General features: G+C 49.4%; 88 protein-coding genes. 45 read left to right on the plus strand and 43 right to left on the minus strand.

Features of this window, described 5'->3' with window-relative positions; translation table 11 throughout:
* Positions 1-176: 176 nt before the first annotated feature.
* Positions 177-533: a transposase gene (locus tag MAQ5080_RS14520; protein ID WP_067211680.1), complete on the plus strand. Its 357-nt coding sequence runs from the start codon at positions 177-179 to the stop codon at positions 531-533.
* Between the two features lie 137 nt (positions 534-670).
* Here MAQ5080_RS14520 and MAQ5080_RS14525 read toward each other — a convergent pair whose 3' ends face one another.
* Both MAQ5080_RS14525 and MAQ5080_RS14530 read right to left on the minus strand, forming a co-directional pair.
* Positions 671-1,645, minus strand: coding sequence for a transposase (locus tag MAQ5080_RS14525; RefSeq protein WP_067211676.1), 975 nt, complete (start codon positions 1,643-1,645; stop codon positions 671-673).
* 270 nt (positions 1,646-1,915) lie between these two features.
* Positions 1,916-2,728, minus strand: a complete 813-nt coding sequence (locus MAQ5080_RS14530) for an arylamine N-acetyltransferase family protein (RefSeq protein WP_067211673.1) — start codon at positions 2,726-2,728, stop codon at positions 1,916-1,918.
* Positions 2,729-2,987: 259 nt separating this feature from the next.
* Between MAQ5080_RS14530 and MAQ5080_RS14535 the strand changes: the two genes are divergently transcribed.
* A complete protein-coding gene (locus tag MAQ5080_RS14535; protein ID WP_067211669.1) occupies positions 2,988-3,410 on the plus strand; it encodes a DUF4174 domain-containing protein in 423 nt (140 codons plus the stop codon).
* Positions 3,411-3,564: 154 nt separating this feature from the next.
* Here the strand turns inward: MAQ5080_RS14535 and MAQ5080_RS14540 are convergent, their stop codons facing one another.
* Together MAQ5080_RS14540 and MAQ5080_RS14545 are read right to left on the minus strand one after the other, a co-directional pair.
* Entirely contained in the window at positions 3,565-3,876 is a 312-nt protein-coding gene (locus MAQ5080_RS14540) for a 4a-hydroxytetrahydrobiopterin dehydratase (RefSeq protein WP_067211666.1), read from the minus strand.
* Between the two features lie 106 nt (positions 3,877-3,982).
* Positions 3,983-5,254: an O-acetylhomoserine aminocarboxypropyltransferase/cysteine synthase family protein gene (locus tag MAQ5080_RS14545; RefSeq protein ID WP_067211662.1), complete on the minus strand. Its 1,272-nt coding sequence runs from the start codon at positions 5,252-5,254 to the stop codon at positions 3,983-3,985.
* A 386-nt stretch (positions 5,255-5,640) separates the two neighbouring features.
* On the opposite strand from MAQ5080_RS14545, the gene MAQ5080_RS14550 reads away from it, so the two are divergent.
* Positions 5,641-6,030 carry a universal stress protein gene (locus MAQ5080_RS14550; protein WP_067211659.1) on the plus strand — a complete coding sequence of 130 codons (390 nt, stop codon included), beginning with the start codon at positions 5,641-5,643 and terminating at the stop codon, positions 6,028-6,030.
* A gap of 52 nt (positions 6,031-6,082) precedes the next feature.
* On the opposite strand, the gene MAQ5080_RS14555 is transcribed toward MAQ5080_RS14550, so the two are convergent.
* Complete coding sequence (locus MAQ5080_RS14555) at positions 6,083-6,745, minus strand: metal-dependent hydrolase (RefSeq protein ID WP_067211656.1); 663 nt, start codon at positions 6,743-6,745, stop codon at positions 6,083-6,085.
* A 290-nt stretch (positions 6,746-7,035) separates the two neighbouring features.
* Here MAQ5080_RS14555 and MAQ5080_RS14560 point away from each other — a divergent pair, with 290 nt between their 5' ends.
* Positions 7,036-7,518 carry a YehS family protein gene (locus MAQ5080_RS14560; RefSeq protein ID WP_067211653.1) on the plus strand — a complete coding sequence of 161 codons (483 nt, stop codon included), beginning with the start codon at positions 7,036-7,038 and terminating at the stop codon, positions 7,516-7,518.
* A gap of 309 nt (positions 7,519-7,827) precedes the next feature.
* Positions 7,828-8,937, plus strand: a complete 1,110-nt coding sequence (locus MAQ5080_RS14565) for an alpha/beta hydrolase (protein ID WP_067211649.1) — start codon at positions 7,828-7,830, stop codon at positions 8,935-8,937.
* A 52-nt stretch (positions 8,938-8,989) separates the two neighbouring features.
* Here MAQ5080_RS14565 and MAQ5080_RS14570 read toward each other — a convergent pair whose 3' ends face one another.
* From MAQ5080_RS14570 to MAQ5080_RS14590, 5 genes are all read right to left on the minus strand, one after another.
* Entirely contained in the window at positions 8,990-9,847 is an 858-nt protein-coding gene (locus MAQ5080_RS14570; RefSeq protein ID WP_156496589.1) for a hypothetical protein, read from the minus strand.
* Between the two features lie 597 nt (positions 9,848-10,444).
* The gene (locus tag MAQ5080_RS14575; RefSeq protein WP_067211643.1) at positions 10,445-12,841 is read right to left on the minus strand and encodes a PAS domain-containing sensor histidine kinase; all 2,397 of its coding nucleotides are present in this window, start codon (positions 12,839-12,841) and stop codon (positions 10,445-10,447) included.
* A gap of 118 nt (positions 12,842-12,959) precedes the next feature.
* Complete coding sequence (locus tag MAQ5080_RS14580; RefSeq protein ID WP_067211640.1) at positions 12,960-13,376, minus strand: MarR family winged helix-turn-helix transcriptional regulator; 417 nt, start codon at positions 13,374-13,376, stop codon at positions 12,960-12,962.
* 10 nt (positions 13,377-13,386) lie between these two features.
* Positions 13,387-14,328, minus strand: coding sequence for a CDF family Co(II)/Ni(II) efflux transporter DmeF (dmeF, locus tag MAQ5080_RS14585; RefSeq protein WP_067211638.1), 942 nt, complete (start codon positions 14,326-14,328; stop codon positions 13,387-13,389).
* Between the two features lie 67 nt (positions 14,329-14,395).
* Positions 14,396-15,295 (minus strand): LysR family transcriptional regulator ArgP, encoded by a 900-nt coding sequence (locus tag MAQ5080_RS14590; protein ID WP_067211635.1) that lies wholly within the window; start codon positions 15,293-15,295, stop codon positions 14,396-14,398.
* A gap of 108 nt (positions 15,296-15,403) precedes the next feature.
* Between MAQ5080_RS14590 and MAQ5080_RS14595 the strand changes: the two genes are divergently transcribed.
* Together MAQ5080_RS14595 and MAQ5080_RS14600 are read left to right on the plus strand one after the other, a co-directional pair.
* Complete coding sequence (locus MAQ5080_RS14595; RefSeq protein ID WP_197464632.1) at positions 15,404-16,012, plus strand: LysE/ArgO family amino acid transporter; 609 nt, start codon at positions 15,404-15,406, stop codon at positions 16,010-16,012.
* A gap of 19 nt (positions 16,013-16,031) precedes the next feature.
* Complete coding sequence (locus tag MAQ5080_RS14600; protein WP_067211629.1) at positions 16,032-16,862, plus strand: AraC family transcriptional regulator; 831 nt, start codon at positions 16,032-16,034, stop codon at positions 16,860-16,862.
* Here the strand turns inward: MAQ5080_RS14600 and MAQ5080_RS14605 are convergent.
* From MAQ5080_RS14605 to MAQ5080_RS14615, 3 genes are all read right to left on the minus strand, one after another.
* Positions 16,859-17,449, minus strand: a complete 591-nt coding sequence (locus MAQ5080_RS14605; protein ID WP_067211625.1) for a LysE family translocator — start codon at positions 17,447-17,449, stop codon at positions 16,859-16,861. The two genes, MAQ5080_RS14600 and MAQ5080_RS14605, sit on opposite strands and share 4 nt — an antisense overlap.
* A 90-nt stretch (positions 17,450-17,539) precedes the next feature.
* Complete coding sequence (locus tag MAQ5080_RS14610) at positions 17,540-18,940, minus strand: SLC13 family permease (RefSeq protein WP_067211622.1); 1,401 nt, start codon at positions 18,938-18,940, stop codon at positions 17,540-17,542.
* A gap of 119 nt (positions 18,941-19,059) precedes the next feature.
* Positions 19,060-19,743: an NAD(P)H-binding protein gene (locus MAQ5080_RS14615; RefSeq protein ID WP_067211619.1), complete on the minus strand. Its 684-nt coding sequence runs from the start codon at positions 19,741-19,743 to the stop codon at positions 19,060-19,062.
* A 95-nt stretch (positions 19,744-19,838) separates the two neighbouring features.
* Between MAQ5080_RS14615 and MAQ5080_RS14620 the strand changes: the two genes are divergently transcribed.
* The 11 genes from MAQ5080_RS14620 to MAQ5080_RS14670 all read left to right on the plus strand — a co-directional run bounded on the left by MAQ5080_RS14620 (position 19,839) and on the right by MAQ5080_RS14670 (position 31,663).
* Complete coding sequence (locus MAQ5080_RS14620) at positions 19,839-20,744, plus strand: LysR family transcriptional regulator (protein WP_067211616.1); 906 nt, start codon at positions 19,839-19,841, stop codon at positions 20,742-20,744.
* A gap of 84 nt (positions 20,745-20,828) precedes the next feature.
* Complete coding sequence (gene mtgA, locus MAQ5080_RS14625; protein WP_067211612.1) at positions 20,829-21,506, plus strand: monofunctional biosynthetic peptidoglycan transglycosylase; 678 nt, start codon at positions 20,829-20,831, stop codon at positions 21,504-21,506.
* A gap of 22 nt (positions 21,507-21,528) precedes the next feature.
* Complete coding sequence (locus MAQ5080_RS14630) at positions 21,529-22,605, plus strand: acyltransferase family protein (RefSeq protein ID WP_067211609.1); 1,077 nt, start codon at positions 21,529-21,531, stop codon at positions 22,603-22,605.
* A 71-nt stretch (positions 22,606-22,676) separates the two neighbouring features.
* The gene (locus MAQ5080_RS14635) at positions 22,677-24,578 is read left to right on the plus strand and encodes a B12-binding domain-containing radical SAM protein (protein ID WP_231870847.1); all 1,902 of its coding nucleotides are present in this window, start codon (positions 22,677-22,679) and stop codon (positions 24,576-24,578) included.
* Positions 24,579-24,684: 106 nt separating this feature from the next.
* Positions 24,685-26,016 carry a DUF4910 domain-containing protein gene (locus MAQ5080_RS14640; protein ID WP_067211602.1) on the plus strand — a complete coding sequence of 444 codons (1,332 nt, stop codon included), beginning with the start codon at positions 24,685-24,687 and terminating at the stop codon, positions 26,014-26,016.
* Positions 26,013-26,801, plus strand: a complete 789-nt coding sequence (locus tag MAQ5080_RS14645) for a formyl transferase (protein ID WP_067211599.1) — start codon at positions 26,013-26,015, stop codon at positions 26,799-26,801. Before MAQ5080_RS14640 ends, MAQ5080_RS14645 begins: the two co-directional genes overlap by 4 nt.
* Positions 26,802-27,147: 346 nt before the next feature.
* On the plus strand, positions 27,148-28,053 hold the full coding sequence (locus MAQ5080_RS14650) for an MBL fold metallo-hydrolase (protein WP_231870846.1): 906 nt from the start codon (positions 27,148-27,150) through the stop codon (positions 28,051-28,053).
* Positions 28,054-28,069: 16 nt separating this feature from the next.
* A complete protein-coding gene (locus MAQ5080_RS14655; RefSeq protein ID WP_067211596.1) occupies positions 28,070-28,849 on the plus strand; it encodes an IclR family transcriptional regulator in 780 nt (259 codons plus the stop codon).
* Between the two features lie 94 nt (positions 28,850-28,943).
* Positions 28,944-30,197 carry an MgtC/SapB family protein gene (locus tag MAQ5080_RS14660; protein WP_067211593.1) on the plus strand — a complete coding sequence of 418 codons (1,254 nt, stop codon included), beginning with the start codon at positions 28,944-28,946 and terminating at the stop codon, positions 30,195-30,197.
* A 64-nt stretch (positions 30,198-30,261) separates the two neighbouring features.
* Positions 30,262-30,669: a DUF1294 domain-containing protein gene (locus MAQ5080_RS14665; RefSeq protein ID WP_082861124.1), complete on the plus strand. Its 408-nt coding sequence runs from the start codon at positions 30,262-30,264 to the stop codon at positions 30,667-30,669.
* Positions 30,670-30,709: 40 nt separating this feature from the next.
* Positions 30,710-31,663 carry an AraC family transcriptional regulator gene (locus MAQ5080_RS14670; RefSeq protein ID WP_067211589.1) on the plus strand — a complete coding sequence of 318 codons (954 nt, stop codon included), beginning with the start codon at positions 30,710-30,712 and terminating at the stop codon, positions 31,661-31,663.
* 3 nt (positions 31,664-31,666) lie between these two features.
* Here MAQ5080_RS14670 and MAQ5080_RS14675 read toward each other — a convergent pair whose 3' ends face one another.
* Entirely contained in the window at positions 31,667-32,488 is an 822-nt protein-coding gene (locus MAQ5080_RS14675) for an NAD(P)H-binding protein (RefSeq protein WP_067211586.1), read from the minus strand.
* A gap of 340 nt (positions 32,489-32,828) precedes the next feature.
* Between MAQ5080_RS14675 and MAQ5080_RS14680 the strand changes: the two genes are divergently transcribed.
* Positions 32,829-33,038, plus strand: a complete 210-nt coding sequence (locus MAQ5080_RS14680; protein WP_067211582.1) for a cold-shock protein — start codon at positions 32,829-32,831, stop codon at positions 33,036-33,038.
* A 215-nt stretch (positions 33,039-33,253) separates the two neighbouring features.
* On the plus strand, positions 33,254-34,174 hold the full coding sequence (locus MAQ5080_RS14685; protein WP_067211579.1) for an N-acetylmuramoyl-L-alanine amidase-like domain-containing protein: 921 nt from the start codon (positions 33,254-33,256) through the stop codon (positions 34,172-34,174).
* 54 nt (positions 34,175-34,228) lie between these two features.
* On the opposite strand, the gene MAQ5080_RS14690 is transcribed toward MAQ5080_RS14685, so the two are convergent.
* The 3 genes from MAQ5080_RS14690 to MAQ5080_RS14700 all read right to left on the minus strand — a co-directional run bounded on the left by MAQ5080_RS14690 (position 34,229) and on the right by MAQ5080_RS14700 (position 36,337).
* Positions 34,229-34,681, minus strand: coding sequence for a PA2169 family four-helix-bundle protein (locus tag MAQ5080_RS14690; RefSeq protein WP_067211575.1), 453 nt, complete (start codon positions 34,679-34,681; stop codon positions 34,229-34,231).
* 133 nt (positions 34,682-34,814) lie between these two features.
* Complete coding sequence (locus MAQ5080_RS14695; RefSeq protein WP_067211572.1) at positions 34,815-35,453, minus strand: LysE family translocator; 639 nt, start codon at positions 35,451-35,453, stop codon at positions 34,815-34,817.
* A gap of 56 nt (positions 35,454-35,509) precedes the next feature.
* Positions 35,510-36,337, minus strand: a complete 828-nt coding sequence (locus MAQ5080_RS14700; protein WP_067211569.1) for an AraC family transcriptional regulator — start codon at positions 36,335-36,337, stop codon at positions 35,510-35,512.
* A gap of 165 nt (positions 36,338-36,502) precedes the next feature.
* On the opposite strand from MAQ5080_RS14700, the gene MAQ5080_RS14705 reads away from it, so the two are divergent.
* Positions 36,503-37,219, plus strand: a complete 717-nt coding sequence (locus tag MAQ5080_RS14705; RefSeq protein ID WP_067211693.1) for a hypothetical protein — start codon at positions 36,503-36,505, stop codon at positions 37,217-37,219.
* A gap of 288 nt (positions 37,220-37,507) precedes the next feature.
* Positions 37,508-40,393 carry an HD domain-containing phosphohydrolase gene (locus tag MAQ5080_RS14710; RefSeq protein ID WP_067211567.1) on the plus strand — a complete coding sequence of 962 codons (2,886 nt, stop codon included), beginning with the start codon at positions 37,508-37,510 and terminating at the stop codon, positions 40,391-40,393.
* Between the two features lies 1 nt (position 40,394).
* On the opposite strand, the gene MAQ5080_RS14715 is transcribed toward MAQ5080_RS14710, so the two are convergent.
* The gene (locus MAQ5080_RS14715; RefSeq protein WP_067211565.1) at positions 40,395-41,717 is read right to left on the minus strand and encodes a DUF2252 family protein; all 1,323 of its coding nucleotides are present in this window, start codon (positions 41,715-41,717) and stop codon (positions 40,395-40,397) included.
* Positions 41,718-41,865: 148 nt separating this feature from the next.
* On the opposite strand from MAQ5080_RS14715, the gene zigA reads away from it, so the two are divergent.
* Entirely contained in the window at positions 41,866-43,089 is a 1,224-nt protein-coding gene (gene zigA, locus MAQ5080_RS14720) for a zinc metallochaperone GTPase ZigA (protein ID WP_067211562.1), read from the plus strand.
* A complete protein-coding gene (locus MAQ5080_RS14725; RefSeq protein WP_231870845.1) occupies positions 43,086-43,748 on the plus strand; it encodes a DUF1826 domain-containing protein in 663 nt (220 codons plus the stop codon). The genes zigA and MAQ5080_RS14725 overlap by 4 nt, the downstream gene beginning before the upstream one ends.
* Positions 43,749-44,036: 288 nt before the next feature.
* Here the strand turns inward: MAQ5080_RS14725 and MAQ5080_RS14730 are convergent, their stop codons facing one another.
* Both MAQ5080_RS14730 and MAQ5080_RS14735 read right to left on the minus strand, forming a co-directional pair.
* Positions 44,037-45,446, minus strand: a complete 1,410-nt coding sequence (locus MAQ5080_RS14730) for an NAD(P)(+) transhydrogenase (Re/Si-specific) subunit beta (protein WP_067211557.1) — start codon at positions 45,444-45,446, stop codon at positions 44,037-44,039.
* A gap of 9 nt (positions 45,447-45,455) precedes the next feature.
* Positions 45,456-47,021, minus strand: coding sequence for a Re/Si-specific NAD(P)(+) transhydrogenase subunit alpha (locus MAQ5080_RS14735; protein WP_067211555.1), 1,566 nt, complete (start codon positions 47,019-47,021; stop codon positions 45,456-45,458).
* Between the two features lie 569 nt (positions 47,022-47,590).
* On the opposite strand from MAQ5080_RS14735, the gene MAQ5080_RS14740 reads away from it, so the two are divergent.
* Genes MAQ5080_RS14740 through MAQ5080_RS14755 form a run of 4 tightly spaced genes read left to right on the plus strand, consistent with a single transcriptional unit; the run spans position 47,591 to position 52,793 of the window.
* Positions 47,591-48,088 carry a formate dehydrogenase subunit gamma gene (locus tag MAQ5080_RS14740; protein WP_067211551.1) on the plus strand — a complete coding sequence of 166 codons (498 nt, stop codon included), beginning with the start codon at positions 47,591-47,593 and terminating at the stop codon, positions 48,086-48,088.
* Positions 48,088-49,662 carry a formate dehydrogenase beta subunit gene (locus MAQ5080_RS14745; protein ID WP_067211547.1) on the plus strand — a complete coding sequence of 525 codons (1,575 nt, stop codon included), beginning with the start codon at positions 48,088-48,090 and terminating at the stop codon, positions 49,660-49,662. The genes MAQ5080_RS14740 and MAQ5080_RS14745 overlap by 1 nt, the downstream gene beginning before the upstream one ends.
* 2 nt (positions 49,663-49,664) lie before the next feature.
* A complete protein-coding gene (fdhF, locus tag MAQ5080_RS14750) occupies positions 49,665-52,538 on the plus strand; it encodes a formate dehydrogenase subunit alpha (RefSeq protein WP_067211544.1) in 2,874 nt (957 codons plus the stop codon).
* 21 nt (positions 52,539-52,559) lie between these two features.
* Positions 52,560-52,793, plus strand: coding sequence for a formate dehydrogenase subunit delta (locus MAQ5080_RS14755; protein ID WP_067211541.1), 234 nt, complete (start codon positions 52,560-52,562; stop codon positions 52,791-52,793).
* Positions 52,794-52,867: 74 nt separating this feature from the next.
* Here the strand turns inward: MAQ5080_RS14755 and MAQ5080_RS14760 are convergent, their stop codons facing one another.
* Positions 52,868-53,713: a LysR family transcriptional regulator gene (locus MAQ5080_RS14760; RefSeq protein WP_067211538.1), complete on the minus strand. Its 846-nt coding sequence runs from the start codon at positions 53,711-53,713 to the stop codon at positions 52,868-52,870.
* Positions 53,714-53,841: 128 nt separating this feature from the next.
* Between MAQ5080_RS14760 and MAQ5080_RS14765 the strand changes: the two genes are divergently transcribed.
* The 5 genes from MAQ5080_RS14765 to yghU all read left to right on the plus strand — a co-directional run bounded on the left by MAQ5080_RS14765 (position 53,842) and on the right by yghU (position 60,837).
* A complete protein-coding gene (locus tag MAQ5080_RS14765; RefSeq protein WP_067211535.1) occupies positions 53,842-54,537 on the plus strand; it encodes an HPP family protein in 696 nt (231 codons plus the stop codon).
* Between the two features lie 373 nt (positions 54,538-54,910).
* Entirely contained in the window at positions 54,911-56,563 is a 1,653-nt protein-coding gene (locus tag MAQ5080_RS14770; RefSeq protein ID WP_156496588.1) for a BCCT family transporter, read from the plus strand.
* 415 nt (positions 56,564-56,978) lie between these two features.
* Positions 56,979-58,631, plus strand: a complete 1,653-nt coding sequence (locus MAQ5080_RS14775; RefSeq protein ID WP_067211528.1) for a BCCT family transporter — start codon at positions 56,979-56,981, stop codon at positions 58,629-58,631.
* A 223-nt stretch (positions 58,632-58,854) separates the two neighbouring features.
* The gene (locus MAQ5080_RS14780; RefSeq protein ID WP_067211525.1) at positions 58,855-59,853 is read left to right on the plus strand and encodes a branched-chain amino acid aminotransferase; all 999 of its coding nucleotides are present in this window, start codon (positions 58,855-58,857) and stop codon (positions 59,851-59,853) included.
* Positions 59,854-60,000: 147 nt separating this feature from the next.
* On the plus strand, positions 60,001-60,837 hold the full coding sequence (gene yghU / locus MAQ5080_RS14785) for a glutathione-dependent disulfide-bond oxidoreductase (RefSeq protein WP_067211522.1): 837 nt from the start codon (positions 60,001-60,003) through the stop codon (positions 60,835-60,837).
* A 40-nt stretch (positions 60,838-60,877) separates the two neighbouring features.
* Here the strand turns inward: yghU and MAQ5080_RS14790 are convergent, their stop codons facing one another.
* Positions 60,878-61,387 carry a M48 metallopeptidase family protein gene (locus tag MAQ5080_RS14790; RefSeq protein ID WP_067211519.1) on the minus strand — a complete coding sequence of 170 codons (510 nt, stop codon included), beginning with the start codon at positions 61,385-61,387 and terminating at the stop codon, positions 60,878-60,880.
* A 210-nt stretch (positions 61,388-61,597) separates the two neighbouring features.
* Between MAQ5080_RS14790 and MAQ5080_RS14795 the strand changes: the two genes are divergently transcribed.
* Positions 61,598-62,347: a DUF481 domain-containing protein gene (locus MAQ5080_RS14795; RefSeq protein WP_067211516.1), complete on the plus strand. Its 750-nt coding sequence runs from the start codon at positions 61,598-61,600 to the stop codon at positions 62,345-62,347.
* Between the two features lie 48 nt (positions 62,348-62,395).
* Here the strand turns inward: MAQ5080_RS14795 and MAQ5080_RS14800 are convergent, their stop codons facing one another.
* Complete coding sequence (locus MAQ5080_RS14800) at positions 62,396-63,262, minus strand: NAD(P)-dependent oxidoreductase (RefSeq protein WP_067211513.1); 867 nt, start codon at positions 63,260-63,262, stop codon at positions 62,396-62,398.
* A 349-nt stretch (positions 63,263-63,611) separates the two neighbouring features.
* Between MAQ5080_RS14800 and MAQ5080_RS14805 the strand changes: the two genes are divergently transcribed.
* Together MAQ5080_RS14805 and MAQ5080_RS14810 are read left to right on the plus strand one after the other, a co-directional pair.
* The gene (locus tag MAQ5080_RS14805; RefSeq protein WP_067211510.1) at positions 63,612-64,775 is read left to right on the plus strand and encodes an aldose 1-epimerase family protein; all 1,164 of its coding nucleotides are present in this window, start codon (positions 63,612-63,614) and stop codon (positions 64,773-64,775) included.
* A gap of 184 nt (positions 64,776-64,959) precedes the next feature.
* The gene (locus MAQ5080_RS14810) at positions 64,960-65,886 is read left to right on the plus strand and encodes a sensor domain-containing diguanylate cyclase (protein ID WP_067211506.1); all 927 of its coding nucleotides are present in this window, start codon (positions 64,960-64,962) and stop codon (positions 65,884-65,886) included.
* A 7-nt stretch (positions 65,887-65,893) separates the two neighbouring features.
* Here the strand turns inward: MAQ5080_RS14810 and MAQ5080_RS14815 are convergent, their stop codons facing one another.
* A complete protein-coding gene (locus MAQ5080_RS14815; protein ID WP_067211503.1) occupies positions 65,894-66,964 on the minus strand; it encodes an SPM autocatalytic domain-containing protein in 1,071 nt (356 codons plus the stop codon).
* Between the two features lie 93 nt (positions 66,965-67,057).
* The gene (locus tag MAQ5080_RS14820) at positions 67,058-67,513 is read right to left on the minus strand and encodes a hypothetical protein (RefSeq protein WP_067211501.1); all 456 of its coding nucleotides are present in this window, start codon (positions 67,511-67,513) and stop codon (positions 67,058-67,060) included.
* Positions 67,514-67,840: 327 nt separating this feature from the next.
* Here MAQ5080_RS14820 and ypfH point away from each other — a divergent pair, with 327 nt between their 5' ends.
* The gene (ypfH, locus tag MAQ5080_RS14825) at positions 67,841-68,461 is read left to right on the plus strand and encodes an esterase (protein ID WP_067211498.1); all 621 of its coding nucleotides are present in this window, start codon (positions 67,841-67,843) and stop codon (positions 68,459-68,461) included.
* Here ypfH and MAQ5080_RS14830 read toward each other — a convergent pair.
* Both MAQ5080_RS14830 and MAQ5080_RS14835 read right to left on the minus strand, forming a co-directional pair.
* On the minus strand, positions 68,458-69,111 hold the full coding sequence (locus tag MAQ5080_RS14830; RefSeq protein WP_067211495.1) for a glutathione S-transferase family protein: 654 nt from the start codon (positions 69,109-69,111) through the stop codon (positions 68,458-68,460). The genes ypfH and MAQ5080_RS14830 overlap by 4 nt on opposite strands.
* A 99-nt stretch (positions 69,112-69,210) precedes the next feature.
* On the minus strand, positions 69,211-70,113 hold the full coding sequence (locus MAQ5080_RS14835; protein WP_067211492.1) for a LysR family transcriptional regulator: 903 nt from the start codon (positions 70,111-70,113) through the stop codon (positions 69,211-69,213).
* Positions 70,114-70,223: 110 nt separating this feature from the next.
* On the opposite strand from MAQ5080_RS14835, the gene MAQ5080_RS14840 reads away from it, so the two are divergent.
* The 4 genes from MAQ5080_RS14840 (at position 70,224) to MAQ5080_RS14855 (ending at position 75,672) form a co-directional block, all read left to right on the plus strand.
* A complete protein-coding gene (locus MAQ5080_RS14840; protein WP_082861120.1) occupies positions 70,224-70,952 on the plus strand; it encodes a sulfite exporter TauE/SafE family protein in 729 nt (242 codons plus the stop codon).
* A 385-nt stretch (positions 70,953-71,337) separates the two neighbouring features.
* A complete protein-coding gene (locus MAQ5080_RS14845; protein WP_067211489.1) occupies positions 71,338-73,344 on the plus strand; it encodes a pre-peptidase C-terminal domain-containing protein in 2,007 nt (668 codons plus the stop codon).
* A gap of 188 nt (positions 73,345-73,532) precedes the next feature.
* Positions 73,533-74,474, plus strand: a complete 942-nt coding sequence (locus MAQ5080_RS14850) for a hypothetical protein (RefSeq protein ID WP_067211486.1) — start codon at positions 73,533-73,535, stop codon at positions 74,472-74,474.
* 262 nt (positions 74,475-74,736) lie between these two features.
* Positions 74,737-75,672 carry a hypothetical protein gene (locus MAQ5080_RS14855; protein WP_067211483.1) on the plus strand — a complete coding sequence of 312 codons (936 nt, stop codon included), beginning with the start codon at positions 74,737-74,739 and terminating at the stop codon, positions 75,670-75,672.
* Positions 75,673-75,805: 133 nt separating this feature from the next.
* On the opposite strand, the gene MAQ5080_RS14860 is transcribed toward MAQ5080_RS14855, so the two are convergent.
* Positions 75,806-77,140, minus strand: coding sequence for a Na+/H+ antiporter NhaC family protein (locus tag MAQ5080_RS14860; protein WP_331709422.1), 1,335 nt, complete (start codon positions 77,138-77,140; stop codon positions 75,806-75,808).
* A gap of 278 nt (positions 77,141-77,418) precedes the next feature.
* Here MAQ5080_RS14860 and MAQ5080_RS14865 point away from each other — a divergent pair, with 278 nt between their 5' ends.
* Entirely contained in the window at positions 77,419-79,572 is a 2,154-nt protein-coding gene (locus MAQ5080_RS14865) for a dihydrolipoyl dehydrogenase family protein (RefSeq protein ID WP_067211476.1), read from the plus strand.
* Positions 79,573-79,577: 5 nt separating this feature from the next.
* On the opposite strand, the gene MAQ5080_RS14870 is transcribed toward MAQ5080_RS14865, so the two are convergent.
* The 8 genes from MAQ5080_RS14870 to MAQ5080_RS14905 form a co-directional block, all read right to left on the minus strand.
* A complete protein-coding gene (locus tag MAQ5080_RS14870) occupies positions 79,578-80,900 on the minus strand; it encodes a hypothetical protein (protein ID WP_067211473.1) in 1,323 nt (440 codons plus the stop codon).
* 54 nt (positions 80,901-80,954) lie between these two features.
* Positions 80,955-82,022 carry a GGDEF domain-containing protein gene (locus MAQ5080_RS14875; RefSeq protein ID WP_368730404.1) on the minus strand — a complete coding sequence of 356 codons (1,068 nt, stop codon included), beginning with the start codon at positions 82,020-82,022 and terminating at the stop codon, positions 80,955-80,957.
* Between the two features lie 13 nt (positions 82,023-82,035).
* The gene (locus MAQ5080_RS14880; RefSeq protein WP_067211466.1) at positions 82,036-83,085 is read right to left on the minus strand and encodes a GGDEF domain-containing protein; all 1,050 of its coding nucleotides are present in this window, start codon (positions 83,083-83,085) and stop codon (positions 82,036-82,038) included.
* Between the two features lie 114 nt (positions 83,086-83,199).
* Positions 83,200-84,258: a methyltransferase gene (locus MAQ5080_RS14885; protein ID WP_067211464.1), complete on the minus strand. Its 1,059-nt coding sequence runs from the start codon at positions 84,256-84,258 to the stop codon at positions 83,200-83,202.
* Entirely contained in the window at positions 84,248-84,847 is a 600-nt protein-coding gene (locus MAQ5080_RS14890; protein ID WP_067211459.1) for a gamma-glutamylcyclotransferase family protein, read from the minus strand. The genes MAQ5080_RS14885 and MAQ5080_RS14890 overlap by 11 nt, the downstream gene beginning before the upstream one ends.
* 106 nt (positions 84,848-84,953) lie before the next feature.
* On the minus strand, positions 84,954-85,535 hold the full coding sequence (locus MAQ5080_RS14895; protein WP_067211456.1) for a copper chaperone PCu(A)C: 582 nt from the start codon (positions 85,533-85,535) through the stop codon (positions 84,954-84,956).
* A gap of 53 nt (positions 85,536-85,588) precedes the next feature.
* Positions 85,589-85,987: a hypothetical protein gene (locus tag MAQ5080_RS14900; protein WP_067211452.1), complete on the minus strand. Its 399-nt coding sequence runs from the start codon at positions 85,985-85,987 to the stop codon at positions 85,589-85,591.
* Between the two features lie 117 nt (positions 85,988-86,104).
* A complete protein-coding gene (locus MAQ5080_RS14905; RefSeq protein WP_067211449.1) occupies positions 86,105-86,521 on the minus strand; it encodes a GNAT family acetyltransferase in 417 nt (138 codons plus the stop codon).
* A 195-nt stretch (positions 86,522-86,716) separates the two neighbouring features.
* On the opposite strand from MAQ5080_RS14905, the gene MAQ5080_RS14910 reads away from it, so the two are divergent.
* Positions 86,717-87,205: a hypothetical protein gene (locus MAQ5080_RS14910; protein ID WP_067211445.1), complete on the plus strand. Its 489-nt coding sequence runs from the start codon at positions 86,717-86,719 to the stop codon at positions 87,203-87,205.
* Positions 87,206-87,261: 56 nt separating this feature from the next.
* Here the strand turns inward: MAQ5080_RS14910 and MAQ5080_RS14915 are convergent, their stop codons facing one another.
* The 5 genes from MAQ5080_RS14915 to MAQ5080_RS14935 form a co-directional block, all read right to left on the minus strand.
* Positions 87,262-87,774 carry an outer membrane beta-barrel protein gene (locus MAQ5080_RS14915; RefSeq protein WP_067211442.1) on the minus strand — a complete coding sequence of 171 codons (513 nt, stop codon included), beginning with the start codon at positions 87,772-87,774 and terminating at the stop codon, positions 87,262-87,264.
* Between the two features lie 156 nt (positions 87,775-87,930).
* Positions 87,931-88,659, minus strand: a complete 729-nt coding sequence (locus MAQ5080_RS14920; RefSeq protein WP_067211439.1) for an amino acid ABC transporter ATP-binding protein — start codon at positions 88,657-88,659, stop codon at positions 87,931-87,933.
* Complete coding sequence (locus MAQ5080_RS14925; protein ID WP_067211435.1) at positions 88,646-89,296, minus strand: amino acid ABC transporter permease; 651 nt, start codon at positions 89,294-89,296, stop codon at positions 88,646-88,648. Before MAQ5080_RS14925 ends, MAQ5080_RS14920 begins: the two co-directional genes overlap by 14 nt.
* Positions 89,293-89,955 carry an amino acid ABC transporter permease gene (locus MAQ5080_RS14930; RefSeq protein WP_067211432.1) on the minus strand — a complete coding sequence of 221 codons (663 nt, stop codon included), beginning with the start codon at positions 89,953-89,955 and terminating at the stop codon, positions 89,293-89,295. Before MAQ5080_RS14930 ends, MAQ5080_RS14925 begins: the two co-directional genes overlap by 4 nt.
* A 9-nt stretch (positions 89,956-89,964) precedes the next feature.
* Entirely contained in the window at positions 89,965-90,759 is a 795-nt protein-coding gene (locus tag MAQ5080_RS14935; protein ID WP_067211429.1) for a transporter substrate-binding domain-containing protein, read from the minus strand.
* A gap of 343 nt (positions 90,760-91,102) precedes the next feature.
* Between MAQ5080_RS14935 and MAQ5080_RS14940 the strand changes: the two genes are divergently transcribed.
* Both MAQ5080_RS14940 and MAQ5080_RS14945 read left to right on the plus strand, forming a co-directional pair.
* The gene (locus MAQ5080_RS14940; RefSeq protein WP_067211426.1) at positions 91,103-91,987 is read left to right on the plus strand and encodes a LysR family transcriptional regulator; all 885 of its coding nucleotides are present in this window, start codon (positions 91,103-91,105) and stop codon (positions 91,985-91,987) included.
* Positions 91,988-92,179: 192 nt separating this feature from the next.
* The gene (locus tag MAQ5080_RS14945) at positions 92,180-92,992 is read left to right on the plus strand and encodes a MurR/RpiR family transcriptional regulator (RefSeq protein ID WP_067211423.1); all 813 of its coding nucleotides are present in this window, start codon (positions 92,180-92,182) and stop codon (positions 92,990-92,992) included.
* A 62-nt stretch (positions 92,993-93,054) separates the two neighbouring features.
* On the opposite strand, the gene MAQ5080_RS14950 is transcribed toward MAQ5080_RS14945, so the two are convergent.
* Together MAQ5080_RS14950 and MAQ5080_RS14955 are read right to left on the minus strand one after the other, a co-directional pair.
* On the minus strand, positions 93,055-94,095 hold the full coding sequence (locus MAQ5080_RS14950) for a glycosyltransferase family 9 protein (RefSeq protein WP_197464631.1): 1,041 nt from the start codon (positions 94,093-94,095) through the stop codon (positions 93,055-93,057).
* Between the two features lie 100 nt (positions 94,096-94,195).
* Entirely contained in the window at positions 94,196-94,375 is a 180-nt protein-coding gene (locus MAQ5080_RS14955; protein ID WP_082861118.1) for a Flp family type IVb pilin, read from the minus strand.
* Between the last annotated feature and the right edge of the window lie 357 nt (positions 94,376-94,732).

Consider the following 94,732-nt stretch of genomic DNA (forward strand, 5'->3'; position numbering starts at 1 on the left):
TGGAAAACGAGCCGTTATGACTCGTTTCGAGATATCAAAAAATGAATGGCGGGACGGCATCAGGCAGTTGCTCCAACAGCTGGAGAAAAGAGTCTGATCATGAGTAAATTTGTGGGGATACCTCAGGATCTGACCCCTTTTCTAAATTACTTTGGTTTCTATTCATGGAGGAAAAGATGCCAAGAAGACCTCGTACATTATTGCCAAATGTACCCGTCCATATCGTTCAGCGTGGCGCTTCACGTGATGCTGTTTTCTTCGAGGACGAGGATTACAAAGCCTATGCTGGCTGGATGAAGGAAGCCGCTCAGGCTTATGACATTGCCATCCATGCGTTTGTCTTGATGAGCAATCACATCCATATCCTGCTTACTGCTCAGAACTCTGAAAATGTAGGCAAGTTTATGCAGCATACCGGGCGTCGCTACGTTCCTTTCATTAACCATAAATATGGACGCAGCGGTTCTATCTGGGGCCAAATTAACAGGCCACCCACCTTAAAAAATGATCTAGCACTCAGTTCTAGCAACTAAACCAGTTTCATCTAAAGCTGGCTTTTCTTGCTTCGTTACCATCCATATCGTAGATTTTATCGAGATTTTACGATTTTTAGACGGACTGCACTCTTACCAAATCAGGCAATACAGAATGAAAGGAGAGTAAGAACTTACTAGGCGAGTAACTGTTTAGTTCTGCCTATTTTCGGTCGGCGTTTGTAACCAGCATTCTGGTAGTAGTTAGATAGGATCAGCTCTGTACCAACTGCTGCATGGGTATGTTTCTCAAATTCAATCGCGATGGTAAGCCAGTTTTCGGAAGGGATGTTGAGTCGTTGCAGAATGGGCGCCAAAGACAAGTCGATACTGCCGCGTTTATCTTGGCGCACAATGCGGCCTGTTAGATCGACCAGCTCAAGATAGTCTTCAAGTTTGAAAGGAAGTCCTTTTGACTGGTTTTCTCTTGGATTTCCGACAAAGGGGTAAAGCGTTTTGGGTTGCTGATTGCGTTTGGCAGCATTGATGCGTTTTTTGATACTGGTATAGGCTGAGGTTTCTGGTGTGTGATCAATCTTGGCTCTCACTGGATTGAGGTCAACATAAGCCATGCAAGCGATCAGCGCCGCTTCGTCGAGCAGAGCTTGGGACTTAAAGCGCCCTTCCCAAAATCTGCCAGTGCACTTGTCTTCCAGATTTGCTTGGCGTGCAATGTTTTCATTTAGCTCTTTCATGAACCAACTAATATCCATTAAACGCTGCCGATAGGTTTCAACCGTTTCGTTTAACAAAGGCTGTAGATACTCAGGAACATTACCGTTCATCATATATTGCTGAGTGATCATGGTCCCCTTATGAAGCTGATGCCAACGGCTTAATACCTCCTCTATCGACCAGCTCGCGGCAGCGTCCGCATCAACATATAGCACGACATGGGTATGGTTACTCATAACAGCATAAGCACATACTTTGATGGCAAATATCCGACTTAAGTGAAGTAGCCGCATCTCAACCCAACTACGGCGATGCTCGTAACATTGACCAGTCGAGCTATCTTCGCCACATAAAAACGCTCGGCGGACGCAGCGAGAAACACAGTGATAATAAGGGGTATCTGATAAGCTGATTTGTTGGCTTCTTGCCTTGGACATACGTTGCTCCTCAATCCGTAAGTGACAACGCAAAAACTATAGACAGACACTGATTATTTGTACAGTTTTCGAACAGGTGTGTTTCGCTTCGTAACTATTTTCTGAGAGAAATAGCCGTTTGTAATAAAAATCTTAGCCTTGTAAAAGCTCTCTGAAGCTAATAGGAAAATAAAACTATTATTTTGAGCAATATATTTCTCAAAAGTTACCTTAAACCCGAGGAATGAGAAATATGTTGCTCAATTAGGTGTTATCGCAAGCTTATTCGTTTTAAGAATTGGCTTTTTCAACAATCCTTTCCAGCAGTGGCATCCATTCACTTTCGACCTTTAGCTCGAAGCATTCCTGTAACGCCTCGGCTAACTGCTCGGAGTTTAATTCTCGTTGCTCTGGTATACCGTTGCGTGGGCGAACTGTTAGGCGATTGTTCAGTAGTGCATAACGTGTGTCCGGTGTGGCTCGTGCCATCATTAAGTTATGGCGGAATTTGGAATTGGGGCTCGTCGAGGTAAACCAGTTAGCCACTTCCATCTCGATCGGTTCCTGAGGTTGACTGGCAATATCGTATAGGTCTTCCCATTGTTCCTGTACGTTTACCTGCAACATCCAACCGTGATCGTGTGTCAAAATACGAAATGCTTCGTGTTGTCCCTGTTGCGCTTCATCGGTTTCCAAACTCAATGGATCGGTCAGAACGAGACCACCAAAGCCCACATCCGCGAGCCACCATTCGCCTTCGACACGCACTCTTAGCACCTGATGGGTTCGTGGACCAAAAGGCATACCATCAGGTTGTCGCCAAACATTGCGCGCCATTACCGATTCGACCTCAAACCCCAGCTGCTTCAGCACCTGCATAAACAGAGCATTGTGTTCAAAGCAGTAACCACCGCGACGATCGCCGATGAGTTTTTGTTGGATGCTGTCTAGATCCAAACTGATGCCGCGATCAAGTAGGACATCAATATTCTCAAACGGAATATGTGCCGGATGTAGCGCATGAATGGCTTTTAGCGTGGAAAGCTCTGCTGTCGCTGGCCCTTGGTAGTTAATACGGGCGAAGTAGTCTTGCAGGTGAATCATTCTCTATACAACCTAAGTAAGTCCTGTTAATAACCGAAATGCTGGTGTTGCTTATTCATAGCCATGTTATTTGGAATCGACGTGGTGAACAATTCGCAGCAGATGAAAAAATACATCTATAGGACAGTTGAGGCAGATGATGGTATCTGTCCTTTCCAGCGCTAGGCTCGCAAACTCTCTCGTATAAAGAGTCACGGTTAGCTGATCTGCATACAAGTCCCCCCCGTACCACCTTTAAGTGTTCATCTTGGAGGTTTCTATGAAGCGTGCCCTAATTCCCTGCGCGTTGGCCGTTATAGCGCTTACTCAAACTGCTATAGCTAACAATGACGAGCTCACGGATTTACAAGAATTGATCTGGGAAAATCGCATCATAGTGGTTAATAGTGAGCAAAACAGCGACAAGCTCACGGATCTCTTTAGCCAAGCGAATCACGGCATCATCGATCGGGATGTGATCTGGTTTGTGTTGTCAGACAATGACATTCAAACCAACTATCAAGGTGCCATCAGCCCAAACTTTTTAAGCCGTGTGAAAAGCCAATATCAGCTTAGCAACAACGAAGTCATCCTCATTGGTAAGGATGGCGGTTTGAAAGAACGTATTTCTGGCTTGGATCTAGAGCGCTTGTTTAACGATATAGATCGGATGCCGATGCGTATTAGGGAAATGAGAGACTAGCCTAAAAATTGGGGGCAGATGAGAATTAATCCATCTGACTCGGTTTCCTGCCACGCTTTCTTGCCGTCACTTACTCTCAGGGGCCAGATCCCTTATACACCGAATTTGGTTGAGACTATCACCAAGCCTTGATTCGAAAGGGATCTGCCCCCTTTTACGCAATACTGCCCGCAAATTCATCCATTTTCTTCGCCAGATCGAAGTCTTTCACTGACAATCCCGACACGTCGTGGCTCACCAACTGGACATCGACTCGGTTGTAGACATTGGACCATTCTGGATGATGGTTTTTCCTTTCTGCATACAAGGCACACGTGGTCATAAAGCCAAAGGCTTGCTGGAAGTTTTTAAATTTAAATGTTTTGCTGAGTTTGCCATCTTCAATAACCCAGTCTTGGGAGGCGTCCGAATTCAGTTCAACGAGGGCGGTGTGAATTTCTTCTGCGGTTAACTTTTGATTGGCCATGGTGGTGGCTCCTTATTCCTGAGCAGTAAATTGGCAGCAGATGCAAAAGCGATAGAAGCTTTACATCTGCCACTCGAGGGATCCCTTCAACCTTGATCCAATGCGCTTAGGCCGCGTTAAGAGCCTGTTCAATGTCCGCCAAGATATCATCGATGTGCTCGATGCCAATCGATAAGCGGATCATGTCTTCACTGGCCCCCGCTTTTTTCAGCTCTTCAGCGTTTAACTGGCGATGTGTGGTCGACGCTGGATGACAAGCCAACGACTTGGCGTCACCAATGTTCACCAGACGCAGGATCATCTGCAGTGCATCAATAAAGCGACCGCCCGCCTCGCGTCCACCTTTAATACCAAAGCTGATAATACCGGAGGCTTTACCCTGGGTAATTTTCTGGCACGTGGCATGGTATGGGCTGTCTGGTAAAGCGGCGTAGTTAACCCAGTTTACCTTGTCATGCTGCTGTAAAAACGCCGCCACTTTCTCAGCATTCTCACAAGTACGATCCATACGCAAACCGAGTGTTTCGATACCTTGTAAGATCAAGAAAGTATTTTGAGGTGACAACGCCGCGCCCGTATTACGTAGCGGCACCACGCGACAACGACCAATGTAAGCCGCTTCGCCAAGCGCTTCGGTGTAGACCACACCATGATAAGACGGATCTGGCTCATTCAAGGCTGGGAAGCGTTTACTGTTCGCCTGCCAGTCAAACTTACCCGAATCCACGATCACGCCGCCGACACTGTTGCCATGCCCACCCATATATTTCGTCAAGGAGTGCACGACAATATCAGCTCCCAGTTCAAACGGACGACATAGGTAAGGCGTAGCAACCGTATTGTCCACAATCACAGGAATGCCGTGTTTGTGCGCAATCTCAGACAAGCGCTGGATGTCGACAATATTGCCCGCTGGGTTGCCAATGGACTCACAGAAGATGGCTTTGGTGTTGTCATCAATGGCCGCTTCAAAGCCTGCGTAGTCATCATGGGAAATCATACGCACTTCGATGCCCTGCTTAGGGAAGGTGTGCGCGAATAGGTTGTATGTACCGCCGTAGAGCTGACTGGTACTGAGGATATTGTCGCCCGCTTCGGCTATACACTGAATCGAGTAGGTAATCGCCGCCATACCAGATGCCACCGCCAAGGCTCCGATGCCTCCCTCTAAGGCAGCCACACGCTCTTCAAGCACAGCATTGGTCGGGTTCATAATGCGTGTATAGATGTTGCCGGCCACTTTTAAGTCAAACAAGTCAGCGCCATGCTGGGTGTTATCAAAGGTATAGGAAGTGGTTTGGTAAATCGGCACCGCAGCAGCTTTAGTGGAGGCTTCAGAGGTGTAGCCGTGGTGCAGAGCGAGAGATTCAAATTTCATGCTGGTTCCTTTCTTGTTGTTAGGCTTTCGCACAAGCGTGAATGGATATTAGTGCAATATGATGCCGATGAACATTAGCATTTCGTTAACCAGAATCACACTGATGCCAACCCCTTGGATACACAAGCTCTGGACACAATAGAAGGGCTTGCTAGAGCATTGGGGGAGAATAGCGGGTGATCCGCAGACACCGTTTTATCGCCACGTGAGCACCCTCTACCATTTGATAGGTACCTCAGTAGTCGAAGCGGCTTTGGTTTTCCAGCCACCCATAACCTCTGCTCTGACGCAGATCAATAAAACAAAACTAATCATTATAATTTCCACAAAATGCTAGATCACCTGTTAGACTCGAAATTAGACACCCAACAAGCAGGAGAGTAATTATGTCTTATGGCCATATTCTAGTTGCAGTGGATTTAAGCGAAGACAGCATGCAGCTCATCAATAAAGCGATTGCCCAAGCAACACCTGATCTAAGTAAACTCTCGATTGTCTATGTGGACAAAGACCATGTTCTCGAGACAGCGGCGGAAACGCAGAGCATTAAAGATCGCTTACAGACCCTTGCAGATGACAGCGGCTACCCAATTACTGATATCACCGCTCGAATTGGGGATCTGCATATCCAAGTCGCCAACATTGTCGCAGAAGAAGACGTTGACCTGGTTGTTTGTGGCCATCATCACGACTTCCTAAGCCGTATTACCAGCTCGGTAGCATCCTTGGTGAACAGTGTGAAAACCGACTTATTGGTCGTGTATTTAGACGACTGAAAGCATCGGTAGAGCCAGATAAAGCGCTTTATCTGGCTCAACTATTTCTCCTTCAAGAGACCATCGCAGCGAAGATTTCAAGCCATGTCGTTGGGCTTGGGCTCAACCAATACCCTACTCCACAGCCGATCACAAAGACGACCGTCGCCAATGGTTCGCCCCAGTCAGTCACTTTAAGTGCCGTACCGAAAGAGCGTTTCACTCGCAAACCTGACAATTCAATGCTGTAGATCTCATCTAACATCAGATGGATCGTCGCGCCAAGAAAGATAAAGCCGCCGATGCCCCATGCGGTTTGCGCATCCAGCGCCAGCACGTGATACGCAATCGGCACCGCCACAGCGCTAAACAGCAAATTGGCCAACAGGCTGTGCAACGCACCACGGTGTACAGTAAGTTTTTCAAACAACCACTGCACTGGGAAACGGATCAAAAAGTAGCTGGCGATCGCCAATGCGAGTAAATGCCAGTAGATCATCTTGTCGAGCCAAACCACTAAACTGAGTCCTGCGAATAAGGCGGCAAACAGTCGAAATACGATGCGAATGGCAATGGATTCATCGGCATCAATATCGGGCAACATGCCGCCCAAGGTGCCCGCCAAAATATACAGCACGGTTGCGCGGATATCGGCAATGCCAAAGATAAAAGCGCTGACGGCCAACGGGGCGCTGATGGCGGCCGCAACAGTCACATGGGTTTTAAAGTCTGCCATGGGGCAAAATCCTATCTCACAATAAAGAAAACGATTCTCTGCGTCACAGCCTGTTTTGCTTCAGCTAGCGCGTTAGTGTGCGCATACTACAATAGTCGGAGACAAGATTCTGTGGAGCAAAAGGTGACGCCTCTTGAGCGTTTACGAGAGCCCAGCGCTGTTCTCTGTTACCATGCCCCCATAACGAGCAATCATCCATCGTAATAGGGTCGGTTTCTGCAACCCCATGCGATCGCGAAGATTGATACTATCCTTAGGGATGCGCCCCTTTTAGCTAACTGGAGCCGACTTTGACCAATAATGATATTTTGCGCCGTGTGCGCTACACCTTCGATTTTAAAGACAGCACCATGGTGGAGATTTTTGCTCTAGCACAGGTGACGGTAACAACGGAGCAAGTGACTGCTTGGTTAAAGAAGGATGATGTGGATGGCTTTGTCGCGCTAGAAGACGTGGAACTGGCGTCCTTCTTGAACGGTTTAATCATCCTAAGACGCGGTGCCCGTGACGGCGAACAGCCGATGCCAGAACAGCGCCTAAACAACAATATCATCTTACAGAAACTGCGCATTGCCATGGCCTTTAAAGCCGACGACATGCTCGAAGTCATGCGTTTGGCTGACTTCAATTTAAGTCCGCACGAATTGAGTGCTTTTTTCCGTAAGCCAGACAACCGACAATACCGTAAGTGTAAGGATCAGATCCTGCGCTACTTCTTACTAGGCTTACAGTTGCACATGCGTTCGGCGAAGAACAAAACCGCTCAATCTTAACCTTTCTTCTGGCCTATAAGTTTACGAACCTTGTAGACTTATAGGCATCACTCACCATTTTATAAATTAGACTTTCCCCATCAAATTAATGTAATGCTGAAACTTTTCACCAACATTATCCTCTAAGTGGCCGCTCAAGCCGATCCTAAGCAAAAGACAAATCCTGTAGTATTAGGCAATAACTTTGGACTATTTCACTACATAAAAAGCCATCCTCCTGCAAAACTTTCCCTATTCGGTGGCTCTGACTGCCACATTACCTTTAGAGCAAATTGCCACGTCGCCGCAAGGCACATCAGGGAGGTCCATATGAACCAAGACAAGCCAAACCAACTTGCAACAGAGCAGGCCCTAGAAAACTCAGGTCGTCGTGATCTATTAAAAATGACTGGTGCAGGCATTGCCGCCGTGGGCGTTGCGGCCATGACATCTGGTCAAGCGTTCGCGCACAGCACAGAGCTGACACTGGAAAGCAGCTGGGATAAAACCTTCCCGAAAAGCGAGAAGGTTAACCACCAGAAAGTCACTTTCCAAAACCGTTACGGTATCCCGCTAGTGGGTGATTTGTACGTACCTAAAAATGCCAGCGGTAAACTGGCTGCCATCGTGGTCAGTGGTCCATTTGGTGCCGTAAAAGAACAGTCCTCTGGCCTGTACGCACAAACCATGGCCGAGCGTGGCTTTGTGACGCTAGCGTTTGACCCATCGTTCACCGGTGAAAGTGGTGGTGCACCACGTAACGTAGCGTCTCCAGATATCAACGTGGAAGATTTCAGCGCGGCGGTAGACTGCATCGGCATGCAAGATCACGTAGATCGTGAGCGTATCGGTGTGATCGGCATCTGTGGTTTTGGTGGTATGGCATTGAGCGCTGTGGCAGTAGACAAGCGTGTCAAAGCCGTGGTTGCCAGCACTATGTACGATATGACTCGCGTGATGTCAAAAGGCTACAACGACAGCATGACGCAAGAGCAGCGCACACAGACACTGACTCAACTAAGCCAACAGCGTTGGGCTGACGTAGAAAGCGGCAAACCAGCTTACGGCCCTGTGTCACTTGAACTGCAAGGCGGCGAGCCACAGTTCGTGGTCGAATACGCAGACTACTACAAGAAGAAAGAACGTGGTTTCCACCCACGTGCGATTAACTCCAATGCGTCTTGGTCATTGACGACACCACTGTCGTTTATGAATCTACCGATTCTGACCTACATCGCTGAAATCGCACCGCGCCCAATCCTGTTGATTCACGGTGAAGTGGCGCACTCACGCTACTTTAGTGAAACAGCCTACGAAGCGGCAGCAGAGCCAAAAGAGCTGATGATCATTCCTGGTGCCACTCATACCGATCTATACGATCAGACCGATGTGATTCCATTCGATAAGATGACCAACTTCTTCGAATCTCACTTGGCGTAACCAGATTTTCACCCGCAATCAAAAAGCCCCTACCAGACGGTAGGGGCTTTTTTTACGTCATCGTGATCGGTATTCTTTTTTCCAAGGTTATCTTTGGCAGCTGAAACAGGACTTGCTGCTCACCAACCGTTGCTCTTAGCTCAACAGCGAATGATTGCTCATCGGCCGGAATCGGCAGTTGGGCAACAAAACCACACTCTGAAGAAACGTTATGGCCAAAGTGCTCCGCCACATCAACTCTCGTTTCTTTAATCGATAGCGCCTTATAGAAACGCCCATCATTAATGCGCACCTCAAGATTGCCTAACTCTGACTTGCGATCAAACAACCAACCTTCACAGACTAAAAGATTGCCATTGGTGATCGCGAGTTTATCGATCCAGCCCTGCAAAGATTTTTGCTTCAGGTTTCTGCTGTTAAGGTTGTCGCTCAAGTCATACTTAATCTTCTGCAGTGCCGCTGCATTGATGACTCGGGCTTTGTTGGAGCGGATCGGAAACTCATGAAGGTTATGCACTAAAAAGCGCTTCGAGCCATTATCGGTATTGGTCAGTACAAAATGCAGCTCATCAATATCATAAAGATCAGCAAGTTCCTGAGCCTTAAGTAATTCCTCATCCGTGTCATTATGGTTAAAGACAATGTATTTCCAAATGACTTTCGTGTGCTCGGATTTGTGCTGTTTGGAATCCGCCATAAACTTAAACACATTTTCGATCACACCATGACGCCGATAGCGCTCATAAGGCTCTTGTGTCACGCCATCACAGGAAATGGTGATTAAGTCGATGGGAATATTGCCCAATGTCGACTGAAAATCTTGCTGAGCTACCGTGGTCACTTCTTGAAACATATCGGGGTAATAGTGTTTTCCAGACAGCACCAGCTGGCCAAACTCAGGATGATTCAAAGGTTCCCCCCACCCCAGATAGGAAAGGAAGGTAACGTCAATATGGTTCTTCTGACAACTATGTAATAGCTGGTTAAAGCGCTTTAAAGACAGATGCCAGTCACCCTCTCGTACACGAGCTTCTCGCTTACGCTTGCAGTAAGCGCAGGCCAGGTCACAGTCCAATGTCGGTTCGATCCGTATTTTTATCGATTTGGACAGTGTATCTTCAGGTGTACCACCAACATTGTATAAATCACAGCTGCGACAAGTATCTCCCCAAGGCGGAGTATTATTAAAAAAAGACGACCGGATATGCTGATAAATGGGGCCTTCGAGCACCTGTTTCACATTCCAATTAGCAGATTCCCCCACTTGTCCTAGGTGAATCGTGTAGCCATTACTATCATCGCAATGTATATGCCCGTCAGACTTTAAACTGATTTCTCTGAGTATCCTGCAGTCCATTTGCCACCTCGATATTAGTTACTTTTAATAGAAGTATTTTTGATCTCGGGGGGTTATATGATAGATAGACTGAACAGAGCAATTTTCTAATATGGTACTAATGTGAACATCATCTTTTACGCATATGATCGGCGCCCAAAACGAATCAACTCACACCCGCTGCTTCACATTAAAGCCAATAATAAACTCAACGCCCTCGCCTTCCTTGCTGTGACATTCGATAGAGCCGCCTAGCGCATTGGTGATAATGTTATAGGTGACATTCAGGCCGAGCCCCGTGCCCCCCTCTGCGCGGTTGGTGGTAAAGAAAGGGTCAAATATTTTCGGCAAGTTTGCTGGACTGATGCCTTTGCCGTCGTCTTGATAATTAAGGGAAAACGCTGTTTCGCCCTGTTCACGAATCACCATGGCGATGCGACCTGCAGGCCTGTCGCTAAAGCCATGATTCACCGAATTGACGATTAAGTTAGTCAGCACCTGTGACAGCAACCCAGGATTGGTGACGACATTCAAGTCCTTAGGACAATCAAGCTGGACCATGACATTGGCTTTGCGGGTTATGGAGCCTAGGCTGAAGAGAACCTCATTAAGGTAATCCTTGAGGTTAATCTCGCGCTCATCCTCGCTCATTTGATCCACTGCGATTTGCTTAAAGCCACGCACCAAGTGTGCGGTTCTATCGAGATTTTTCTTCACAATTTCAGACAGCTCGTTGGTACTGTTCAAGTAGTCTTCAAACTCGCCTTCGGTCAGGGCGCCAGCATCGTAGTGTTGACGAATGACTTTACTCTCATCCATTAGCTGACTCATGCCCATCACACCGACGCCAATCGGGGTATTGATTTCGTGGGCCACACCCGCCACCAAAGACCCTAAGCTGGCCATTTTTTCCGACTCAACCAGCTTGTCTTGGGTTTGTTGCAAGTGTGCAATCGTGTCAGCCAAGATTTCATTGGATTGATTCAGCTCTCCATTCTGCTTGACGATTTGCAGCTCTAGGGCTTTTTTGTCATTGATATCACGGGTAATGGAATAGACTACTTTTCTACCATTGAGTGACAATAGGCCAATGATCACTTCGGTCCAGAACTCGGTACCATCGACTTTTTTATGCAGCCACTCGCAACGGGCGCTGCCTTTACTATAAAGATCTGCTCGACATTGCGCATACAGCGCTTCGGTAGTGCAACCGTTAGGCTGATACTGCGGCGACAAGAGTAGTGGATTCAGGCCTATCACTTGCTCCTTGCTGGTAAAGCCCATCAGCTTCATAAAAGCCTTGTTACAGTCTATATACTGTTCGCCGTCATAGAATGTTAAGCCGTCTTCCGACTCATTAAACAAGGTTTCAAAGGTGAGCTTTTGCTCCGCGATTTTAAACTCTAAGGCTTTTTTCTCGGTAATATCACGGGTGGTGGAGAAGAACACCTTCTCGCCATTTAGGACAATGGTGGTGACAATGATTTCCGTCCAGACTGGCGTACCATCCACCTTCTGATGCAGCCACTCGAAACGAGCTTTACCGTTTTCGACGATTTCGCGATTGAGTTCGGCGGAATTGATCACCGACGTACGGCCATCAGCTTGAAACTCGGGTGAGATATCCAATGGACCTAAGCCAATAATTTGCTCTTTGGAAGCAACCCCCATCATCTTGGCAAAGGCTTTATTACAATCTAGATATCGTGTGCCATCATAGATGGTCAGGCCATCTTTGGATTCGTTGAACAAAGCCTCAAAAGTTTGCTTTTGCTGTGCCAGTTTGAACTCTAGGTTCTTTTTCTCAGAAATATCGCGAATCACCGCATAGATAGCATCGACACCGTTGAGGGTCACCTTGCTTAAAATCACTTCTGTCCAAAACTCAGTGCCGTCTATTTTCTTATGCACCCATTCAAAGCGCTGTTTGCGGTCTTGCTGCAATACCGCATGGATAACGTCTTGCGCTGCTTCTTTGGAGGTACGGCCATCGGGTTGGTATTCAGGGGACACTAACTCCGGATGAATACCAATGACATCTTCTTTTGCGGCAAAACCAAACATCTCCACAAAGGCTTTGTTACAGTCGATGTATTGCGTGCCGTCGAATACGCTAAGACTATCCAAGGACTCGTTGAACAGGGTTTCAAACGTCTCTTTTTGTTGCGCGAGCTCTATTTCTAGCTGCTTCTTTTCGGATATATCACGCCAGTTAGCGTGAATAACTATCTCGCCGTTAAGGGTCATTTTGGTAATGATCACCTCACACCAGAATCGCTCTTGATTGAACTTGGTATGCATCCATTCAAAGCGCATGCTGCCTTCGTTGTAGCATCGCTCAATCAGCTGCATCCCTTTGTCGATAGAGCGTTGACCATCAGGCTGGAACTCTGGCGAGAAATCAAACGGTGTTAAACCTAGGAAGTCCGCTTTGGAGCGGCCGCCTACCAGCTCAACCATCGACTGGTTACAATCGACAAAATAGCCATCTTTGAAAATAGCCAAGCCATCTTTCGAATCCCTGAAAACCGTTTCAAATCCATTGTGCTGCGTCGCGACATCATTCATTGAGATTCAAACCCATAGATGATTAGAAAGAGGTTTCCCTCTGAAGCTAGCAAATTACGCTAGAAAGTCCACTTCATTATGTAGCCACGCAACTGCCCCAGTAGCGTCAGTGCCGGCGTTAGAACTCTTGGTTTACTTTACCCAGTAGACGCCCCAAGGTGTGGCGCTCCTCTTCACTGAGGTCTTTGGTCAGCTCTTCCGTTAACGACAGGTGTAAGGCATTGTGATGTTGGTGGATGGCTTGTCCTGCATCAGTCAGCGCCACCGTAATCGAACGACGATCGTCTTCACTGTAGAAACGCTGTAACAAGCCAAGTTTGACCAGTTTCTCCACCTGTACGGTTAAGGTTCCGGTGGTGATACCCAGCTGATTGGCCAAGGACTTCATATTCATTGGGCCATAATTCCCCAGCGCTTCGAGAGTATGGATTTGCGCCAATGAATAATCCGACTCACGCACCACTGAGGCTTCCCACGACGCCATCTTGTCGTAGAACTCAATCAATACTTTGTTTAATGATGCGTAAGAAGACATAAGGACCCACCTATACAGGATTCACTTCAATAACGAGGTGATCGATTTTATCAAACTCCATCAAGAGTTGCTTGAAGAAAGCCGGCTCGCGCATCTGCTCGTCTTGGAGTGTTACCGTGGCACAGAAGTGATCCGCACTGACTTTCCAAACGTGGATGTCTTGCAACGTGGTATCAGCACTTTCGAGGGTCACGGCAATTTGCTGTTTGTAGTCGTGGTCGATCGCTTTATCCAGCAAGATCGGCGATGTTTGCTGCATTAATCCCCAAGCCCATTTAGCAATGATTAGACTCCCCACGACGCCCATCAATGGATCGAGCCAAGTCCAACCGACCCATTTCCCCACCAGCAAGGCGACAATCGCTAATACTGAGGTCAGGGCATCGGTCAGCACATGCAAGTAAGCCGCGCTTAAATTGTGGTCATGATGATCATGGTGGTGGGCGTGGCCATGAGAATGATCATGCGAATGCCCGTGGTGATGGTCATGGCTGTGGCCGTGATCATGCTGATGCCCCAGCAATAGCATGCTCAGCAGGTTCACCACTAAGCCAATAACGGCCACGGTAATCGCCGCATTAAACTCGATCGCCACTGGGCTGACCAGACGATGAAACGATTCAAAGAGCATGCCAAGCGCCACCAAGCCAAGCAAGATGGCACTGGTATAGCCCCCCAACACCGCCACTTTACCGGTACCGTAAGAAAACTTACCACTGTGTTTGTGTTTACGCGCATAGCGATACACAAACAGAGTGATACAAAACGCGGCCGCATGGGTACCCATATGCCAACCATCCGCTAGCAAGGCCATGGAGCCAAACAGGGTTCCGGCAGCGATTTCCAGCACCATGGTGGCAAATGTCAGCAGCAGCACATACAGGGTACGCTTTTCGTTTTCAGCGTCGAAATAGGAGAACTGATCGACTTTAGTACAGTTTGGTATGGTCATATAAACTACTTTGATTATCAAATATAAATAGAGACTAGATTGTTTGAATATCAAAGTAAAGTTCGCCTCAGCTCAAGGCCAAGGTTTGTTGCGCTTGCTTGCTAAACACACGGGTTAAATTGGCCAAAGTGGTTGAGCGGATCGAGGCATGCTGCCAATACAGGGCAATATCAACGGTAATGTCAGGCGCTAGCAAGACAATGCGCTGCTCGGCGAGTGCATCTTGAATCATGCATTCCGGCACCATGCACCAACCTAGGTTGAGGGCCGCGGCCTCAACAAAGCCTTTTGAGGTGGGGATGTAGTGGGTCGGTGGTTGCAAAGCCTGCCCCACCGCCGCCTGGATAAAGCGATTTTGCAGCTCGTCCTTGCGGTTAAACACCAGCATCGGCGCAGCCTTCAAGGACTCGGCTGTCAGTCCCTGAGCGAAATAGCGTGCTTTAAATTGGGCGGAGGCAATGGCGTGATAACGCATGATTCCTAACGGATGGATATCGCAGCCTTGGACGGCTTTGCCCTCAGACGTCACGGCACCAATCACACTGCCATCACGCAGTAGGCTCAAGGAGTGATCTTGGTCATCCACCACCACATCAAATAGATAACCAAATTGCTGACTAAGATCCGCCAACGCTGGCAAGAGCCAGGTTTCTAAGGAGTCATCATTGACCGCAATTTTCAGGCGCCGCTGGGCCATCTGCGCCGGCTGGTCGAGTTGAAAATCGGCAAAGGCTTCTGCTTCCAAAGCCAACATGGGCAGTACTTTGCGTAATAAGGTTTGCCCTGCTTCAGTCGGCCGACAGGGAGGCTGGCGCACAATCAGCACTTGGCCAAGACGATCCTCTAAGGCTTTGACCCGTTGCGAAATCGCCGAGGGCGTGACGCATAAACGTTGCGCCGCGCCATCAAAGCTAGCCTCTTCAATCACCGCAGCAAAGGCGGCTAACTGCGGATGCACTAAACTCATGCTTATCTCCAGATTAAATTTTCTTAACCATGCCCATATTTATTAATTTTACTAAATATAGTTCACGCCGCACTATTACGACGTTCTCTCATCTATAGGAAAAGCATTATGTTGACGGCACTCTTATCCGGCTTTACCACAGGCGCAGGCCTGATCATTGCGATCGGCTCACAAAATGCGTTTGTGCTACGACAAGGTCTGCTACGTCAGCATATTGGCATCATTGTCGCCATCACTGCACTCAGCGATATTCTGCTGATTTCTTTAGGCATGGCGGGTATTGGCTTTCTGATTGAACAATGGCCTGCTTTGCTGGTGTACCTGCAATGGGGCGGCGCGGCCTTCCTGGGCTACTATGGACTGTTAGCGGCACACCGCGCTTGGACGGGCGCTGGCGCGTTACACGCAGCGCAAAATGTCGGCCAAGCGTCCCTAACCAAGGTGGTACTGACCTGCTTGGCATTTACCTTTTTAAACCCCCATGTCTATTTAGACACCATGGTGTTGCTGGGCAGCTTATCGACTCACTACCCAGGCATGGGACAAATTACTTTTGCTATCGGCGCTTGCAGTGCCAGTGTGGTGTGGTTTTGCTCTCTAGGCTTTGGCGCACGCCTACTGCGTCCAGTGTTTAATCGCCCACTGGCTTGGCGTATATTGGACGCCATCATTGCTGTGTTTATGCTGATCTTAAGCATGACGCTAGCACTCAGTTAATCGAGGAAGACCTAGCGATATGTCAGACCCTGCTCAACCAATCTTTTGGCGTAGCGCAGAACTACCATTTGTGGAACTACGCTATATCGAAGACGGCCATCGCGTGCGCTACACTCCGCACTCTCATGAGCAATGGTCGATCGGGGCCATTCTAGCGGGGCAAAGTTCGTTTTTATGTGGTGATCGCTTACATCAGGTTGCGCAAGGAGACCTAGTCATCATGAACGCCCATGAAGTCCATGCCTGCAACCCTGCACCAAGTTCTCCTTGGTCATACTATATGCTACATGTGGACTGTGACTGGCTAGGACAGTTGCTCCAGCAAGCCGGTTTGCAAAGCACCGCTACATGGCGACCGACCACTCAAGATACGCTTAGCAAACTAGAGGCCTTTCAAGCTCTGCGTGGGTTAGGTGATATACTGCTATCGGATACAGCGAACCAGCATAAGGCGGAGGCCCTGAATACCTCACTTATTCAAATCTTTAAGCATTTGCAAAGTGACGAACAAGCCAACTCAGTGCCAGTTCCAACGTTACTTTCTCGGATCGCTTATTACCTGATTGAAAATGCTCATCAAGACGAAGCCATCGCTGATATCGCAGCCAAATTTGGCGTCAGCAGCGGCTATCTTACACGCCAATTTAAGCGCCACTATCGGATGACACCTCATGCATTTCGTTTAAATCGACGTATTCAGTTAGGACAGATTGCTCTGAAAAATGGCGTTTCGATCATTGAGGTTGCCGGGCAATTTGGCTTTAGTGACCAAGCCCATTTTCATCGCGTGTTTAAGGAACGCGCGGCGGCAACGCCGAAGCAATATACCGCCAGCCATATCGAATTCTAGTAAGCGATCACAGCGCAACTGCCGATCAAGCCCATCGCTAGGGTGCGATTTAATAGCCGAATCCGCTTAGGTGTGTTGAGCCATTCGCCCATCCATGCCCCTAACAGCACCCAGACCATCAGCGACAGCCAGCAGATCACCAAATAAAGTCCTGCAAACAGCCAAATCCCCTGAGCATCATTCGGCGCTGTATAGGCAGCAATGCCAGAAATCGAGGCTAACCAAGCTTTCGGGTTAAGCCATTGCATCAAGGCTCCGAGCCAAGGCGTAGGTTGATTTTGCTGTTGCTCGGCGGGCAGTTCGCCACTGTCTCGCCAAAGTTGGTAACTGATGTACAACAAAAAGGCGACGCCAGCCCATTTGAGATACCACATCAGCTCTGGCAAAGCTTTGATAAGCTGCTGTAAACCCAAACCAATCAGTAGAAACAGGGCGATAAAGCCAAGCGTGGCACCCGTGACAAACTTTAGCCCAACACGAATACCATAACGGGCGCCACTGCTGACGCCCACTAAATTCACCGGACCTGGCGACAGCGACGCTGCCAGTGCAAACAAACTCATTGATACAAGGGTCGAAACTACCATTACATGCACCTCACATTGAACAATGTGCAAAGCATGAAGCAGCTTAGGTTTAGAGTATTGAAGAATACTGACCCGTTATCGAAATCCTGATCACAGCATTCCCATGAAATGCCACCAAACAAAGTTCAGCGGTAATAACAGCACAATGGTGATGGCAAACGTCACCAGGCAGACTTTACTGACCAAGGCTAACGGCAACTTGCCCAACGCCATAGCGGTGATCAGTGGCGGCGCTTGATACGGCAGCAACACGGTGGAAAAGGCCATCACTTGTGACATCACAATGGCATAACTCGACAGTCCGGTAATGTCCGCTAAATCCCCAGCGAGGGGGGTAATAATGGCCGGAATACCGGCCAAATTGGCGATCATCCCAACCAGCATAGAAATGCCCGTCATCAAGGCTAAGTTCAAGCTGTTGGCCCCTTCGCGAAAGGGGGCCACTTGCGTTAAACCATTGACGATGGACTCGCCCAACCCCGTGTAGGCAATGGTAGCGCCCAAGCCAATAATGCCGGCGGCAAAAAACAAAGGCCCATAATTAAGGTCTTTGCTTAAGCACTGCTGGCTGGTCAGACCACCCGCTGGCCACAGACACGCAGCACAGGCTACTAAGCCAATCCAACCGGGTGAAATATGGTGCAGGCTGTCACTCAACCAAGCGATAAAACAAAGAACTAAAATCAGCAATAAGTGCTTTTCTTTGCGTGATAACTTGGTTTCATCTGACGCGACTGTTTTGGCTTGATGGATAGGATCGGGCGCAGGGAAGAGCCACAGAATCACTACCATGACTAAGATGGCTTTGACGATGCCTAGCACAGGAAAGTGCAATACTAGGTAATCCCAGTACGACAAAGCATCATCATAGAGCGCTTCATTGATCCCTGATAACAGCATATTCGGGGCATTAGCCGGCAAGATGGCAAAGGTGGGTAAAAAGGTGCCAAACGCTGCCGCCAGTAAAATGCCATAGCGCCCAGTAGAGCCTTCCTCATAACCGAGCTGTTCCGTGATGGCCGCAACAATGGGGATTAACAGCACGGCACGACCAATGCCCGATGGGATCAAGAACGCCAGCAGCACACCAAACAAGGTGGTGCGAATCACAACGCTGCGATAGCTGTTGCCTAACACCTGCACCAGCAGCCCCGCCGCCTTATGATTTAGACCGGTATATTGAATCGCCGCACCAAACACCATGCCACTGAACAGCAGCCAGAACGTGGACGAGGTAAAGCCTGACAAGACCACGCTGCCGGGGGCTATTTGTGTCACCGTAATCAAGGCAAACATGGCCACTGCAGGCCAAAACTCCGGCACATATGAAGTCGCCCAGAGCGCTGCACAAAACACCAGCACGCCCAACATAGCGGCTTGTAGGGAGGGTAAATAGAGGCTGCCTAACAGGGCACTGGCAGCCGCCGCCAGTGTAATCCCCAGCACCGGAAAAATCGGATTGACGGCTCTATCGTTTGCTTTTTCGGACATGAATACTCCCTTATTATTGTTATGCGTACCATCAACATAGCAAGACTGGTGCGCGAAACGAATTCCATTCTTAGCAAGGGCTATTCAATAATCGATCCTGTCTGATGATCTTTAGCCTGTTAACACGGCTCCGGCGCCAATCGATGGCCCGCAATGGCGGGCGCACGCTGAACCCAATGGGCTTGATCCACGGCGTGCAGCAAAAATTTGGCAAAATCGACGCGCCGTAATCGGTTATGGGCAATGCATGGCGCCCCAACATATTCAGCGCTGTTCGGCATACCTTCGCTTTCCCCTTCTTCTAGATCACTGGCCCGAACGACCGTCCAAGCATGGCTGGAGGCGAAGATCCGATTGACTGCCTCGACCTGATCTTGCAAATCGGCAATGCGCAGCCAGCGCATGACTTTTGCCAACCAATGAATCAACAAGGTTTGCCTTGGACAGTGTTGATCGCGTTCATCAAATTGAATGTGCCAGCCACAAGAAAACAGTAACCGCGCCCCTACTTTGGAGAAGTTCAGTACGGTTTCCACGGTGCCTTGCGCATAGCCCGACACGCCCCATGGCACCAGCACCGTGATCACTACATCGGCCTTTGGCAAGATGCGCGACAACACCACATAGTCATCACTGGCGGCGGGGACGACATCAATTAAGCCGCGCCAAATATCCAGCTTATGCACGCTACGTGCGCGGCAGACCGCCGTCACGCGATAATGTTTGGCTAGAGCTTCTTCAACCAAATAGCGCCCCAACTTCCCTGAAGCACCGATAATCACCATATGTTTGTCCGAGGCCATCGCCCTCTCCCCATTAATTTTGCATAGCAGCAGTATAGAACTAAGATGTAAGGGTCAAAATCGCGCAAAAATGCACAGCAGGTATACATAAACGTATGACGACACGAGATCAGCAATTGGATTGGAACAGCTTAAAGTACTTCTGGGTAGCGGCTCAGCAAGGCTCATTTTCTCAAGCCGCGAAGCACTTAGGTGTCAGCCAACCCACGCTGAGTCGACAAATTCAGACACTAGAGTTAGCTCTGAATGTCACCTTATTTGAGCGCAGCAGTAGTGGTTTGTACCTCACCGAAGCAGGGCAGCGTTTATTGCAGCATACTCGCCCGATGGCCAGTGCCGCCGATCAAGTTCAGCTTACCGCGTTAGCGCTGCATGGCGAGCTGGATGGCGAAGTCAGCCTTTCTGTGAGTGAAAGTGACGCGCTGCACTATCTCTCTGATTTGGTGCCGTTTCTTCGGCACCATGCCCCCGCTATCCAGTTAACGCTGCAGGTCAGTAACCAAGTCAGCGAATTAAAAAAACGTGAAGCCGATATCGCGATTCGTAGCTTTCGCCCGACGCAAGCCGATTTGATCACACGCAAACTGTATGACGAACAGATTTGGTTTTACGGCACACCCGATCACCTAGCCCGCTACGACCACGCCCCCCCCTTAGCGGAACGGCACGACTTGGAAATTATTGGCTTTGAACGTAATACGGATTTGATCACACGTTTAGTCGCGCTTGGCTGGCCAGTCAGTGAGCGCAACTTCCCCATTGTCACCCACTTCCAAGCCTTGCAATGGGCACTGGCAAAGCAAGGGCAAGGATTGGTCCTGATGCCCCAAAGCGTCGGTGACGCTTGCGCCGAGCTAGAGCGTGCTTTTGTGGAAGATGGCCCTGTCTTCACTCTGCCGATTTGGCTGGTGACGCACCGAGAACTGCATACCAGTCCGCGTATTCGTCGTGTGTTTGATCTACTAGGGCAGTGGTTTGAGCAACAGGCAAACAGAGCATAGTCGCCTTTAATCACAACATTCCCCTTTAAATCGGCCATAGGCGGTGCTTAAATTCTACGTACGCTCTGATACTTGAGACCCAGCATGGCAAAATCTAAGCGCGGCATTTTCCGTTGGCTGTATTCGATTGTTTGGAAGCTAGCACTGCTATTGGCGCTGGTATTGGTACTGCTGCGCTTTGTCCCCCCGCCGACCACCGCCTTTATGCTACAAAGCCCTTATCCGGTGGAACAATCTTGGGTCGATATTGATGAGTTACCCGCCCATCTGCCACTCGCTGTAGTGGGCTCAGAAGATCAACGCTTTCCCGACCACTATGGTGTCGACTTTAAAGCCATCGGCAATGCCTTAAGAGATTACGGCGATGGCGAAGGGTTACGCGGCGCCAGCACCATCACCCAGCAAACCGCGAAAAATTTATTTCTCTGGCCTGGGCGTAGCCTGATTCGTAAGGGCTTAGAAGCGGGTCTTGCGGTGAGTCTAGAAGCGATCTGGGGCAAGAAACGCATTCTCGAGGTGTATCTGAATATTGCCGAATTTGGCCAAGGCATTTACGGCGTCGAAGCGGCGAGCCAGTATTATTACAAGCGCTCAGCGCGCCAGTTAACGCCCAATCAAGCGGCCCGCCTGGCCATCTTATTGCCCAGCCCACGCCTGCGTAACCCGAATCGTTTAAGCCATCATTTGGCGCAACGGGTCAGTTGGATTGAGCTGCAAATGCGCCAGCTAGGCAGCAACCACTTACGCCAAATTCTTGACTGATGCACGGTTACTGACACGCCCTATGATACTGAATAGCGTTAGCCAATCCCGCGATAACAATTTCAATTTTTTACGGTTGCTCTGTGCGCTCGGCGTATTGCTGGCGCACAGTCATTTGGTGTTCACCGGACAATCCTTAGAATGGTCGTTACTGGGCGTTCGCATCGACCATCTATTGGTCAGCGTTTTCTTTGCAATCAGTGGCTTTTTGATCTGTAAAAGCTTGCTGCAATCAGACGATTTAAAACGCTATTTTGCCGCCCGAGCATTGCGTTTATTGCCCGCTTTGCTGGCCTTATTATTGATAACCGTATTGGTTGTCGGACCACTTTTCACCACGCTCAGTAGGCATGACTATTTCGCCTCTCAGCTCACCTGGGATTACTTACTCAATGCCAACCTTTTGAATATTCACACCCAATTCGAGCTCACCGGCGTGTTTGCCAACGCACCCTACCCCAACAACGTCAACACCTCGCTTTGGACGCTACCGATCGAAGCTTGGCTCTATATGATGGCCGCTATGGCCTATTGCTTGATAACGTTAGGTATCGAGCATTGGCCAAATCTAAACCAAAGAGTCTTACTTAGTGTCGGCGTCTTAGGGTTGCTGGGCTTAAGCGTTATCGGACACACAGCTCTTCAGCATCGCGACGATGACGCTCCGGTCATGCTGTTATTTATCTGTTTATTTTACGCTGCCACACTGGCCTACAGTGCCCGAACAAAACTGATTTTGCGTTATCGCTACGCAATGGTGCTGTGGTTACTGGCACCCTTGGCCGATAAAACCGCCCTCTTTAGCGCGTATTTTGCCATCGCCATGACCTACTCTGTGTTGCTATTAGCGTATCGCCCAACTGGCTGGATTCGCCAATTTAACCGCCTTGGGGACTACTCCTACGGTGTCTATATTTATGGCTTTTTAGTGCAACAAAGCACGCTACAGTTGTGGCCACAGGCATCCTTTCTTGGCTTTGTTCTACTGTCGAGTTGGATCACACTTTTATGCGCCGTGGCGTCTTGGCATTGGCTAGAAAAACCTTGCTTGGCACCCTTAAAAACACAGCATTCTTTTAAGGGCGTTCGCCCCATTTAGTGTTAAAATCCCCGCAAATTGTTCGCACATCAGACAGGCCTGCCATGACCGTTCTCTTAATGACTCCTCCTATGACTCAGTTGAATACCCCGTACCCAGCGACGGCGTATCTCACGGGCTTTTTACGTTCCCGTGGTTACGACGCGGTGCAACGGGATCCTGCGATTGAGCTGTTCCTTGAGATGATGACGGCACAGGGCTTGGACATTATGCGCCAGCATGTGGAAGAGAACTTCGAGTCCTTCGATGACGATGAGCTGCCGGATGTGATTTACACCTTCCTCGCCGAGTTTGACCGCTACCGTTTATGCGTCGAGCCGGTAATTCGCTTTTTACAAGGTAAGGACTCTAGCCTTGCCATGCGCATAAACTCGCGCCGTTTTCTACCCGAAGGCCCAGCCTTTGATGTGATCGAGCAAATGGAAGCCGTGTCTGGGGACGTGCTGAAAAGCGCCTTTGGTAACTTAGGTGTTCAAGACCAAGCCAAGTACCTAGCGACCTTATTTATCAATGACTTATCCTCCGTGATCACGCAAGGGGTGGATCCTTACTTTGAAGTGAGCCGATACGGCGAGCGCTTGGCTGCAGCCAACCCAACCTTTGATGATCTGTACGATACGCTAATGGGCGAATCGAGCTTTAGTTCAGAAATCCTTGAGCAGTTGGTGGAAGTCTACCTTGAAGACACCCAACCCAGCGTGGTTGCCCTAACGGTTCCTTTCCCAGGCAATATGCTGGGTGCGCTGCGCATCGCGCAAACCTGTAAAGAGATTAACCCCGATATCCCTGTGGTGTTGGGCGGCGGTTTTGTCAATACCGAGCTGCGCGCCCTCAAAGACACCCGCGTGTTTGAGTTTGTTGATTTTATCTGTGTCGACGATGGCGAACGCCCGTTTATGACCTTGCTGGATTACTTTGATGGCCAATGCGAAGTCGATGATCTGGTGCGCACCTACTTCCTCGCCGAAGACCAAGATGGCGAGCCGTTTGTGTACTTCAATGACAACAAAGCCCTGCACGATATCCCGCAAACCGAAGTCGGCGCACCGGTCTACGATGGCTTACCACTGACTGAATATTTGTCTTTGTGTGAAATGCTCAATCCAATGCATCGTATTTGGAGTGATGGACGCTGGAACAAGCTGACCATCGCCCACGGCTGTTATTGGAAGAAGTGTAGCTTCTGTGATGTAAGCTTGGATTACATCGAACGCTATGATTATGCTGGCGCGGATCTTTTGGTCGATCGTATCGAGCAACTGATTGAAGAAACCGGTCAAACTGGCTTCCACTTTGTTGATGAAGCCGCGCCACCTAAAGCACTGTTTGCCCTAGCCGAGCGCTTAATCGAGCGTGGCGTGGTGATCAGCTGGTGGGGCAATATTCGTTTTGAGAAAACCTTTACGCCAGAGAAATGCCAACTGCTGGCAGACTCTGGCTGTATCGCCGTCAGTGGCGGTTTGGAAGTAGCCTCAGATCGTCTACTGAAACTGATGAAAAAAGGCGTCAGTGTCGAGCAAGTAGCACGCGTCACCAAAGGCTTCAGTGATGCCGGCGTCTTGGTGCATGCCTACTTGATGTACGGTTTCCCAACACAAACTGAGCAGGAAACGGTCGATGCGCTGGAAATGGTGCGCCAAATGATGTCCCACGGCTGTTTCCAATCGGCTTACTGGCACCGCTTCGCCGCGACCATTCACAGCCCCATTGGTATCAACCCAGAAGAATACGGCATTACCTTGGCAGAGCGACCTGAAACTCTGTTCGCTGAGAACGATGTGGACTTCTTTGACCCAACTGGCACCGACCATGAAATGCTCGGTAATGGCCTACGCAAAGCCTTGTACAACTACATGCACGGCATCGGTTACGACCAGCCGATGAGTTTCTGGTTTGATCAGCCTGTGGCACGCCCCACCGTCAAGAAAGATCTGATCAGCAAAGCCTTTAGTAGCCTGATTGCAAGTGCTTGATCTATTTAGATTAGTCATTTCAACTGGCTAACAGAACACAAGACAAGCGCGGCTAAATCCGTCACTATGGAGCCAATGTACACATTGGTTATCAATAGGATGCAGCATGACCGCGCTTAACCTTGATCGTATTTTTGATCAACTCTTTCCCATTTGCCGCTCAATCACTGGCCCCGGCATTACCCAATCACTGCATATTCTAAAGGAATATATGCCTTTAGAAATTAAAGAGGTGGCAACTGGCAGCCAAGTCTTTGATTGGCAAGTACCGCAAGAGTGGGCGCTGGAACACGCTGCGTTATACGATATGAATGGCAATGCGATCTTCTCTAGCGAAGACTCCAATCTGCATGTATTAAATTTCTCAGAGCCATTCTCCGGAGTGGTATCCCGACAAGAGCTGTTCGCTCATTTGCACTCTATCCCAAATCTGCCCAACGCCATTCCCTATGTGACGTCTTATTACAAACCACGCTGGGGACTGTGCGTTTCTGAAGAGCTGAAGCAGACGCTGACAGATGAGTCTTATCGTGTTGAAATCAAAACGAAAAAGTACGATGGCGCACTGCGCTACGGGGAATATTTTCTGCCGGGGGAAAGCCAGAAAACAGTACTGATCAGCACTTATTTGTGCCACCCAAGCATGGGCAACAATGAGCTATCCGGCCCGCTAGCGATGCTAGGCTTGTATGAAAAACTCGCTCAACAAACGAGCCGTCACTACTCTTATCGTTTCGTGGTCGTGCCAGAAACCATTGGCTCGATTAGTTATCTCGCGACCACCGAGAAACAAAATCTTGAGCACATAGTGGGCGGTATCGTTTTGACTTGCTTAGGTGGCCCGCACGATAAAGTCAGTTTTAAATTAAGCCGTCGTGATTGGTTAGACGACAGCTCTAGTATCGATCAGTTGGCCCGCTTATTTGCCAAGGCCGATGCCGAGCATTATGAAGTACGCGAGTTTACACCAACCTCCGGCTCCGATGAGCGCCAATACTGCTCACCCAGTGTGAATTTACCTGTTATCCAAGCGGCCCGTACCGCGTATGGCAAGTTCCCTGAATACCACACCAGTTTAGACAATAAAGCCTTCACCACCATTGCCGCGATTGAAGACTCGATCGACAAATTAAGTCTGTTTATTGACTGCTTCGAGCTGAGTCACATGACTCTCCAATCGACAGTGGCGGGCGGTGAACCCATGCTGGGCAAGCACGATCTGTATCCCACCATGAACGGCCCCATGACCAATAAATTGTCCAGCGATAATGCTCTCGACTCTCGTGCTCAACTCAACCTATTACTGCAGTTGCTATCGCTTTTTGATGGCAGTCGAACGCTGGTCGAGGCCGTAGAAAAGCTTGATTGCAGCGTGATGAACGCCATGCCGATAGTCCAACAGTTACTTCTGAAAGGTATTTTGGAGAAAACATCATGAGCTTTGTGTTTATTTCCGGTGACCACCCAAGACACCGTTTTATGGCCTATCAGCTCGCTAAGTCTGGGCACATGAAAGCCTGGGTTATAGAGCAGCGAGAAAACTTCGTACCGACGGCGCCAGCCCACTTGGCCGAAGATTTACAGGTACTGTTTAATCAACATTTTCAATTACGAGAAAGTGTTGAAAACAGCTGGTTCCAATACGAAACGTTACAGTTGCCAACACTGCACACCTCCCATGCGGATCTAAACAGTGCGGCGACGATCGACTTTATCAAGCAATTTTCGCCGGATCTGGTGTTAAGCTATGGCTGCCATAAGTTAAGCGATGCCTTTATGAAGGCCGTCAGCAGTGCCTTCTGGAACACCCATGGCGGCTTGTCGCCGGACTATCGTGGCACCATTACTCATTTTTGGCCGAGTTACTTTTTAGAGCCGCAAATGACCGGCATGACACTACACGAAACAACGCCGGAACTGGACGGTGGCGGTATTATTTTCCAAACCGCCGCGCCCATGGTTCGAGGCGATTCGCTGCACCAACTAGCCGCGAGAAATGTCGAGATCTACGCCACAGAGCTAGCCGAAAAACTCACCGATCTCGACTTTAGCAAGCTACCTGCGGGCATCACCCAAGCCCACTATGGCAAGGTGTTCCGCTCTTCCGATTGGCGCCCAGAACACCTTCGCCTGATTTATGAGGTGTACCAAGACAAGGTTGTCGACGCCGTATTGGATGGCCACATTAAGGGGCGAGAGCCCACCTTGGTCTGTGTCTTGTAGAGCCCTATTCCCATAAGCCTTCAATCTCGCAAGGGTCTACTGTGTAATGTGGATCCTTGTGCCAATCACACGATCATCGCCCCACCAAAACACGCCTATTTTCGCCATTAGTCACTCCTCCCAAGGGTTTCAATTTTCCTTTAAAAACAGCCACTTTCGGCCTTGTTACAACCCTTTTTTGGAGTAACAAATCCCCCTTTATGCTGTTCCACTGAGTGGAACACTTGGCACTTTCTCATTTACCTTTTCGGGCTTGCTGGCAATGATGAAACCATCAGTTTTAACACTGAACGGCGAATGACCGTGCTCAGATGTCTTCCCAATAAAAATAACAGAGTGGACCCAAATGATGATCAAACAACTCTCTCAATGCGCCCTGCTGACTCTTGCTGCGGTAGCCTTACCTGCGCTGGCGAAAACCCAAGTGGTCACCCTAGGAACCGGAACCCCAGTCACTAATCCAGAACGTGTTGGCTCAGCCACGGCAGTGGTTTACAACGATAAAGCCTACCTGTTTGATATCGGTCCTGGTGCCGTGCACCGTACCATTCAAGCAGCGGCCAATGGCTTGCCACAATTGCACCCGACCAAGATCGAAAACCTCTTTATCACCCATTTGCACAGCGACCATATTTTGGATTATGCCGAGCTGGCGTCCACACTTTGGTGGCGTCGTGATAACCAGATCTCAGTATTTGGACCAAAAGGCATTCAAGCCATGACCGAAGGCTATTACGAGATGCTGCAAGTGGATTTGGATTTACGTCTGCATGGTCTACAACCGGTCAAAGATCCAGAACTCTATAAAACCAAGGTGACCGAATACGAACACGGTGGCTGGGTATTCCAAGATGGCGATGTCACCATCGAAGCGTTTGATGTGCCCCACGGCGATATCGAGCCCGCTTTCGGTTACAAGATCACCACGCCAGATAAAACTGTCGTCATCTCTGGTGACACTGGCTACAGTGAAAAATTGATCGAGATGGCCAAAGGGGTCGACATCTTAGTCCACGAAGTGATCAATGACGAAGCCTTGAAAAAAGTCTCACCGGTTTGGCACAACTACCATTCGCAGGCCCACACCCCAGCCGCAGAACTGGCAAAAGTGGCCAATGCCGCACAACCAGGTTTGCTGGTACTGACTCACTTACTGTTCTATGCTGAGCCAGTTGAATCCACTGCTGACCAAGTTCGTGAGCACTACGATGGTAAGGTAGTCTTGGCAAATGACTTGGATGTATTTGAATAGTTAACGAGAGTTTTATATGACACTAGCCCTTGATCGCGGAATCCAAATCTTAGCAGAGCTGGGTAATGCTCAAGGGCTAACGCTCTCAGAAATTTCACAACGCACAGACATTCCGAAAAGTACCACCCATCGATTATTAAAGCGCCTTTGTGAGCAAAACCTGGTACGACAAAACTTGCTCGATCAGCGCTATCGCAGCAACGTGCTATTACCACAACAATCCGAAGTGCATATTCCTCCCGCAGAACAGCCCCTGATTGAAATCATATGCCATCACGCCGAAGCCCTTACCGACCAAGTACTTTGGCCATCGGATATTTTTATCCCAATCGGCAATCAGTTGATATTGGTCGAAAGCACTCGCGCCCTGACCCGTTTGCATATCGCCCATTGCCGTATTCAAACCCAAGTCGATATGCTGCGTTCTGCCGCTGGCCGCGCGTTGCTAGCCTTTAGTGTACAAGAAGATAGCGAGCGGTATCTGCAGCAAGCTTGGAAAGAACCCAGCTGTCATCGAGGTGATCAACAGCTGTTTACGCAAGCCTGGCCTAGGCTATGCGAGCAAATACGCCAACAAGGCTACGCTTTTCGCGCCCCCAGCTATTTTGGTGAACGCCGCTGCGGTGATGAGTTACGCGCCATGGCCGTGCCAGTGATCACAGATGGAAGAGTCCGCGCCTGTATCAATTTGGTGTGGCCGAAACTGTTTGCCAGTGAGGAGGCCTTTGCCAAGGATTATGCTGCGCCGTTACGGCAAACTGCCACTGATATCGGTAACCAATTAAGCGCCGTATAGCTGATCAAACCCTGCTCCATTTTTGAAGGTCTGTGTTACGCTTCAACAAAGGGAAAAAGTTCTTGAGCGGATAACAAGACAATAGGATGGTGCTATGCAGTTTGGTGATTCTTCTATTATGTTGCTAGGAATTGCGCTGTCGTTAGGGCTACTGATTGGCGTTGAGCGCGGCTTTAAATATCGTGACCAAAAAGATGGCGCACGGGTCTCGGGCCTACGCACCTATGGGCTTACGTCATTACTTGGCGCGGTCTCAGCCATGCTGGCTGAGCAATTGGGCAGCTTCCTGCTGGGCGTTTTTTTTATTGGTTTAGCGATCGCCTTAACCGCCTCTTATGTGGTTAACAGCACTCGAGAACACTCCTCCCTGACCTCGTTGATTGCTTCACTGCTGGCCTTTTGCTTCGGTGCTATGGTGATGGTGGGCTATGTGGTCGAAGCGGCCTCATTGTCGGTCATCACCACCCTATTACTCAGTTTAAAAGGCGAACTACACCGCTGGCTGTGGCTGATTGAAAAGAAAGAGCTGTGGGCGGCTTTAGAGTTGCTGATTATGTCCGTGGTGATTTTATCCGTCATCCCAGATGAAGACATGGGGCCTTGGAACGCACTGAACCCTTATGAGATCTGGTGGATGGTGGTACTGATTTCCAGTATTTCCTTTGTCAGCTATTTCGCCATGAAATTCGCTGGCGCGCGCAAGGGCATCATGGGCACTGCATTGTTTGCCGGTTTGGCGTCCTCTACGGCACTGACACTACAATTCTCGAAAATGGCGAAACAAGTGCCCGCGGCCGCACCGTTGTTAGCAGCAGGCGTCCTGTTTGCCTGTGGCACCATGTATCCACGTGTGCTTTTGGTGGCCAGTGTGATCAACCCCGAAATTTTATCACTGCTCGCCATCCCCACACTCACCATGGCTGTGGTGACTTATATCCCAGCGCTTTGGCTCTGGTATCGCGGCACACGAATGGTGCCGGAAAACGTGCCGCCACCGGCATCGCCTTTATCGCTTTGGTCGGCATTAGGTTTCGGCGCCTTGTTAACGGGTATTTTATTACTTAGCAGCGGTCTACAAGCCACTTTAGGGGATGCGGGGGTATTGATCTTGGCAGCGGCCTCCGGTGTTGCCGATGTGGACCCGATCAACCTGTCACTTTCCGGCATGAGTCGCGAAGGCTTGGCACTGGAAACCGCGGTATTGGGCATCGTCATCGCTGCGGCAGTGAACGGCCTTCTCAAAGCCGGTATGACCGGGGCTATTGGCGGACAAGAAATGTTTAAACGCGCCACTCTACCGCTTGTGATCTCCAGCACCGTAGGGCTAGCTTTAGCCATCGCCGTGTAAATTACGCAACCCCAAACAAGCGTGCTGCGTTACGCCAGAAATACTTTAAGTTAAGGCTATGATCATGTCCTCTATTTACCGCAAATGGCTGTGTATTTCATTTCTGCTAAGCGTTGTCTTTAGTGGTTTCACCCTAATCGCCGCCATTTGGCTTAATCGCCAGTTTGCCCTCTTCACGGAGCTGGAGCCTATCTCGCTTTGGCTGCTGAGCATCTTCTTGGTCAGCCAAAACCTGATCGTCTTACCTTGGCTGTACTGGCTCGACAAGCGTAAAGCCATTAAGCGCAATAAAGAGCGCATCCCTGAACGGATTTTGCATTTAGGCGCTCTGCTTGGCGGAGGCCTAGGGGCTTTGTATGGTCAACGCCGTTATCGCCACAAAACGCAAAAGCCACTGTTTCAATTGAGCGCATGGGTGGGGATTATCTTGATCGCAGGCATGCTCTATCAAAGTTGGGCAAACCCCTTCTAGCTGAGTTACAGTTTATAGCGGTTGTCGACTGAGAATTAAGATGGGCCAACATGAGTTTGAGCGCTTGCAGCAACGTTTAGCGCAAGCAGAACAAGACGTTTCGCAGCTGCAGTATTTATCCATGAGCAGTGTATTTTACACCCACGCCGAACTAAACGAGCCGTGGGGCGTGAGCCTGCCTTCGATACCCGACAGCACCATGTTCCATTTATTGCTAGCAGGACAAGCCATCGTCGAAGTCGGTGATCAGAGGGTAGCCCTAGAGGGTGGAGATTTCATCCTGTTACCGAAGGGGAAAGGTCATGCATTACTGGACTCGCAGCGCTCACCGGCACAAGACCTACTCAGCCTCCCCTTAGAACCAGTTTCCGATCATTATGAACGTTTAAAGCTTAGCGGAGATGGCGCTTATTCTGCCGCCTTGTGCGGTACCGTGATCTTTCGCAGCCGCATCAGTCAGGCCATGCTAGAGTCCATGCCCGACCTTGTACTACTGTCGACGCAGTCCCCTTATTACAACACCGTCCGTCAAGCAATAGAGCTGATTCGAGCGGAATTATTGCAAGAGCAATACGCCACCAGTGCCGTCGTTGCAAGACTGGCTGACATTGTCATTTTGCAAAGCATTCGCGCCTGGGTCGAGCAAGCGGTTACTGAGCCTCAGCGTTTTTTTGACGCCCATGCCGACCCTCGTTTGGCCCAGGTCATGAATCTCATCCATCAACACCCTGAGCACAGTTTAAGCATCGAATGTCTGGCAAACTCAGCGGCGATGTCACGCACAGCCTTTATTAATCACTTTAAAAAAGTCGTCGGCATGCCGCCCAGGCAATATGTCTCTGAATGGCGCTTGAACCTTGCCAGAAACCTGCTGCAGAGTCGTACCGATACGATTGCACAAGTGGCAGAGTCGGTCGGCTACCAATCCGAGGCAGCCTTCAGCCGCGCCTTCAAAGACAAGTTTGGCTACCCGCCTTCGCAAAATCGACGCTAAGGGTTAACGCCATACCCCGGTATAGGCCGTTTTTTTAACGTACTCATTGAATGTCAGCGCGGGGCGTCCGAGCAGCTGTTCCACCGTATGGGTGGTGCTGGCATTGCGACCATCGAGCACTTCCGTAAACAGATGCTGGAGTAAGGTGATCAAGTCATCCGGCACTCCCTGTTGCGCAGCGGCCGCTAGGTAATCTGCCACCGAGACAGGTGCATAAGTCACCGGTGCGTCGATCGCATCACTGATGTGTTCGACACATTGCTGGAAGGACAACAGCTCAGGCCCAGTGACCTCAAACAATTGATTGTTCAAGCTGGCCGTAGTCATCACTTTCGCAACCACCTCCGCGATATCATCGGCGTCAATGAACGGCTCAAGGGCTTGCGCCTGAGGCAACAGCAGTGTTCGCGAAACGATGCCATCGACCATAAAACTTTCGCTAAAGTTCTGCATAAACCAACTGGCTCGCACAATATTCCAAGTCAGTCCGCTATTCATGACTAACTGTTCGGCTTGCTGAGCACCAGGCTCACCGCGTCCGGACAAGAGTACTAGATGCTGCACACCTGCTCGTTTGGCAACCTTAAGCAGCTGCGCCACATCCGAGGCCGCCTTGGCCAAGGCAAGGTCTGGGTAATAGGTAATGTATAACACGTCGATTTCAGACAGCGCATCAGCCCAAGTACTGGGTGCATGCCAATCAAAATTTGGCATACTCGCCCGAGTAAGTGCACGCACGGATTTGCCTTGTTCAGTCAGCAACTCACAGACACGTCTACCTGTTTTACCGTTTGCACCAATTACACCGTAATGAGTAAATGTCATATCAAGCTCCTTTAATCACAATTGATTTAACCGTTATCAGTGTGGTCAAAGCTGCTCGAAAGCAGAATGATGCAATGTCTTGAAAACTTTGCAGATCGTACAGAAAGCCTTTTTCTTAAGCGCAGTGAAATTATTTTCGTCTTTCTTCAAATAAACGTTGACTCGGTAAACTGCTGTCTATATATTAAACACCAGCTAGAAAGTTTGCGTGTTTAAGTCCTCGTTACGTAGTGTTATATAAAGTAGTCCTTCGTCTTGTAAGATCTAAAATATTGTCTTTTTCTCCGCTACATCCGCCTAATTACAGGCACTTTTATTTTTTATCTACAGGATATCGATTATGTCTAACAAAACGACTGGTACAGTAAAATGGTTCAACGAAACTAAAGGTTTCGGTTTCATCCAACAAGAAAACGGCCCTGACGTATTCGCACACTTCCGTGCAATCGAAGGTAACGGTTTCAAAACGTTGACTGAAGGCCAAAAAGTTGAGTTCGTTGTAACTCAAGGCCAAAAAGGCCCACAAGCTGAGAACATCGTTGCTCTTTAATTCTTAATTAAAGCAGCACATTAAAAAGGGGCGATACCGCAAGGTATCGCCCCTTTTTATTTGCGAGTGCCCCGTCCTACATAAGGTGCTCACCTTTCACTTCGAGACTACCACTGACTGTGCCAAATAGGGGGCCGTGTAAATCAGCTGGCATACTGCACTATCGTCATGCAGACTTAGAGCCTCTGTTTTTTTAAAGTATCTTAGGGCTTTATATGCTTGCCGCCATTGTTCAATTTTCCCGCTCACTCACGCTACTCGCTGCTTGCGCGACGCTTCCAGTGGCTTTGGCACAAACCGATACTGAAAGCTTCTTTGAAAAAATAGACACTCTACAAGCGTCCCACGCATCCAGTGCTGAGCGCATAGCCGCCCTAAGTGCCCTATTCCACGGCGCACCTTATGTGGATGGCAATCTTGGCGAAGGGACGCAGGGCAAATACGACCGCGATCCACTGTATCGCTTTGATGTGTTCGACTGTACCACTTATGTGGAAACCGTCTTAGCCGGCGCACTCTCTACTTCTGCCAATGACTTTGCCAGCAATATGCGAAGAATCCGTTACCAGGGTGGGCACGTCTCATTTGTCAGTCGTAATCACTTCGCCAGCGCCGATTGGATTCCTAATAATCAGTGGCTGCTAGAAGACATTAGCGAAGCGGTAGGGCAAGAGCAGACCTTGATGGCCAACACATTGATCGACAAGCCAGCATGGTATCAAGCCATGTCAGAAAATCGTCTGCAAGGCCTGCCAGATGGGATCGATCGCAGCGCCTTACTGCAAGCGTTGCAGCAAGAAGGTAAGCACTTTAAAGCGCAACAAGTCTCTACCCCGTATGTCCCTCTGAGCGCCGTATATCAGGGAGAGAAAATCAATCGTGCCTTACTCGACCGCATTCCGAGCGGCAGTATCATCAGCATGGTACGGCCAGACTATGATGTAAAAAAGTGGATCGGTACTAATTTGAATATTACCCATCAATCCATTGCCATTCGTAAAGCTGGCACACTCTATTTGCGCCATGCCAGCCAGTTCAAGAAAGAGGTCATCGATGAAGACTTTGTCGAGTACTTCCAAAAATATGACAGCAAATCGACGCTAAAAGGCTTTAACGTGCAGCAACCTACTTTTTAGTCTGCACACAAAAAAGCCGCCCCGTTACTGAGGCGGCTTCGACTTAAACATAACTTAATGCACGATGCCATCCTGCAACATACGCATTTCGTCGTGACACTCTTTCATCCGCGTATAAATGCGGCGTAAGGTCACTTCGCATTCGGGCGCTTGGTCTTTTTCCAGTGCCCGGTCAATTTCCGCCAGCACCTTATCTTCGACTTCTTCAAGCTGGTCTACATAGTGCTCGGCACTGCTTTCGGGTGAAATTTTATTAACCAATTTGGTGTACACCTTGCGCACTTCCGTCATGCGATCGGAGCCTGTTTCAAAGTCCCCTTTTTCGACCACTGCGAACTTCTGCAACTCAAGTACAGCAGACTCTTTGGCATCGATCATGCGATTGAAAAAGCTGGTGTATTCCGAACGATCTACTTTACCTTTCGCTTCATGGTAAAACTCAACGCCACTGTTCATCACTTTGATGATATCTGAGATGTGATTAACCTCTGGTGTATGCTGTAACATAATTTTCTCCTTGGTTATTCGTTCGTTTACATCGCTTGCTTCGAGCTTGTATGGCGAGCTTTTTCTCAACCACACCGTTAGATTTGACGACTCAGCCGGAGATTTCAACGTCACAAAATAGACTGCACTGGCATTACACTTTTACTGCGAGTTTTGACAGAAGGTTGTCGCCCTGCGCCAACATCGAGAGACCACTTATCAAAAACTCAACGGCTAAAAACAACAACATCACACCCATCACTCGTTGTAGCCAACTCATTATGGTCGGATTCAATACCGCCTGCTTGAGTCGATTCCCAGCGACAAAGTAACTCGCTGGAGCGCCGCCTGCCATGGCGCCCAACATCATCGACATAAGCAGAATCATCGCCCCTTCCACATGGGCATTGGGAAACTGCACGGTCACAATGGGCAACACCGCCACCATGGCTTTCGGGTTGGTTAATTGCATCAGAAAGCCCGCTACAAAAGTAAGGTTCTGCGGCGTGTTGTTAGCCTTCTGGACTTGAAAACTCGCTTTAATAATTTTTAGTGCCAAGTAAGCAATGTATGAACCGCCGGCCAGTGCTGCAACACCTTGCAGCGCTTCGGTCATAAACGAGCTACCCAGATACCCCGTAACAATGAACAGCAAGCACATAGCCACGCCAACACCAGCGCAGAAGCGCAACGCCCGCCAACCGTAATCAGACACGCCGGCGAACAAAGACAGCATATTTACAGGGCCTGGGCTGTACATCATGGCCAAGGCAAATAGAAAAATTTCGAGCATAGCAAAGCCTCCAACGGCGTGTGAGTCGGATCGAGAACAATGGAAAAGGAGATAGATTAGCGGGCGAGAATCAGCTGCTGGTACTGCCTTGGCGTCATGCCAAACACCGGCTTAAAGCGACGATTGAAATGACTGAGATCGTTAAAGCCCAACTCACTCACCACATCGAGTACCGGCACACCGGAGCGCAACGCTTGCTGGCCTCGATGAATGCGCACGTTGAGCCAATATTGATGAGGCGTCATACCGGTATAGGCTTTAAAGCAGCGCAAAAAATGGTACTTGGACATACAGGCCACTTGGCACAAATCGTCCAACGAGACTTCGTCTTGATAGTGATCCTGTAAGCAGTCTTTGGTACGTTCTAACAGTTGCTGGCGGCGCGATTCCGCAAACAAGGGCTGGTTCGATTGATAACGTACTAGCTGTTCACTGAGCTCGAATAATAGCGATTCATACTCACTCGACGTGCCCGTTTTTAGCTCAATTAAGCGCGCCAGACGCAGGATTTTGTCTTGTACGGCTAGGTCAGAAAATACCGCATCTTGAATGCGGAACTGCTCCGGCGAGTGGACATTGAGCGCGTCTAAATACGGTGCTAACTGTTGCGGATGAATGTACAACATGCTGTAGGTCAGCGCCGTGTCTTCGCCAGATTCACCATCGTGGGCATCCCCCGGATTAAACACCATGATTTGCCCAGGATGGCTTTTATGGAATGCACCTTGGGTGTAGAAATCCTGACGGCCGCTGAGCGTCACACCAATCGAATACTCTTCATGGGCATGAGTGCTGTAGGCGAAGTCGGTCATGGACGCTTTCAGCAACATGACATCCTCAAGCCCTTGGCTGTTCATAAAGGTAAAACGATTCTCGTCGGACATCTCCAACCCCAAAGTATGTGTTGATCTGCACTAAGAAGACTACAACTGATGATAGCAAAGGTATTGGACAAAATTGCGCACTATCAACATAGCTTATCTGTTGGCGCCACAGCGCTTTTCAAACACAGCATTTCATTCTATGGTGTGGCTTTACGATCATTTGGAATGGCAACTATGACCTTTACCTACTTATTCGATCCGCTGTGTGGCTGGTGTTACGCCGCAGCGCCTGCGATCAAAGCTCTGCGTGAAGCTGAGCTTGGCAACATTGCCATGGCACCAGTGGGCTTGTTCTACAACCCTCGCCCAACCAGTGACATCGCGGACTTCGCCAAAACCAACGATGAGCGCATCCAATCTCTGTCAGGACAAGAATTTTCTGACGCCTACTTTGAAAACGTATTGCAGAAGCCGGATGGCGTGTTTTCATCACGCGCCTTAACGCTTGCGACCCTATTCCTTGAAACGCAACAGTTAGGCCTTGCTGGTGAACTCCTGCATACTGCACAGATTCGCCGTTACGTAGAGGGTATTGATACATCGGATACATCCGAAGTGGCAAACATTGCCAAACAGGTTGCCGCTGAGCAAGGTATTGAAGTCGATTCACAAGCCCTAGCGGAATTACTGCAAGACGGCAGTCCACTGCAGCAGCAGGCCGATCAAATGGTGCAACAAGCCAGCCAACTATTAAGCCGTTTGCCCGGCTCTGGCGGCGTACCGCAATTGATCATGACCAACGAAGAAGGCCAAAACTACATCTTCTCCGGTGCCGATTTGTACCAAGGCGCGGAAGGATTCCTTGGCTTAGTAAACACCGTGCAAATGGCCCTATCAGGGGAAATTACTCCGGAAATGATGGAGCAGATGCAAGAGAAGTAATCAATAAAGCTCCTTTGAACGGACTTTCAAAGGAGCTTTATAACTTGAGCGATCTAAAGGTATCTGCTGTCCATTTAACATGGCAGTACCAGGTGTCATTTCAAACTTAGACACATACTCGCCGATTCAGCACCGTGATACATCTCACCTCGATACATCCAATCTTTTAGATCCGTGTAGGCAACTGATCGGTGCGGCTCAGCTTTCTTGATAATTTATCAATCCTTGCTGATACTGAATGATGTAATTCCCCCCATTGAATCTCTCTTGTTTTGAAGGTCAGCATGGATGAATAGATACCGTCAAAAATCGGGCATTTCGGTCAGAGTTTTATTCAGCGGCAGCATCATCATTAGCATGATGTTATTAGCAGCTAGCCTCACTATCTTTTCCTACCTCTATGGTCGTTCGGCCCTTAATCAGCAAGTAGAGATTAACGCGCAGCAAACGACACTGGCACTTGAAAAACAAATTGAAAGAGTGACCTCTACGGCTGAACAAAGCGTGAGATTGCTGCAGTTTGACACTATAACAAGCCTGCACAGTATGGATGAGCGCGCTGAACGTCTGCCTTTTCTGGCAAGCATGATCAAGATGAATAGGATCCTGAGCGCCATCTATGTCGGCTACGATGACGGCGACTTCTTTTTATTACGTTCTCTTGAAAGCCCTGTTGCTCGCGAACGGCTAGAGGCTCCAGAAGGCGCCCAGTTTCTGGTACAAGCTATCGACCGCAATAAGTCAGGTGAGATCGAAAAGGCCCGCTGGACATTTCTCGATGAAACGCTCAGCCCCTTGCAACAAATCACCCAGCCAAACGGCTATCACTATGATCCGAGAGAGCGGCCTTGGTTTCAGCGAGCCCAGACACAAACTCACTCAATCTTAACAGAACCCTATTTATTCTATACCACCGATGAAGTGGGTAGTTCCTTTGCTATCAATAATGCAGACGTTGGGGCTACCGTCGGGGTCGATGCCTCCATTCATGATTTATCGCAGTATATGCATCAGCTAACGCCATCAAGCCCGGTACAGATGGCCATTGTGGATCAAGATGGGCGCTTACTGGGTTACAACAAAACCGATGTTACCTTAGCCACCTATACTGATTCCGACCGCCCTACTTTAAAAACCGTCGGACAACTAGAAAATAATGCTTTAGCACAGTTGCAAGCCCAGCCTGACAACGCACAAGCTCTCACTAAGTATTACTCGGATGATGAACAGTGGTATGGCATACGCTCTCCCTTAGACGGTTCGAACATCCAAAACTGGCAATTACTTTACGCGGTGCCACAATCCTTCTTACTGCAAGACGTCAATCAAAACCTGCGTAACCAACTGCTGCTATCCAGTGCCGTGATTCTGATTTTGATGCTGTTCGGCTGGCTGGTCGGCCGCTCGATCTCACACCCTCTGCATCTCCTATCTGAGGAGGTTAGCAAGCTGTCCTCATTTGATTTCAACCGCAAGATTGATGTGAATTCGCCAGTGAAAGAAATTAATGTGCTGTCATCATTAACCGATCATATGGCGCTCACCATCCATAACTTTCAGTCTATTTCCCACACCTTGGCGCATGACCCTGACTTAGAGCGCATGCTAGAACAGGTGTCCAATCACCTGATTGCCATTACCTCCTCTAAAGCAGGTGCTGTTTATTTATTCAATGAGTCCAAACAGGAAATGCAGCGCGCCACACAAACATATATAGACTGCCCAGAAACTATTCCCTGTCATAGCGCGGAGTGGTCAGAGTTACGCGCGACATTAATGGAGCACCTTGACGGCACACAACAACAGTTATTTTTAACCCCGCTAGTCGATCGCGATCACTCGATTCTGGGGGTTCTATTACTGCAGCTCCCCGAAGGCTCTCACGTGAACATCCAATCTTTCCAACACTTTATGGATGAGATCTCTGGTGCGGCGGCCACCGCGATTTCAACGCGCCGGCAACTGGAAGCGCAACAAGAATTGCTCGATGCGATTATTCGCCTACTCGCCGATGCCATTGACGCAAAATCCCCCTATACCAGCGCCCACTGTGAGCGGGTGCCGGAGCTGGCTGAAATGCTCGCCGAAGCGGCTGTTCAGACAGACAAAGGTGAGCTAGCCAAATTCAACCTGAATGATCATCAACGCCGTGAATTTCACATTGCAGCTTGGTTGCACGACTGCGGCAAGATCACCAGCCCAGTGCATGTGGTCGATAAGGCCACCAAGCTTGAAACCATCTATAACCGCATTCATGAGGTGCGCACTCGCTTTGAAGTACTATGGCGTGATACAGACATTGAGTATTTGCAAGGCGTATTGGCAGGAGAAGACGAAGCCAAGCTTTCGCAACAAAAGCAGCAGTGTCAACAGCAGCTAACGTCCGACTTTGCCTTTGTCGCCCAATGCAATATCGGGGCTGAATTTATGGCCGAAGAGGACCAAGAACAGTTACAACGCATCGCCCAACAAACTTGGACGCGTCATTTCAGCGATCGCTTGGGCTTATCGCAAGACGAGCAGCAACTGCTACCTGAAACACAGGAAACCTTGCCCGTACAAGAAACTCTGCTGACAGACAAAGCCGAGCATATTGAACCCTGGGGAGAGCGGCGCCCTGCTGTGGAAGCTGACAACCCAGATAACATTTGGGGCTTTGATATGGAGCTGCCTGAGCAAGCAGTTAATAAAGGGGAGCTCTACAACCTCAGCATACAGCGGGGCACACTGACGGATGAGGAACGCTTTGTGATCAAGGATCATATGGTGCAAACCATTAAGATGCTGTCGGCGCTGCCTTTTCCAGATGAATATAAAAATGTGCCCAGCATCGCGGGGAATCATCATGAACAACTCAACGGTAGCGGCTACCCCCGAAAACTCGATTTAGCGCAACTCAGCGTGCAAGATCGAATCCTCGCGATTGCCGATGTGTTCGAAGCGCTAACCGCTTCAGACCGCCCTTATAAAGCTGGCCATAGCCTTTCGAAATCCCTCTCCATACTCGCCAATATGGTCAAAAATGATCATTTAGATGGTGATTTATTTAAGCTATTTGTAGAGTCAGAAGTCTACCTCGCCTACGCCAATGCCTTCCTTAAACCGGAACAAATCGATACGGTGGATAAAGAGCAGTTATGGCAATTGGCGGGGTTCAACATTGAGTCAGTTTGACTCAAGTAGTCAGTGGCGTTTCCACAGACGCTAACCACTGCCAATCTTGCATCACCTGCTCGGCGTATTCTTTTTGCAAGGTTTCAAGGGCCTGCCAGGTCTCCTCAGGGGTTTTAATTACAGCTGCTTCAAAACGTTTTGAGCGACGATCAAAGCGCGCATGCGCTAACGCTAACGCCTCACCGCAGGCGGTAGCGTACGCCTGAAAGCCACCTTTTAGCGCCCGCTTGCCACAGGCAATGTCTTCGGGGTCAATGCCCACTCGGGCATGGTGGCGAGAACGCACTAGCCAATGGCTTTTACGCCACAGTACGTCGTCCAACACCAAGTCAGGATTGCGCTGCATGCGACGTTGGCAGTTCACGGTTAAATGGGCGGGCGACAACAGATTAATGCGACTCAGATCTTGGTACTCAAACAGGGGGGCTGCCGCGCGTTGTTTTTTCACTTCGACAATATGGCATAGATGAAGCTCGTCTTGGCTAACCTGTTCAGGCCCCACCAGCAAATAATAGCGTTTCATATTGACCGAACCTGTACCGGCACCAATACGCTCGACAATATCGAGAATCTGATCGTCCACATAAGGCGCAAAATTTTTCTCTATCGTTCGATAGGTCGCCCCATCTACTGCCTTAAACTTTTCTGGTAAGTCTAAAAAAGCCAGCGGTCGTATCGCCAAATCCACAGCCTTGGCGAGCGAACTTTTGCTCATGAAATCTTCGCCGCCGGCCTGACGCTTCAGCGCTTTTTGCTCTAATTTATACAGCACATGTCCGTCATCAAACTGCTGTAAAACTCGCTGGTAGTCGATCTCTTGTTCAACCAGCTGCTGACAGGTTGCACGATAGCTTTGCCAAAACGCGGTTAGCGCTTGTTCAGAATCGCTGTTGCAGATGACTTTACTCTTCTCAATAGGCTCCCCTAGCTGATAACGGCCCTCAATCGCCCCTTGGCAATGATCGGCACACAACAGCAGACTGACGCCGTAACGCAATAAATCCCAGCCGGCATGACCGATGCAGGCGTCATCGAAGTCATTCGGGGCAAAGATCACATTATCCCCATGGGAGCCTTCTTCGCTAAAGAAGCCAAAGTTTGAGACATGGCAGTCCCCCATCACCATGGTTAACGGCCAAGATTCAATCCCCTCAGGTAAACGGAAAGTGAGGTTGGCAAGATCTTGATAAAACACCGATGAGGCGCCGCGCAACATCACAAACGGGCTGCTCGCCATTTTGCAATGCTTCTTTAAGCCCGAGCCAGGCGTTACACCATCGACACGGGAAATCACTTCCATCAGCTCTTGTTCGCGTTCGGACATTGGCCACCTCATTTCGTTAATCCCAACCAAGAGATCAATAATAAAACCATTCGTCGGTGAGGTCTAAGGGATCACACAAGAAAGCAACAGGCTTTAACAAAAACACTTGTTATGTTATAACATTTTAAGCAACACTCAGGAGAGAATCATGAGCACACTGTCCACTTCCAAGCGCCTTCCCGTCACCGTCCTTTCGGGTTTTCTGGGCGCAGGCAAAACCACCCTACTTAGTCACTTATTGAATAACCGCGACGGTCTACGCATCGCCGTGATCGTTAACGATATGAGTGAAATCAACATCGACGCCGCCTTCGTTTCACAAGAAGTATCGCTAAACCGCGGCGAAGAAAAGTTGGTTGAAATGAGCAACGGCTGTATCTGTTGCACCCTGCGCGAAGACTTACTGATCGAGGTACGCAAACTTGCTGAGGCAGACAAGTTTGACTATCTCGTCATTGAATCAACGGGGATTTCTGAGCCATTACCTGTAGCGGAAACCTTTACCTTTGCCGACGAAGAAGGTGTCAGCCTATCCGACATCGCGACCTTGGATACCATGGTCACCGTCGTGGATGCGGTGAACTTCTTGAAAGACTACAACACGGCTAAGAGCATCAAAGAAGCAGGCCAATCACTGGGCGAAGACGATGAGCGTAACGTCGCAGACTTATTGGTCGACCAAGTGGAGTTTGCCGACCTGCTACTGATCAGCAAAATTGATTTGGTCAGCGAAGCGGAACTGAATGAACTTAAAGCCATCTTGCGTAGCCTCAACAGCCTAGCGGAAATCATCCCAATGGAACGCGGCCAAGTGCCGAATGAAAAGCTGCTTGGCACTGGCTTATTCAACTTTGAAAAAGCTCAACAAGCGCCAGGTTGGTTAGCAGAAATGCGCGGCGAGCACACGCCAGAAACCGAAGAGTACGGCATCGGCAGTTTTAGTTTTGTTGCGCGTAAACCGTTCCACCCTAAGCGCTTCCATACTTTCCTACACAGCACTGAGCAATACGGCAAACTGATCCGTTCAAAAGGCTACTTCTGGTTGGCATCACGCCCAGAGTTTGCCGGCCAATGGAGCCAAGCGGGCGGCATCGCGCAATACGGTTTTGCTGGTATGTTCTGGCATGCAGTGCCACGCCAATACTGGCCGCAAGATGAAGAGTCACTCGCCATCATCAACGACAGTTGGGTAGAGCCATTTGGCGATATGCGCCAAGAGCTCGTCTTTATCGGCCAGAACCTTGATAAGGAAGCCATGACCCAAGCGTTGGAAGCAGCATTGCTCACGGAAGAAGAGCTTCTGCAAGGCAAAGCGGCGTGGCAAGAACTGGAAGATCCTTTCCCAGAATGGAAACCAGGAGCAGCGGCGTGAGCGTAGTTGAAGAAACCTTCGGTGCTCTACAGGCACCGATTGCGGACTTTTCTGAAGAGTTATCCGGTCTTGCTGGTATCTACCAAGACGACGTTAACCTGATGGTGTGGCAACGAGATCTAGAAAGCGACACCGAACAGGCCGTCGCGGCGCTCTTGCAAGCGGGTCAAAACTTCTCTTTGAACCAGATCGTCACCCCTGAGAATGTCACCCAGTCACTTGAGCTCGGCTTGCCCGCTACAGAGGGCCGTGAGGCACTGATTCGTGATATCGCCCTACTGGTTGATGCTTACTGCTGTTTGTTCGATTTAGATACGACAGGCCTGCGCCTGACACAGGTCGATCGTGCCATGTGTCCACGTTTTCATGTGGACCAGGTGCCTTGTCGTTTGATCACCACTTACCAAGGTCCCGCAACGCAGTGGTTGGAAGAACAGCACCTTAATCGTCAAAAATTGGGACGCGGCAGCAACGGTCAACCAGACAGCTCGTCTGGCCTGATCAAAGCGGATGCCGATATCCAGCAGATCAGCGTTGGCGACGTTGCCCTATTAAAAGGTGAACGTTGGGAAGGCAACGAAGGCTGCGGCATAGTGCATCGTTCGCCAGGCGTAGAAAATGGCCAATACCGTCTGCTACTGACGCTAGATATGGCGTAGTTATAAGTCACATACCCTATAACTGAGAGCCTTGATAATAGATCAGATATCAAGACTGAGAACAGCAGGCAGGATGCCTGCGTAGCCCAATCGGCACTCGGCTCTGGCATCCATGCTTCGCCCTAACACCTACATCCCTGTAGGTGACGGATGTGCCGTCTGGGCGGTTCGAAGCTTGATGCTGATCTCCCACAACATACCCTTCTGTAGCAACTACATTTTCTCCAGACGAAAAAAAGCCCGAGGCGTGAGCGGATGCCTCGGGCTTCTTTTTATCGCCAGCTAAGATTAGTCAGCTGACAAATGCTTCAACAGGGCATCAACCGTTTGTTTCGCATCGCCGAACAACATACGAGTGTTGTCTTTGAAGAACAGTGGGTTTTCAACGCCTGCGTAACCGCGGCTCATACCACGCTTAAGCACGATAGTATGTTTGCCTTTCCAAGGTTCTAGGACTGGCATGCCCGCGATTGGGCTGTCTTCTACTTCGTTCGCTGCAGGGTTAACGATGTCGTTGGCACCGATAACAACCGATACGTCTACTTTAGGGAAATCTTCGTTGATTTCGTCCATTTCGTATACGATGTCGTATGGCACTTTCGCTTCTGCTAGCAATACGTTCATGTGACCAGGCATACGACCCGCTACAGGGTGAATACCGAAGCGCACGTTCACGCCTTTTTCACGAAGTTTCTTAGTGATCTCAAATACAGTGTGCTGTGCTTGCGCTACCGCCATACCGTAACCTGGGATGATCATCACTTCTTTCGCAGACTCAAGCATGTGAGCAGCTTCTTCAGATTGAATTTCAACAATCTCGCCTTGCTCTTCTACCGCAGCGCCCGCTGCAGGAGATGCTTTTTTCTTCTTAGAACCGATACCACCAAGGATAACGTTCAAGAACTTACGGTTCATCGCACGACACATGATGTACGACAGGATCGCACCTGAACTACCTACTAGAGCACCCACTACGATTAGTAGATCGTTGCCTAGCATGAAGCCCATTGCCGCTGCTGCCCAACCAGAGTAAGAGTTCAACATTGACACTACTACTGGCATGTCTGCACCACCGATCGCTACCACTAGGTGAGCACCGAATACCAACGCTAGCAGTGTGATGATGTATAGGTAGATCATACCGTCAGTCGCGCCAACCGCTGCGAATTCAACGATTAGGTACAAAGACACTAATACGATCGCAAGGTTGATCATGTGACGACCAGGTAGCTGCAGTGGGTTACCCGATACTTTGCCGCTTAGTTTCAAGTAAGCAACCAAAGAACCAGTGAAAGTTACCGCACCGATAAAGATACCTAGTGACGTTTCCACGTCATGGATACGCTGCGCTACAACAGAAGCGGATTCACCGTGACCTAAAGCGTTGGCGAAGCCTACGAATACCGCAGCCAAACCGACCAAGCTGTGTAGGATCGCTACCAATTCTGGCATCGATGTCATTTCCACACGTTTTGCTAGGATGTAACCGATGATACCGCCAGGTACTAGACCTGCTAGTAGTAGGCCGTAGTTATCAGTTACCGCGCCAGCGATGGTAACACCCATCGCTAGAGCCATACCTAGAATGCCGTAGATGTTACCGCGGCGCGCGCTTTCTTGGTGGCTCAAGCCACCCAGTGCCATGATGAATAAGGCGCTGGCTCCGATGTAGGCAGCCGTCATTACTCCAAAGTTCATTGTCGTCTCCTACTTACGGAACATTTTCAGCATACGATGCGTCACGGCAAAGCCGCCGACGATGTTAATGCTGGTAATAAAGATTGCCAGAGCAGCCAGTATCGCAACGATCGGACTATCGTTCGAGATCTGTGTCAAAGCACCGACCACGATGATACTACTGATGGCATTGGTAACACTCATTAGTGGCGTATGCAGAGAGTGGCTAACTCCCCAGACCACCATATAACCGACAAAGCACGACAATACAAAGACGGTCAAGTGTCCCATAAACTCGGCAGGCGCTACGCTACCTACACCCATTAGTAATGCACCAACAATGAAGACTGGGATTAGGAAACCAAAGGCACTTGGCTTCTTCTCTTCTTTCTTGGCTTCTTTTGCCTCCGGCAAAGGCTCGCTTACATCACTCTTAGGCGCAGCAGACAGACGTGGTGCTGGTGGTGGCCAAGTGATGTTGCCTTGTTTCACAACAGTTGCGCCACGAATCACTTCGTCTTCCATGTTCAGATCGATCTGACCATCTTTGTTAGGGCACAATTCTGTTAGAAGGTGGTAAATGTTAGTTGCGAATAGCTGGCTTGATTGCGCCGCCATACGGCTTGGCAGGTTGGTGTAACCAATCAAGGTTACGCCGTGTGCGTGAACTACGTCATTGGCTTTGGTCAGCTTACAGTTACCGCCTGTTTCTGCCGCCAAGTCAACGATCACACTACCTGGTTTCATCGAACGAACCATCTCTTCGGTAATCAACTCTGGAGCTGGTTTACCTGGGATCAGTGCCGTGGTGATGATGATATCAACGTCTTTTGCTTGTTCTGCGAATAGCGCCATTTCTGCCGCGATGAACTCAGGGCTCATCACTTTAGCGTAACCGCCTTCGCCACTGCCGTCTTCTTCCTCGAAATCAAGCTCAAGGAATTCGGCATCCATACTTTCAACTTGTTCTTTTACTTCTGGACGCGTGTCGAACGCACGAACGATCGCACCCATGCTTTTCGCTGCACCGATGGCTGCAAGACCTGCAACACCCGCACCGATTACAAGAACTTTCGCTGGCGGAACTTTACCCGCAGCGGTGATTTGACCAGTGAAGAAGCGACCAAAGTGTTGCGCTGCTTCGACTACCGCACGGTAACCGGCGATGTTGGCCATGGAGCTCAATACGTCCATCTTTTGAGCACGCGAAATACGTGGTACGGCATCTAACGCCACCGCATTCGTGCCTCGTTCAGCTAGCTGGTTAAGCTTGACTGAGTTTTGTGCTGGATAGAGGGTACTAATCAGCGTCTGATCTTTACCTAGTAGCTCAATGCCATAAAAGCCTAGCTCTGGGTGTTCTACCGGTGGACGCACTTTAACCAGGATGTCTGAGTCGTGCCACAGCGACTTGGTATCGCTGGTCACTTCAACGCCTGCTGCAATGTATGCTTCGTCAGAGTAAGACGCCGCTTCACCCGCGCCGCTTTCAATGACTAAGTCGAAGCCTAGCTTCTTGACCCTTTCAGCGACCGCAGGGGTCATGGCCACCCGCAGCTCGCCGTCTTCTATCTCTTTCGGTATTCCAATCTTCATAATAATGATGCCGTACTTATTCTTGTCCGAGTTTTAGCCGTATTTATTTATTCGCCCGACAGCGGTGCCATTCATGGCACTTATGCGGACTATCACCCATAATGGGCGTAAGCAATTAGAAACCAGCTACTCGGTCTAATCTTGCACACAAGCGTCAGCCCCCGTCGCGATAACGACGATTTTTTGTTTTTCCATGACTTTTTCATGTCAGCTATAACTTTTTTTTGATACGAAGTAGTGGACGTGGGGCGTTTTTGAACAAAAAATATGATTCTAAGCATTGCTTTGTATATTTCTTAAACAAATCGTGCGTATTTAATATTTACAAAAGCCGATGCCTTAAAGCACGCAATTAGTGTCGCAATAAGATAAATGACGATAATTAGGCTGTGCTAAGGTGCGCACCAGTTTTAAACTCTTGACAGCGTTAGTGGCAATGGGGTTGTGGATCGCAGGAATCCCATAACTCAACTACACTGCCTTAACGCATATTAACCGCTACAATAATAAGCAACACTTCCGCCAGATTACGAAGTCAACTTTGTAGCTGGGCGACAGGAGGAAATACAATGACTACATTGAAAGCAGTTGCATGGGAGCCAGTGACTGCCCAAGCCATCATCGATGAGCTGAAGTCCAAGCCAGGCGCTCTGCTACCGATTCTGCACGCTATTCAGGATCGCTTTTCATACATCCCTGACGAGGCGGTTTCCCTGATTGCTCAGGCGTTGAAATTGACTCGCGCAGAAGTTCACGGTGTGATCAGCTTCTATCACCACTTCCGTACCCATCAACCAGGTCGTCACGTGGTTGAGGTATGTCGTGCAGAAGCGTGTCAGGCACTAGGTGCCCGTGCCCTTGAAGCACATGCGAAAGCTTCTCTAGGCGTGGATTACCATCAAACAACACCAGACCGTAACATTACCCTTGAGCCAGTCTACTGCTTGGGTAACTGTTCTTGTGGTCCATCTATTCGTGTTGGTGACGACATTCACGCAGACGTTGATGCGGCACGCTTCGACGAGCTAGTGGAAAGCCTACAAACCGATCGAGTGGAGATTCTGTAATGACGTTTCGCATTCACGTTCCTTCTGATACAACCGCTAAAGCGCGTGGTGCGGATCGCATCGCTCGCTTGATTGAAATCGTAGCGGAAGAGCACAAAGTTGACGTTGAAGTACGTCGTAACGGTACTCGTGGCCTTTACTGGTTAGAAACACTAGTGGAAGTGGACACAGACGCCGGTCGCTACGGCTTCGGCCCAGTGAAAGAAGGCGACATTGAGTCGTTGTTCGCCGCTGAGTTCTACAAAGGCAACGTTGATCACCCACTAGCGGTCGGTCTGGTTGAAGAAATCCCTTACCTTAAGCGTCAAGAGCGTTTCACGTTCTCACGTTTAGGTATCACTGATCCGCTATCTCTAGAAGACTACCAAGCCAAAGATGGCTTCAAAGGTCTGGAAAACGCGATCAAACTGTCATCACAAGAAATCGTTGATGCAGTGAAAGAATCTGGTCTACGTGGTCGTGGCGGTGCAGCCTTCCCAACGGGTATTAAATGGCAAACCGTACTAGACGTGGAATCACCAAAGAACCAGAAGTACATCGTCTGTAACGCCGACGAAGGTGACTCTGGCACTTTCGCTGACCGTTTGGTGATGGAATGTGACCCATTCATGTTGATCGAAGGTATGACTATCGCAGGTCTAGCTGTCGGTGCAACTCAAGGTTACATCTACTGCCGTTCTGAGTACCCTCTTTCAATTGAGAACTTGAACAGTGCGATCCAAACTGCGTACGACAACAATCTATTAGGTGCGGACATCCTAGGCAGCGGCAAACACTTCGATCTAGAAGTTCGCATGGGTGCCGGTGCTTACATCTGTGGTGAAGAAACCTCTCTACTAGAAAGTTTAGAAGGCAAGCGCGGTCTAGTTCGTGCTAAGCCACCACTACCAGCGATTGTGGGCTTGTTTGGCCAACCAACCGTTGTCAACAACGTGCTATCTCTAGCAGCGGTACCATTCATCCTTGATAAGGGTGCTAAAGCGTACGCTGACGTAGGTATTGGCCGTTCACGCGGTACTCTGCCTTTCCAAGTGGCCGGTAACGTAAAATTCGGTGGTTTGGTGGAACTCGCGTTCGGTCCAACACTCAAAGAATTGATGTTCGAATTCGGTGGCGGTACACGCAGCGGTCGTCCACTACGTGCCGTACAGGTCGGTGGTCCGCTAGGCGCGTACCTACACGAGAGCCAGTGGGACACACCACTAGGTTACGAAGAATTTAGCCAAAAAGAAGCCGTGCTTGGTCATGGTGGTGTGGTGATGTTCGACGACACAGTAGACATGAGTGAGCAAGCACGTTTCTCTATGGAATTCTGTGTGGCTGAGTCTTGTGGTAAGTGTACACCTTGCCGTATCGGCTCAACTCGCGGTGTCGAAGTGATCGACCGTATTCGCGCAGGCCAAAACGTCGATGCCAATTTGGAGCTGTTGTCTGATCTATGTGAAACCATGTTAGACGGTTCCCTTTGTGCCATGGGCGGTATGACGCCATTCCCAGTCCAAAGTGCGGTGAAACACTTCCCTGAGGACTTCGTTAAGAATGCAGCTTCAGCGACCCAAGCGAAGGAGGTCTGATCATGTTGCAACATTTTGACCCTAACAAAGATTACGGTACACCTGCTTCTCTGAGTGAGAAGATGGTGACACTGGAAATCGACGGTGTTGAAGTGACGGTACCAGAAGGTACGTCGGTTATGCGCGCTGCGGCGATGTATGACATTAACATCCCTAAACTATGTGCTAGCGACAACCTAGAAGCCTACGGTTCTTGCCGTATCTGTGCGGTACAAATCGAAGGTCGTCGTGGCACCCCAGCGTCTTGTACAACACCTGTTGATGCGGGCATGAAAGTGTCTACGCAAAACGACAAGCTGGCTAAGCTACGTCGTAACATCATGGAGCTGTACATCTCTGATCACCCGCTAGACTGTCTAACGTGTCCAGCAAACGGTGACTGTGAGCTACAAGACACAGCAGGTGAAGTGGGCCTACGTGAAGTGCGTTACGGCTTCGAAGGCAACAACCACCTAGACGCTGAAAAAGACCAATCTAACCCGTACTTCACCTTCGATGCGAGCAAATGTATCGTGTGTTCACGCTGTGTGCGTGCTTGTTCTGAAGTACAAGGTACCTTTGCATTGACCATTGATGGTCGTGGTTTTGACTCGAAAGTGGCCGCAGGCCAAGACGAGCAATTCCTTGACTCTGAATGTGTCTCTTGTGGTGCGTGTGTGCAAGCATGTCCAACCGCAACACTGATGGAAAACTCTGTCATCGACATGGGTACTCCAGAGCACAGCATCACAACGACATGTGCCTACTGTGGTGTCGGCTGTTCTTTCAACGCTGAAATGAAAGGCGACCAGCTAGTACGCATGGTGCCGGCGAAAGACGGTGATGCAAACCACGGTCACTCTTGTGTCAAAGGTCGTTTTGCATTCGGTTACGCAACCCACAAAGACCGTATCAAAGCACCAATGATCCGTGATTCGATCGACCAGCCTTGGAAAGAAGTGAGCTGGGAAGAAGCGATTGGTTTCGCGGCAAAACGCCTAAAAGACATCCAAGCGCAATACGGCCGTGAAAGCATCGGTGGTATTACGTCTTCTCGTTGTACCAACGAAGAAACTTACTTGGTTCAGAAACTGATCCGTGCGGCATTCGGTAACAACAACACCGATACTTGTGCTCGTGTATGTCACAGCCCAACCGGTTACGGTCTGAAGCAAACGCTAGGTGAATCTGCGGGTACCCAAACATTCGATTCAGTTATGTTCTCTGACTGTATCCTTGTTATCGGTGCTAACCCAACCGACGCTCACCCGGTATTCGGCTCGCTAATGCGTCGTCGTCTACGTGAAGGCGCAAGCTTGATCGTAACGGACCCACGCGAGATCGACCTACTGAACACTCCGCACCTAGGCGACGCAACACACTTGCCACTACGCCCAGGTACCAACGTTGCCATGGTGAACGCCCTAGCACACGTGGTTGTGACAGAAGGTTACGAAGACAAAGAATTCATCGCAGCGCGTTGTGAAGGTGATGCCTACGCGAAATGGCGTGAGTTCATCATCGATGAACGCCATGCACCAGAAAACGTAGAAGCGATCACTGGCGTTAGCGCCGAGAAAGTACGTGAAGCAGCACGTAAATTCGCGACAGCGAAAAACGCATCGATCTACTACGGTCTAGGTGTAACAGAACACAGCCAAGGTTCAACAACCGTAATGGGTATTGCTAACCTTGCACTAGCGACCGGTAACATGGGTCGTGAAGGTGTAGGTGTTAACCCACTACGTGGTCAGAACAACGTACAGGGTTCTTGTGACATGGGTTCTTTCCCACACGAGCTACCAGGTTACCAGCACGTTTCCGATGCCGTTGCTCGTGCACGCTTCGAGAAAGTATGGGGCGTTGAACTGGACGACGAGCCAGGCCTACGTATCCCGAACATGTTCGATGCCGCATTGTCTGGTGAATTCCGTGCTATGTACGTACAAGGTGAAGACATCGCTCAGTCTGACCCGAACACACAGCACGTTGAAGCCGCACTAGCAGCGCTTGATTGCTTGATCGTACAAGATATCTTCTTGAACGAGACGGCGAAATTCGCCCACGTATTGCTACCAGGCTCTACTTTCCTAGAGAAGAACGGTACTTTCACTAACGCGGAACGTCGTATCAACCGCGTACGTAAAGTAATGGCTCCGATCGCAGGCAAAGAAGACTGGGAAGTAACGGTCGATCTTGCCAACGCATTGGGTTACCCAATGAACTACTCTCACCCATCTGAAATCATGGATGAGATCGCGCAATTGACGCCAAGCTTCGCTAACGTAAGCTACGCGAAACTAGACGAGCACGGCAGCTTGCAGTGGCCATGTAACGATGAGTTCCCAATGGGCTCACCGATCATGCACACAGAAAGCTTCCCAATCGGTGACGAAGGTAAAGCACAATTTGCGGTAACAGAATTCGTACCAACAACGGAACGCGCGAACAGCCGCTTCCCACTGTTGCTAACGACTGGCCGTATCTTGAGCCAATACAACGTAGGTGCACAAACACGCCGTACCGAAAACCAAGCTTGGCACGATGAGGACATCCTTGAGTTGCACCCTCACGATGCCGAAGAGCGCGGTATTAAGACAGGCGATTGGTTGGGTATCACCAGCCGTGCAGGTCAAACCGTACTACGTGCGAAAGTCAGCGAACGCATGCAACCTGGCGTGGTTTACACAACGTTCCACCACCCTGGCAGTGGTGCTAACGTAATCACCACCAACAACTCAGACTGGGCAACGAACTGTCCTGAGTACAAGGTGACTGCGGTTCAAGTCGAGAAAGTGTCTCAGCCATCTGAATGGCAGAAGAACTTCCAAGACAACCATGAGCGTCAGAATGAGTTCCTACGTGGCTCAGCGTCTACGCACAGTGCTGTTAAATAAGTAGGTATTGAGAGATAAACTATGTTTCATACTGAAGAAGAAAGCATCGTAACGATGATCAACCAGATCGCGCAAAACAATGTGAGCGCGGGTTCTGAGTCAGAAGTGGCCGATATGGTAGAAAACCACATCGTTAAATTCTGGTCTCGTCGCATGAAGAAGATCCTAGCGGAACAACTGGCGTCGGGCACTGCAGAGTTTGAGCCAGCCGCGTTAGTGGTAGCGCAGCGTCTGTCTGCCAAAGCCAGCGCTTAAGCACTGATCATCGCTTAGCCTTTAAAAGCCCCTTCTTAGAAGGGGCTTTTTTATGCCTGTCACTTTTTAAATCGTTAAATCAGCCATTGCTCGGTTTGCTCTATCACCCGATGTAGGCTCTGTTTGACCTCATCGAAGTCCTCCGGCTGACGCTCTGGACGCGACACCAAATAAATCGGATAGTGAAATTCAGGCGAACGCTCAATAATACGCAGCGCCCCCGTTTCAAGATGCGGTTGCACCACACGACTGCGAAAGTAACCATTCCCCCCTTGGCGCAGCATAACATGCAGTGCTAAGGGTCCATGTGAGTAGTACATGGCAGTCTGGCGGCTAAACGGCAAGCAACGGTCAAACTGCTGGTCAAATTCCTCCCCCCAATCGATGTATAAATCCGGCGTAGCTTGTTGCGTCGAGGCCACATGAATCAGCTTCTCTTCTGCCACCTGCTCAATCTGCAAATCAGGGTAATAACGCGCACTGTGCACTAAGGCCGCATTTAAGCGCTGCTGACGAATATCCTCATATAGCACATCCGTGGTCGCCACATGACTGCTCAACTGGAAACGCTCCGCAGCCTGCAATGCCGCCAGCCACTCAACCATCACCGGGTTCCAAAGGCTGTGCTCGGCGCCAAGCGCTAACGGCGTTAACAGGGATTCATCCGGATGCTGGCAGGCATGCTGCGCCGCTTGCCAGACACTGATCAACTCGCGCGCATAACGGGCAAAACGCTCCCCTTCTGGGGTCAATCGAGCCCCGAGACGATTGCGGATAAACAAGGTGCAGTTGAGCTGCTGCTCGAGCGTTTGTACTCGTGCGGTCACCGTTGTTTGTGTCACATGCAAGCGCTCCGCCGCCTTGGCAAAAGTACCGGACTGCATGATTTCGAGAAAGGTTTTGGCGAGTTCAACGTCCATGAGCCGCTCCATGATGCAATTTTATTGAATTATATATCAGTTAATATTCATTATATCTATTCGTTAACAGCCGCTACTATGCCCACTGTCTCAAATACGGGCGGAATCAGCCAGGAGGTAGGACGACGATGTGGTCAGCGATAGCACGCGCAATTGGCATAGAGCGCAACCAAACCAGCCACTGGGAGCGCTTTATTGCTGGCGGCTCTACTTGCTTGGCAATCGCCATTGTGGCGCTATTGACCCAGTGGAGTCTCTCAGACGAAACCCATTTACTGTTTTTCGCCTCCTCTGCCGCGAGCGCCTTTCTGGTGTTTGCGCTCCCCCACGGCGCACTGTCTCAGCCTTGGCCTGTATTGGCGGGACAATCACTCGCCATGGGCATTGGCATTTTGGCTGGCAGCTTGTTCGGTGCAGGCATTCTCGCTGCCGCCTGCGCGGTGGGTGCTACGGTGTTACTGATGCATTACTTACGCTGCTTGCACCCACCCGGTGCCGCCACCGCATTTTTCTTTGTCACAGGCATTGAACGCATCCCTCTGCAAGAAACTGGGTTAGCCTTTTTGCTGAACATCAGTGTGATTGTAGTGCTCGCCATCCTGCTCAATAACGCTTTTCACTGGCGGCGCTATCCACTGTTTTGGTTCAGTCAAACACAGCACAACCCGCCTGCTACAGACAGGGTGGCATTGGCAGACCTACAGCAGGCATTAAGGCAGCACTCTGCTTCCATGGGGATTAGCCTTGACGAGCTAAACACCCTCTATATGGCAGCGCAGCAGCACAATCAGACGTCAGCAAAGCGTCGTGAAACGGCCCGCTAAGTTGCCTATAAGCGCCGCTTAAAAGGCTAATTCGATAAATTATAAAATCCTCAAATACCATAATAACAGACAATGTATTATTGAAATATCGACGTGTAATCTTCTATAAAGCACGTTAATACACTATTCCCAACTCTCTGAATAAGCCAAAAAATATTTATAACCAACTGTTTTTTATATGTAAAAATGTGACTTTGTAAAAACACCTATTCACATCTACTTTATAAGTAGATGCGAGCGCCAGCATCCATAAAATATCTATCAAAAATTAACATTAGCTCCACTTATGCCATATATTAATTTTTAGGGTGTTTACGGGTTCTCTTGGGGCCGCTAACTTGTCATTAACAAGTACTCTAAAAAGGTTTACACAATGGGAACTAAATCAAAGTCGTCCGATACGGACTACGTCATACTCGCCAAAAAAGGCCTGTTTCGGGACTTGAACCCAAACATGGCTTTTTTCTCCAAAGGGCTAATTCTTGCCTTTTTGATTTTCACGCTGATCGATGTTGATAAAGCCGCCAGCATCTTTTCTATGATGCAAAACTGGATTCAGACAAACCTAGATTGGTTCTACGTCTTGTCCATGTGCTTGATCGTCGGTTTCACGTTTTACCTCATGTGCTCTCGATACGGCACCATCCGCTTAGGTAAGGATGATGACCGCCCAGAGTTTAGCTACTTCTCTTGGTTTTCTATGCTGTTTGGGGCAGGAATGGGCATCGGCCTGTTGTTCTGGTCCATCGCAGAACCGGCTTACCATATTCAAAACAATCCTTTCCTTGCACCAGGCGCGGCCAACACTATGGAAGGTGCGGATACCGCCATGCAGGTGACCTTCTTGCACTGGGGGCTTCATGGCTGGGGCGTTTACGTGATCGTTGGCCTAGCATTGGCCTACTTCACCTATCGTCACGATCTACCGCTGACCATTCGCTCGGCACTTTACCCGATTTTTGGCGATAAGATCTTTGGCTGGCGTGGCCACGTTGCCGATTTGCTAGCCGTATTCGGTACCCTGTTCGGCGTAGCAACGACCCTTGGTCTGGGGGCAGGCCAGATAAATGCCGGTCTGAATTATATGTTCGGCATTGAGGTGGGGACCATTCAACAGGTTGTCATTATTGCCGTGGTCACGATCATCGCCACCTTCTCAGCCGTGTCAGGTGTGGGCAAAGGCATCAAGATTCTGTCTGAATTAAATATGTGGCTGTCGATCGTATTGATCTCCATCTTCATTATCGCGGGGCCAACCGTTTTCGTACTGGGCTTCTTTGTCACTAACTTCGGTGATTACCTCATCAACTTTATCCCGATGGGCTTTTGGGTCGACCCTGATCCAGAAGGCCAATGGCAAGGTTGGTGGACGGTATTCTACTGGGGTTGGTGGATCGCTTGGGCACCGTTCGTAGGCATGTTTATCGCGCGTGTTTCAAAAGGTCGTACCATTCGTGAATTCTGTCTAGGGGTACTGATTGTACCGACCGTGATCACCTTTCTTTGGATGTCGGTGTTTGGTGGTACAGGCCTATTTATGGAGCTGTTCGCTGACGGAGGCTTCGGCACGGGTGGCGTCATCGCCGCGGTTAATGAAGATATTTCAAAACCATTGTTTGTGGTCATTGAGCAATTAGATCTTGGCTGGCTTACTCAGATCGTTGCCTTTATCTCTGTCATCCTGATCGTGACTTACTTCGTCACCTCTTCTGACTCTGGCACATTAGTGATCACCACCCTAGTTTCTATGGGTAATCAACACCCACCAACCAGTTACCGCATTTTCTGGGGACTAAGTGAAGGGGCGGTTGCCGCGGTGCTATTGCTTGCAGGTGGTCTAAAAGCGCTACAGACGGCTTCTCTTGCCGCAGGCTTACCGTTTGCCTTTATCATCTTTATGATGATGTTCGCTTTAATCAAATCACTGCGCGCTGATTTTGAAGGGGTGCAGCAGATAAGAGAGATTGCACCAGAAGAGCATACCGGACGAACCGAACACTATATGTCGATTCTGAAGAACCGCTAGACGAATAAGGCGCTCTCTGAGCGCCTTTTTTAATTAAATGTCCATTTAAGTTGACCGTGAACGTCGGAAAGATAGCCAATCTTGCACCCGTGGTACTCAGCAGCAGAGTGTTTATACCATAATGGCGCAACATCGTTAGCATCATTGCACAGGGTGTTTTATTGGTTAGGCTAGGACTGCATAACAACAAAATAAAACAGGCATGAAATGTTGTTTATTTTTCATTTCAAATCAATGGATTATGAATTCTATTACGCGCTTCTTAACACTTAAGTTCCTTCTCCTGACCGCCCTTTTACATAACGAGTACTGGTAACGCCTGCGATATGACAGCTGTTTTATATCGGGCCTGTGCCAGCTGCTCTGCCATTGATCGCTAACGTGTCATTAAGAGAACACTCATAAAGGTTTATCAATGGGAACTAAGTTTAATCAGTCCGAAACGGACTATGTCATCCTCGCCGACAAAGGCATGTTTCGGGACCTCAATCCAAGCATGGCCTTTTTCTCTAAAGGCCTAATCCTGGCTTTTCTGCTGTTTACTATGTTTGACGTGGACTATGCCGCCAGCACGTTTACCGGTATGCAGGATTGGATTCAAACCAATCTGGATTGGTTCTATGTCCTGTCCATGTGTATTTTTCTAGGCTTCACCTTTTATCTGATGTGCTCTCGATACGGTTCCATCCGGTTGGGAAAAGACGCTGAGCGCCCTGAATTCAGTTACTTTACGTGGTTTTCCATGCTGTTTGGCGCTGGTATGGGCGTGGGCCTATTGTTTTGGTCCATCGCCGAACCGGCCTATCATATTCAAAGCAATCCGTTCCTAGCCCCCGGCACCGCCAACACCATCGAAGCCGCCAATACCGCCATGCAGATCACCTTTTTGCATTGGGGGCTACACGGCTGGGCCGTGTATGTGATCGTGGGCTTAGCCTTGGCGTACTTTTCCTACCGCCACGATCTGCCGCTGACGATTCGCTCGGCGTTGTACCCGATCTTTGGCGATAAGATTTTTGGCTGGCGTGGTCACGTAGCGGACCTGCTAGCGGTGTTCGGTACCCTATTCGGGGTGGCAACGACCCTTGGCTTTGGCTCAGGCCAGATTAACGCGGGCTTTAGCTATCTGTTTGGTATTGAAGTCGACACCACTTCACAGGTCATCATCATTGCGGTGGTATCCATCCTAGCCACGATTTCCGCCGTCTCTGGGGTCGGAAAAGGTATTAAGATCTTGTCTGAAGCCAATATGTGGATGTCGATCATCCTGCTGGTGGTGTTTATTCTAGCGGGGCCAACCGTGTTCGTACTGGGCTTTTTTGTCACCAATATGGGTGACTACATTATGAACTTTATTCCGATGGGATTTTGGGTCGACCCTGATCCTAAGGGCGAATGGCAAGGCTGGTGGACCGTGTTTTACTGGGGCTGGTGGATCGCTTGGGCACCGTTCGTCGGCATGTTTATCGCCCGCGTCTCTAAAGGCCGTACCATTCGTGAGTTTTGTTTGGGCGTCTTGCTGGTGCCGACCTTGGTGACTTTCCTATGGATGTCGATCTTTGGCTCCACAGGTATGTACTATGAACTGTTTACCGAGGGCGGCTTTGGCACCGGCGGCATCATCGCTGCGGTAAACGAAGACATCTCTAAACCCCTGTTCGTCGTGATTGAGCACCTTCAGCTTGGTTGGTTAACACAAGTCGTCACCTTGATTGCCATTACTCTGATCGTGACCTACTTTATCACCTCATCAGATTCCGGCACGCTGGTCATCACGACGCTTGTCTCTATGGGCAATGAAAACCCACCATCGAGCTACCGTATTTTCTGGGGCTTAGGCCAAGGCGCCATTGCTTCTGTGCTACTGCTCGCGGGAGGCTTAAAGGCATTGCAAACCGCCTCGTTGGCCGCAGGACTGCCGTTTGCCTTTATCATGTTCATGATGATGTACGCACTGATGAAATCCCTGCGCGCGGACTTTGAGGGGGTTCAGCAAATTCGCGAAATCGCTCCTGATAATCAGACCGATCGCACCGATCACTATATTGCGATTCTAAACAATCGTTAGCCGATCGCATCACCACAGGCTATCTGGTCTGTGGTGATGTTATAAATCCCGCCGCAAATCTTGATAATTAAGAGCAAGAACGCCGTTATACGGCAATCTCCCTTTCTTACAAGGCCAATCTGTTTTAGTATTTTGAGATTAAGTCTTGGACATCCAATCTCATCGCCTGCCCAAACTTAATGGCACATATCCTTTTCGTAATTTCATTCAGTAGGAACTCATAATGGCGGCTTTTGGTAGCGTGTTTATGCCGAAAATGGCATTAGCAACATTCGAAAACAATCAATGGTCTGAGTCTCAGATCGTTGCCTCAGACAGCATCTCTTTACACCCAGGTGCGCACGTCTTGCATTACTCAAGCACTTGTTTTGAAGGCTTGAAAGCATTCCGTCACGAAGACGGCAGCGTGCACGTCTTTCGAATGGACCAAAACGTCGAGCGTTTCGCACAGAGCAGCAAGTTGCTATCACTTCCAGAAGTGAACAAAGAGCAGCTGACTCAGATGATTTCTGACATCGTTGCTGAGTACGCAGCGGACGTACCAACGCCTCCAGGCTCTATGTACATCCGTCCAACGCACATCGGTACCGAAGCAGCGGTAGGTAAAGCCGCAGCGCCTTCTGACTCGTCTCTGATGTACGTACTACTGTCTCCAGTAGGTGACTACTTCGCTGGTGGTGCTCGAGCACTGCGTCTATTGCTAGACGAAACAGGTCAACGTTGTGCGCCACACATGGGCATGATCAAGAGTGGTGGTAACTACGCCAGTGCCCTAGCGCCAACGCTTGAAGCCAAAGCACAATACCAAGCAGACCAAGTATTGTTCTGCCCGAACGGCTACATCACTGAAACCGGTGCGGCGAACTTCCTATTGGTGGATGGCAACGAGATCATCACTAAAGCCTTGGATTCAAGCTTCCTACACGGCGTGACTCGTTCTAGCATCCTACAAATCGCCAAAGACCTAGGCATGACCGTTTCTGAGCGTGAAGTGTCTGTAGAAGAGCTACTAGAGCGTGCTAAGAAGCCAGGTGTTGAAGCCATGTTGTCTGGTACGGCCGCTGTACTGACTTCTGTGGGTACCTTTATCCACAACGGCGAAGACATCAAGGTAGGCGACGGTGAAATCGGCCCAATGGCACAAAAACTGCGCCAAGCACTGAATGACATTCAGTGGGGCAAAGCACCTGATACACATGGTTGGCTAACGAAGATCGCCTAATCTCGATCTAACCAGTCTCCTAAAAGCCAGCACCTCCCTGTGAGTTGCTGGCTTTTTTGTTTGCACACAGTCTCCTTTTTACGCCCTTGAGGTTATGGCCTGATCGCCATATAACCTTAAGTAAGCCAATCTGATAAGGAGGACATGATGAGTTCGCAGAACGAATATACCCCACCAAAAGTCTGGAAGTTCAATGAAAATGAGGCAGGAAAATGGTCCAAGATCAATCGCCCGTACTCAGGGCCTACCCATGACAAAAAGCTTCCTAAGGGCCATCACCCTCTGCAACTTCATTCATTAGCGACCCCCAATGGTCAGAAGGTCACGATTCTACTAGAGGAGTTGCTGGCGCTTGGTATCACAGACGCTGAGTACGATGCCTTTCCAGTGGATATTGGTGCGGGGCAACAGTTTGCATCCGGCTTTGTGGAGATTAACCCAAACTCAAAAATTCCGGCGATGGTCGACACCAGCACAGAACCTCCAGTGCGCGTGTTTGAGTCAGGCTCAATTTTACAATACTTGGCCGAGAAGCATGATGCCTTTATCCCCAAGGACCTCAAAGGGAAAACCGAGTGTCGTAACTGGTTGATGTGGCAAATGGGCGCGGCACCGTTTCTTGGCGGTGGCTTTGGTCACTTCTATGCTTACGCCCCGTTCAAACAAGAATATCCGATTGACCGCTACACCATGGAAGTGAAACGCCAGTTAGACTTATTAAACAAACACTTGGTGGAGAATAAGTACATCGCTGGTGATGAGTACTCGATTGCCGACATTGCCATTTGGCCTTGGTATGGCAACTTAGTACTGGGGAATTTATACGATGCGGCAGAGTTCTTGAATGTACAGGAATACCCCTATGTTCGACGCTGGGCCGAGTTGGTTGCCGAGCGTCCAGCAGTGCAGCGAGGAATCCGTGTGAATCGCTTACAAGGCGAAGACGGTCTGGCGGAGCGCCATAGCTCATCTGATTTCGACTAATCGTCAGCGCAGCAGTCATGGTCAATGACTGCTGCAGCGCTTACGTCCACAACTCGCCAAAGCGATCCTTATGGCATAGGTAGATACGCAGCTCAAACTCGAGCTGATGATAATCCGGCTCCATATGCTGGCACAGCTTATAGAAGGCTTTGTTGTGCTCTTTCTCTTTCAAGTGCGCCAGCTCATGCACCAAGATCATACGTAGCATGGGTTCTGGTACGCGGCGGAACATGGAAGCGACGCGAATCTCGTTCTTGGCTTTGAGCTTACTTCCCTGTACTCGGGAAACAAACGTGTGCAGCCCTAAGGCATTATTGATGACATGGATTTTGTCATCGTAGATGACCTTACTAATCGGCGCGGAGCTGCGCATATATTGCTGCTTAATTTCCTGCGCGTATTGATACAGCTGTTTCTCGCCCGCCAAATCATGGGCGGTCGGATACTTTTTCAGCAACCAAGCAGCGCTTTTCTCAGCATCTAACAGGCCTTGCACCTGTGCCTGTAAATCGGCACTGTAGGCATTTAAATAGCGTTTAACTTCTGACACTCTAGACTCTCTAACAGGAGCTATTTTAATAGCCCAACTTACTGATAATTCAAGGAATAGTAGCCATCGTTTGCAAGCTTAACTTAAGCATTTTTCAAACATTCAGGGGAAATATGGTCAAACCATGTAACCTCTCCCTACAGGCTCCGGTCCCCTTACTAGGCTGTGATAACTTGTCTTTATTATCCCTATTAGCCTATGAGGACGCCCATGAAAAAAGCTCTACTTACCCCACTTGTGGCGGTTTGCTGTGCCGCACCGCTGAGCCACGCCGCCGATACCGACCTTGATAGCAACGCCGACCATTGGTCCGGCTCTGCAGAGTTGGGGGTGGTCGCCACTTCCGGTAATACCGAAACCAACAACTTGAACGGCGCCATCAACTTAACCCAAGAATCCGTACAATGGCGAACGGATTATAGCTTAAGTTCACTCTACAGCAGCTCCGAAAGTGAAACCACCGCCGAGCGCTACTCAGGTTTTGTACAAGCTAACTACAAGTTCGACACCGAGCAATTTTGGTATGTCCGTGGCGCCTATGAAAAAGACCGTTTTTCGGGCTATCGCAGTAAGGGCTCCACTTCTACCGGTTACGGTAATCGCTTTTGGCAACAGGCAGATGACTCCTACCTCGAAGCCTCGTTTGGAGTAGGTTATCGCGACTTTGCGATTGATGAAGACAGCGTCGACGGCGAATCAGACCGCGGCAGTTTTGTGCGCCTTGCCGGCACCTTTGAAAAACACTTCACGCCGACGTCTCTGTTCCGCCAAGAACTCAACAGCGAAATCAGTACCAGTGGTGGCAACACGGTCAATGAGTCGATCTCATCGATTCAGGCTAGCATCGTCGACAACCTAGCGATGAAACTTGCGTATAAGGTGAAATACACCTCGGATGTGCCATCGGATACGGACACGACGGATACCGAAACCACCGCCTCGGTGTTGTACTCGTTCTAATAAAAAAGCCCACTTCGGTGGGCTTTTTTATGTCCGCGCTGAAGCAAGCTATTTATTGTATAGCGCTTTAATCAACACCGAGGTATCGCAGCGACCATAGCCCTGCTTGACCAACTCATGATAATCCGCGTTGATCACTTCGGTGTAAGGCAGCTTTAGCCCCATCTGCTCGGCTTGCGCTATGGCCATGCCAAGGTCTTTGCACATCCACTCAATGGCAAAGCCATAATCGAACTTGTCCTGCGCCATGTTCTCACCACGGTTCTCTAACTGCCATGATCCGGCGGCACCGTATTTCAGTGTTTCGACCAAGGTGGGAATATCCAAGCCGGCTTTTTCGGCGAAACGAATGCCTTCCGATAAGCCCGTTAAAATACCGCCGACAAGGACTTGGTTGACCATTTTGCTCAATTGTCCTGCCCCCACCTCTCCCATACGAGTACAGGCTTTTGCAAAGCACTCCAACACGGGTAAGGCTCGATCAATGGCCGTTTGTGAGCCACCAATCATGACCGTGAGTACGCCGTTGACCGCCCCTGCTTCGCCGCCGGATACAGGTGCATCAATAAACTCACAGCCTTTGGCCTGAGCGGCTTGCGCCAGTTCACGGGCCACCTCTGCTGAGGCCGTAGTGTGATCAACAAACAAGGTGCCCGCGCGCGCGCCGCTTAAGACGCCTTGCTCACCTAAATACAGCTGGCGCAAATCGTCGTCATTGCCGACACAGGTCAGTACGAGATCCGCACTCTGTGCCGCAGCCATGGGCGTCAACGCTTGGCTGCCTTGATATGCCTCCAGCCATGCCTGCGCCTTACTTTGCGTACGGTTATACACCACCACCTCATGTCCAGCTCGACTGACATGGCCTGCCATGGGAAATCCCATGGTGCCGAGCCCTAAAAAACTGACTTTCATTATCATGTCCTCTGTCCTAGTGTTAGGCCACTAGCTTACGCCAATCATTCACCAGAGATAAAAAGTTTCGTTGGTTTGTGACGATAACAGGTTGCAAAAAATAACAATTCAGACACAGGCAGTGTGCACAAAGAAGGTAAGATGCGTGTGACGAGCGCAAAGCACTCGCCACACGCGGCTACGCAGCATAGCCTTATGTTACCTAAGACTGCGCTGTGTAAGGGTCAATAATCAACCATCTCAAAGTGTAGACCAGTGTCAATGGCAACGCTTTTTATAATCCGACCAGTCTTTTACAGCTCGGCCACGACTCGTTATAGTTGACCGGTTAAATTAATAGGAAGTCCTTATGTCCACCACACCAGAGTTTCGTTTCACCTTCACGAGCCACGCCCAGCATACCGATCTGAGCTCCGCTCACCTGACCGCTGAAGACATGGGACTTCCTGCAGACATCGCCATTGAGTGTAAATTACAAACTCTACGCGGCGGCAAACAGCAAGGTTCCAAGGTCATCACCCTGACCGTTGGCGATAAGGTGTTAAGGGTCGTTCCCACCCGCGCCATGGCCATTCTTGACGTCACTCGCGATGCGTTACGCTACGGTTGGGATTCGCCCATTACCGAAGTGGTGCACCCGAGTTTTATCAACCAAGAGGCCTCTGGTGGCTTGGGCTGGCTGGATGGCTTTAATGAAATGCTGGCCCGTTGTGGCTATCAATGGGCAGGCCACCCAGGGGAAGACCGTGAGCAAATGCTAACCTTGCACGGCCGCATTCAAAACACTCCTGCTGACGATGTGGTGCTGATTGTTGAACAAGAGCCGCCTTACCGTGTCACTCTTAAAGGCCGAGTGGATGAAAAACGTTTTAAATCCACCAACTTCGAACTAGAGACCGAGCTATCGCTGACCCCTGACGAGCCCTACGTGCATATCAAGGACACGCTCAACAACCTATCGAGCTATGACAATACCTTCCAAGCGATCTACCATAACAACTTTGGTACGCCGATTTTGGAGCAAGGTGCCACCCTGCATGTCGCCGGTACCCAAGTCTCCCCTTTCAATGACTATGCAACCCAAGGTCTACACGAATGGAATCAAATGCCCGCGCCCACGGAAGACTTTGACGAAATGGTGTTTAACGTGTTGCCGCTAGCGGATGAAGATGGCATGAGCCACGCACTGTTAAAAAACGCCGCGGGAGACGCGGGCATTGAAGTGAGTTGGGCCAGCAATACCCTGCCTGTACTCACCATTTGGAAAAACACCGATACCCTCGAACAAGGCTATGTGGTCGGCATCGAACCTGGCACTTCGTTTGCCTACAACCGCAAGCACCAGCGCCACCTAGGTTTGGTCCCCACTATTCGAGGCAAGTCGAGCAAAACTTTCCAAGTGCGTTTTGGTCTGTTTAACGAGCGTGCAGATGTAGACGCCAGCCAAGCAAAAATTGATGCTCTACAGTTAACGCCAATGCTGCTCAGTAATAATCCATTGGTGCAGCTTTAAACCCAGATAACGGGGCAGCGATCAGCCTGCCCCGCGGCTTTTATGGTGAGTTTGGTCGACTTTGTGCCGAGAAACAGTCAAATTGGGTCAATTTGAGAAAGTCTGCTGCGATATACTGAAGTGATGAGGAGCTAAATTGTCAGGTATCGACACCGTTTTTTTTTGATGAAGCCGCACGTACTCCATGACAGACCATCTCTTTTTTACCCCCTCATCTCCCCTAGAGAACAGTATTGACGACCTCAAGACCAACATCCGGCAAGAGCAATCGGTCTGGCACTTCCTATTTGAAAACTCCCCTGAGGCCATTGTTCTGATTGACCGTTATGGCAGTGTGGTGGACGCTAACCAAGCCTTTAGCGATATGCTGGGCTATACCCGCACAGAGACCCACCAACTACACCTCTGGGATTGGGATGATAATCTTGAGAAGAATGTTGCCCTCGAATTACTAAACAACCCTAGTGGCAAAGGAGTCACCTTCGAAACCTTCCATCGCTGCAAAGACCAAAGTATTAAGAGTGTTGAAATTTCCAGTAGCAGCACCTCCTTGGATGGTCAGCCTTTGGTCATTTGCTTTTGCCGCGATACCACCGAAAAGAAACAGCGGGATCAACGCATCCAAGAACTGATTTTGCGCGATCCATTAACCAACCTATTAAACCGCCGAGCTTTCAATTACCGCACCAAACGCGCGCTCCAACACGCGCAAGAATATCAGCAAGAGTTTTCCATGCTGCTGGTCGACATTGATCACTTTAAAATGATCAATGATGAACATGGGCACAGCACAGGAGACCAAGTCCTAGCCGAAGTGGCCACCATGATGGCCTCTCAAGTACGCGACAAAGACAGCATTGCTCGCTGGGGTGGTGAAGAGTTTGCGCTCATATTACCTGGTACTGACCAGCAAAGTGCGGCTGACATTGGCGAACGCCTGCGACAATCTTTTGCTAACTTACAAGTGGGCAATATTGCCCTAATCAGCGCCAGCATAGGCGTCACCAGCTATCAGGCCGGAGACACCCTAGATAGCCTATTCAAACGGGTGGATGACGCCATGTACCGCGCTAAACAGTGTGGTCGCAACTGCGTTATGGTCAGCCCATAGCATCAATCTACACCACCAAATCCACGTGCTGAAGGGTGTCGACACTGTTATCGTCGCGTACATACAGTCCGGTTTCACGGATGATGCCGGTTTGCTCGCCGTTATTGTTAAATAAACTAAACGGCGAGCGGGTACGCTCTAGTACAAAGGCACTAATGCCCACCTCTTTGAGTGACAAGATGCTTTCATTACCAGACTCATCCCGTTGTACGAGCAGCAACTTCTGCCAAATATCATCTAGACTGTCGATCAGACCATCTTGGTTATCATCGTAGTTGGCAAGGTCCGCAAAGCCACTGCCTGATTTTGGGCCAAACAGTTCATTGCCATCATCGATGGATCCATTGTCATTTTTATCCAGCGCTAGGAACGCCGAATCACCGGTGGCAAACGCTACTTGATCCTCTTCGCCATCCGCATCGATATCAAACGCCATGCGTTGGTTGGTAAGCTGTGCAGCATTGCCATTCAGATTGACGACCAAAGGGTCAACGGTGCGCGCAGAGAGCGTCATTTGCCCCCAATATTCTTCTTTACGTGTACGCGACATGTCTAGGTTGAGCTGGACATCCAGCTGTCGACCATCGTTCAGCGCGAGCTTGCCGGCGATCGCCACCGAACTGGATTCCGTTTCTGTCACCACTCGGTATTCTTGAATGGCTTCAATCACTTGGCGACGGCCTCTCGGGCTCTCTTGTGGGGCAGCGGCTGGTGTCGCTTGCGAGTGTAGTTGCGGCGCTTCGGCAGCGTCGGCAGCATCTAATTCACTGGCATCAAAGACATCGATCTTGATGCCAAACATACGCTCCAACAGGGTGAGCATACTGGAAAAGCGCATTTCTGTGGCCGACACCGCCGCGTCACTCTCCTCTGTCGCGGGGCTTTGTGTTTGCGCTTGAAAACTGACCTCTTGCTGCGCACTGATGCGCTCAAAGAATTGTGCCTGCGCCATGAGCCGCGGCGTCAGCTCTGTGCGACTTCCCTGCTCTTCGGACTCCAGTCGCGTACGTTTCTGCCCAACAAAAGTGCTGCTTTGCATCGCGTAACGGGATTGAAAAGATAATTGGCTTTCTGCCATGGGGCGACCTCCCTATGTCATTAAGCTCAGTATATCGGCCGCCCAGGCTGTTTATTTAATAACCAATTATTCTAAGCAGGCTGCTAAGTGCCATCATTTATCATCGTTCCCCGCCGCATCGCGCGGCACACAGCGCAGAAAAAGCCCCAATGCCAGCAATAGCAGGGCCGCACTGATGACGATGGCCACGGGGTAGTAGAGGTTACCCGCCATATCGGCTTGGCTGTATTTGATCACCATAATCAGACCTTCCAGCGCTAACGCCACGCAGACAGTACTGATAAATCGCGGTAAGGTACGGCGCAACATAACGATCACATCATGCTCATTTTTATTGCCATACTCTTTATTGATCACCATCGCCAATTCAAACACGGCAATGGCAATGATATTGGCGTTGATCACCTGAATCAGTGTTTGTGTCAGTGCTTGCCCCTCCCCAAATTGGGTTACGGCGGTGACGAGGCTACTGCCACAGACCATAGCGGCCAAGACGAAAAACAACAGCGCCAGCGCTTTGGCAAACAGCTTTTGAATGGTTGCACTCATAGTAATAGCTTCCTTGATGACTGTGCTTTTACCATAGGGAGCAGTGGGCCAAAACTCGAGCCCTGCAGCACGAATACCTCAACCCTTCCTTATAGTCATCAATACGACTGTGTTCTTTACACGCCAGTGACGACTGTGAACGCGACTTGAAAGCAGAGTCTCTATAAGCGTTTCTTGTGCCAGCCCAGCATGATCATCCATTTTTATGATGCGACGCCAACTTCCTTCACATTGTTTCAGAATATGAAACATAGCATTCAAATGCAGCCAATTTATTTACGCATTTAGATCTTCTACAGTAGCCCCTATGACGTTCTGGAGGCTACTATGTCTGACTCGATTGTGATCCAAAAACCTGCTCTCGCTTCACGTTTAGTACTCTTGTACCACGGCGTTGGCGCACGCCCTGAAAGCATGATGACGCTTGGCCGTTGGCTGGCTGACAACCTAGATCGCGCCATGGTAGTGGCCGTTGCCGCCCCTTTTCACTTTGATATGGGCGAAGGCCTACAGTGGTTCTCTATTCACGGCGTGAACGAAAGCAATCGCTTGGAACGTATTAGTGTCGCCATGCCACGCTTTGTCGAAAGTGTTTATGCTTGGCAAAAACAAGCCAACGTTGGTCCAGAAAACACCGCCATCATCGGCTTTTCGCAAGGTGCCATTATGGCGCTATCGTCCACTCAATTGATCAGCGACGCCTTGGCCAAGCAAGTGGTGTCATTGTCAGGTCGCTTTGCCCTAGAGCCACAACATAAGCCAGAAGGCAGCAGCGTACATTTTCTGCATGGCAAAGCCGACCAAGTGATTCCCGTGCGCTTTGCCGAGCAAGGCCACAGCTGGCTTGAGGCGTTAGGTGCCAGTAGCACGCTGGACACCTTTGATGGCCTAGCCCACAGCATTAACCATGAAGAGTCGGTGCGTTTATTGGAGATTTTGCAGGGTTAAACCGGCTCACCCGCTTCGTCTTCTGCAACGATGTCGGTTTCCTTTAGCGCCTCTTCCAACCACGCTTGCATCGCAGGGTGATCCAGCATGGTCTGATGGTATGCCTTCGCTAAACCTGTCATGGCCACGCCGTAGGTCACAAAACGGAACACCACAGGCGCAAAGAAGGCATCCGCCAAGCTGAACTCACCGAATAAGAAATCGCCTTTCGCTTGGCTTTTATGACGCAGTGTTTGCCATAAGGCTAGGATGTTTTTGATGTCCATTTGCGCTTGCGAGCTCGCCTCGATACGGCGGCGGGCACGGCAATTCATCGGCATTTCATTACGCAATGCACTGTAGCCGCTGTGCATTTCCGCTACCACCGAGCGTGCCATGGCGCGATCGGCCGCAGCACTTGGCCAGGCTTTACCGTCTAAAAATGTCTCATTGACGTATTCGGCGATGGCCAACGAATCCCATACCACCACACCATCATTCACCAACACTGGGACTTTTTTTACCGGACTATACAACGATAGCGCCTCGTAGAAGTGTTCGCTAAACAGCGTCAGTTTCACTTCTTCAAAGGGTACATCAAAGGCTTTCAGGGCCAGCCAGCCGCGCAGCGACCATGACGAGTAGTTTTTGTTGGCGATGATGAGTTTCATATGAGCAATTCCTTGGCAACAATCAAACGATGCCTTTTATTGTGCGCCTTGATTGTGTCTTTGACCAAGAAATAGTGCTGATCAGTTCAATGCAAAGGCCTAATCCTCTCCAGAAGGGGACTTCAGTTGGGTTTTAACAAAGTTCCAAAATGCATTGCCTTCATGACTCAGCGCTTGGTTTCTCAAGCGAATCATAAACAGTGGAAACTGGCTGTGAGAGGTGAAGTTTTCCACGTCCATGCGTACCAGTCGGCCCTCCTCTAAGGAGTCTTTTATCATATAGTGAGGCATGCGCGCCCAGCCCATGCCCGCTTGCACTAGGGTCTTTTTGGCTTGGAAGTCATTCACATGCCAGCGCCTGCCCGTGGGCAAGATAAAGCGATGCTCTTGCTCTTCAGCAGAACGGCTGACCAAGATTTGTGGCAACGAATAGAGCGCCTGCTGTTTGACTTTCTGAGCGCCCGCTTGCAACCCCGACAGTAAGTCAGGATGCACCACGCAAGTCATGTCCAGTTTCCCCACTTCGACAAACACATGGCGATCATCCAGACCGTAACTGGGTCCAATGGCAATCTCAGACTGATCTTTGACCAGCTGTTCCTGGACGCCGTTTAAATGATCGGTGGTGAGTTCAATGGCAATCTGCGGGTGCTCTGACTCAAAGGCTTTTAGCAGGCTAACGATCGGCTCGGTCAAACTCATTTGACTGATACATAAGCGCAACGGCTGTTGCTGCGCGCCTTGCGCTAGGTGGTGGCCAAGATGCTCTAGTTGGTTCACCTGCAGCAGCAGCTTCTTGCTCTGTTTAAAAAAGGCTTTGCCTTCGGCAGTCAGCGTCGGGCGGTAGCTCTCACGATCAAGAAGGACGATACCATATTGCGCTTCCAAGGCTTTCACCGCGGCACTGATACTCGGTTGGGTTTTATGAATCGCCTCCGCCGCCGCGCGAAAGCTGCCACTTTCCACCACGGCAATAAAAGCACGCAACTGATCCAGTTTCATGATCACTTTTTCCTTTCGTGATAATCAAAAAATGAAATTATTTTTATTTCATTATTAAGGCTATTCTATAGCCAATCAAGTAACACTCGTTCATAACAAGGGGGACCATTGTGACAACCGCGTTAGTGGTGATGTTTATCGCTGGCTTAATCACCGGCTTTTCCAAATTTTCAATCGGTGGCATGGGGCTGATTGTCTTACCCATTGTAATGATTGCCTTTCCTGGACCCGAATCATTGGGTGTATTACTGCCGCTGTATATTCTGACTGACATTATGGCGGTCTACAGTTACCGTCAGCATATTTCATGGTCCGTCTTAGCGCGTTTTCTGCCCTTGAGTTTCTTAGGCGTCGGCGTGGGTACCTATCTACTAGCGGGCATCAATGCAGAACAATTTGTCACCCTATTAGGTGTGATCATTATCGGCATGATTGCTTTGGGCCTGTATCTGGATATGCGCCCAATGAATGCTTTTATGCGAAAACCTGTTACCGCTTATTCAATGGGGTTTTCGAGCGGTCTCGTCAGCATGGTAGCAAACGCATCAGGCCCTCTTTTTAGCTTGTTCTTGCTCGAACAGAAGCTCACTAAAGACAGCTATGTCAGCACTCGTGCTTGGGGCTTTTTCCTCACTAACTTGGTGAAACTGCCGATGTACTTGAGCCTCGGGCTGCTGACTCAGGAAAGTTTAACCATCAGTGCTTACGCGCTGCCAGGACTGCTGATTGGTTCAGTGATCGGCTATCACTTCTTAAAACGCGTGAAACCTTCTCACTTCAAATGGCTCATTCGCTTAGTGTCGACGGTCGCCGCGATGAAGCTAATGCTATTTTCTTAATAAAGCCGCTGACTTCCCACCTTCAAGGTTTCATCAAGCATTACGGCGAGTAAAGTCGTAATGCTTGCAAAATTGCTAGACTTATCGCTCCGAATTAAAAATAGTTCTCATCACTATTTTAAAGGGCTCCAGGCTATGCTGTCATTTTCAACCAGAACAACTCTACCTTTAAGTTTCCTTTAAAATCATAACCTTAAATACAAAAAAGTCATTACAACCACCTTTACACTCCGCTCTTGCAAAGCGTAAATTTTCTTTAATCGGCTTTTCTGAACCTTCACAACCACCTGACATCTTCTTGGGGACGAATCCCCTATCTTGGATTGCGTGTTAGCGAACAACTTCTCGCCAACACTCTGAAACCAAACTTAGGACGGAGGTCTTCATGAAATCAGATAAGCAATTCTCGAATCAGGGCAATGGTAATGCGCTTGGTCAAGCTCGCTCAGAATCTCAGGAACAGATGAGCACGCCAGACTACCTATTCAACAGCCTAAGCGAACAAAACTTTACTGCTGATTCGGTTGCTCAAATTATGGATAACTTACCTCCTGGCCAGATTGTGCGCTACTTTGCACAGAATGGCTTGGATGCTCTTTTCCCTCAGCCGGACAACGAAACGGAGGACAACTACGGGCAGGATGCAACTTCACTTGAACTAGATACAGCGTTTGATGCAACCATCGATGCTGGAATGGAAAGTGACCTTTACTCCATTGAGCTAGAAGAAGGCGTTAATTATTCTTTCAGTTTGACGAGTGATGAACTTTCTTCACCTTATCTAGTACTTCGCGATAGCAACGGCGAACGCATTGCTAGTGAACTTCAAGAAGGCGATGAAACAAGCGCAACCCTCACCTTTACTGCACCACAATCCGGTGTTTTCTACCTAGACCTGTCAGACACTGAAGATCAAGCTTCTGGCACTTACAGCATTAACGTAACGACAGTAGAAGAGTCTACTGAAGACGGTTCTGATGCAGAAGCTAGCGACGGCTCTGAAACAGAAGACGGCTCTGATGTAGAAGCTGGTGATAGCACAGATCCTGTAGCAGAAGAAGATTCTGAATCTGAAGAAGATGACTCTACAAATCAGCAAGATGGCTCTGATGTAATTGCTGGTGAAGATGCAACTTCTGAAGAAGGCAACACTGAAACAGAAGAAAGCGCTCCTGTAACAGAGGAAGATGCTGAGCCGGTAGAAGATGACTCAACTAACCAACAGGATGGTTCTGATGTGATCTCTGGTGAAGATTCAACTTCTGAAGAAGATGCTGCCACAGAAGACGATACGGATGTTGCCGTAGATGAAGAAGCTGTGGACAGCTCTGAATCTGAAGAAGAGCCTGCAACGGACACTGAAGACGATTCAACTAACCAACAAGACGGTTCTGATGTAGTTGCTGAGGAAGGTTCTGAGGTATCTGAGGATGAGGCCGTAGCTGAAGAGGAAACAACGAACCAAGATGGTTCTGATGCTTTAACTGGTGAAGAAACGGCACCTGAAGACACAACTGAAGCGGAAGAAGGCACAGTTGCAGAAGAAAGTTCTGAAGACGACACTAGCAACCAAGACGGTTCCGACGTAGTTGCCGAGGAAGATTCTGAAGCATCTGAGGATGACGCGGCTGCAGAAGGCAGCTCTGATGCAGTTACTGAGGAAGAGACGGTCGTGGATGACTACGCGGCGGATACCACTACAGCGGGGGCCATCGCTGCAAATTCTGAAGTTGAAGGTAGCTTTGAGCAGGCCAACGACTCTGATTGGTTTGCAGTGGACTTCGAAGCGGGCACGGAATACACCATGACGCTATCTTCTGACAATGCACAAACGCCAGCAATGGTATTGCGTGATGCAGAAGGTCAAACGGTTGAAAATAACTTCAACATCACAGGTGACGACCTAACTCTTAGCTTTACCGCTGAGGAAGCAGGCTCTTACTTCCTAGACGTAAGCGATTTGTCTGGTGCCGTATCAGGTGATTACACGATCTCCGTTGCAAGCGATGCGCAAGACCTTGTTGAGCTACCAGAGCTGAATGAAGACGATATTTCAGCAGATGTTCTGACAACTAGCTTGTTAGATGTAAACGGTACAGTGGCAAGCTCGATCGACTTCGCGGGTGATGAAGATTGGTTCACTACTTCTCTTGAGGCGGGCACAACCTACAACTTCTCAATGGAAAGTGACTCCGAGACGGCACAACTTGCGGTGATGGATAGCAATGGGGAGCTGGCCTTTGGTCTTGCTGAAGGCGATGACGACATGTTGTCATTTACTGCAGAAGAGTCAGGCACTTACTTTATTGCGGCATCGGATGCCAACCCTGACGCTACGGGCGATTACCTAATCGGTGTTCAACAACAAACTACAGAAGATGTCATCGCTTAAAACCTTCTAGCAATGACTGACTTCATAAAGCCAACACCTCGGTGTTGGCTTTTTTGTACCATCCCGTTACGACCCCCTACTCCCTTTTATTTGACTGAAGTCATCAATCATGACCCACGCCTGTAACATTTGTATTGTTAACTTATGTAAAAATGTTAACTTATGTAAAAACACAAGTGGAGCCTCCCATGAAAAAGTCGAAGAACCTTGATGATTCAAAAGTTAGCCTTGGCCAACTACGCTCAACATTGAAAAGTAATTTGAGCACGCCGGATCTACTGAAGCAGATTGTTGCTGAAAACGATGTCTACAGCGATATGGACTTAGAAGCGATTTCAAGCCAGCCACCAGGCCAGCTGGTTAAGCATTTCGCTCAAAATGGCATCGATCGCTCTGTTTTGGAAAACGATGATGCAACAGAAGAAGAAACGAGCGATGCGGTAATGTTGGCGGTAAATACTTCGTTGGCGACTAGCCTTGCTGAAGGTTCTGAAGAGGACCAATACCAAGTCGAGCTGGTCGCAGGTCAAGAGTACTCTTTTTCGGTGACAAGCGAGACATTGCTATCTCCTTCGCTAACACTGCTTGATGCACAAGGGACTGCACTGACGGGTGATGTTCAAGAAGAAGGTGAAACGGAAGCAACTTTTACCTTTACCGCGACTGAGTCAGGTACTTTCTTCCTAACTTTATCGGAGCTGGACGCTGAAGCCATCGGTAGTTACAACATCAGTGTAACAGCTGAAGAAAGTGACCTAATCATTATCGAAGACGTCGCTGCAGACAGCTCTACCACCAGTGAAGTTGTTGTAGGCAGCACAGTCACTAGCGCCATCGAAGAAGCAGGTGACACAGACTGGTTTGCCGTTGATCTAGTAGCGGGCACTGCTTACGATATTGCACTCATGATTGAAGAGCCAGCGCTCGGCAACCTAACCCTTGTCTCTGAAGTGGACGGCGTAGTCACTGAACTAGCGAATGATGACGATCTGGATGGCAGCTTATCCTTTGAAGCTTTGACTGATGGCACTTACTACATCACCGCCTCAGCAACGGATGCTGAAGCAACCGGCAGTTACGCAATCACAGTCGGCGTTCAAGAGCAAATCATCGAAGACACCATCGCTTAAGTTCAACTCAATTTATTCCTTAACAAAGTCTGAGTTTGGCCAACACCTAGGTGTTGGCCTTTTTTATGCTCTCAAGAAATAAGCGGCTTCCCTATTATAGCTAGTGCCTATCTATGCACATTGCCTACACAATAGTTTGCTAAATCCTCACACCCTACTGACAGCATCTTTGATGTGCTTCTTCTATATTTAATAGCAAGATTAGCTGTTATCTAGTACCAAGAGAGCTCGTTGAAGAGCTTGTGAATACGCGGAGGCTTCCATGAAAGCTGCAAAACACCTAAATGATATGAACATTAGCTTGGGACAAGCTCGAGCTTTTCTTCAAAGCAACTTAAGCACACCAGACTTGTTAATGCAGATCTTAGAGCAGTACGAAGTCAGTAATGAAATGGTCGCGGAGATCATGGGCAGCTCTCGTGGTCATATCGTACGTTACTTTGCCCAGAACGGTATCGATAGTTCGGTACTGGACACATTTCACAGCGACGATGAAATCGAAGAGGACGAAGACGAAGATACTGGCTATGGCAGTGATGCGGTTGCGTTAGCCGTTAATTCGAATCTCGATGCCGAAATCGGTGAAGCAATGGAGTCGGACCTTTACCAAATCGAATTAATTTCAGGCTCAGAGTACACCTTTACCGTGACCAGCGATGAGCTAACCGCACCACGTCTAGTGTTACTGAATGACGAGGGTGAACGTCTTGGCAGCGATTACCAAACGCTTGAAGAAGATGAAGCATCTTTCACTTTCACTGCGAGCGAAAGCGGTACGTTTTACCTAGACCTTTCTGATCTAGTTGATGAAACCACTGGTGAATACAATATCAGTTTCACTGTCATGGATGACTTCGCCGCGGACCTAACTACCACAGGTATTGTTGTGGTGGATGATACAGCCAGCGGAATCCTTGAAGTGGGAGGCGATGAGGATTGGTTTGCAGTGGCGTTGGTCGCCGATCAAAGCTATGACATTGCAGTCGATAGTACGGATTTCTCTACAGCACACATCGCCATTTACGATACCACGGGCACATTTGTCACCGAGCTCGCCGCTGATGATGATGAGGACGGAGTGTTAGCGTTCACCGCTACTGCAAGCGAAACCTATTACGTCGCAGTGTCCGACACAGATCCAGAGGTAACAGGCAACTACCTAGTTGGTGTGCAATTGCAAGAAGAAGTAATCGTTTAACTCCCCTACGAGAACTTCCCTTCCTAGCCAACACCTCGGTGTTGGCTATTTTTTGCCTACTCATACTGAACATAAAAAATCCCTGCACTGGCAGGGATTTTTTATGGCAGGGTCCGGAGTAGCAAAGCGCTGTTTAAGCGCGCTTTGCTTGAGGCCAACTCAAGGCAATCGATGAGAAGGCCACCAAGGCAAGGATCCAGCTGTATTGAACGTGCGTAATCAACGCCAGCGGGGAAATACCGGCCAAGGAAGACGCCAGTAGAACTTGTGCTCCATAGGGGATCAGCCCTTGGATGACACAGGAGAAAATATCCAGCAGGCTGGCACTGCGACGTGGGTCCACATCGTAGCGTGTGGCGATGTCTTTCGCGACAGAACCATTAATCAAGATCGCTACGGTATTGTTGGCGGTACACAGGTTGGTTAATGCGACGGAGGCACTGATGCTCAGCTCTCCTGCTTTACGCGATCCTTGCTGCGCGCCCAAACGACGGCTAATGGATTCGATGGCTTGGACAATCCAGGCCAAACCGCCTTGAGTTTTCATCAAACTCCCCAAGCCACCGATCAACAACGATAAGATCATGATTTCTTGCATACCTGTGTAGCCAGCGTAGATGTCTTGCGACAAGCTTGCGACGCTGTAATCGGTCATATTGACGAGGCCCAGCCCGCCCGCAAAGACGATGCCGGAGAACAACACCAGCAGGACGTTCACCCCTAGAATAGCCAACACAAGGACCGCCACATAAGGCAATACTAACCAAATGTTGTAGTCTTTCAGGTCACCCACTTGTGCTTGCGAACCTTGAAAAAACAACCACACTAAGACCAGCAAGGCAGCCGGTAGAGCAATCTTAAAGTTCATGCGAAATTTATCACGCATCGCACAACCTTGAGTACGGGTCGCGGCAATGGTGGTATCCGAAATGATCGACAAGTTATCACCAAACATGGCACCGCCGACGACGGCTCCAACGGTGGTAAGCAGCGGCAAGTCCGTGGCGTCTGCCACGCCAATGGCAATCGGAGCAATGGCGGCAATCGTGCCCATGGACGTCCCCATCGAAGTCGCCACAAACGCGGTGATAATAAAAATCCCCGGTAAGATAAAGCTTGCAGGGATGATGCTTAAACCAAAGTTCACCGTAGCATCGACACCGCCGATGGCTTTGGCCACACTGGCAAAGGCCCCCGCCAGAAGATAAATCAACACCATGGTAATAATGGTGTGGTCGCCCACGCCCTTGATAAAGGTCTCGATACGTTCATTTAACGAGCCTCGAGCCAGTACAATGGCCAAGACTAACGCTGGCAAGATCGCCACAGGGGCTTGAATTTGATAAAAGGCAAAGTCAACATCTTGGCTTTGATACCAAAGACCACTGCCGACAAAAAGCGTTAAAAACAGGACAAGTGGCAACAAAGCCACTGCAGTTGGTTTATTCATGATAACTGTTGTTTCCAGTATAAATTGGTCAATTTCGTAGCTTTTGGCCACTGTTCGCGCCCATCATAGAGAAAGATAACCGCCTTATCCAATATCAAAACGTGCTTTTTGAAAGCCGTTTCGTTATAACTTAAAAAACGCAATCCTAGAGCTTTTTACATAAAAAGAAATAAAAGACAAGATCTTGCCTAAGCTAGGCAATTTAATTGACTCTCCTGTAAGATTTTTTACGCGCAATCGTCTAAACCAACAAGAACACTCTTGTCTTATTAAACAACCACTTAAGAGACGTATAGATGAAAAAGATCAGTTTGGCGCTGGTGCTGCTTGCAATCGCTAGCCTCGTATTTTGGCAATTCCATGATTTCCTCACGCTAGACGCCATGCAACAAAATCTAGGCCAGTTTCAACAATGGCGCGACCAGCAGCCGCTGCTGATCACCTTGGCTTTTTTTGTGCTGTATGTACTGGTCACGGCCTTATCCATCCCCGGCGCCACACTTATGACTCTTGCCGGTGGTGCTTTGTTTGGCCTAGGCTGGGGCTTGGCCATCATTTCCTTTGCCAGTACCTTAGGGGCGACCCTCGCCTTCATTGGTGCACGCTATTTCTTGCGGGATTGGGTGCAAGGCCGCTTCCAGCAACGTCTTAAAGCTATCAACCAAGGCGTTGAGCAAGACGGTGCCTTTTATTTATTCACTCTACGTCTTGTGCCCGTCTTTCCCTTTTTTCTGATTAACTTATTAATGGGGTTAACACCGCTTAAAACTTGGACCTTTTACTGGGTGTCACAAGTGGGCATGCTGGCAGGCACTGCGGTGTATGTGAATGCAGGTACTCAGCTGGCTCAGATTGATGGCTTAGGCGCGATTGTTTCCCCGAGCTTATTGTTCTCTTTTGCCCTGCTAGGGTTCTTTCCTTGGCTTGCTAAGCTATTGCTTTCATTAATAAAAAAGCGTCGTGTTTACCAAAAGTTCAGCCCACCTAAGAACTTTGATCGTAATCTAATCGTGATTGGTGCTGGTGCAGCAGGGTTGGTAAGCGCTTACATTGGTGCCACCGTCAAAGCCAAAGTCACCCTTATAGAACAAGCCCATATGGGCGGCGATTGCCTCAACTTTGGTTGTGTACCGAGTAAAGCCTTGATCAAAAGTGCCAAAGTGGCCGCGCAAATGCGCCATGCTGAGCGCTATGGCTTAACCAGCGCCACTCCTCAGTTCTCCTTTAAACAAGTGATGGCACGGGTGCAGCAGGTGATTGCCCAGATCGAGCCCCATGACAGTATCGAGCGCTACACGCAACTCGGCGTCGAGGTCCGACAAGGCCATGCTAAACTGCTCGATCCATGGCGCGTAGAGCTGACGGACACTAATGGAAGTAAGCACACACTCACTAGTAGAAGCATTATTATAGCCACGGGTGCGCGGCCTTTTATTCCAGAAATCAAAGGCTTAAAGCAAGTCCCCTTTGTCACCAGTGATACCCTCTGGAAAACCTTTAATAGGCTGGATACGCCACCAAAGCGTTTCTTGGTATTAGGTGGCGGACCAATTGGCTGTGAGTTGTCACAAGCGATGCAGCGGCTGGGTAGCCAAGTCACCCTGATTGAGAAAAGTGAGTATTTACTCTCGAAAGAAGATAAGGATATCAGTACTTTAGTACGTGAGACGCTCGAAGCCGAAGGCATTCAGGTGTTTACTAATACTGCGGTAGAATACTTTGAGAGCGCTGCTGGAGTTTCAAAAGCCTACTTAAAACAACAAGATAACCATACAAGCACCCTTGAGTTTGATGTTGTGCTAGTGGCCCTTGGACGCCAAGCTCGCTTAGAAGGGTTTGGCCTTGAGGCGTTAGGCATCCAGACACAGCGCACCATTGAGACCAATGAGTACTTGGAAACCCTCTACCCTAATATTCTTGCGGCCGGTGATGTGGCTGGCCCTTACCAGCTAACACACGTGGCGGCGCACCAAGCTTGGTACGCCAGTGTGAATGCCCTATTCGGCCAGTTTAAGCGCTTTAAAGCAGACTATCGGGTGATTCCAGCGGTGACCTTTGTCGATCCGCAGGTCGCTCGTGTGGGCTTAAATGAAACAGAGGCAACCGCTAAAGGCATTGCTTATGAAGTGACCCAATACGATGTCTCCGATCTCGATCGTGCCATCACGGAGAGCAGCGCCAAAGGCCTCATCAAGGTGCTGACCGAGCCCAATAAGGACCGTATCTTAGGAGTGACCATCGTCGCCGAAAACGCGGGAGAAATGCTGCCGGAATTTGTCTTAGCCATGAAGCATGGGCTTGGCTTAAATAAGATTCTCGGCACCATTCACGCCTACCCTACTTGGGCAGAAGCCAATAAATACGCCGCTGGCGAATGGAAAAAAGCCCATGCTCCCGCACGGCTGATGCCATGGCTTGCGCGCTACCATGCCTGGCGCCGAAAAGGCTAGCAGGCTTACGCCTGCAAGCTCCAGCTGAGGAGCCACATGCCCAGCGCCACGCATAGCGACATGATAGCGCCATACAACAAGTTAGCTTTGGCCAGCTTAAAGTTATCAACCGTGTATTTACCCGCGACCGATAGATTAATACCGGACAGCGGACTGATCGTTGTGCCCACCGCCCAAGCGCACAGGGCCACAAACGCCAACAGAGTATTATTCGCGTCGTCAAAAGGCACCATGGAACTCATTAACGAGATCCCTACTATGGGGTGTAAGCCCAGCAGCGCAATGCCACAAATAGCAAGGAAGCAAAGATAGGCTTCTAGAAAACCGAAGTGCGCAAATAAAGACCAGCCCTCTCCTAGCACACCTTTTAAGGCGAGGCTGACGGTGGTGCTTAAAAAGCCGGCCGCTAAGAACAATGACAGCTCATTGCCCATATTTGCCAAGCGGATATGGGCATGCTCCGATAGGCGCTGTTTCGTATGCCGTGGCCCATAGCGCAATAGCAGCAAGACTACTACTGATAGCGGACTGAGTAATGTGACCACCGCCAAAATCGCCATACTGGGGAAGATAAAGTAATGCACCACAAGCACTAATAAGGCTAAGGTCGCAGGAAAGATGAGTGCGTTAAGCGCTAACGGGAAGCCGACAAACTGAATCATCGAACCGTTACGTTTGAATTCCCAAACAGACACCAAACACGCCAGCAAGGCAATCGGCACACCAATCATCGCCAAGTGGTGAAACTCCGCCTGTGGCGCGATCGACAACGCCACCGCCATGGAGCCAAAAAATGGTGACCACCAAGCTGCACTCGTTAACGCTCGAATTAATACTGAGAACTGCGCTGTGGACAGTTCTTTGGATAAGCGCTGTAACTTATCCCCAACCACAAATACTGCAGACATATTGATGACCGAGCCGAGCAGGTGCACACTGGCCCAGGTGCTCAATACCCCTTTGCCACCTTGGATGGCACGACTCTGTTTCACGGTGTCTGGCAACAGCCCCAAGAAAGACACCGCCGAGAGCATGGCTACGATTGCCAAGTTGCCTTCCAATAGATGTAAATAAGGAATCTCTACATTGGTCTTAAGCGCTACGGCTAACGCGACCAAGCCGCCCCCGATCAAGAACGCGATTTGACGTTTATTGCGGCCATTAATACGTGGCCAAGAGCCGATACAGACCAACCAATAGGCCCATGCGGAAAGCACCGTTAAGCTGTTGAAACCTGGTAGTAATGCCAATAAAAACAGGCCACACCCAAGGGCTACTCCATAACCGCCGAGCGTTTTTATATTGAGCGAAGCTTTAGCAAACCCCATAGAACAGTGATCGTCTCCTGAATAAATGGCTAGCCATAACGTCCTTCTGCCTTATTAAAGCAAGAGATCGCCATGGTATGCATGACGCACAATACGGTAGTCGTTTTTGCCGGACTCTTTAGCATCGTACAAGGCATGATCCACGTGATGCAGGGAAGCTTTATGGAATTGCTTATAGTAGGTGCTACCACCGACACTGATGGTGACCGATGGACCATACTGGTTTGAACGCTGGCGCACTTGCTGCACCAGTGCTTCCAGCAAGTTTACGAACACTGACGGCTGATCCGCATAATGCACAATGATAAATTCTTCACCGCCCCAGCGACCAACAATGCCCTCTTCTGCCACCACATCCTGCAGGATATGAGCCGTCTGTTTTAAGACCTCATCTCCAACAGGGTGGCCATAGCGATCGTTGATAGATTTGAAATCATCAATATCAACCATGGCGACAAAGATCGACTCTTGTTCTGAGTTGAGCAACAGATCTTCAATATAACGACGGTTATAAAGCCCTGTCAGATCGTCTTGGATCGCTAACAAAGCAAGCTTTGCATTCGCCTCACGCAGATGTTCATGGGAGCTTCTACGACTGGCTTCGTAGTGGCAAGCAAAGGCGAATAAACCTAGGTAAATCATGATGATATTTGCCAGCGCACCGCCATGCCATTGCGTCGCTTGCCAGCTATCGCCTTGGGCCACCATTAAACCCACCACCATAGCGAGATAGAGGCCACTGATGACAGCGCCACGTCGATAGCCAAGCAAGAAAATGCTTAACGGCGGGCAGATAAAAGCCCAAGCAAGGTTGTACCCCTGATTGCCCTTAATCAACATAGCTGAAAAGCACACTAACACCACCAGCATGAGCAAAATGTAACGGGATAACTGAGGGCGCTTGAGACCCAGCAAGGCAAATACTGAACTCAGACCTAACACGACAGCCATCGCATCAACGATCAGAAGCGGCGGAAAAAAGCGTAACACAGAGTTGTAATAACAATAAAATGCCGCAATCAGGGTACAAACGCAGGCACAGCTAAACGTTAAGCTCAGCTGACGATAGTCACTGTGGGCAGGCGTTACATCAAGGTAACGCTTTAATACATGACGAATCAGAGCCTAGCCCTCTTCATGCTGACGCCATTGCGATCTTGTAACCATTTTTCCCCTTCTGTTTCACTTCATAAAGTGCCTCATCCGCGGCACGTAAGGTCAATTTATGATCGGCGCCCGTGTGTCGACTGCCGCCAACACTGATCGTAACTGAGCGCGAAACGCCAAACCCAGTGGCCGCCACACCTTGCACCAGTTGGATCAATAACGCCTCAAAGGCTTCGACATTGCTGTCATCAAATACAATGACAAACTCTTCTCCGCCCCAGCGCCCCACGACACCATGATCGCCAACCAGCTGTTGCATCAACTGGGCCAGCGCCACCAAGACCTCATCACCGGTATTGTGACCAAAGTCGTCATTAATGTGCTTAAAGTCGTCCACATCGATCATCGCCAGAAACAGCGGCTGGCGGTCATGAGCCAATAAGTAGTCTTCAATCGAGCGACGATTTTTGAGCCCTGTCAGCACATCAGTAGACGCCAAATGGGCCAGTTTTTGATTGGAGGCCTGCAATAACTTATGGGCGGATCGTCGACTGGCTTCAAAGTAACAAGAGAGCATAAATAGCAGTAGGTAAATCGCGACCACATTGACGGCCGAGCCAACATCCCATGGCGCCGCCTGCCATGTTTCAAGACCTTGCCGCGCAATCCAGACAACGAGGGCTAGGTAGCCCAAACTGAACACCGTGCCCCAAAGATAGCCCAGCAAGAAGACACTCATCAGCGGAATGATCATGGCCCAAGCCATGCTGTAGTTAGCATTGACCCTAGACAAAATGACCGCTAACACGACTCCGGCGGCCATCAACAAAAGGATCCACGAGGCCAATCGAATACGCTTGAGCCCTAACAATACATACAATGCCAACAGGCCAACAATGGTCCCTGCCAAATCGATCAGGAACATTTTTGGGTAATCAAAGATTAGGGTGTTATAGAAGCAGTAGAAGGTGGTAACGCAGACACAAGAAATCGCATAAATCAAAACCAGACTGACATGTCGATAATGCTCATCTTGCTTGTTGATACCTAAGTAGCTAGACATTAAATACTGAATCATAAGGCGTACTCCATGTAATGCCTAACAGCGTTTAGACTACTGCCATTCCATGACCACAAAATGGCAACTATCAAGAGTCCTGCAACCCGACACAGTCGCGGTTGCAGGGGATGATTAGCTCTTCTGCTGCCGTGCATGATACACCGCAAAGCCACTGCCTTTAAGCAAAGTTTGGTGTTTGCCCAAGGCGGCATCCATCAGCGGTGGGTAGCGTAGGAAATCGTTCGCCACAACAAACAACTCACCGTTGAGCGTTAGGTGCTTTTTCACATCAATAAAGAAGCGCTCCGCGATGGAGTAATCCGTGCTAATACCAGTATGGAACGGCGGGTTGGTGATCACGTAGTTATAACGGCCTTTGGCATTGGTCAGGCCATTGGATGCAATGGCAGTTAATGCTTCACTGGCTTGGTTGGCCGCAAAGGTCAATTCGGTGGCCTTCAGCGCCAACGCCGAATCGTCCAAGGCACTGATGCTGGCTCCTGTTTTCTTATGCAGCCAAATACTGATGATGCCATCACCACAACCAAAATCGAGCAAGCGCGCGTTTTCTACGCCGCTCATAAAACGATGCTTTGCTAGTTGTTCCAGCAGTAGTGCGGTGCCCTTATCAAGCTTGCCGTGGCCAAATACGCCCGGAATACTGCATAGAGTGACCGTCTGCCCCGCTACCTCTTGTTGCCATGAAGTAATCCAGTCTTCGAAAACAAATGGCTTTGCTTCGCCTAGCTTACGGCCACAAAACAACAAACAGTGCTTAGCGCTGTCAACTTTGCCGACTTCTTCTAACGGTGTAACAAGGCGCTTCATAGCGGATTTGACGCCGCTTTTGTTGTCACCCACTAACCAAACAGAGCCGCCTTGTTTTAGCAGCGGTAAGGTCACGGCGAGTAAATAATCCAACAGTTCTTTGGCTTTTGGCTGATAAATAATCACATGATCAAAATCTGACGCCTTAGAGGCATCCCATTGTGCGCCAAAATGCAGAGCGTCTTCACTCATACCGACCCGACCAAGTTGTTCATAGCTGGCGTACGACTGACACCAAGCAAAGACCTCGGCTGCGCGACTCAGCACGCGAGGATAAGTGTCTTCAGGGTTGGCAAACAGCACCTTGCCGGAGAATTGTGTTTCGTTACGCTCTAGCAACAAGCTAGGAGGATTAAGAGTCATAAGAAAGAGTTAGCTCATGTAAAGTCAAAGTCGAGACTGGCGCCAACCAAGGGTTGAGCTGCTCAGTCGATAATTCGGTTTGCGCTCTTGGATACACAGGGGCAGGGCGATCGTTCACTAAAGGCGACTGCCAGCCGAGTGTGAGTTCAACAAAATCGCGAGCAAAGTGGTCACCATGCTCCAAGCACCCAGACAAGATCACATCCACGTAGCTCAGGACGATCGGGTACACCTGACAAGGCGCCACCACCTGTTCCGCGTGGTAGACCCAGTAGGTACCTTGTGGCAAGGGTTCATCGAGGTAAGGCTGTAGCTGATGTGAGGCAATTTGAGAGCGTTGGTAGCCCTGTTCACGCTCATCGAAAAGAGGGAACTGGTCTTCGGCCACTTCAATCAGTACCCCATTACACGCTTTGTCTTCGGCTTTCATCACCGCCACAGAGCTCATGCCGAGGGCTTTCGACATCACCGCCCAAGAACGTTCATAGCCATGCAGTTTCACGGGCCAGACGCGGCCTGTTTCACCCGTTTTTGCACGACTTTCTGAGCTGATTAGGCTGCCATAGCCAAGGATGTAATGGCGACTCATGAACCCTCCTGTAGACGGGATAAGCAAGAATGATTTTCAAGTCGCCATAATAACGTGCCGCAAGGGCGGAGGCTAGATTATTAGCGTAACCTAGCCTTGCAGTCGCTTAATGGTGAGCGTGATGTTCGCCCTTCTCCATTTTTTCTTGTGCATGCCCGTGGGCTTTCTTGCCGTGCGCCATATTAGAGTGATCCATCTCACCGTGGTGCATATTTGAGTGGTCCATTGCCTTCATTGGCGTGTATTTAGCCATCTCTTCTGGGGATAGCACTGGCGCTTGCATTGGAATGCGCTCACCGTTTTTCATCACCAAGGTGAAATCCACTTGATCACCCGCCTGTAGCGGTTTCGATAAGCCAATCAACATAATATGGTAGCCACCCGGCTTCAACATCGCCTGACCATGTGCCGGAACAACGATTTGCGCCACACGATTCATGACCATGGTTTCACCCTGCATTTTACTCACGTGGACTTCCACGGTATCTGCCGCCGCGCTCTCAACATCGACCAAGAAACGCTCTTGATCAGAATGGTTGACTAGGGTGACATAAGCACCGCTTGCAGGGGCACCCGGAGGCATAGCACGCACAGCAGGGTCAACGACTTCAAGAGAGGCAGCCAGCGCTAGAGTGGATGTTGCGGCGGCCAGCGTAAGCGCCAGTTTGGAAAACATACGAATAGACATAAAAACACCTTACTAACAAAAAGATCATCAAAAACTTCAATTATATCGTCGAGTTAGGCCAAGGTGAGTGGCGGTGCACGGGGGGAATAATGAGCAGCGAAAGTCGCCATAACGTGCCCATTAACAGGGATTGCCCAGCGCACTGGCGCAAAATTCGTCATCGACAGCGCAAAGTCTGTCGCAATAATAGAAAGGTGATCAACATTCAAACCACATTTGCAGCTCGCATGCAGCTGACCAATATGATCCTTAACGTTGCTATCGGAGAATTCGGAGAGTGGTACTGTGACGAACTGGACGCCGTTCATCAAACTGCACACGCGCAAGACCACGTAATCATCTTGCAGCACGGGTTGCGTCGGCACCACCAGAGGGCCAAGCAAGGACAGCATCCAGGCGAATAATACCCAGCGTCCTGATTTACGCAAACGAGCAGCTAATGTTGTCGACATGATCTTACCGCTGAAAAGAGTGGCCTTATTGTAGAGAAAGTGACCACAAAAGCATAGAACGAGGACAACGAAGCGCCATCTTGGCACGCCCCTGTGTGCTTAGGTGCTCGGCCAGAGTTACTCGTCCAGCAGCTTACCCATGCTGATGCGCTCTTCTACTTGAAACCCTAGTGACTCATAAAAGGCCACCAATTCGGGGTTATTGACTTCTCGGACTTGTAGATTGACCTTAATACAGCCGAGCGACTTCAGCGTTTCAAATGCGCTCTGAATCAGATCCGCGCCAATGTGTTTACGGCGATGGTCTGGATGCACCGCCACCGCATACAACCAGCCGCGATGGCCGTCGTAACCTAGCATGCAGGCTCCGACTAATTGCCCCTCGTCCCAAGCGACCAAAATTAAGTCGTCCACATCAAGCTTGGTTGGCAGCATCGATCTGGGAGCATTGTGCGAAGGATCGTCTGGGAACACCATTTCCCAAAGCTCAACAAGCGGTTCCAAATCAATTGGTTGTACCCTTCTTATTGTCATAACATCTTCTCCTATGAGTACACCTGGTTCTCTTCAATATATACAAAAGCAACCCATATGCCCATCATGACGGGCAAAATGCGCTTCTCTATGCGACTAAAATCTAGATTGCTCCGAACTCTTCCCTGCCCTCGTGGTCTGTAACAGGGTAAAATACGTACAAGCTAAAAAAACCGATCAAAAGAACCGCAACCTATGAAAGCTTTCAGCAAATTTGAGCTGCTATTTTACGCTGGTGCATTTGTCTCAGTGTTTGGTGTGGCAGCCATTGTCAAAATGATCCACTCAGAAGATCCACTGCCAGAGGCACTCGGTCCATGCAGCCTCGACACCGGCTTGTGCACCTTACAAGAAACCCCAGAGCGGTTTAACGGCGCCACCGTCCAATTTGAGGATGGCATTCGTCTTAATCGCCGCATCAGCACCACGTTGGAGCTTCCCAAAGCGGTTCAGAATGCGCAAGAGGTGACACTCGTCTTGGAAGGCCGCGATATGTACCTTGGTGTGTATGAATACCCTCTGAGTAAACGCCCAGACAATACTTGGCACAGCCAAGTCGTGGTACCACTGTGTACAGACGATCGCATGCAATGGGTGCTCAAAGTGAAGATGAAGGACGCGATGGGGCGTGCTAAAGAATGGGGCTATCTGTTCGACATCGACAACCCCAATGAGGCTCTTTAAGAGACATTAAAAAAGCTAGCTCACTCGGGCTAGCTTTTTTAATGGTGACCTGTAATTTACATAGGGAACTTCAGGCCAAAGCTGGCCACGCCAAAGTTACTGAAGCGTTCATAGGAAAGCTCTGCAGCCACCCCCGGATAGAACTCAAACCCAGCGCCCGCACCAATACCAAAGTCCGAATCAGAGCCAATGTCGATCCCGGATGAGGCTTCAAGGCTGCGATAGGCGTAAGAAGGGCTAGCATAGACATAGAAGGAATCGGTCACGTCCAGCTGCGCCTTGACGGATATCGCCGCAAAGTACTCAAGCTTAACTTCGCCCAGCACAACTTTATCGTCTTTCACCCCAGCCCCTAAGCGCAATTCAGGTACCAACGAGAATTGGTCCGTGACATTGTGCTGAGACGCAATCGAGCCGACCAGCGCCCCCACGGTCACATCGACATCATCCTCCGACAGACTAACATAGCTTAAGCCACCGATCAGGTTATCGGATGGCGCGTAATAGTTTGCGGCTGAAACACTGGCAGCCGTCATAGTCAAAATAACACCAGCAAGCACTTTCTTCATATCGATTCCCTTTATCAAGTCTTCAATTAGATTCCGCCTGGAAGCAACCAGTTACCTTTTATTTAAGATAGTAGAAACTCTCAATAAAACGAGTTCTTAAAAGAAATAGCTCTGGGATAAATGACTTAGCGGGCACAACAGATACCCTACATGGGCTTACAATACAGCACCAATAAACTGCTTTAGCTCTTCCGTCTGCGGCTCAGACAGCAGCTTTTTCGAGTTGCCTTCTTCCCAGACCTTGCCTTGATGCATAAACACAACACGGTCCCCCACATCACGTGCAAAGTTCATTTCATGGGTGACGAGGATTAATGTCATGCCCTCGGCCGCCAATTGCTCCAGCACTTTTAACACATCACCAACCAGTTCTGGATCGAGTGCGGAAGTGATTTCATCACACAACAAGACTTTCGGGTTCATCGCTAATGCCCGCGCAATCGCAACCCGCTGTTGTTGTCCACCGGACAGTTTTTCTGGGTAACGATCAAACTTATCCCCAAGGCCGACTTTTTCCAGCATAGCACGGGCGGTTTTCTCCGCCTCTTGCTTGGATTTTTTCAACACGATGGTCGGTGCCAGCATGATGTTCTCCCCTACCGTAAGGTGTGGAAAGAGATTAAAACTTTGGAAAATCATGCCGACGCTCAAAGCCAAACGACGAACTTGGATGTCTTCAGAAGTCACTTCTTTATCATCGACGGCAATTCCCCCTTGTTGATAGGCTTCTAAGCCATTGATACAGCGCAGCAAGGTACTTTTTCCCGAACCACTCTTACCAATGATCGACACCACTTCCCCTACTTTAATATTAAGATCAATGCCTTTGAGCACATGGAAGTCGCCATAATATTTATGGACTTGATCAAGCTTAACGAGCGACATGATATTTCTTCTCCAAATACTTACTGCACAAAGACAGTGGGTAACACAACGCAAAGTAAATGAGTGCCACAAAGGCAAACACTTTAAATGGCTCAAAGGTGGCATTGTTGAGCATGGTGCCGGCTTTAGTCAGTTCGACAAAGCCAATCACTGATGCTAAGGCCGTGCCTTTCACGACTTGCACCGAAAAGCCCACGGTCGGCGCAAACGCGACTTTCGTCGCTTGTGGCAGGATCACATGACGTAATGTTTGTAGAAAATTCAGTCCGAGTACACGGCTCGCTTCCCACTGTCCCTTAGGCAGGGTATCAATACAACCACGCCAGATTTCCACCAGAAAGGCACTGGTAAACAGCGTTAAAGACAAAATCGCAGCGCCCCACGCAGAGATCTCATAGCCGATCATGGATAAACCAAAAAAGCAGAGAAACATCTGCATTAACAACGGCGTACCTTGAAACAGCTCCACATAAACCCTGACGATACGCATCACGACCACATTGCGCGTTAAACGCATCGCTGTCAGGGTCAGTGCTACCACGGTGCCGCCGATAAATGCAGCGATGGAAAGTAGCAGGGTCCATTGGGCCGCAAGCAACAGGTTGCGCAAGATATCCCAGTTAGAAAATTCAATCATGATGCCTCCCGGAAGGCGAACAGTCGCTTGCCAATAAGAACAAAGACATATCGCATCAACATGGCCAAGCCTAAGTACATCAAGGCTGTCACGACATAGCTTTCAAAAGCGCGAAAGTTACGCGATTGCACCAAGTTTGCGGCGTAGGTGAGATCCTGCACTGAGATCTGAGATAAGACCGCCGACCCCAGCATGACAATGATGCATTGGCTGGTCAGTGCCGGATAGATTTTTTCAAAGGCAGGGGTAAACACCACACGTAATAAGGTTTGACGGAAGTTTAAGCCTAATACCTTCGCGGCTTCCCATTGGCCCTTGGAGATATTGCTCAGGCCAGCACGGATAATCTCGGTGCTGTAGGCCCCAAGGTTAATGGTTAGGGCGATGATGCTGGCTTGCCATGACGTCAGAATCAGCCCTACCGCCGGTAGGCCAAAAAAGATAAAGAATAACTGCACAATAAAGGGGGTATTACGGATCAGCTCCACATACGCCGCCACCGTTCGCTGGCTGGTGCCATTACCATATTGTCGGATGGCTGCGCAGGTGGTTCCAACTAAGACCCCCAAAGCAGTGGTCAGGACAGTTAGCTCCATGGTGGTCATTAGACCACTAAGAAACACGTCCGTATAAGGTAAAAGATCTGAGAAATTCAGCATGGCTTTACCCTACGCTCCGAAGCCTTGCGGCAGCGGCGCTTTCAACCATTTTAATGAGATCTCATTCAGCTTGCCTTCAGCTAAGGCCTTAGCGACGATGGCATTTACCTCAGCCTGAAGGGCCGCTTCGCCCTTCGCCATGCCGATGTAACAAGGCGAATCTTTGAGCATAAACTTCGCTTCTGGGGCACGCGCTGGGCGGCGCTTAGAGATTTCCGTTGCCACCAAATTACCCGTTGCAATCAGGTTCACTTGGCCAGAGAGGTAAGCGGTTAAGGTGGTGTTGTTGTCTTCAAAACGTTGAATGGTGACATCGCTCGGCGCGCTTTTCTCAAGCTCTAAATCTTCTACCGAGCCACGGGTCACCCCCACGGTCTGACCAGAGAGGTCTTGTAGTGCCCCTACCGCAATGCTTTGCTCACCAAACACTCCTAAGAAAAACGGCGCGTAAGACGTTGAAAAGTCGATGGCTTTTTCACGCTCTGGGTTTTTACCTAAACTTGAAATGACTAAATCCACTTTATTGGTCTGCAAATAAGGTATACGGTTGGCACTGGTGACAGGCACAATCGTCAGCTCCACGCCCATTTGCTCGGCAATATAATTGGCCATGTCGACATCAATGCCTTGTGGCTTCAGATCCGCCCCAACCGAACCAAACGGCGGGAAGTCTTGCGGGACCGCGATACGAATTTCATCGCGAGCCTTGATATCCGTTAATACGTCCGCCATGGCGGAGACCGCTGTTCCTAGGCAGGCCGTTGCCAGTAGTGTTTTTCCAAGCAGTTGCTTTAGTGCTTTCATAGTTTAGGTTGCCTCATGTGACTTTATGATAGTTGTGAAACACATATTGCAACCCTCATGCCAATATGAAACAAAAGTTTCTAAGCTAGCGAAAGCTGGTCGAAATGTTGCCAATCTCTCACTATGTATGCCGTACAACCCTCCTACGCGCTTACTGCGAACCAATCCAAACGCACCATATCAATGCTTTTCCCAAAGGCATCGCACCAAACTCAACCCAAACCTCAGGTCAGTAAACTGCCATAAACGACTGAAGTCACTTTTAGTCACGCGAACATTGTTTTTATTTCATTTTGAGTGCTAATCTTTCGAATTATTAATTAATTTTTCCGTATAGGTAACAATGTTCCATTGGGAAGGCATCGCCGAATTCGTCACCGTCGCCGATGAAGCCAGTTTTACTGGCGCGGCCAAAATCTTAGACATCTCCACTGCGCAAGTAAGCCGCAAGATCACAGCGCTCGAACAACGTCTCGGCACTAAACTGGTGTTGCGTACCACACGCCATGTGTCACTCACAGACGTGGGCGTGATTTATTATCAGCATTGCAAGCAACTGCTGGCAGGTCTTGAACAAGCCGATCAAGCGGTGATTGACATGTCAGGAGTCTTAACTGGGCACATCAAGGTCACCGCTGCCATTAACTATGGCGAAAAGAAGATCGCCCCCTTGGTGAACGACTTTATGCGTCAGCACGAACAACTCACTGTAGACTTAGTGCTCAGTAATGAACGTTTTGATTTGCTGCGCGATGGCTTTGACCTAGCCATTCGCCTCGGCAAATTAGAGGACTCTAGTATGGTTGCACGTAAACTCGATACGCGAGTACAGCATCTGTGTGCGTCACCGGACTATCTTGCCAAACATGGTACTCCCACCCAACTGGCGCAGCTGCAACATCACAACTGTTTACTGGGCAGCACCGACTACTGGCGCTTTTGTCATGACGGCAAACACCATAAGCTGCACCCCAAAGGCTCCATCTCTTGCAATAATGGCAATGCCCTGCTTGATGCAACCCTGAAAGGAATGGGGCTGGCTCAATTACCCGATTACTACGTTTTGCCCCACCTAGAGTCCGGTGAGTTGGTCACCGTATTAGATGACTACCGCGAGCCTGAAGATGGCATTTGGGCCGTCTATCCTCACAGCCAGTATCCTTCACCGAAGGTCACCAAGCTGGTCGAGTTTCTGCGCGAGGAAATCCCTAAAAGTCATTTAAAATAAGGACTCCCACTGCTCTACCTGCCCTGCTCAGCCAGCTTTGAAAGAGGTTGGCGTATTAGTATAAAAGGCTGCCTGATGCGCTAGGCAGCCTACCGAGACAGCAATTTTGCTTGAAACATCTGTTTCAGTTGGCACGGGCACTGCTTTCATTTACCGTATACCCATTAGATTTATTTGAAGGCTGTAAACACTGTGAAGCAGGATGTACTCTCTTTAATCGAGCAAAATTACCCAAGCTTGTCACCCTCCGCGCGGACCATTGCCAACTACTTGCAACAGCACCCTTTAGCAATCGTCAGTCAGACTTCGGCGGAAATTGCAGAACAGACACATACCTCAAAAGCGACCGTAAGCCGTTTCTTTCGCCAGCTAGGTTTTGAATCACAACAGGACGCGAAACAGGCGCAACTGCAACTGCGTCAAAGCGGGGTCCCTGTGCTAACTCAGGGCAACGAGATTGATCAGACTGAAGAAGAGCTCAGTAATTTGTCCCTGACCTTCGAGGGGCTGCGTACGGACGTGCTCGAAGAGGTCGGCACACAACTGGCACAAGCGTCGCGGGTAACCTTGATCGGTTTTCGCAACTCCTACCCTGTGGCCTTACACTTTCGTCAGCAATTACAGCAGATTCGCCCCTCAGTGCGCTTGCTGCCACAACCCGGACAAACCTTAGGTGAAGACCTTCATGATATTTTAGACGATGAGGTCATTGTGCTATTTGGCTTCCGTCGCCGTACCCGTATCTTCAAGAAGATTGTCGAGGCTCTCGAGGGCCGCAATACCATTTTGATTACCGACCCGACAGGGCAGGTATACAACCAACAAGTCAGCCAGGTGCTGGTTTGTCACTTGGGTAACAACAACCCCTTTTACAGTTATGCCGCCCCCATGAGTTTAGTCTCTATGCTGTGTAATCGAGTCTATGCCCAGATTGGCGAAAACGCCCAGCATCGTACACAGTCCATTTCCAAGCTGTACACTGACCTAGATGAGATGGAAGCTTAACTGACCTATCAGAACTCAAAAAAATGCCCAGTCGAATTCACTGGGCATTTTACGTTTCCGAGTTAAGACTGTAGCGCTTGCACGGTCGCTGCCACAATCTCATCACTGGATGGCACGCTCGCATCTGAGCGCATCACGATATAATGCGGTTCATACAATGGCGTATAGCGATAGGGAACGGTAAAGTAAAAAATACCGACTGTTGGCGTGTGGGTCGAAATCGCGATATTGCGGACACCGGTATCAGGTGCAACCAGCAAAGACGCTTGGGCCACTTTCAAAACCAATTCATCTAGCGGTAGGCAATCCTGAATCGCGAAGTTGCCTTGGCCGGTTAGATCTTGCAGAAACTCGCCTTTCTCAAAATCGTTTTTACCCTCTAGGTATATATGCTGATAATCCGGTAATGCCGCCATACTTTTTTCAACGACTTCACGCATCTGCTGCTTCGATAAAATCTTATCTTTCATCGAAGCACCGTTGAAGTAGAGAATAAACGGCTTTTCCTTTTCACACATATCACGCTGGTCTGGATAAGCAAAGTCCAAGCGCGTCGGAGGGGTATGACCAAGGATGCGCAACATATCCAGCATGACTTCTACTTCTGGCTGTAGATCAGAGCGGAATACAGCGACATCACACAGCAATTTGCGTAACAAACTGCCATAGGGAAAGCCGATCTTAAGCTTGGCTTTCCCTAACGTCATCATCCAATGTGATCGGTTAGTACTGGCCAGATCAAATATAATGTCCTGCTCACCTAACGCTTTGATACTGGCAATTTTATCTTTCGTGCCAGTTGTCTTGCGCATGTCTGAACCAGGCATGATGTTTACATGATCAACCAGATCAGTTGGCATGCCATATTGATAATTCGACACCGCTGCAAGGGTAATCTCGACATTTGGAAAGAACTTACGTGCTTCAACGAGAAACGGGCGTAAGATCACTTGATCGCCCAAAGCTGCGTGACGAATCACCGTGATTTTTTTCACGCTAGCTGGATCAAATTCATTTCTAAGATATTGGCGAGCTTTCTTGTTGGCGTACGCACCACGTTCGAACCATAGGTGCTTCAAACGATCTGATGGCAGTCGAGTCATTAGGACATTCCATTCACTTCTAAATAATCAAAGATTGTACTCGAGGTTCTTAGAAGATCACAAAAAAAACAGCCATCATTATTTAACTCGTCACAAATAATTAGGTGCTATCTTCCAGCACAGAAACAATCGCATCCTTAGCTGCTATCATCGCATCGTAAAAAGGGCCTATGGTCGGGTTAAAGACAACTAAGACAACGGCTGATATCGCAACCGTCACCAAAGCATATTCAATCGCGGTAACGCCTTTTTCGCACACGACAAAGCTTGTCAAAGCCATCGTTAGCTTTCTATATAATTCCCTTATCATAATACGATCACCGAGTTAAAGAATGTTCTTTAAACATAATCCAGTTTTGGCGATTTACCACTTATCAGACGATAATTATGGCAATGATATCTCTTCCCCTTGCTCAACGTAATGGTTATGCGCTCGTACGACCCGACTCCGTCCGGGGAGAAAAGGCTAGAGGTTTCAGGGGTCAGATCCCTCAACAGTATGCAGTGATTCATACCGTCCCAAGAAGTGTGTCCAGTAAAGGGCGTTGTATTAGGCGCCCCTCTCTCATTAAATGTTTTTGTTTCGACCAAAAAACAAACCATTTAACAAAAGAGAGACTATGGACACTTTAAAACT

The organism is Marinomonas aquimarina (assembly GCF_900089755.1).
GTDB classification, from domain to species: Bacteria; Pseudomonadota; Gammaproteobacteria; order Pseudomonadales; family Marinomonadaceae; genus Marinomonas; species Marinomonas aquimarina.

Coding starts and splice junctions, on each gene's coding strand:
- MAQ5080_RS14645 (WP_067211599.1), top strand. CDS start 26,013: ATGAGCTTTGTGTTTATTTCCGGTGACCACCCAAGACACCGTTTTATG.
- MAQ5080_RS14735 (WP_067211555.1), bottom strand. CDS start 47,021: ATGAAGATTGGAATACCGAAAGAGATAGAAGACGGCGAGCTGCGGGTG.
- MAQ5080_RS14635 (WP_231870847.1), top strand. CDS start 22,677: ATGACTCAGTTGAATACCCCGTACCCAGCGACGGCGTATCTCACGGGC.
- MAQ5080_RS14660 (WP_067211593.1), top strand. CDS start 28,944: ATGCAGTTTGGTGATTCTTCTATTATGTTGCTAGGAATTGCGCTGTCG.
- MAQ5080_RS14920 (WP_067211439.1), bottom strand. CDS start 88,659: ATGTCGCTCGTTAAGCTTGATCAAGTCCATAAATATTATGGCGACTTC.
- MAQ5080_RS14545 (WP_067211662.1), bottom strand. CDS start 5,254: ATGAAATTTGAATCTCTCGCTCTGCACCACGGCTACACCTCTGAAGCC.
- MAQ5080_RS14890 (WP_067211459.1), bottom strand. CDS start 84,847: ATGAGTCGCCATTACATCCTTGGCTATGGCAGCCTAATCAGCTCAGAA.
- MAQ5080_RS14680 (WP_067211582.1), top strand. CDS start 32,829: ATGTCTAACAAAACGACTGGTACAGTAAAATGGTTCAACGAAACTAAA.
- MAQ5080_RS14555 (WP_067211656.1), bottom strand. CDS start 6,745: ATGGCAGACTTTAAAACCCATGTGACTGTTGCGGCCGCCATCAGCGCC.
- MAQ5080_RS14745 (WP_067211547.1), top strand. CDS start 48,088: ATGACGTTTCGCATTCACGTTCCTTCTGATACAACCGCTAAAGCGCGT.
- MAQ5080_RS14610 (WP_067211622.1), bottom strand. CDS start 18,940: ATGTCCGAAAAAGCAAACGATAGAGCCGTCAATCCGATTTTTCCGGTG.
- MAQ5080_RS14955 (WP_082861118.1), bottom strand. CDS start 94,375: ATGGCTTTGACAAGCTTTGTCGTGTGCGAAAAAGGCGTTACCGCGATT.
- MAQ5080_RS14595 (WP_197464632.1), top strand. CDS start 15,404: ATGTTGACGGCACTCTTATCCGGCTTTACCACAGGCGCAGGCCTGATC.
- MAQ5080_RS14765 (WP_067211535.1), top strand. CDS start 53,842: ATGTGGTCAGCGATAGCACGCGCAATTGGCATAGAGCGCAACCAAACC.
- MAQ5080_RS14810 (WP_067211506.1), top strand. CDS start 64,960: ATGACAGACCATCTCTTTTTTACCCCCTCATCTCCCCTAGAGAACAGT.
- MAQ5080_RS14605 (WP_067211625.1), bottom strand. CDS start 17,449: ATGGTAGTTTCGACCCTTGTATCAATGAGTTTGTTTGCACTGGCAGCG.
- MAQ5080_RS14580 (WP_067211640.1), bottom strand. CDS start 13,376: ATGTCTTCTTACGCATCATTAAACAAAGTATTGATTGAGTTCTACGAC.
- MAQ5080_RS14800 (WP_067211513.1), bottom strand. CDS start 63,262: ATGAAAGTCAGTTTTTTAGGGCTCGGCACCATGGGATTTCCCATGGCA.
- MAQ5080_RS14910 (WP_067211445.1), top strand. CDS start 86,717: ATGAAAGCTTTCAGCAAATTTGAGCTGCTATTTTACGCTGGTGCATTT.
- MAQ5080_RS14885 (WP_067211464.1), bottom strand. CDS start 84,258: ATGACTCTTAATCCTCCTAGCTTGTTGCTAGAGCGTAACGAAACACAA.
- MAQ5080_RS14760 (WP_067211538.1), bottom strand. CDS start 53,713: ATGGACGTTGAACTCGCCAAAACCTTTCTCGAAATCATGCAGTCCGGT.
- MAQ5080_RS14620 (WP_067211616.1), top strand. CDS start 19,839: ATGACGACACGAGATCAGCAATTGGATTGGAACAGCTTAAAGTACTTC.
- MAQ5080_RS14705 (WP_067211693.1), top strand. CDS start 36,503: ATGGCAACTATGACCTTTACCTACTTATTCGATCCGCTGTGTGGCTGG.
- MAQ5080_RS14795 (WP_067211516.1), top strand. CDS start 61,598: ATGAAAAAAGCTCTACTTACCCCACTTGTGGCGGTTTGCTGTGCCGCA.
- MAQ5080_RS14715 (WP_067211565.1), bottom strand. CDS start 41,717: ATGTCCGAACGCGAACAAGAGCTGATGGAAGTGATTTCCCGTGTCGAT.
- fdhF (WP_067211544.1), top strand. CDS start 49,665: ATGTTGCAACATTTTGACCCTAACAAAGATTACGGTACACCTGCTTCT.
- MAQ5080_RS14915 (WP_067211442.1), bottom strand. CDS start 87,774: ATGAAGAAAGTGCTTGCTGGTGTTATTTTGACTATGACGGCTGCCAGT.
- MAQ5080_RS14895 (WP_067211456.1), bottom strand. CDS start 85,535: ATGTCTATTCGTATGTTTTCCAAACTGGCGCTTACGCTGGCCGCCGCA.
- MAQ5080_RS14815 (WP_067211503.1), bottom strand. CDS start 66,964: ATGGCAGAAAGCCAATTATCTTTTCAATCCCGTTACGCGATGCAAAGC.
- MAQ5080_RS14675 (WP_067211586.1), bottom strand. CDS start 32,488: ATGACATTTACTCATTACGGTGTAATTGGTGCAAACGGTAAAACAGGT.
- MAQ5080_RS14865 (WP_067211476.1), top strand. CDS start 77,419: ATGAAAAAGATCAGTTTGGCGCTGGTGCTGCTTGCAATCGCTAGCCTC.
- MAQ5080_RS14690 (WP_067211575.1), bottom strand. CDS start 34,681: ATGTTACAGCATACACCAGAGGTTAATCACATCTCAGATATCATCAAA.
- MAQ5080_RS14775 (WP_067211528.1), top strand. CDS start 56,979: ATGGGAACTAAGTTTAATCAGTCCGAAACGGACTATGTCATCCTCGCC.
- MAQ5080_RS14630 (WP_067211609.1), top strand. CDS start 21,529: ATGATACTGAATAGCGTTAGCCAATCCCGCGATAACAATTTCAATTTT.
- MAQ5080_RS14530 (WP_067211673.1), bottom strand. CDS start 2,728: ATGATTCACCTGCAAGACTACTTCGCCCGTATTAACTACCAAGGGCCA.
- MAQ5080_RS14925 (WP_067211435.1), bottom strand. CDS start 89,296: ATGATTGAATTTTCTAACTGGGATATCTTGCGCAACCTGTTGCTTGCG.
- MAQ5080_RS14550 (WP_067211659.1), top strand. CDS start 5,641: ATGTCTTATGGCCATATTCTAGTTGCAGTGGATTTAAGCGAAGACAGC.
- MAQ5080_RS14710 (WP_067211567.1), top strand. CDS start 37,508: ATGAATAGATACCGTCAAAAATCGGGCATTTCGGTCAGAGTTTTATTC.
- dmeF (WP_067211638.1), bottom strand. CDS start 14,328: ATGACCATACCAAACTGTACTAAAGTCGATCAGTTCTCCTATTTCGAC.
- MAQ5080_RS14695 (WP_067211572.1), bottom strand. CDS start 35,453: ATGCTCGAAATTTTTCTATTTGCCTTGGCCATGATGTACAGCCCAGGC.
- MAQ5080_RS14805 (WP_067211510.1), top strand. CDS start 63,612: ATGTCCACCACACCAGAGTTTCGTTTCACCTTCACGAGCCACGCCCAG.
- MAQ5080_RS14950 (WP_197464631.1), bottom strand. CDS start 94,095: ATGACTCGACTGCCATCAGATCGTTTGAAGCACCTATGGTTCGAACGT.
- MAQ5080_RS14740 (WP_067211551.1), top strand. CDS start 47,591: ATGACTACATTGAAAGCAGTTGCATGGGAGCCAGTGACTGCCCAAGCC.
- MAQ5080_RS14665 (WP_082861124.1), top strand. CDS start 30,262: ATGTCCTCTATTTACCGCAAATGGCTGTGTATTTCATTTCTGCTAAGC.
- MAQ5080_RS14575 (WP_067211643.1), bottom strand. CDS start 12,841: ATGAATGATGTCGCGACGCAGCACAATGGATTTGAAACGGTTTTCAGG.
- MAQ5080_RS14900 (WP_067211452.1), bottom strand. CDS start 85,987: ATGTCGACAACATTAGCTGCTCGTTTGCGTAAATCAGGACGCTGGGTA.
- MAQ5080_RS14520 (WP_067211680.1), top strand. CDS start 177: ATGCCAAGAAGACCTCGTACATTATTGCCAAATGTACCCGTCCATATC.
- MAQ5080_RS14535 (WP_067211669.1), top strand. CDS start 2,988: ATGAAGCGTGCCCTAATTCCCTGCGCGTTGGCCGTTATAGCGCTTACT.
- mtgA (WP_067211612.1), top strand. CDS start 20,829: ATGGCAAAATCTAAGCGCGGCATTTTCCGTTGGCTGTATTCGATTGTT.
- MAQ5080_RS14650 (WP_231870846.1), top strand. CDS start 27,148: ATGATGATCAAACAACTCTCTCAATGCGCCCTGCTGACTCTTGCTGCG.
- MAQ5080_RS14880 (WP_067211466.1), bottom strand. CDS start 83,085: ATGATTCAGTATTTAATGTCTAGCTACTTAGGTATCAACAAGCAAGAT.
- MAQ5080_RS14655 (WP_067211596.1), top strand. CDS start 28,070: ATGACACTAGCCCTTGATCGCGGAATCCAAATCTTAGCAGAGCTGGGT.
- MAQ5080_RS14855 (WP_067211483.1), top strand. CDS start 74,737: ATGAAAGCTGCAAAACACCTAAATGATATGAACATTAGCTTGGGACAA.
- MAQ5080_RS14640 (WP_067211602.1), top strand. CDS start 24,685: ATGACCGCGCTTAACCTTGATCGTATTTTTGATCAACTCTTTCCCATT.
- MAQ5080_RS14730 (WP_067211557.1), bottom strand. CDS start 45,446: ATGAACTTTGGAGTAATGACGGCTGCCTACATCGGAGCCAGCGCCTTA.
- MAQ5080_RS14590 (WP_067211635.1), bottom strand. CDS start 15,295: ATGAGTTTAGTGCATCCGCAGTTAGCCGCCTTTGCTGCGGTGATTGAA.
- yghU (WP_067211522.1), top strand. CDS start 60,001: ATGAGTTCGCAGAACGAATATACCCCACCAAAAGTCTGGAAGTTCAAT.
- MAQ5080_RS14565 (WP_067211649.1), top strand. CDS start 7,828: ATGAACCAAGACAAGCCAAACCAACTTGCAACAGAGCAGGCCCTAGAA.
- MAQ5080_RS14525 (WP_067211676.1), bottom strand. CDS start 1,645: ATGTCCAAGGCAAGAAGCCAACAAATCAGCTTATCAGATACCCCTTAT.
- MAQ5080_RS14870 (WP_067211473.1), bottom strand. CDS start 80,900: ATGGGGTTTGCTAAAGCTTCGCTCAATATAAAAACGCTCGGCGGTTAT.
- MAQ5080_RS14835 (WP_067211492.1), bottom strand. CDS start 70,113: ATGAAACTGGATCAGTTGCGTGCTTTTATTGCCGTGGTGGAAAGTGGC.
- MAQ5080_RS14905 (WP_067211449.1), bottom strand. CDS start 86,521: ATGACAATAAGAAGGGTACAACCAATTGATTTGGAACCGCTTGTTGAG.
- MAQ5080_RS14600 (WP_067211629.1), top strand. CDS start 16,032: ATGTCAGACCCTGCTCAACCAATCTTTTGGCGTAGCGCAGAACTACCA.
- MAQ5080_RS14935 (WP_067211429.1), bottom strand. CDS start 90,759: ATGAAAGCACTAAAGCAACTGCTTGGAAAAACACTACTGGCAACGGCC.
- MAQ5080_RS14670 (WP_067211589.1), top strand. CDS start 30,710: ATGGGCCAACATGAGTTTGAGCGCTTGCAGCAACGTTTAGCGCAAGCA.
- MAQ5080_RS14685 (WP_067211579.1), top strand. CDS start 33,254: ATGCTTGCCGCCATTGTTCAATTTTCCCGCTCACTCACGCTACTCGCT.
- MAQ5080_RS14820 (WP_067211501.1), bottom strand. CDS start 67,513: ATGAGTGCAACCATTCAAAAGCTGTTTGCCAAAGCGCTGGCGCTGTTG.
- MAQ5080_RS14845 (WP_067211489.1), top strand. CDS start 71,338: ATGAAATCAGATAAGCAATTCTCGAATCAGGGCAATGGTAATGCGCTT.
- MAQ5080_RS14930 (WP_067211432.1), bottom strand. CDS start 89,955: ATGCTGAATTTCTCAGATCTTTTACCTTATACGGACGTGTTTCTTAGT.
- zigA (WP_067211562.1), top strand. CDS start 41,866: ATGAGCACACTGTCCACTTCCAAGCGCCTTCCCGTCACCGTCCTTTCG.
- MAQ5080_RS14780 (WP_067211525.1), top strand. CDS start 58,855: ATGGCGGCTTTTGGTAGCGTGTTTATGCCGAAAATGGCATTAGCAACA.
- ypfH (WP_067211498.1), top strand. CDS start 67,841: ATGTCTGACTCGATTGTGATCCAAAAACCTGCTCTCGCTTCACGTTTA.
- MAQ5080_RS14700 (WP_067211569.1), bottom strand. CDS start 36,337: ATGTCCGACGAGAATCGTTTTACCTTTATGAACAGCCAAGGGCTTGAG.
- MAQ5080_RS14615 (WP_067211619.1), bottom strand. CDS start 19,743: ATGGCCTCGGACAAACATATGGTGATTATCGGTGCTTCAGGGAAGTTG.
- MAQ5080_RS14940 (WP_067211426.1), top strand. CDS start 91,103: ATGTTCCATTGGGAAGGCATCGCCGAATTCGTCACCGTCGCCGATGAA.
- MAQ5080_RS14830 (WP_067211495.1), bottom strand. CDS start 69,111: ATGAAACTCATCATCGCCAACAAAAACTACTCGTCATGGTCGCTGCGC.
- MAQ5080_RS14850 (WP_067211486.1), top strand. CDS start 73,533: ATGAAAAAGTCGAAGAACCTTGATGATTCAAAAGTTAGCCTTGGCCAA.
- MAQ5080_RS14770 (WP_156496588.1), top strand. CDS start 54,911: ATGGGAACTAAATCAAAGTCGTCCGATACGGACTACGTCATACTCGCC.
- MAQ5080_RS14540 (WP_067211666.1), bottom strand. CDS start 3,876: ATGGCCAATCAAAAGTTAACCGCAGAAGAAATTCACACCGCCCTCGTT.
- MAQ5080_RS14755 (WP_067211541.1), top strand. CDS start 52,560: ATGTTTCATACTGAAGAAGAAAGCATCGTAACGATGATCAACCAGATC.